The organism is Pseudomonas psychrophila (assembly GCF_001043005.1).
GTDB classification, from domain to species: Bacteria; Pseudomonadota; Gammaproteobacteria; order Pseudomonadales; family Pseudomonadaceae; genus Aquipseudomonas; species Aquipseudomonas psychrophila.
The window spans coordinates 228740-342504 of sequence record NZ_JYKZ01000001.1 but is presented as its reverse complement, the minus strand read 5'-3'; the positions used below and the strand labels follow the sequence as shown (position 1 = coordinate 342504).

Sequence of the window (113765 nt, the reverse complement as noted above, 5' to 3'; positions counted from 1 at the left end):
GTCAACCAAAGCAGGAGTCTTGGCGTTTGGGTTGATCTTGAGAAACGCAGGATCGTGCTGATCTCCTTTGCGTGTGTCCACAGGAATGAGTTCGTATGCAAGACCCGCTTCCTCCAAGAAAAGCGCAACTTTCGCGGGGTTGGGTGATGGGTGATAGTAGAGCTTGATCATTTGGAGTCCATGTAGTGACGGTCAGTTAATGTCGCAAAATGCTAGGGGAGGGAGCCCAAGACTGTTAAGTGCAATACCAATAGCGTCTGTAATACACCTAGGGTCTGGGTTGATCCTCGCCAAAACTCGCACTCCAAGCAATACGCTGAGGAGGTGGTTGGCGCCGACCTGTGAATCGATCCCTTCAGGAATGTCCCGCTGCGTGCTGAATGCAGCCAGTCGGCCTTCAAAAAAAATACGAATTGTCTGGAGTTCATTTACCACTGCCTGACGCAAGTCTGCGTCCTCTGCTCTCACCTCGAGGACTGAATTTACCAGTAGGCACCCACGATGAAGGGGGTCGTTCAGTATTCGATCTACGAGTTCAACAAAAAACTTGGTTATGGCTATCCCTGCCTGAGGGAGTCCCTCAAGGCGCCGAATCCGTTCGCGCACACTACATTCTAAATAGTGCTCTAGGGAACGACGATAAAGAGTGCGTTTGTCGCCAAAGGCATTGTAAAGGCTTGGTTGATTGAGACCAGTGCACCTGACGAGGTCTCGAGTTGTAGTGCCCTCGTACCCCTGCGCCCAGAATGCCTCGACGACGGAGCTCAGAACCGTTGCTTCATTAAATGTACGAGGACGGGCCATTGACTGAAAATGCTCTGTGTCGTTTCAGTGACAATAGCACAAGTTTTGTATCGACCGACACAGTATGATTTTTCAGCTTATCGTATTTTTCAATACTTTCGCTCTAAGCCAAACTCTGAAAAAGACTTCCCGATTTGGTGAGATACTCGCCTGACACGAACCGAACGTTTGAGCCCCGACGAAACAAATGTCCTTCGCCGATGCCGAGCATGTCGGCAGCGTAAGCAGACCGCCGCGAGCGCTTTCTGATCGAGATGGAACAGGTGATCTCCTAGAAGGGCCTGGATCGGTTTCCCGATTAAACGACGATTTTTAACTTTCGGGGCCTGCTGGAAAAACATGAGTTTGCAGGCGGGATTCTTCAGGTAATCAATGGTTATCTGGCTGATCGTGGCTTGTAAGACATGGTGGTTGATGCGATGATTATTCATGCACCGAGTTCGACCAAGAACAAGGACGGAAAGCGTGATCCCGAAATGCATCAGACGAAGAAAGGAAACCAATATTTTTTTGTGATGAGAGCGCACATTGGCGTCGATGCCGAGTTGAATTTAGTGCATAACCTCGCGAGCTCGACGGCCAATGCTGCGGACGTGACTCAGGTCGATCAGTTGCAGTATAGCGACCACAACTATGTCTTCGGCGATGCCGGTTACACTGGAGTTGACAAGCGTCTTGAGCATCAGGATCGCAAGATGAACTGATCAATTGTGGCGCGCCCGAGTAGCTATAAAAAGCACGTCAAAAAGAGTTTGATTGGGCGTATACGGCGCGAGACCGAATACGCGAAAGCGCAGGTACGGTCTAAAGTTGAGTATCCGTTTCGCGTGAACATCCGTCAGTTCGGCTATCTCAAGCCCTTTAAAACCTAGATCGTCCAAGAATGCCTGTAGCGTAGCATGTCAGGTATGACCGTTTTATCCGTGAACTTACCTAATAATCCGAATCGACTCCATTTGGCTCGCTGCAGAGCCCATGGATATGCAAGCCGGCACTTAGACCGATTTGGCTAGACTGATAAAAGTATTCGGCGTGGCGAATCCGCACTGTGCTTATCTATTTACCAATCGCTGGGCCAACCGAATGAGAGTGCTGGTTCACGACGGGATTGGTATTTGGTCAGTGGCACGGAGGTTGAATCAAGGCAAATTTAATTGGCCAGGAACTCACAAGGTAGCGAGCTGGAACTGGATACCGAGCAGCTTCAGACTTTCGCACGCGCGCCTCGAAGATGGCGCTTTGCTTATCGATAATATTGCAGCCGAAAATCAGTTCCGACGTTGGGCTTTGGACATTCGAGCTGGCTGTTTGCTGGCTACTTTCCGTAGTGAGCAACGAGCGACTGCGGTCATGAGTTTGATCCAGACGGCACGTTTTAACATGCATGATCCGTATGCTTATCTGAAGGACGTGCTGACTTCTATCTCGACTCAGCGAGTGAGACTGGCCAACTGCTTCCGCTTCAGTGGGTAGATCCTCCCTAACAACGATTGGACATCGACTCGATAATGCGGCACTGCTCGATCACGCCGCCCTTGCAACAAGCAATCAAACGCTCCAACTCAGCCTCCAAACCTAGCAGGTCTTGGATGCGCATTCGGACTTGGTCTAACTGCCCTTCGACTTTTGCGTCCACCCTGGCGCAGGAAGCGTCGCGTTTATTAGCAAAACTCAGTAACTCTCGAATATCGTCAAGGCTGAAGCCAAGTGCCCGGCTTCGGCGTATGAAGAGTAGACGGTCGCGCTCCTCATCTGTGTAAAAGCGATAGCCCGATACTGAACGCCCTGCGGGGAGCAGGAGGCCGACCTGTTCGTAATAGCGGATTGTTACCGCTTTGGTATCGGTCGCCTTCGACAAGGCACCGACTGTATATCTAGTCGAAATCATTTCGCTTGACCTTAAAGTTTCTAGAATCTTCATATTACGCGCCTTTGGCGATAAGCAAATCTGCGCGCGTTCAATAGAAAGCGAGCTGAATCCTGTGGAGGCCTCATTAAAGCAGTATCAATCCGGATCTTGGGTTCTTTTGCTCTGTGGCTGGTTGCTTGCTCTGGTATCAACAATCGCGATGCTATTCGTTGGTGAAGTCATGGGGTAAACCCTTAACCAGCTTCGGCGCGCAACCGTTCTATAATCTGAATTGCAGTGAAATTAACCAAACGCGTTAATCACGACGCGGGCAGAATGAAAAAAGGCTCACCGAGCCCGACAATTCGCTTTACCTTATAGTAGCTATAGGGTGTTTACTCTTCACCATTAATTGTGGAGAGTGCTCTTATGAAAAGCTGTTGTGGTGATGAGCAAGCATCGAAAAGTGACGCCGCCGTTGAGGTATTTGAACAAGCAGTACCGATCAGTTGTAGTGCATCTGCCGCGACGACGTGCAATACAAATACAGCCCAGTCCAACAGCAATTGCTGCTCCGCGAAAACTCTGGACGTCAGTTCTGCGCCTTCTACAGTAGAGGATGTGGGGTGCTGCTCCCCCGGCTCCGAAACCAATAAATCGAGCTGCGCCGTCCTAGCACCGCCATCTGCCTTGTACAGTCTTGCCGAACCGAGCAAGCCTGCTGCTGCGGTTGATAACGATCTCTTTACCCATGCCTGCTGTCCATCATCTGCCGCGGATACCTCCAAAGCTGGCATCGATAACGTCTCTCCCACTAATACAGGCGAAAGGACTAGTTTCAGCAGTTTTAGGATTGGGCAGATGTGCTGTCCTTCCGAGCAGACCATGATTGAGGGTAAGCTCGCGAAGATGAGCGGCATTCAAATGCTCGAGTTCAACATGATGAACCGCACGATGGCAGTCTGGCACGAGCTACCAGACACCTTGGGTATAGAGGCAGCAGTGCTATCGCTGGGCATGCACGCCGAGCCTTTGACTGCTAATGGCAATTCAACCAGCGCAGATACGCCAGTAGTTCCTCCCCAGCCGGAATTACACAAAAGCACTTGGTGGCCATTAGCGCTGTCCGGTGTCGCTGCCGTGGGTGCGGAAGTTCTGCACTTCACTAACTCCGCGCCTGAATGGGTGGTAGCGGTCATAGCCTTGTTCGCCATCGCATTGTGCGGGCCTACGACCTACAAAAAGGGTTTGATCTCGATCAAACACCTGAACCTGAATATCAACGCGCTGATGAGCATCGCGGTTACCGGTGCGGTGCTGATCGGACAGTGGCCGGAAGCTGCGATGGTCATGTTTCTCTTTACCGTTGCAGAAATGGTCGAAGCGAAATCGCTGGATCGTGCACGCAATGCCATCAAGGGGCTGATGGACTTGACCCCGGAGCGAGCGACCGTGCGTCAGTCCGACGGCAGTTGGCTGGAGGTCGATGTGAAGACTGTCCAGATTGGGGATTTGGTTCGTGTACGCCCCGGTGAACGCATTGGACTGGACGGGAATCTCTTTTCCGGTAGTTCGACCGTTAACCAAGCCCCCATCACGGGCGAGAGCCTGCCCATCGATAAAGATATCGATGATCCCGTCTATGCCGGCTCCATTAATGAATCCGGCTCCTTCGAGTATCGAGTGACAGCTGAGGCCAACAATACGACGCTTGCCCGTATCATTCACGCGGTTGAAGAAGCTCAAAGTTCGCGAGCTCCTACCCAGCGGTTCGTTGATAAGTTCGCCAAGATTTATACGCCAGGGGTGTTCTTTTTCGCCGTCGCAATTGCGGTATTCCCGCCATTGTTTATGGGCGGTTTGTGGACTGACTGGATCTATCGGGCCTTGGTTCTACTTGTAGTTGCTTGTCCCTGTGCACTGGTTATTTCCACGCCAGTGTCCATCGTCAGCGGGCTGGCTGCAGCAGCCCGCAAAGGTATTTTGGTCAAGGGCGGCGTCTATCTGGAGATAGGCGCGCGGCTGAGTTTCGTCGCGCTCGATAAAACCGGCACCATTACTCATGGGAAACCGGTTCAGACAGACTACATTCCGGTAGCCGAAGACTCAGAGGTACATCCTCAGATTGTTGCCGCCAGCCTCGGTGCACGCTCGGATCACCCGGTATCACAGGCAATTGCCAAGTACGAAGGCTCGGACGCATCAACGTTCCTGCAAGTGGAGAGTTTTGAGGCCCTTCCCGGTCGCGGGGTTAAGGGGATGATTGAGGGCCAGCTCTTCTACCTGGGCAATCACCGACTGATCCAGGAGTTGGGGCTCGGTACGTCGCAGTTGGACGACGCCCTGACTAGCCTGGAGCGCCAAGGCAAAACAGTCGTGGCCTTGACCAGCGTCAGTCAGGTTTTTGCGTTGTTTGCTGTGGCCGATACAGTAAAGGACTCAAGCCAGACTGCGATCAAAGAGCTGCACTCGTTGGGCATCAAAACCATGATGCTGACAGGCGACAACTCACACACGGCTCATGCAATTGCCAAACGAGTTGGAATAGATGAGGCTCGGGGAAACTTGCTGCCCGCTGACAAGCTCTCGGCGATTGGTGAGTTGCAGGATCGTAAGCACGTGGTAGGCATGGTCGGTGACGGGATAAACGATGCGCCTGCATTGGCCAAGTCTCAGATCGGATTCGCCATGGCCGCAGCCGGCACGGGAACCGCCATTGAAACGGCTGACGTTGCGTTAATGGATGATGACTTGCGCAAGATTCCGGCCTTTGTTCGCCTGTCGCGCCAAACTGCTGCGATTCTTAAGCAAAACATATTGTTCTCCTTAGGTATCAAGACCATTTTCATTGTGTTCAGCCTGATGGGTCTAGCCACCATGTGGATGGCTGTGTTTGCAGACGTTGGAGTGAGCTTGCTTGTGGTGCTCAATGGACTTCGATTACTGAAGAAGTAGATCGCGAAATGAGGTGTGGGGGATGCTTTGCGAAACGCGATAGCCTGAGTTTTTCACGAGGCCAGACCATGGATTATTAGCCTTCTAACGGCCGTTTTTAGCAGTGCTCATACCTTCTAGAGTCATGCTAGGTGACTGTGGCTGTAGTGGTCAACTAATCCCGGACACTGCGCTAAGTTTTTTCTCTGCCTGAGCGGGCGCAAGCCCGCCATTAAGCGGCAACTGCTCCAGAGATTCCGGCACGCGATAGCCCTAAACCTATGCTTACCTGGCTACTAGCAGGCCCCGGCAGAAATTGGCACAGGGCGACCAAATCGATATGGCTGCGTTCACTGAGCCATTGGCGCCTAGCAACAAACTCTTCGCGGAAGTAACCTAAATGTGCAATTGGCCCTCCGAAGGAGGTGAATCCCAAGCGCAAGAACACCAGAAATACCGCCCACGTGGTAGCAGCTGTAATCAGTTCGGTACTACTTTCAACTGACAAAACTCCTGCCCCCAAAGTGGCTACATTAATGACCAAATATCGCTGTGGCTTCACTCTACTACTCAATAATCCCCCTTAGATATCAACTTGCTGGACGCCAGCCGCGCAGGGCAGTCCCAGCAGGCTTAGGCCGGTGTGTCGGTAGGCAGTCGACATTATCTCGGCGCCTTCTTCAAAAAGGTATGTGGCAACCAGACTGATATCTGGATCCGTACAGCCAGTTAAACTTCGCACAGGCCGACAATCCCGATCAGCCGTTGCGGTATCAATAGCTTGTGCAGCACCTGCAGTAGTCGCTGTCAGATACTCTACGGGTTAGCTTCTGGCCTGATATCAAGCTGCATATACTGCTGCCAGCAGTATCTCTCGATACCTTCGAGATTGAGCAGGGTACTGCTGATCGTCGTTGCCCTGATAGCTGGAAGCGCATGAGCTGCATGTACGCTGCAAGCGAACGACAATGGCATGCAACTGGCAACCAAGGAAACTGCATGCGAAACCAAGCTCACACTTCTCGCCAATGTCTACTCCGTGCTGGTTCTGGCAGAGCAGGGCAAGCGCCTCGCCCTAGAGCAATGACTGGTAGCCAGCGACCAAATGCATTATCTAGCCCTGACTGATGAAAAAAACAAACACCCCTGCGTGATCGATTGGTAATGCTGATCTGTGGCTGTCAGTTCAACTCGACGCCACCGCAGCAACTGGTTGTGACGCAGTTCCAGCCACTACCAGCTCCGGTTGCGTGGTTTACGGTGCCGGTAGAACTCAACTCAACCCCGCGCATACTCAACGAGTTATCGGAATCACCGACGACGGCGATCAGGGATTGATCGCTTTGTAAGCCTGCCAAGGCTACGCTAAAGAAGCCTCAGATAAGAATAGAAGGATCTGAAGTTTTACGAATTTTGTGCCTAAAGCTTGCTAGGATAGCTGGGCTAAAATCTCGTTTTACCATAGGAACAGCGGGGATAATGACAATTACACGTTGAATGACGTGAAACTCACAAGGGGATTCTTATGGTTGGAAAGCCTACGGATGATAGTCCAAACACACCTTCTCAACCCAGTGAAGGCATTCCTGCTCCTAGTGGAGCGGCCAATCTTATCGATACTGACTATGTCATCGGTCAAGACAACATCAAGGGAGAGTTTTCATTCTCACTCGATATCCACGGTAAAGTTTTCATCATTTCAGCAGCCACCATTTTACTGTTCGTGATTTTGACACTGGCATTGCAGAATGAAGTAGAGCCTCTCTTTAGTTCCATTCGAAACTGGCTAACCAGCCATCTAGCCTGGCTCTTCATGAGCATTGCGAACGTTTTTGTCCTGCTATGCATTGCACTTATTTTCTCTCCGCTGGGCAAGGTTCGCTTGGGCGGTAGAGATGCCAAACCAGACCATAGTTACGTCGGTTGGTTTTCAATGCTTTTTGCTGCGGGAATGGGCATTGGGCTAATGTTTTATGGGGTCGCGGAACCAATGTCGCATTACGCTGCTTCTATGGGTGGTGTGACAATAGATGCGAGCGGCCTGCGCACGGATTGGGCGCCGCTAGGCGGTGCCGAAGGCGATATGAAGGCATCTGCTGACTTGGCGATGGCGGCGACGATCTTTCACTGGGGACTCCATCCTTGGGCTATATACGCGATTGTGGCGCTGTCTTTAGCGTTGTTTTCTTACAACAAAGGCTTGCCGCTTTCAATACGCTCAATTTTTTATCCACTATTGGGTGAGCGTGTCTGGGGGTGGCCGGGACATATCATCGATATCCTAGCGGTATTTGCCACGCTGTTTGGTTTAGCAACTTCTTTAGGGATTGGCGCAGAACAGGCTGCTGCAGGGATTGAATATCTCTTCGGAATTCAATCGACGAATCTGAGCAAGGTTGTACTGATTGTCGGTATCACCATAATCGCTCTTTGGTCAGTCCTTGCCGGTTTGGATAAGGGCGTCAAAATGCTTTCCCAGATCAATATGGGACTTGCACTGCTCTTGTTGGTGTTCGTCATCATTGTGGGGCCGACCCTGGCTATTTTCACTGGATTCTTTAAGAATCTGGTGAATTATGTTGAATATTTGCCTGCACTCTCAAACCCGTTTGGACGTACTGATATCGAGTTTACTCAAGGCTGGACTGCCTTCTACTGGGCTTGGTGGATCAGTTGGTCGCCATTTGTAGGCATGTTTATCGCTCGCGTCAGCCGTGGTCGAACTGTCAGAGAGTTTTTGATCTCTGTTCTACTTGTGCCTTCAGTAGTTTCTGTATTATGGATGACTACGTTTGGCGGTACGGCAATTGACCAAGTGACCACTCAAAGCCTTATGGGAGTTAAGGACGCGGTCTTAGAGCTGAAGTTGTTCGCCATGCTGGGAGAGCTACCCCTCAAGGAAATCAGCTCATTCCTAGGTATTATTCTGGTCATAGTGTTTTTTATTACTTCATCTGACTCCGGCTCGTTGGTGATCGATACCATCACAGCTGGAGGCAAGGTTGACGCGCCTGTTCCTCAACGGGTGTTCTGGGCGGTAATCGAAGGCGTAATTGCGATTGCTCTGCTATTGGGGGGCGGTCTGGTGGCACTGCAGGCAATGGCAGTATCCACGGGGTTGCCTTTCGCAATAGTTCTAATGATAGGGTGTATATCTCTAGTGAAAGGACTAATGTCTGAGCCTCGTTAGTCAGTATGAGCTAGGCTATAGGTAAGATTGACCTCAAGCTTCAAGGTGTAACATATCTATCTGCTTGCACCTTGAAGCTATCAACTTGGTTCAATTCCATAACTCACCGACAGGTGTGAGTGGCGAGTAGTGAGTTGCTATCTGCGCCTGCAACAACTCGGCAGTCGCGAGAGCATCGGTTAATGCATGATGTGCGTGATAAGCCGGTAGGTTCAACCTAGAGCGACTGTCTGCCAGCCGTATGGACTCTTGCTTGCGTCCAATCAGTCGGCCGAACCAGCTAATTTTTTGCCTATGGAAGTGTGCCTCTAACTGCATCGTATCGATGACTGGAAACTTAAGGCCTTCACCTAAATACCTACGCACTGCCTGATCCAAGAAGGCGCGCTCAATATTCCGGTAATGGACGACAATCACTCTGCCCGCCATGGCTTCAAGCAAAGGATCAAGCACCTGCGAAAACACGGGGGCATCTAAAATTTCGGCATGGGTTATGTGATGAAAGGTCACTGACTTTTCATTCAGTTCGGACGATGGTTTTATCACCCAGTAAAGTGAATTCCCGCAACAAATACGATTCAGCGTGAACGGCATAACACCAATACTCACGATGCTGTGGGACTGTGAGTCAAGGCCGGTAGTCTCTACGTCCATGGCCAGCAGTTGAACGCTCTCAATGGGTGCCAGCGCTGAAACCGCGCCAGCTTGATAGAACTTTTGTAATAGAGGATTAACCGAAATCTTCGCCAATGTCTCGAACTCGGCAGACCAGTCCAGCACTCTATTTTTAGGCTGCTTTTTTAGGTTTTTCATCGCTAAAAGCGGCCCTTTGAAGGATATCGGAATCGCAAGAAATTTTGGCCATTGCTCAACACCTGAAACGCTTCTTTGAGGTTATGTCGTTCACTGCTAGAAAAGCGCTCGGGCTCAATGTAGTTATTGAGTGATGCCCCCTGTTCAAGTGCGTCCGCCTGGTGTCGAATACGCACCATCGACAGGAACTCTAGTGCGTACCGAAGTTGCTTTAATGCTTCTGGAGGAATGACTTTACTGCGGGCTATAGCATCCATGCGATCAAATGAATTCTGAGCGGTACTGCCACATGCTAGTGCATGAATCCGGATAAGGTCGGTCAGCGGTGCCGTGCCACGCCCTTTAAGGTTGATGATCCTTTTTTGCTGTCCGTCAGTCTCAACGACAAAAGTACGAAAGAATCCTAATGGCGGCGTTCGATTAAGGGCAATACGAGCCATTGCGCTTAGAAATACAGGGTGTGTACTAGCTTTTCGAGCGCACAGGTCTTTAAGCTCTTGTACCAACTCAAGCTTGCCAAAAACCCCATCCAGATCGAAAAAAATACAGCTATTAAGCAACGTAGTTGGATTAGGTTTTTCGATCCACTGATCGAAGTAACTTCGCCATACCTTCAAAGGCTGTCGCCACTGCTCGTTGGTCGCCATGACCCCGCCCTTGCAGTAGCTGTAACCGCACGCGGCCAGTCCATCGCTAACAAACGTTGCCAGGGCTCGGAAGTAAGAGTCGTGTTGGATCGGATCGAAGCTGTCGTCGAGTACTAACGCGTTGTCCTGGTCAGTCACTAACAACTGCTCATCACGCGCCATGGATCCCAAAACCATAAAGCAGTAAGGCACTGGAGGCGGGCCTAACTTTTTCTCGGCCAGCTCAAGCAAACGCTGGGTAAAGGCACGGCCAATACCTGAAATCGCGCTTCCGATCATGTGCGCAGTAGCCCCGTCACGCACCATGCGGATATAGGTTCCTCGCAGGTCACGCAAAAGTGATCTCAGGCCTTCAACTGAGGTCTGGTTAGAGATTCTGTTAACCAAGTACAAACTGCTATGCGATTCGTACCTGATGATATCCGACAGGTTTATAAGGCCAATTGGATTACCATCGTGCACAACCGGCAAGTGATGAATATTGCGGCGCAACATCACAAGCATGGCTTCAAACACTGAATCATCGGAGCCAATTACAACCGGATCGACTGTCATAATGTCGCTGGCACGAGTTTCGTCAGCGTTTAGGCCCACTGCAACAAATCGCGTGCGAAGGTCTCTATCTGTGACGATCCCTTCTATTTCAGCCGTCTTTAAACCTGCTGGAGACATGACTAGAACGCAGGATACACTTTGCTCAGTCATGATTCTTGCAGCTCCGCCGACAGAGATATCTGACGTGACCCACACCAAGGGACGTGAGATAAGGGCGCGACATTTGAGCTGAATAAGCTCACTAGCACGCCCCTGAGCTTCAACAGCAGTTTTGAGTCTCGAGTTTCCCTCTGCTTCAACGAAGTCAGCGAAAGCATCATGTTGCGCACAAAGGTCAGCGAAAACGTCGGCAGGGATGTAATAGATCAGGCTATCTTCCAACGCTCGGGCGGGAAAGCGTACCTTGTTGCTACGTAACAGACCTGCCTGACCGAATAGGTCACCTTCGACGAGACGGTCATAGAGCTCACCATTACGCCGGTAAATCTCCACCGCACCACTACGAACATAATGCAGATCCTGAATGGTCGCACCGGCTTCAAGAATGTCACTGCCGGCTTTGAAATAACTCACTTCAATTCGCCGAGCGATGGCGTCTACCGACTCCTTTGGCAGGGCATCAAAAGGAGCGAAACGATAGAGGTGGTCGCTAATCTCCTGTAACTCAATCTGCATGAAACCTCGTGATGCTGGAAAAATAAAAGTCGCGAGCGCCATAGTTGGCGAATGGGAATAGTCTTTCTGTATCGGCCACCACATCACATCCGGTGACTAGGATCAAGCTTCGTGGCTGACTTACGTTATGCGTTGTAACCACTTTGAGTAACTGCGTACGGTAATTTTTGCGATACCTAAAGGATCAATATTAATCGCCCCGGGTTTCTGAGGTGTTCAGCAATCACTATTCGCCTAGAAATGCCCCTCCTGAAATGCGGCAACCAGCCAAAAGCGGACTGATCGAACCTTGCCTCATCTTGTGTCCTTTTGAGGCTTCGATATCTCTAGGAGAGCCGGGGCGGATTCAGGGGCTGAAATCCTATACGGGTCTCGACAGGGTCTTTGATCGCCTTTAGGGGGAGCTCAGAATCTCAGGTGACACCTTTGAAATCCATGTCTTTTACCAGCAATTATATGCAGGAGATGCAAAATGAGCATTGATTGGATCAACTTCACGCCTTGGACTTCATTAGCTGGAGGCGCCTTGATAGGGCTGGCTGCTAGCTTGTTTGTTCTCGCGAATGGACGCATCGCCGGCATCAGTGGACTGCTTGGAAGCGTGCTGCGATTCGATAGTGAGGGTCGGAGTGAGAAGGTGTTATTTCTTCTTGGTCTACTGATTTCTCCGTTGTTGTGGGGAGCGTTTACCGTAATGCCAGAGATCGAGATTAAGGCAGGGTGGCCGACGCTGATCATTGCGGGCTTGCTTGTCGGAGTGGGTACTCGTTACGGATCTGGTTGTACAAGCGGCCATGGCGTTTGCGGGATCTCTCGACTCTCAGCACGATCCATCACGGCAACGATGTGCTTTATGTTTGCTGGCTTTGCAACGGTGTACGTCATCCGTCATGTGGTGGGAGCATGAAAATGATCAAGTTGACCGCCTTTTTTGCAGGACTGATCTTCGGCCTTGGCCTTCTCCTGGCAGGCATGGCGAATCCCGCCAAAGTATTAGCTTTTCTTGATTTGGCCGGGGCCTGGGATCCATCACTCGCACTGGTGATGGGTGGGGCCATCGCGGTGGCGATTATTCCCTTGAATTGGGCGCGCAAAAACAAACAATCCTTGTTGGGTGCCCCGATGCAGTTTCCAATGAAAAGGGAGTTGGATTCCCGCTTGATTGGCGGCAGCCTGTTGTTCGGTATAGGTTGGGGGCTTGCGGGGATCTGCCCTGGGCCAGCGTTAACAATTCTGCTTACAGGGCACGGCCAAATCATCATATTCGTATTGGCCATGTTGGCCGGAATGTACTTGTTTAACCTATTAGAACGTAGCGCACGACCCGATTAGGCTGAAACCGTGGACACGAGTACAGCACAGTCAGACTCTCAAACCTGCTGACCAGATCGATAACACGTATTTCCGGCCAATGAATATTTGATGTCCGGGCTGAACGATTCACAATTCTCTCGCTGAGCGATTCTTGCTGGCCTGGAACCGAATAAAACTTTCGCTGATGGCGTTTAGATTTTGATTGAACGATCCGGACTATGCTGCAAATTCCAATACCCAACTCGACCCTCGCGCAGAATCTGACAGCCAAAGCTGACCGATTGAAAAACCAAACAAGCACGCCTTCGTGACCGCTTTGCTGCTGATCTGCGGCTGTCAGCCCCACTCGATGTCACCGCCACAACTGCGGCGTGGTTTATTACGCCCATAGAGCCCAACTTGACCGAGCTCATGCTAGACGAATCGTCGGCGACCATGGGCTGATCGCCCTGAAAACCTACCTAGGAAGTATCGGCAAGTAAAAAAAGGAGTGATCGAATCAACATGTTTTGGAGGTGCTGTCTTTAGATTTTGAACCAGTTAGTTGATAAAACCAAACAAAGCGCTATAAGGAGCTTGCCCCTTTAGTCTCAGTCTGTAGTTCGGGTTTTTGTACTATGATTACTCTAGGCGAAAGGGTGGAGGTTGCAGTAAGTCTATTGTGCTGCTCTGTTTTTAAGGTCTAGTCAGCTACTTTGATTAGCTGATGTTCAGGTGTCTAAGTATGTTGAATTATGTCACTAATCTGAATAGTTATCTTAATGGCTATTGGTCAGTAATGGAGGTTCAGATTGTACCAGCATCGTGCTACCAAAACGAAAGCGGGCTTAGCAGCCATCGCGTTTCTATTGATCACGCTCGTGCCTATGTGGGGCACGCTCCATGCTTGGCTTGATCAAGAGAACGTTTTGGTAGAAAAAGCTGCGGGTAGTGATGCTATGAATCTTGCCGTTGCATTCGATGTGCACGTTCAAAGCGTGGTTCGTTTTGTAGATACTTTAACTCAAGATTTGCGTGAGCATGCTGTTAAAGATCGAAATGATTTTGGGCGCATAGTTAAAGAGGAGCTTGTACTTTATGGGAATATGGTTGCTCAAGTTGCGCTGATTTCTCCGGAGGGGATGCTAGTTTATTCGTCGCTAGCCCCAGCCTTTGGCGCGGTAGATCTGAGTGGTCGCGATCATTTTCGCGCCCATCGTGATAATCCTTCAAAAGATAAGTTATTTATTAGTAAGCCCGTGTTTGGTAGGGTTTCTGGTATTTGGTCTCTACAGTTCACTCGGCCAATAATTGAAGGTGATAAGTTCTTAGGGGTCGTGGTAGTGTCAATCCCTATGTCTTTCTTTTCGGATTTTTATAAAAAAATTAATGTTGGGGCTAATGGTTTGATTGCTCTTGTAGGTATGGATCGTGTTCCTCGTGCAGTGGCATCAAAGGATAGTGGCGCTATTAATTTTGGCGAGTTATTGCTTTTGAAAAGTGCGCCATATTTTGTTAAGGAAGCGTTGCCTGAAGGGCTGTATAGAGGAGTTAGTGCATTCGATGGGTCTGAGAGCTTGACCGCATACCGTCGTTTAGAAGACGCCGGCTTGGTTGTTCTTGTTCAGCTTTCACCTGAAGATTATTTGATGTCATCTGGTAAGCGTCATAGAGTGCTAATTTTTTGTGCAAGTGCTGTCACGATATTGCTACTGTCTTTTGCTTTGTTGATATATGCCACCGTGTGGCAGCATTTGAAGGATGCAAAAGCCCTCAAGCAGGCTCACAAAACTCTTCGGGAACTTATAAATGTTGATATTTTAACTGGCGCACTGAGCAGGAGCCATTTTTTAGAAGTCCTTGAGAAGGAGTTCAGGGATTCAGAATCCTGCGGTACGAAGTTAAGCTTGATATTGATTGATATTGATTATTTCAAGCAAGTAAATGATACGTATGGGCATCCGATTGGAGATATTGTTCTGAAACAGGTGGTTGCTGTGTGTTGCGCCGAACTTCGAGCACATGATAGTTTTGGTCGGCTAGGGGGGGAGGAGTTTGGTGTGATCCTCCCATGTACGGATGGGGCAAGCGCCCTCGGTGTTGCAGAGAAGTTACGGCTGGCGATTGAAAGCTCAAAGATTTCAACAAGTAAAGGTCTAGTTCGGGTGACTGTTAGCATGGGTGTAGCATTCGCGCTGCCCTCGGGAGATACCCCCAGTAAGTTAGTTGTTAGAGCGGATGATGCGCTTTACTGTGCAAAACAAGCTGGTCGTAATAGGGTCTGTTCTGCTCGTGGTAATGATGACGCTTCGCAAGTTACGACACTGTCGACAAATGACTCTTAGTGTTTGGCGGCAAGTTTAAGCGGGTTGAATAAAGTAAGCGTGGCTTTTATTTTTCAAGGTAAGTCACAGCCTGCGCGAAGCGGCTATTTTTTGGAGCTGTTTTACACCCTGGTCGTGTTGACGCGATGGAGGACTCATAGAGTTTGGTGGCAGCTTGTTCGTTGTTGCCAATGGGCCGCATTCCGAGCGCAGACGGATTACCAGGTGCAAAATACCCTATGGAAATACTCATTAAGCTTTTCATATTAGCTGCCGATACCCTTGACACAGGGCAAGGGATCTATCTAAATGAGAAACAATCAACCGGTCACGCAGCGCGAGATTGCCTTGGGAGCGCAACAAAAACTTATTTCTACAACTGATGCACGAGGTGTCATTACGTATTGCAATGATGCTTTTGTCGAGATCAGCGGTTTCAATAAGTCAGATCTAATAGGCGCGCCCCAGAATATCGTCCGACATCCCGATGTCCCCTCTGCCATATTTGCTCATATGTGGGGCGCTCTCAAATAGGGCCAGCCTTGGATGGGTATCGTAAAGAACCGAACTAGCAGTGGCGACCATTACTGGGTGAATGCTTATGTCACTCCAATTTTCGAGGGCAGCCAGGTAATTGGTTATGAATCGGTCAGGGTTAAGCCTACGACCGATAAAATTCGACGCGCAGAGAACCTTTACAATCGCCTAAACCTAGGCAAGTCGGCTATCCCCAGCAGTGACAAATGGAAACCTATCCTCATGGACTGGCTACCACTTTTGGCTATGGGGCTAGTGGGCTCCTTAGGGGGAGTATTTTTCAGTACTTCTCTGGCATTAACCTTGGCGGTATTAATATCTGTTCTCTTCGGGGTGATTGTTTCGCGTCAGAAAAATCAAGGGGCGCTGCATCTGTTGAAAATGGCTGACCCCACAACCTCGGATCAGTTAATTGCACAGATGTATAGCGATGAGCGCGGCCCACAGGCGCGGCTTGAAACCGCATTTGTGAGCCAGACATCGAGGCTCAAAACTTGCCTTACTCGTTTGCAAGACACCGCAGAGCAACTCACTAGTTTGGCTGAAAGATCGGATAACCTTGCCTCAGATAGTTCGCGCGGACTTGAGCGTCAGCGAGTCGAGACTGGGCAAGTGTCAGCTGCAGTTAGTCAGATGGCGGCGACCACGCAGGAGGTTGCAACCCACGTTCAGAGAACCGCTAGCGCTACTCAAGAAGCCAATGAGCTAACAGGGCGGGGCCGTGATGTAGCTCGAGATACCCGTGAGGCAATCCAACGCCTCTCGATCGTTGTCGGAGAGACTGGCCAAGCGGTTGCACAGTTAGCTAAAGACAGCAATGAAATCGGAACGGTTGTTGATGTCATCAAAGGTATTGCCGATCAAACCAACTTGCTTGCTTTGAATGCCGCGATCGAAGCTGCACGTGCTGGAGATATGGGCCGAGGCTTTGCTGTGGTTGCAGACGAGGTGCGTCAGTTGGCACAACGCACCACTCAGTCAACTATTCAAATTCATAGCCTGATCTCCAAGCTGCAAACCTCGTCAAATAGTGCTGTTAAAACCATGGAGAATGGACATCGCCAAGCTGAAGAAGGAGTCGCCTGGGTACTAGAAGCTGACAAGGCATTGGTTGGAATTAGTGATGCGGTAGCTCACATTACTGATATGACCACCCAGATCGCCGCAGCGACTGAAGAGCAAACTGCCGTTGCAGAGGAGATTAGTCGCAACATTACGACCATCGCAAATCTTGCAGATCAAACATCAGAACAAGCAAGAAGCTCGGCAGAGCTCAGCAAAGAATTAACTCAAACAGCGATGACCCAATACTCATTGGTCGCACGATTCAACCGTTAACAAACGAATCTTCTCGACAAAAGCCCGCTCTGCGCGGGCTCTTAATTGCGTCCTTAGCCTGGCTCAGATCTCAAGGTTTTTCGAGAGCAAATCCAAGGGTTAGAGGGGCTTGTTGATAGCGGTGCCAATCAGCTAACCCTCTCCCGTGCTGAGCGCAAAGTGTCCCGGTTTCTGTCAGAAGCATTCGCCCAGTTACCGACCCGACTCGTGCTTACGCGTGGTAAATACCGAGAGCTGACTGGCAGGTTACTGCGCAAGGAAGCGTGCAAGGAACCGATAACTGTCTTTGGCCATCGACAGCTCTGGGTCGAGACTGACTGTCAGTTGGCAGCCGCTATACTGATTTGACTACTGAGAGGGCGGGTATTGATGAAGAGGACAATTCTGGGAATGACTGAGGCTGGCGAGCCGTTGATCTTAGAGGCCTTAGAAGCTCTGCGTCTTTATCGTGAGGCTAAAACTTTAGGCCGCCCACAAGAGGAAATTGATCAACTGAAAATATTGGCTGATTCGCTAGTCCAGACAGTAACCGATTATCAGCTTTTAGCGGCTGGTGCTGACTTCATAACGCTTCACTAGAAAGGATTATACTTGAGAAATGCATCTCCGCATCAGTTGCGATTTGTATTCGTAAGCGGCTGGAGAACAATGGTCTGAATGTAGTCAAGGAGATTACCTAGTTCGATGCACACGCTAGGGTTGTCGGATGCCTGAAACTCCTCGCTGAGTACCCGCGAAAGATTCCACTCGATCGAGTGGATATCAATGGCAGGCCGAGCATCAGTCCATGATGGTGCAAGCTTTTTGGCGTGATGGTAACTGTCATACCCAAGCTCCTTAGCGAGAAGATCCAGTGCTTGCGTATGCATGACCGGCCTTACGCCAGGCCACGTTTTGAAAAGGAAGCGAGCGGCACTCTTCATGCCTGTTTTGCGTCCAAGATCAGCGGGAAAAAATTGGAAGAATCATCGCAAACTCGGGTCGATAGCGGTGTCGGCTGCCCGCGAATGACGACTGTCGATTGCGTGAGAATAAGGAGGGTGTATCGCCTGTGACATAGTCTTTGCGTGCCGACCGCGCGATCCAGGTTATCGCTCAGCCGACATGCTCGTGAGGTTGGGCATCAAGGTCAACGCGGTGCGTGTGCTTTTCTGGCGCACTTTACGAATTTGATCTATCCAACGGCGCAGAGCCGGAGGGCCGCCGTCCATCAATGCGCAGACCTCGGGAATCGAACGGTTGTCGTCAAAGAACCCTGCTTGCAGCACGTTTTTTGAACTCACGCATATACCGCTGCACTGCCTTCCAGGCCCTCAGTCTCTACGAGCTTTTCACGGTCGACCGAACGCAAGCGCTCGATGAAACTGGACACCGACCGTTCAGGAGCGCGGATCAGATCTAGTGCTTTGCCCCTGTGAACAAACATCAAAACACGTGCCATATCGACGTAAAACTTATAGGTGGTGGCTACGTCTTCATGCCCCATTTGCTGCGTTAGTACTTGGGCTGCCGCCAAGTAAAGCACTTCCATATTCTCCGTCAGCAAGCGCTCGCCGAACATGTTGATGAGGTACTGCGTTGGCCACCAGTGCCGAGACTGGTAGAAGTTGATGTGAGACCTAAACGTAGGGTCAATTTTCACGGCCTTAACTTTTGCGTCGTTCGTTCGAGACGCAATCCTGTCCGAATCGACTGGAATCCCTCGATCCGTGAGGAAAAGCACGTCAGGCGTGCATTCTTGCTTGAACCTCTTTTTGTACAGCTGTTTACGGATGCTGTAGTAGGGGATGATGTAGTTCTCTTCCAAAGATCGGAGGTCGTCCATGTGTATCGTGATCTCGCGATCTTTGTGGCCTTTGCTGTTGTACACAGTGTACTGAGTTGTCACGCCGCGTTTGACCATCTCCGAGAAGGGCATAATGTGCTTGTTGTCCCCATTGCCCAAGTACGGGAATCTGACCAGATCCATGGGGCGCATGGCAGTCCCAAGACCCAGTTGAAAAAGCACCGCATATACAGGGTCGGCATACGACTGCAGAAGTACCTTGATCTCATCGTTGGTAATGAGAAAGTCGAATTTTTTTTGCCTGCTTTGTTTGTCCAGGACGCGAATGTTCTTAGAGCTGATCGTTGATTTCGCAATTCTATCGATATAGTTCAGCATGCGCCCACTTCGGAAATTGGCGCGCCAAGTCCTGACCTGAACGTCGACGTTGGTCACGTAACCATGATCATTGAGCCATTTGAAGAAAATCAGCAGCACCTTGGCATCTTCAAAAATTGTCTCTGAGGAAGGCTTCGGAGAGTTCTTTTCTAGTCGCTCAAGTTGACGATGTACCTGCCACCTGCAGATGTCCTTGTTGTCAGCCAGCGCATGGTAATAACCCAAGTCGATGCCCTTCATTTTCGGCTGGGTGGCTAGGAAGCGGTAGAACATTGAAATCAGCGTCGCATGGCGCGTAGATGACGCCATCGAAGATCGAGTGTGCTTATACAGGAACAGATTCGGATGGCTGAGTAGGAAGTTTTTGTTTTCCTGCTGGGCTATCAGGACGCAATGGGTCACATCGGTGCCCAGCTCCAGGCTGTTGTACGTGACCTCCTGGGTCTTAATGGTCAGCCCGCTGGATGTCTTGGGCGAAGGTTTGGGATCGCTCGTGGCCAGTCTTTCTGCTTTGATCGGTTGTGCCATGATCAATCTCCCTGCCGTGTTTTGCAGAAGACTATCTGATCAAGGCCCCAGCTCATGTTGGGGGTGTCAGCCCCGTCCGCTGCCTGTATTTCCTGAGGTGGCAACGAATTCTGTTGAAAAATAAACACTCGTTGCGCTTTTCGCTCCACATCCAGTTGCATATAGGGGACGTACAGCGATTTTTTAAAATTCGCCGGTATATGCTTGATGAAGTTGTTGATCTCGACCCGTGTGAAAAGCGGTAATCGGATGATCAGGCTGGTCTCATCGCTGGGCCCCAAATAGTTGGCCGCGAATTGACTGAACCTGGAGATGTACCTCTCAGCGAAAAGCACCACATGGACATGGGGCGTAGATGCGAAGCGCGCAAATTTCTCCCGAATGGCTCTTAGCTCAAGCTCCTTTGCGTCTTCAAAGGCGTCCAGACTTCGGGTGCGTTGATACTGGATGCACAGTTGCTCAATATCGACGTCATAAATGATCTTGGTATTCCTAGATGGACTTGACGTCGGCGCATCTCGGTGAGCCGACGTCGCAAGCTTGAGTTCCAGGATGGCGTTTGTCTTTTTGAGCTCGGCGCCATAGAGGGTTTGCTTCTCTAGGGTCTTGCGCAGCTGATTGCTCTCAAATATCGCGATGTCACCATTCATCAGCGTCGTGATGTGACTATGGATGGCCTTGGCAATCTCTTTGTCCTGCTCAATTTGAGATTGCTCCATTCGTGCTTTCCATTTGGAGTCGACGGAGTTGATCGTGGCTTGGGTTTCCGCTCGAGCCTTTGCCTCAGAGCCATGGACCAGATCAGTGAAGTCCTTCTTGCCCGCGATATAGGGTTTCAGATCGGAGTAGTAGCGATCCAGCGCCTGGCGGGTGATGCCGGCACGGTTGGCGACATCCACCAGCTTGAGCTTGCGAGTTGTCGCCGATAGGAAGTGGGAGACGATAATGTCTTTGATAATCTGGCGCCGGCCCGCGCCGCTGATGGCTTCCTCCAGCACGATGTCTGCCGGACTGCATTGACCTTGCACATGCCTGACGGTTGCTGAGGGCTTATCAGATGCCGGCTTCAGCTTAGACATGGCGCACCTTTATCTGCTGATTCACCGAATGGCCGGTGGTGATGAGGTTGTTCAGATGGGCTTCGCTTGACGAAATCCGGCGCATCAACTCAGTCTCTACCTTTGGTGCCAGCTTGCCGCGCGCCTTATCCAATACCGCTTCATAGAATCGAATATTGTCGCTCAACGCTTGCTTGGCGGAGCTCACCATGACGACCTTCTTGCACTCGAGCTTGCAATTGTGGGGATCGGGCATGATGAGATCGCTTTCCACTTCTCGTCCGGCCAGGCATGGTGGGAGATTCGAAGGAGTGAAGCGCTCCCCCGACAAGCAATAAGTGCCTACTGCGGTGCGGCGGATGAACAGAGGCTCTCCAGCCTTCAACAGATGGCTGATATAAGAGACGATGCTTACCTTGATCTGTGTACCTGCGAATTCATCCGGGCGCTTAAGGATCTGCCTGTAGATCCGTTCTGCAGATGCTCCTGAATAACCTAGCCGCAGACTGGCCACAATGTCGTGGAACTCTCGGCTATAGTTTTGCTCGATCGCGATCGCAACGCTGCGCACCATCAGGGGGTTTCGCGCGATGTATCTCAGGGTCATCGCATAGCTTTTATGCCCAAAAAGCGTCCGAATAATGTCGACGTTACGCTCATCGCGATTTATCAGAATCTCGGCAATAGTTTTTCGGAAGCGATGGCAATGCAACCGTTCGATGGGAAGGGCGAGTTTCAGGTGGTTAATTAGCGCAGTAATTTGAGAGACGTTGGCTCGTTTCACCTGTTTCGTGGAACGCAATGCTTGAAAGAGCAAGCCTTGTTTGACGAAGGGAGGAATAGAACGCAATTTTTCGAACTTACGTATCATTTCACCAACGAAGCGTGGCAAAGGGAGGCGATCTTCCTCTCCATGTTTCGGGCTTACAGCGGTTTTCCAACGAGTGATTTTCAACCAGTAGTCACCGTTTGGTTCTTGGACTAGATGGGAAAAATGCATAGCGGCAAGTTCCCCCTTGCGCGCGCCGGTCACAAGCGCCACTAGGATGAAAATCGAGTTCCGAATGTCTTCTAGAATTTTGCCGTAGCCTGTCGCCCAGGAATATGAGTAATGCAGCAGATCGTCCTTATAGTGCTCGCGTAGCTGGGGAGACATAACCGTTTTTCCGTCGACGGTGATGGTCGAGAGTGCCTCAAGCTCCGGAAGTCTCTCTCGGCGGGTCACCACCAGGTCACTCAGGTGTGCGAACTTGGTCTCTGCCAAATATTCCATGAGTGCCTCGGCCTTTGGCATAACCCCTTCGAGCCAGAATAGGGTGTAATCCATGAGAATCCCCAAATCCTCTTCCGAATATGCGATCCAGGTTTCTAGGCCGCCATTGAAACGGTTTTGCACCACGTCCTTGCGTCGCTCAGGGGCATCAATATGCTCAGACGCCACATCCAGTCGAAACTCTTCTGGAAGGAGCTTCTGTTCTGAGAGTCGCGCCCAAAAACGTAAGTGCTTGAAGAGCAGGAAATAGTGATTCTTCTGCGAGGAGGCTTTAGCCTTTTCAAATGCCTGATTGATCATAGGCACCGAGATCAACGCAATGTGTTCAGGTCGCGCGCTGATGCCGTTATCGATGAAGATGTATTGCTCCATGATCGCGTATTCATTGCCGTACGATTTGGTGGTCGAGTTCGAACGGATATAGCTGAAGGGGGAGAACTCGGGGATGGTGTGATAGGTTAGCGCGCGCTTCAAGTCATTGGAGCCTGAAAGCGCACGGTCGAAGCGAATGTTGTTCGGGTGCGCGTGCGGGGCATGGGGCAGCGACCACATGGCCGCGCCATAGAGTACGCCGTTACTGACCGGGAAGTTATTGCCCAACTGTGCGATCTTGTTCGCGAGTGTCATCGACGGTTGAGATGCTTTCGCTGTCAGTTCCTCCTGAAGCGCCTCTAGCTCCTCAAGCAGAGCTTCTGAGTAGTCTTCCTCAATGTCTTGAAGAAGCTCGTCGGTCTCATGATCTTGATCTTGATCTTGATCGGAGTGAGATTTTGCCTGTCTCGTGGCATTTTTGCGGCTATTGGCCTTTTGGGATTCAACTATTGCCGTGAAGTCCGCAGCTGCTGTTGTGGCAGTCTGTGGAGGGAGATCACCCTGGCTAATCTCTGCTACGTTTTCCAAGTCTGCAGACGCTGGTTGGTCGGCTATAGGGAGCGTGTCTTCAACCAAAACGCCGTCGTGGCGCAGTAAATACGAGGTGCGATTGATATTAGACATTGTATTCCTCGCTTTCAAAGATGATCTCCAACATATCGAGGTCGCGCGGTAGCAAGGGCCCGTTGTCTCGACGGTATCGGGCCGCTTCTTTCACTTCGTCGTAATCACCCCATTCGTCCAAGATGTACCGGAAAGCCTCCTGTTCCTTTACAAATCGGGAGGTGAACCCCCCCTCGCTGGACTCCAATAGTTCGTTCAGATGCGATTCACGCTCAATGACGTAGGGGAGGGAGTCCTTGAAAACCCTGAGCTGGGAGCAAAAAATGCATTCCTTGATCTTCCAGCACGTCTTGCCGGTGCTGGCGATGATTTCGGAGCCAACCCAGTTCGGCTTCTTCTGATCAGCGCACGCCCACATTGGTTTTTCCTGGCCAGGAATGTGGAAAACCTTCCACATTTGTGATGCCAGTGCCTGGGCGTGTTTGCTGAGTAGCCCTTTGAATTTCCGGGCGCGGAGTAGCTCAATTACAGCTTCAAGTTCAGAGCGCAAACGCTGCAAGCGCTCTACATGTGCGGCAGCGGAGTTATCATAGAAAATGTCGGTCGTATCACGGCTGACGTGGCCCATTGTCATCGAGAGCACGGCGACCGGATTGTCCTGCTTTTTATATAGCATCCAGGTTGGGCGCAGGCGCCGAGTGAGCTGGATTGCGCTAGTCAGTCTTTCCCCGTTATCGATAACCTCGTATTTCGCCAGAAACTGCTGCACGCAGATGCGAAACGTTTTGGGGTGACTGATGGAGGTAAGGCGTCCACCACGGCTCCAGTCTTCCCTGAGGCGTATGCAGAGAAACAGAGGATTCATGTGATCATCTGTCAAATATGCAGGTATTTGGTCAATCGGGTACTTGGACAATGGCTCAGCTAGGTACTTAGCTAGCCGGATCAGGTTATAGAACGAATAGGGGTCATCACTGCTCGTAGGGAGCTCGATGCGCTTTGCTGTGGTGTAAGGCTTGTCTTGGCCTTGTGAACGTATCTTCTCCGCAAAGACAACCTTGACGGCCTCCTCTATTGTGCCGGTCAGCAGATGCTCGAAGTTATCCTTATCCAGCGACAGCGCAGTCTCCTTATTCCATCCAGACTGGAACATCATAAATAGAAGAATTGCAGTCATGTCGATCACTGTGGGAAAGTACATTCCAAGCACGTGGTCAACTCTTGGAAGAAAAAGCGCGCGTTGTTTATTTCCAATAGTAAATCGGTAAATAATTAATTTGATTACGTCATGACGAAATTCTTTAAGTCGTTGCAATGATGGATTACGGTACTCCTTGTAAAGGGTATCCAAGGACATTTCTAGCGGATAGCCATGGTCTAAAAAAGTTCTAACAATCCTAGGAAAGTCAACTTCCCAATGCATTATTGGGTTGTCTTCAAGTGGATCATGACTCAGGTCAAAATCCGGAAGGTGATCAACCTCCTGCTCATAAATTTTCTGTATCTTTTTATTATACGTTTCGGGATTTTTCGCTAGAGCACTAAGTTCTGGATCCGTGCATACGGAGAGCCGGTCAATCCATGTTCGTCTTAGAGGCTTGATTTTGTTCGTGCGAAAATAGTGCCATGATTGAAGGATTTTCACTCGTGTACGCGTTGGACGCAGGTGTCCGTTAATTTCATTGGCTGTATACGGCTGTGCATTCTCAACAGCATCTCGAAAGTTCAGCTTTTCCCAAAGAAGTTTGATATGACTTGTTAGGGCGTATTCCAAAGTTTGTAACCCCTGTGGCGACAGGGGGGCGTTCTTGGCTGTTCTCGCTCCAAGGTGCACGATGGGCAGCGCTAAGGAAGGAAGCTTGCCTGTTTCATCTGCCACCAGTTTGATGGCTGTCTTCAAAATTTCTGGCTTAGCAAGCTGCTCACCCAAGTCGCGCACATATTGAATGTATCGATTGAAAATCTCCGAGTTAATATCGGTGTACTTTGAGATATGAAGCAGCTTTGGATTGTTCGAGTTGTGGGAGTGCCTGAAATCCAAGAATAAATCGATGGCGTCTCGCAAGACGTACGCTCGAACTTGGTTTCTGCTCGGGCTGTACAGCAGAAATACCCAGTGGAGGCACGCGCAGACATTGCTTTGAGGGTCGTAGTTAGGGTTGTTCAGATACCTAGCGGAAACCGTGCGACCGGTGTTCGTTAGGGTCTCTGTGACGCTGTGGTCGAAGGCTGACATTTATCAATTACTGCCTTCGTTATTGTTAGGGGTGCGCTGGGTGTGTGCGTTCCAGGCTTCGGCTACCAAGGCCTGCAGGTCTTCAAGCGTGCCATTGTTGATCAGGCTCAGGTCACCTATGGCTTGGGCAACACCCAGCTCGGAAGAGTGGGCGTTGACCTTCTGCAGATTCTGTCTGCTGATATGCCAGATCTCGCCATTGTGAGAACGCAGGAATGCGGCTTCATTCTCGAAACGAATGTCTTTGATAATGATCGTCTGAGCATCGGCAGGAACTTGGCCTCTACGGGCAAGCTGTCTGACCGGGCGTTGGCGGCGGATCTTGTCGAAGTCTGGGTATAGGTCGTAGGCGTATCGCTTAAGGAGGGCAACGGCGTCCGCAGGAGAGAGACCCCAGTAGGCGTCGCAAATTGCGGACGAGGCTGGATTCCAGATCTGGTCGTCACTGAAGTCGAAAAAGGCCTTTGCTGCTAGCTGGAACGGGGCGTCAGGGGAGGTGAGGTCGGCCAGGGCTGAAGAGGTTGATGGGTGTTCTGGAGGATTGATTTCCCTGTCGGCTCTCATCAACCAATGGTCTGCGTTATGATAGCGCATCCATTCAGTACCCACCGTTTGAAAGAACTCACGAGGCGACTTGGCCCAAAGCCCGATGCTTGTTTCCTTATGGTCGTCCTGCCAGGTCTCTTCATCTGTCAGGCCGAACAGCGCTTGGCAACCTGCTTTCAATGGATCAGCCAAAGCAAAGGCAGCCACCCCTGGCAGTTTAAGGAGCATCGAAGCTACGGTGTCTTTGCCACTTCTGGCCAGGGCGGCTAGGCCGATGATGGTTCTCACGGTGTACTCCTGTTTTCGGCTCAGGCCCTATGTTTAGCGGATTTGAGCACGTTTACGTTTTTGTTAAAAGGACTATAATAGGTAAATGTTTACGTTTCTCGAAAACCAAAAACAAGATGCCACTTATGCCTATCAGGGCGGCGGTCGAGGTTTGTCCCATGAGCGTATCGCGACCCTTGAAACCTTTGTTCAGGGGGCGTTGCGTCCTGACCTGACCCTGGTGTTCGATCTACCGATTGAAGTCGGCATGGCCCGGGCCAGTGCCCGTGGTCGTCTTGATCGCTTTGAGCAGGAAGGTCGCACGTTCTTTGATGCGGTGCGCAGCACCTATCTTGAGCGCGCCAAGGCAGAGCCTGCGCGTTATCGCCTGATCGATGCCGCGCAGACACTGGAGCAGGTGCAAGGGCAGCTGGACGCCCTGTTGCCAGAATTGCTGAGCTTGCACCGTGGCTGAGGCCTATCCGTGGCAAGACAGCCTGTGGCAGCAAATGGCAGGGCGCGCGCAGCATGCCCACGCCTATTTGCTGCACGGGCCAGCAGGCATCGGCAAACGGGCGCTGGCAGAGCGGCTGATGGCCAGCCTGTTGTGCAAGCAACCGGTCGGGCTTGATGCCTGTGGCGCATGTAAATCCTGCTCGTTGCTGGCTGCCGGGAGTCATCCCGACAACTACATTCTTGAGCCTGAAGAGGCTGACAAGGCGATCAAGGTAGACCAGGTGCGCGATCTGGTCAGCTTTGTGGTGCAGACCGCCCAACTGGGCGGGCGCAAGGTGGTACTGGTCGAGCCGGTAGAGTCGATGAATATCAACGCCGCCAACGCCTTGCTCAAAAGTCTTGAAGAGCCCTCCGGCAACACCATCCTGCTGCTGGTCAGCCATCAGTCCAGTCGATTGTTGCCGACCATTCGCAGTCGTTGCGTGCAGCAGGCTTGTCCGTTGCCGAGTCAGGCATCGAGCCTTGAATGGCTGGCCAAAGCCTTGCCTGATATCAGCGAAGCAGAGCGGGGCGAGTTATTGACCCTTGCCGCCGGTTCGCCCCTGGTGGCCGTCAAGTTGCAGGCACAGGGTGTTCGCGAGCAGCGTGCTGCCGTGGTGGACGGGGTTAAAAAGCTGCTCAAGCGCGAGCTTTCTGCCAGCCAATTGGTTGAAAGCTGGAAAACCATTCCGTTGCTGTTGTTGTTTGACTGGTTTTGCGACTGGTCGAGCCTGGTTTTGCGTTATCAACTGACTCAGGACGAAGACGGTCTGGGGCTTGAGGACATGCGCAAAGTATTGCAGTACCTGGCGCAGAAGACCCCGCAGGACAAAGTGCTGAACATTCAGGACTGGATTCTGGCCCAGCGTCAAAAAGTGCTGAGCAAGGCCAACCTCAATCGCGATTTGTTGCTGGAAGCGTTACTGGTGCAGTGGGCAAGCCTGCCCGGCCAGCGCTGATTTGATTGAATTGATAAGCAGGTAAATTTTGTATGTTGGTTGACTCTCATTGCCATCTCGATCGTCTTGATCTGAGCGCCCATGACGGCTCGCTGGACGCGGCTCTCGAGGCAGCACGTCAACGCGGTGTAGGGCATTTTCTGTGTATCGGCGTAAGTGCCGACAACGCGGCGGATGTCAAAGCCCTGACCGATCGCTATGCCGATGTGGATTGCTCGGTGGGCGTCCACCCCCTGGACGTACAGCCGGGAGCGGCACCCGCTCTGGACTGGCTGTTGAACGAGCTGAACCACCCTCGGGTGGTGGCTATCGGTGAAACCGGTCTGGACTACCACTACGAGCCTGAAGCTGCCGACTTGCAGCAACTGTCGTTTCGGGTGCATCTGGAAGCGGCTCAGCAGACGGGTAAGCCGGTGGTTATCCACACCCGTGGAGCCCGTGCCGATACCCTGAACTTACTGCGTGAGGCGGCACTGCCTCAGGCAGGCGTGCTGCACTGCTTCACTGAAGACTGGGACATGGCCAAGACGGCGCTGGACATGGGTTACTACATCTCGCTGTCGGGCATCGTCACCTTTCGCAATGCAGACGCGCTGCGGGATGTGGCTCGCCAGGTGCCTGCAGATCGTTTGCTGGTCGAGACCGACTCGCCATACCTTGCTCCGATTCCCTATCGGGGCAAACCGAATCTGCCGCAGTACGTACGTGAAGTTGCTGAGTTTCTGGCCATGTTGCGCGGCGAGTCCTACGAGCGCTTTGCAGAGCAGACCACCGAAAACTTCAAGCGTCTGTTCCCGCTGGCTCGGGTTGCGCAGTCAATCTGACGTGGGAGCGGGCTTGCTCGCGATAGCATCACCGCGCGCATCCATTCAGGCCGCAGCGCCTGCATCGCGAGCAAGCCCGCTCCCCCAGTTTTTAAAGTAAACAGGCAGGCAAAAAAAACCCGGGCTCTGGGGAATCCGGGTTAAGACCATTAGGAGTAAAACAAAGGCACACATTCCGTTGCTGCCTATATCGGCGAGACACTTTGGGGGGGATGTCACGCCGACAAGTTAAGTATTGGCCAGCTTTGTCGAACGTCCAGCCGGGATTGATCGTTTTTTAAACAGATTTGGAATACCCGAGCTTCGCTTGAGTGCTCATTGGGCCGCGGGTAAATCGTTTGAACACATCGATATGCAGGATGATCCGTGCAATTTTGCGTGACTAATGCATAATACTTCGCTTCGATTTTGACCCCAACAGACCTTTTCTTATGCACAAAGAACCCCGTAAGGTCCGTGAGTTTCGTCGCCGCGAGCAAGAAATTCTCGATACCGCGCTCAAGCTGTTCCTCGACCTGGGTGAAGACAGTGTCACCGTCGAGATGATTGCTGATGCCGTGGGTATCGGCAAAGGCACGATCTACAAGCACTTCAAGTCCAAGGCCGAGATCTACCTGCGCCTGATGCTCGACTACGAGCGCGATTTGAACGAGCTGCTGCATTCCGCCGACGTGGATAAAGACAAAGAGGCGCTGTCCCGTGCCTACTTTGAGTTTCGCATGCGTGATCCGCAGCGTTACCGGTTGTTCGATCGCCTTGAAGAAAAGGTCGTGAAGGGCAATCAGGTGCCTGAACTGGTCGAAGAACTGCACAAGATCCGTGCATCGAACTTTGAGCGCCTGACCCTGCTGATCAAGGGGCGTATCAGTGAAGGCAAGCTCGAAGACGTACCGCCATACTTCCATTACTGCGCAGCGTGGGCTCTGGTGCACGGCGCCGTGGCGCTGTATCACTCGCCGTTCTGGAGCAATGTGCTGGAAGACCAGGAAGGCTTTTTTCAGTTCCTGATGGACATTGGCGTACGCATGGGCAACAAGCGCAAGCGTGACACCGATACCCCGGCTGTAGAGTAACCCCGGCCAGTATTTGCCTTCATGGCTTATGGCCTTGAGGCTTATAATCAGGCTTGGGTCTTGCCAAAACCTGATTTATGAGTCAGGTTTTGCGGCGGCCCATTTCCCCCGCGCCGGAGTCATCCATGATCGTTGATCGCCAAGGCAGACGTTTTCGCAACTTGCGTATCAGTCTGACCTCCGCTTGCAACTATGCCTGCACCTACTGTGTGCCTAACGGCAAGCGGTTGGTTGCCGCGCAGGATGAGCTGTCGGCCGAAGCGATGGTGCGCGGGGTGGCCTACCTGATCGAGGCGGCGGGCATCGAGCGCTTGCGCATCACGGGCGGCGAGCCGCTGGTCAGCCCCAAGCTTGAGACGTTTATGCGTGAAGTGGGGCAATTGGGGTTGAGCGACATCAGCCTGACCACTAACGGCCAATTGCTTGCGCGCAAGTTGCCATTACTGCTGGACGCGGGCATTCGCCGTCTCAATGTCTCCCTCGACACCCTTGATCCAGCAGCCTTTCGCAGCATTGCCCGTGGCGGCGATCTGCCGACCGTGCTCGACGGCATGCAGCAGGCCCGGGAAGCGGGGATCAAGATCAAGGTCAATATGGTGCCCTTGCGCGGACAGAACCTGGATCAGGTCATGCCGTTGCTGGAGTACTGCCTTGAGCGCGGCTATGAACTGCGTTTTATCGAGCTGATGCGCATGGGGCATCTGGCCAGTGATGGCAATGCCTTCCTGCAGCAGTTCGTCAGCCTTCAACAGCTGTTATCGCTGATTGGCGAGCGCTACGAGTACTTGCAGGCCGATGCGCCAATCGATGCCACGGCTGTGCGCTACCAGATTCCGGATCACGGTTATTTCGGGGTGATTGCCAACGAAAGCGTGCCGTTTTGCCGAACGTGTTCGCGGCTGCGGTTGTCTTCCACGGGGTGGTTGCATGGTTGCCTGTCGTCGAGCAATCGCCACTATTTGGGTGATCTGCTCAACAAGCCTCGCCATCAGGCGCTGCCTGCGCTGCAAGGCCTGCTGATGAAAGCCTTGGGCGACAAGCAGGACGTTGCGTTCTCCGGTGGCGCCACCGTGATGAAGATCATCGGCGGCTGAACTGTAGACCCCGTCCTAGTGGGAGCCAGCCTGCTGGCGATGCAGGCGACACGGCCTGCCTGGCTCACCGAAGTGATGCTTTCGCCAGCAGGCTGGCTCCCACAGTAACCAAGTTTTTTCCCACAAAAACTGAACTCTGCGAACTGGCGCGCAATCTGCATCACGCGACTATTCGCCGGTTTTCTGTCACCGGCCATCGGGAGAGCAGGATGCGTGGTCTGATTGTTTGGCTGGCTTTATTGGCGCTGGGCGGCTGCATGAAGCTCAGCGATCTGGGCGAGGGCGCGCGTTATCAGTTGAGTGACGCGGGCATGCTTGATCACAGCAACACCCGTCGCAGCAACTCGCTGCGCATTCAGCCGGATTCCTTTATCTACATCGCCCAAGGGCCGTTTGCGCCGATCGGCGATCCGTACGTGCGCCCCAACGTGGTGGCCGAAGAAGCCTTTAACGGTTTCGTCGAATACTTTCCCATGGTGCGTCGCGCCAAAGAACCGGTCGGCCTCGATCAGGCGATGACCGAAGCCCGGGGCTTTGGCGCTCACTACTTGCTGTTCACCCGCTTTGCTCGGGCCGATGACCGCATCAGCAACAGCGACGAATGGCTCGACCAGGAAGAGATCAGCCGGTTGGGGATCGACAGCGGCGTGATCCAGGTGATGCTGATCGAGACCAGCACCCAGTATTTGATCGATACCGCCACCATCCGCAGTCGCGGCGGTTTGCTGACGTTCCATGACAACAAGCCCGCTGACCTGATAGGCCCGCCGCTCGCCAAGTACGCTCGCAGCTTGATAGGCTTGAGCGATCAATAAGTCGAGGAGAGCAACATGAGCGAGCCGGTAGACGTCAGTAACCTGTTGGCGCAAATCCCCAGGGCCGACAAGGGCCTGCCGCCCGTTCACTTGTGGGACACCGCGTTTTGCGGTGACATCGACATGCGCATTGCCCGGGACGGCACCTGGTACTACATGGGCACGCCAATTGGCCGCAAGCCCATGGTCAAGCTGTTCTCGACGATCATTCGCCGCGACGGCGATGACTACTTTCTGATCACTCCGGTAGAAAAAGTCGGCATCAAGGTGGATGACGCGCCTTTTGTCGCGATCGCTTTGCAAGTGGTAGGGACGGGCGAGCAGCAAGTCCTGCGTTTTACCACCCATGTCGACGAGTTGATCGATGCCGGCACCGAGCACCCACTGCGCTTCGTCATCGATCCTCAGACCCAGGAGCCCGCGCCCTACCTTCATGTCCGGCGCAATCTCGAAGCCCTGATCCACCGCAATGTGTTCTACCAACTGGTCGAACTGGCGGTGGTTCGTCAGGTCGACGGGCAGAACTGGCTGGGTGTCTGGAGCGGGGGGACGTTTTTCCCCATGGGTCTTGAGCCTTAAATTGCGTGCCTGACCCCTAACAATAAAAATCAGGAGCACCTATGCCGTGGACAGCCGTTACTGCGCATCGCGCAACGCTTGGGGAGGCGCCGTTCTGGGATGCTCCCGGGCAAACCTTGTACTGGGTCGATATTGCCGCCAGGCAGGCTTTGCGCTTGCAGGGTGACAACGTACAGATCTGGCAAATGCCCGAGCACGTTTCAGCCTTTATCCCCTGTGCCAGCGGTGATGCGCTGGTGACCTTGAGCAGCGGTGTCTATCGCCTTGATCTGGATTCGCCGGGCCTTGATCCGCGGCTCACACTGCTCTGTGTTGTCGATCCGCAGCCAGGCAATCGCCCCAATGAGGCCCGGTGCGACGCCTTGGGTCAGCTGTGGCTGGGGACCATGCAGAACAACATTGGCGAGCAGGGCCAAGACTTGCCTGTCGAGCGCCGCAGTGGCGGGCTGTTTCGGGTTCAGGCCGATGGCCGTGTCACGCCGTTGCTCAACGGCCTGGGCATTCCCAACACCCTGCTGTGGAGCGCTGATGCCACCACCCTGTATTTCGGCGACAGCCTGGATGCCACGATTTATCAGTACTCGGTGGCGGCAGATGGCTTCTTGAGCCCGCCTGAAGTCTGGCGTGGCCCTCACCCTCGGGGCGGTCCGGATGGTTCGGCGATGGACGCCGACGGGTTCGTCTGGAATGCACGCTGGGACGGCAGTTGCTTGCTGCGCCTGGCTCCCGACGGGCAAGTCGACCGGGTGATCGAGTTGCCGGTCAGCCGTCCTACCAGTTGCGTATTTGGCGGTGCAGACCTGCGCATGCTGTTTATCACCAGTGCAGCCAGCCCGGCCAACCACCCTTTGGATGGAGCGTTGCTGTCGATCAGGGTCGATGTTCCTGGCGTTGTTTGTACACGATTTGCGGGTTAAATCCCTTAATGTGGGACGATAAATTATATATTGAGATTCTGTTGCCCCTGGGTTTATAGTCGGCCTCAGCTCCACGCACTCACACTTAAAAAAACAAAACAGGTGAAGTGATGCCGAACTACTCCAGGGTGCTCCTGCGCACTAGCGCGTCTGCACGTCACCCCCAATCCCCCCTGCTTTTTAACCGGTCATCGACAGATGCCCGGTTTTTGTCGTGTTTAGGAGTCCTGATCAATGGCTGAACCACTTGCACTGCCCCCCGTGGCTGATCCCCCCCGCGGCGAGCGCCTGAAGAACAAGGTCGTGCTGTTGACCGGTGCCGCTCAAGGTATTGGTGAAGCCATCGTCGCCAGCTTTGTGGCGCAACAGGCGAAAATGGTCATCAGCGATATCCAGGCCGAGAAGGTGGAGAAGGTCGCCGCCCATTGGCGTGAGCAAGGCGCGGATGTGCAGGCGATCAAGGCCGACGTGTCCAGCCAGCCAGACCTGTATGCTCAGGTTGCACTGGCGCTGAAACTCCACGGTCGGGTTGATGTGCTGGTCAATTGCGCCGGGGTCAACGTGTTCCGTGACCCTCTGGAAATGACCGAAGAAGACTGGCGCCGCTGTTTCGCCATCGATCTGGATGGCGCCTGGTACGGTTGCAAGGCGGTTTTGCCGCACATGATCGAGCAGGGCATCGGCAGCATCATCAACATTGCCTCGACCCATTCGAGCCACATCATTCCCGGTTGCTTCCCGTACCCGGTGGCCAAGCACGGCCTGCTGGGCCTGACCCGTGCACTGGGCATCGAGTACGCACCCAAGGGCATCCGGGTCAACGCCATTGCCCCAGGCTATATCGAGACGCAACTCAACATCGACTACTGGAACGGTTTCGCCGACCCCTATGCCGAGCGTCAGCGTGCACTCGATCTGCATCCGCCGCGGCGCATCGGCCAGCCGCTGGAAGTCGCCATGACGGCCGTGTTCCTGGCCAGCGATGAAGCACCTTTTATCAACGCCTCGTGCATCACCATCGATGGCGGGCGATCGGTGATGTACCACGATTGATTGCGTGTCTGGACGCAACAGGTTCTGCAGACCGTTAACAATAAAAACAAGGAGTCATCCATGAAACGTCGTCTCGGTATCCGTTCCCTGTGTTGTGCGGCCCTGGCCGCGACCGCCTTGAGTCTCAGCAGTGGGCTGCAGGCGGGCGACCCGGTGAAGATCGGCTTTTTGGTCAAGCAGGCGGAGGAGCCCTGGTTCCAGACCGAATGGGCCTTCGCTGAAAAAGCCGCCAAAGACAAAGGCTTTACCTTGATCAAAATCGCCGCGCCCGATGGCGAGAAGACTTTGTCTGCCATCGACAGCCTGGCTGCCAACGGCGCTCAGGGGTTTGTGATCTGCCCGCCGGATGTGGGCCTTGGCCCTGCGATCATGGCGAAGGCCAAGCTTAACGGCTTGAAAGTGATCGCCGTGGATGACCGCTTTGTCGATGCCAGCGGCACGTTTATGGAAGAGGTGCCGTACCTGGGCATGGCAGCGTTCGAAGTTGGCCAGAAGCAGGGCAGTGCGATGGTCACTGAAGCCAAAAACCGCAACTGGGACTGGAAAGACACCTATGCGGTTATCAACACGTTCAATGAGCTGGACACGGCTAAAAAGCGGACTGATGGCTCGGTCAAATCCTTGAAAGACGCGGGCTTGCCAGATGATCACATCCTGTACTCCGCGCTAAAAACCCTCGACGTACCCGGCAGCATGGACGCCACCAACTCGGCGCTGGTCAAACTGCCCGGTGGTGCGAAAAACCTGATCATCGGCGGGATGAACGACAGCACAGTGCTCGGCGGAGTGCGTGCCACGGAAAGTGCCGGGTTTGCGCCCGCCAATGTCATCGGCATCGGCATCAATGGCACCGACGCCATTGGCGAGTTGAAAAAGGCTAACAGCGGCTTTTTCGGTTCGATGCTCCCCAGCCCGCATATCGAAGGCTACAAGACGGCGACCATGATGTTTGAGTGGATCACCGAGGGCAAAGAACCGCCCCTCTACACCGCGATGGATGAGGTGACGTTGATTACCCGTGACAACTTCCAGGAAGAGCTGACCAAGATCGGTCTATGGAATTGAACGCGCTCACGGATGCTGGCGCCTGCCTGCGGTTCAGCGCAATCGGCAAGCAGTTTCCTGGCGTGCAGGCGCTTGCCAATATCAGCTTTGTCGCTCATCCGGGGCAGGTTCATGCGCTGATGGGCGAGAACGGTGCCGGTAAATCAACCCTGTTAAAGATTCTCGGTGGCGCCTTTCAGCCCAGCAGCGGTCATTTGCAGATCGGCGAGCAGGAACTGACCTTTAAATCCACGGCTGAAAGTATCGCCAGCGGGGTCGCGGTGATCCATCAGGAGCTGCATTTGGTGCCTGAAATGACCGTGGCCGAGAATCTGTTTCTGGGGCATTTGCCTGCGCGTTTTGGCCTGATCAATCGCCGCTTGTTGCGCCAGCAGGCGCTGGAGTTGCTCAAGGGCCTGGCGGATGAAATTGATCCGCAGGAGAAAGTCGCACGCCTGTCACTGGGGCAGCGTCAATTGGTGGAAATCGCCAAGGCACTGTCCCGTGGCGCCCATGTGATTGCCTTCGACGAGCCCACCAGCAGCCTTTCGGCCCGCGAGATCGATCGGTTGATGACAATCATTACCCGCCTGCGGGACGAAGGAAAAGTGGTGCTCTACGTCTCCCATCGCATGGAGGAAGTGTTCCGGATCTGTGATGCGGTCACGGTGTTCAAGGACGGACGCTACGTGCGCACCTTCGAGCAGATGAGCGACTTGAGCCACGACCAGTTAGTGACGTGCATGGTCGGTCGCGATATTCAGGATATCTATGACTATCGACCTCGGGAGCATGGCGAGGTGGCACTTAAAGTCGAGGGTTTACTCGGTCCGGGCCTGCGTGAGCCGGTGAGTTTCGAGGTGCGCAAAGGCGAGATACTCGGCCTGTTCGGGCTGGTGGGGGCGGGGCGTACCGAGTTGTTGCGCCTGCTTGGCGGGTTGACCCGCTGCAGCGCCGGTCGCCTTGAGTTGCAGGGCACTGAGCTTAAGTTGCAGTCGCCCCGTGATGCGATTGGCGCCGGGGTGTTGCTGTGCCCGGAAGACCGCAAGAAAGAGGGCATCATCCCGCTCGCCAGCGTCGCCGAGAACATCAACATCAGTGCCCGTGGTACCCATTCGACCCTGGGTTTTCTGTTGCGTGGCAAGTGGGAGCGCGCCAATGCCGACAAGCAGATCAAGGCGCTGAAAGTGAAGACCCCCGGTGCGTCGCAAAAAATCATGTACCTGTCCGGCGGCAATCAGCAAAAGGCCATTCTTGGGCGTTGGTTGTCGATGCCCATGAAGGTGCTGCTGCTCGACGAGCCGACGCGAGGCATCGATATCGGCGCCAAGGCCGAGATCTACCAGATCATCCATACCCTGGCGGCCAGTGGCATTGCGGTCATCGTGGTGTCCAGCGACCTGATGGAAGTGCTGGGTATCAGCGATCGCATTCTGGTGCTGTGTGAAGGTGCGGTATGTGGCGAGCTGCCCCGTGACCGGGCCAATGAATCCAATCTGTTGCAGATGGCCTTACCCCGCCAGCGCGGCTGAAGGCGTGATCTATTGAGAGGTATCCATGACAATTCAAAACACGTCACTGCCACCTGGGCGTAAACCTCTGGACATGCGCCGCTTTCTCGACGACTGGGTCATGTTGCTGGCGGCGCTGGCGATCTTCCTGCTCTGTACTTTGCTGATCGACAACTTCTTGTCGCCACTGAACATGCGGGGGCTGGGGCTGGCGATTTCCACGACGGGGATTGCCGCCTGCACCATGCTTTATTGCCTGGCATCGGGTCATTTCGACTTGTCCGTGGGATCGGTCATCGCCTGTTCCGGAGTCGTGGCTGCGGTGGTCATGCGTGACACCGACAGCGTTTTTCTGGGTGTGAGTGCTGCGTTGGGGATGGGGCTGTTAGTTGGCCTGATCAACGGGATAGTCATCGCCAAGCTGCGGGTCAATGCGTTGATTACCACGCTGGCGACCATGCAAATTGTGCGTGGCCTGGCCTATATCTTTGCCAACGGCAAGGCGGTGGGGGTGTCTCAGGAGTCCTTCTTCGTGTTTGGCAACGGCCAATTGTTCGGTGTACCTGTGCCGATCCTCATCACCATTGTGTGCTTCCTGTTTTTCGGCTGGTTGCTCAACTACACAACCTATGGGCGCAACACCATGGCCATTGGTGGCAACCCGGAAGCGGCACTGCTGGCGGGGGTCAATGTTGATCGCACCAAAATCATCATCTTCGCTGTCCACGGGCTGATCGGTGCATTGGCCGGGGTGATCCTCGCGTCACGGATGACTTCAGGCCAGCCGATGATTGGCCAGGGGTTTGAGCTGACCGTGATCTCGGCCTGCGTATTGGGCGGTGTGTCGCTGAGCGGCGGGGTGGGAATGATCCGCCACGTGATCGCCGGGGTGTTGATTCTGGCCATTATCGAGAATGCGATGAACTTGAAGAACATCGACACGTTTTACCAGTACGTCATTCGCGGCTCGATCCTGTTGCTGGCGGTGGTGATCGATCGCTTGAAGCAACGCTGAATCCGTAGCAGCTGCCGAAGGAACGAGGCTGCGTCCGGCGGCGCAGCCGTCGTAAAACCTGGGTGCGCGAATTAACTGAAACACCGCGTTGCCTGACTCTACAGCAGCTTCGTCGGGGTGCCGCATCACGCCGGACGCTGCCTCGTTCCTTCGGTAGCTGCTACCTATAGCTACTCATTTAATCCCTATATATGAGATGCATATTTATATATTGAGATTTGTGGCGCTTGCGGTTTATAGTCGCCTGCACTGATTCACAGCATTCACTGCTAAAAACAAAACAGGTGAAGCGATGCAGGCGCAATTGATCGCGCTCGATTGGGGTACAACCTCCCTTCGTGCTTATTTACTCGGTCCCGCCGGGCAGGTGCTGAAAATGCGCTCGCTGGCCTGCGGGATCATGCAGCTACCCAACACGCCCCGGTTGATTGCAGATCACTGGTGCGCTGACGGTTTTGAGCTGGCGTTCGACGAGGCTTGCGCTGACTGGCTGCAAGACAATCCCGGTATTGCGGTCATTGCCTGCGGCATGGTCGGCAGCGCCCAAGGGTGGCACGAAGCGGCTTACCGCGAGACACCGGCCAGCCTCGGCGCCTTGAGCACAGCCTTGCAGACGGTGCGCAGCGTGCGCGGTGTTGAGGTCCATATCGTGCCGGGCGTGATCCAGCACTCAACGCTGCCCAACGTGATGCGCGGCGAAGAAACCCAGGTACTGGGCGTCCTGCAAACCCATCCCCATCTCAATGATTGTTTGATCGGCCTGCCAGGCAGCCATTCCAAATGGGTGCAAGTGCAGGACGGCTGTCTGGTGCATTTCGATACGTTCATGACCGGCGAGTTGTACGCCGCCGTCTGCGAACACACGATTCTGGGTCGTACCCAGCAGCAGGCCGAACAGTTCGACGCGGCCGCATTCGACCGTGGCGTACAGGTGGCACTGTCGCCGGACGGCGAACGTGGCCCGCTGTCGACGCTGTTCAGCGCACGCACCCTGAGCCTTACCGGACAACTGAGCCCAGTGCAGCAACCCGACTACGTGTCCGGTCTGCTGATCGGCCATGAGCTGGTCGCGCTGGGCAATGTGCTGCGTCGACGCCGCGGCGGGCAACCGCTGCCAGCGATCATTCTGATTGGCAACTCGCAACTCTGTGAACGCTACCGACGTGCACTGGGTGCTTGCGGGTTCGCCGATGTGAGCCTGGCAGAGCAGGCGACCGAGCAAGGTTTATGGCACTTGGCCCAGGCGGCCGGGTTGCTCCAACACACTCATCTGGAGGCCTGAGATGCTCAAGCAAGCACTGGCAAAAAACGGGTTGATCGCCATCCTGCGGGGGCTGCGGCCACAAGAGGCGCAGGCCATTGGCAAGGTGCTGTATGACGAAGGCTTTCGCACCCTGGAAGTCCCGTTGAACTCCCCTGAGCCCTATCAAAGCATCCGCATTTTGCGCGACAGCCTGCCTGCCGATTGTCTGGTGGGCGCAGGCACGGTGCTGACGCCCGAACAGGTCGAACAGGTCAAGGCTGCGGGCGGGCAGGTGATTGTCATGCCCCACAGTGACCCTGACGTGCTGCGTGCGGCCAAGGCGGCCGGCTTGTACCTGTCGCCGGGTGTCGCCACGCCCACCGAAGCTTTTGCTGCGCTGGCCGAAGGTGCCGATGTGCTGAAAATGTTTCCTGCCGAGCAAATGGGGCCGGCGGTGGTCAAGGCCTGGCTGGCCGTGTTGCCAGCAGGTACGTTGCTGATCCCGGTTGGCGGGATAACCCCGGACAACATGCAAGTGTTTGTCGATGCCGGGGTGTCCGGTTTTGGGTTGGGCTCCGGCCTGTTCAAGCCCGGGATGAGCCCTGCTCAAGTGGCGGTTAACGCCAAGGCCTACGTGCACGCCTGGAATGCCCGGCGTCAGGCTAACTGACTGGCGCCGTAGCGCCCCATCGAACAAGAGAGAGAACACGATGAAAATTACCAAACTCACCACTTACCTGGTTCCGCCGCGCTGGTTGTTCCTGAAGATCGAAACCGATGAAGGCGTGACCGGCTGGGGTGAGCCCGTGGTCGAAGGTCGCGCCCACACCGTGGCCACTGCGGTGGATGAATTGTCGGACTACTTGATCGGCAAAGACCCGCGCAACATCGAAGACATCTGGACCGTGCTCTACCGCGGCGGTTTTTACCGTGGCGGGGCGGTACACATGAGCGCCCTGGCCGGTATCGACCAGGCCCTGTGGGACATCAAGGGCAAGGCGCTGGGGGTGTCGGTCAGCGACCTGCTGGGTGGCCAGGTGCGGGACAAGATCCGGGTCTATTCGTGGATCGGTGGCGATCGCCCGGCCGACACCGCCCGTGCAGCCAAAGAAGCCGTCAGCCGGGGTTTTACCGCGATAAAAATGAACGGCACCGAAGAGCTGCAATTTGTAGACAGCTTTGAAAAGGTCGATCTGGCACTGGCCAACGTGGCAGCGGTGCGTGATGCGGTGGGCCCCAATGTCGGTATCGGTGTGGATTTCCATGGCCGTGTCCATAAGCCAATGGCCAAGATCCTGATGAAGGAGCTGGACGCGTACAAGCTGATGTTTATCGAAGAGCCGGTACTGAGCGAAAACTACGAAGCGCTCAAGGAGCTGGCGCCGCTGACCAGTACACCGATTGCCCTGGGCGAGCGGCTGTTTTCACGTTGGGATTTCAAGCGGGTGCTGAGCGAAGGTTATGTCGACATCATCCAGCCGGATGCGTCACATGCGGGCGGGATCACTGAAACCCGCAAAATTGCCAACATGGCCGAGGCGTATGACGTGGCCCTGGCCTTGCACTGCCCGCTGGGGCCGATTGCACTGGCGGCGTGCCTGCAGCTGGATGCGGTCTGCTACAACGCCTTTATCCAGGAACAAAGCCTGGGCATCCATTACAACGAAAGCAACGACCTGCTGGACTACGTCAAAGACCCGGCGGTATTCGATTACGACAAAGGCTTTGTAAAAATCCCCAACGGTCCGGGCCTGGGCATCGAGATCAATGAAGAGTACGTGCAGGAGCGTGCATTGATCGGCCACCGCTGGCGCAACCCGATCTGGCGTCATGCCGACGGCAGTTTTGCCGAGTGGTGAGTGGTGGGAGCGAGCCTGCTCGCGAATTTGCCAACCCGGTATGACTGCAGTACCGGGATGAGGCAATCGCGAGCAGGCTCGCTCCCACGTTGTAAACGACCTCAATAAACATAAGAAAGAGGCATGCCCATGTCATCTGCAAGCACTGTCGCGCCCGCGATTTTAGTGGCGCCTAGCCGTAAGCGTTTTTTCATCATGGTGCTGTTGTTCATCACCGTGGTGATCAACTACCTGGACCGTAGCAACCTGTCGATTGCCGCCCCCGCACTGACCACCGACCTGGGGCTGGACCCGGTGCATGTGGGGCTGATTTTCTCGGCGTTCGGCTGGACCTACGCCGCCATGCAAATCCCCGGCGGCTGGCTGGTGGATCGGGTACCACCGCGCATTCTCTACAGCGTCGCCTTGCTGCTGTGGTCGGTGGCCACGGTGATGCTCGGCTTTGCAGCGAGCTTTATCGCCCTGTTCGTTTTGCGCATGGCAGTGGGTGCGCTGGAAGCCCCCGCGTACCCGATCAACAGCCGGGTGGTCACCACCTGGTTTCCTGAGCGTGAGCGCGCCACGGCGATCGGCTTTTACACCTCAGGGCAGTTTGTCGGCCTGGCGTTTCTGACTCCGGTACTGGCCTGGTTGCAGCATCACTGGGGCTGGCACATGGTGTTTGTCAGCACCGGTGTAGTGGGGATTATCTGGGCGGCTATCTGGTACGCGGTGTACCGCGAGCCCCGGGACTTCAAGGGCGTCAATCAGGCGGAAATCGACTTGATCGCCGAGGGGGGCGGGCTGGTGGATATCCAGAGCCAAACCGCCAAGCGCAAGGCTGCGTTCAGTTGGCTGGACCTGGGCATCGTGCTCACCAAACGCAAGTTGTGGGGCATTTATCTGGGGCAGTTCTGCCTGAACTCGACGCTGTGGTTTTTCCTGACATGGTTCCCCACGTACCTGGTGAAATACCGCGGCATGGACTTTATCAAGTCCGGTTTGCTGGCTTCGTTGCCGTTTCTGGCGGCGTTTGTGGGTGTGCTGTGTTCCGGGTTCTTTTCTGACTGGTTGATTCGTCGTGGTTACTCGGTGGGCTTTGCCCGCAAGTTGCCGATCATTGGCGGGTTGCTGATTTCGACCTCGATCATCGGCGCCAACTTTGTCGACTCCACGCCGTTGGTAATTGCGTTTCTGGCGCTGGCGTTTTTCGGCAACGGGCTGGCGTCGATTACATGGTCCCTGGTGTCCACCCTGGCACCGGCGCGGCTGCTGGGGCTTACCGGCGGGGTATTTAATTTGATCGGTAACCTGTCGGCGATTACCACGCCCATCGTGATTGGCTTTTTGGCCACCGGCGATTCGTTTGCCCCGGCAATCACCTATATTTCGGTGCTGGCGCTGCTGGGAGCACTGTCCTACATCTTGCTGGTGGGCAAGGTCGAGCGGATCGAACTGTAGCCGTCAGTCAGCCAGGCGACCATAATGCTGCCCGGTTCTCACCTATCAATGGAAAGGCTGGCTATGCAGGACGACTCCACGAAAATCGCTCCGACCGGTACTCAAACCTTGCTCCGCGGCCTGGCGGTGGTTCAGGCCGTGGCCAATGGTGCGCGTGACCTAAAGGACATCGCCCGGGTGATCGGGACCACGCGCAGCACCACCCATCGTCTGGCCAGTTGCCTGGTGGATGAGCGTTATTTGCGGGTGTTGCCCAAGGTGGGGTATTTGCTGGGGCCCAAGCTGATCGAGCTGGGCTTTCAGGCGCGGGAAGAGTTGCCGTTGGTGACGCTGGCCGAGCCGTATCTGGATCAATTGTCAGCGTTGACCGGCGATACCATTCATTTGGCGGTGCGTGAGGGTGATGAGGTGCTGTACCTGCACAAGAATCCGGGGCGAAACGGCCCGGAGATGCGTTCGCGGGTAGGGCATCGGATGGTGATGGCACGCACGGGCATCGGCAAGGCCATGTTGCTGGATGCATCTGTGGACGAATGGCGGCGGCTGTATGAAGCCGGTCAGGGGGCGGGCGGCAAAAATCCGTTGTGGCCCGATCATCAGGAGCCGTCGTGGGAGCAGTTCGAGGAGCGTATGCGCAACTATGTGGCGGGTGGGTACGCGTTTGATCTGGAAGACAACGAACCGTCGATTCGTTGTGTGGCTGCGCCCATACGTGATGCCAGCGGCCAGATCGTCGCAGCTATCAGTATCGCCAGCACTGTGCCGTATATGCCCCACGAGAAAATGTCCGGGTTGATCCCGGTTATTACTCATGCTGCGCAACAGATATCGGCTGAGTTGGGCGGGTAAGTGGACTGCACACAACGGTGGGAGCGAGCCAGCTCGCTCCCACAAAAAGCCGGTGCTTAGGCTTTCAGCGTTTTCATGTCGATCACAAAACGGTATTTCACGTCGCCTTTAACGACGCGTTCAAAGGCTTCGTTGATGTTTTTGATGTCGAGCATTTCGATGTCGCACGTAATCCCGTGCTCGGCGCTGAAATTGAGCATTTCCTGAGTCTCGGCAATGCCACCGATCAGCGAACCGGCCAGTACGCGGCGCTTGAATACCAGGTTGAAGGCGTTCAGGGCTGGCTCAACGGGTTCGATCAGACCCACCAGGATATGCACACCGTCATACGCCAGGGTTTCGAGGTACGGGTTCAGGTCGTGCGGCACCGGAATGGTATCCAGCAGGAAGTTGAAGGTGCCCGCAGCGGCTTTCATCTGTTCGGCATCGGTGGACACGATCACGTGGTCGGCACCTTGACGGTAAGCTTCTTCAGCCTTGGCCTGGGAGCGGGTGAACAGCGTCACTTCAGCGCCCATGGCCTTGGCGAACTTGATGCCCATGTGGCCCAGGCCACCCATGCCCAGGATCCCGACCTTGTCGCCCGGCTCAACACCGTAATGAACCAGTGGCGAGTAGGTGGTGATGCCGGCGCACAGCAGCGGTGCGGCGCTGGCCGGGTCGAGGTTTTTCGGGATGCTCAGCACGAAATGCTCGCTGACCACCATATTGCTCGAGTAACCGCCCATGGTCAGCGTGCCGTCAATGCGGTCCGGGCTGGCGTAGGTTTGGGTCATGCCTTCCAGGCAGTATTGCTCCAGATCTTCCTTGCAGGCCGAGCAGGTGCGGCACGAATCGACCATGCAGCCCACGCCGACCAGATCGCCGACCTTGTGCTTGGTAACTTTGTCGCCAATGGCCGTCACCTTGCCGACGATTTCATGGCCGGGCATCAGGGGGTAAGTCGCGAAGCCCCAATCATTGCGTGCCTGGTGGATGTCGGAGTGGCAAACGCCGCAGTACAGCACTTCGATAGCGACGTCGTCCGGGCGGGGCGCGCGACGGTTGAACTGCATAGGCGCCAGAGGGGCCTTGGCGTTCTGAGCGGCGTAACCGATAGCGTTATAAGTGACAGTGGACATGAGAACCTCGCGAAACGTTGACTGTGTAGAGGGGGCGATTTTGCGCCTGGATGCTTTGCAGGACTATGACGATTCCTCCGTCTGTCATGCCTAATACTCCGGAGTAACGGGTCTTCTGTCGCTTTATTGACCAATTCTGCGAAGATGCGGCTGTCTATTCCTCTTGTGAAAATTTCTCCATGCTTTTGACCCGTCATCGGGATGAGAACGCCATGCTGGTGTCTCTGATCGAACCGCTGGCGACACAAACCGGTTTTGTGTCCACCTTGTTGCCTGAAGTCCGGGTCGTTTCTGCGTGCCGGGAAGTGGCCCGGATGCCGCAGATTTATGAGCCTAGCCTAATGGTGATTGCCCAAGGCAGTAAGTTGGCCTATCTGGGGCAGCGCACGATGGAATACGGTGCGGGGCATTATCTGGTGCAGGCGCTATCGGTGCCTTTTGAGTGTGAAACCTTCGCCTGTGAGGAGATGCCGCTATTGGGCGTGGCGATCAGTATTGATCGCGCGGTGCTGGGGGAGTTGGTGCTGGCGATGGGCCTGGCCCCTGACCGCAATGCCGTGGCGCAGACGCCGGAGTCGATGACTTCGGCGGTGCTGGATGATGATATGCGCCATGCCGTCGAGCGCCTGCTGCGTTGCCTGCATGACCCGCTGGAGTGCCGGATCATGGGCCAGGCGCGGCTGCGCGAAGTGCTGTTCGCAGCATTGCGCGGACCGCAGGCGGGAGTGCTACGGGCATTGGTCGAACAGCAAGGGCAGTTTGCACGGGTGGCGGCATCGTTGAGTTATTTGCATGAGCACTTCGCGCAGCCGCTCAATGTCGAAACCCTGGCCCGTTGCGCGAACATGAGTGCATCTACCTTTCACGAACACTTCAAACGCAGCACCTTGCTGTCGCCAGTGCAGTACCTCAAGCGGTTGCGTCTGTTACGGGCACAGCAGTTGTTATTGAGTGAGGGGCTGGGTGTAGCGCAGGTGGCGGAGCGTGTGGGCTATCAAAGTACTTCGCAGTTCAGTCGCGAGTACAAACGCTACTTTGAGCGCAGTCCGGGGCATGAAGGGGTGGGGTGCTAGCCAGCCGGTGTGACGGGCGTGTTGTGGGAGCGGGCTTGCTCGCGATGCGCGCAGCGCAGTCTGTCAGGCAAACCTGGGCGACCCCATCGCGAGCAAGCCCGCTCCCACAAATCCGGGGGCAATAAAAAAGGCTCCCGAAGGAGCCTTTTTGACTTACATGTTCGGGTAAGTCGGGCCGCCGCCACCTTCCGGGGTCACCCAGGTGATGTTCTGCGACGGGTCTTTGATGTCGCAGGTTTTGCAGTGAACGCAGTTTTGCGAGTTGATCTGGAAGCGTTTTTCGCCGCTTTCCTGAGTGATCACTTCGTACACGCCCGCCGGGCAGTAGCGCTGTGCCGGCTCGTCGTAGAGCGGCAAGTTAACGCTGATCGGAATGCTCGGGTCGCGCAGCTTGAGGTGGCACGGCTGCTCTTCTTCATGGTTGGTGCTGGAGATGAACACCGAGCTGAGCTTGTCGAAGCTCAGCTTGCCGTCGGGTTTCGGGTAGTCGATCTTCTTGCAGTCCTTGGCCTGCTTCAAGCACGCATAGTCTGGCTTGGTGTCGTGCAGGGTGAACGGCAGTTTGCCGCCGAAGATGTTCTGATCCATCCAGTTGAAACCCGCGCCCATGATCGGGCCGAACTTGTGCATCGCCGGGCCGAAGTTACGGCTGGCGAACAGTTCGTCGAACAGCCAGCTGGCTTTGAAGGCTTCAACGTAGGTGTTGAGTGCGTCGCCGCCTTCGGAGTCCGCCAGCAATGAATCGGCCACGGCGTCTGCTGCGAGCATGCCGGATTTCATTGCAGTGTGGCTGCCCTTGATCTTGGCCACGTTCATGGTGCCCAGATCGCAACCGATCAGTGCACCGCCGTTGAAGACCATTTTTGGCAGGGAGTTCAAACCGCCTTTGGCCAGGGCGCGGGCGCCGTAGCTGATGCGTTTGCCACCTTCGAGGTATTGCTTGAGCACCGGGTGATGCTTGAGGCGCTGGAACTCGTCGAACGGCGACAGGAAGGTGTTGCTGTAAGACAGGTCAACGATCAGGCCGACCACTACCTGGTTGTTTTCCAGGTGATACAGGAAAGAACCGCCGGTGTTTTCGCTGCTGATGATGTCCAGCGGCCAGCCAGCAGTGTGAACTACCAGGCCTGGCTGATGTTTGGCGGGGTCGATTTCCCAGATTTCTTTCAGGCCGATGCCGTAGTGCTGGCTATCGGCGTCGCTGTCGAGTTTGAAGCGCTCGATCAGTTGTTTGCCAAGGTGGCCGCGGCAGCCTTCAGCGAACAGGGTGTACTTGCCGCGCAGTTCCATCCCCGGGGTGTACAGGCCTTCTTTGGGGTTGCCTTCACGGTCAACGCCCAGATCACCAGTGATGATCCCGCGAACCACATTGTTTTCGTCGAACAGGACTTCTTGAGCCGCAAAGCCGGGGTAGATTTCTACGCCCAGGTTCTCGGCCTGTTGCGCCAGCCAGCGGCACAGGTTGCCTAGCGAGATGATGTAGTTGCCTTCGTTGTGCATGGTTTTAGGCACAAACAGGTCAGGCACCTTGGTCGCGGTGCTGTCGCTGCGCAGTACATAGATATCGTCGCGGGTTACTGGAGTATTGAGCGGTGCGCCCAGTTCTTTCCAGTCCGGGAACAATTCGTTCAAGGCGCGAGGTTCGAAAACAGCACCAGACAGAATGTGAGCACCGACTTCGGAGCCTTTTTCAACCACGCAGACGCTGATTTCTTTACCGGCTTCGGCGGCCTTCTGCTTTAAGCGGCAGGCGGCGGACAAACCGGCAGGGCCGGCGCCGACGATGACCACGTCGAATTCCATGTACTCGCGTTCCACAGGCTATCTCCTACTCAAGGCTCAACGGTATTTTTCTAATTGGAGGTTTGGCACTTCATCCATTATTCCCTCTACCTCGAGGTTGAAGACGCAATGGATGATGCACCGCTCTCTCTGATGGGCGGGCATTATATCTACACCACTAGCAGCGTCCAATACAAACGTTTGTTTGAATCCGCTGCAAGCCAGATAAATCAAAGACGCGCGGCTCAAAACTGGCCAATTTGCTGTATTGACCGCAAATGGCGTTCCGGTCAAGATACGGGCGGTTTTGCGCTCGCCGTAGGCTGATTGTTGGTTTCAAGAGCACCTCTAAAGACAGGGCATAGGCACAAGCCTGTAGGAGCCTGCCATTTTTTGAGCGGAGTTTACACGTCCTTTCGGTGTATGACTTGTTAGTCACATCGGACAAACGGTCGCAAGAGAAGGACTGGCACTCGTCTCTTCTAATAATGAAGGCAACGATCTTTGGAGGTGCCCTTGTGCCAATGAGCATCAACCGCCAGGTTCGCCTAGGCGACTTTCTTTTCACCGGAGAGTAACGAGGAATCCATGAAGGTTCTTGTAGCTGTCAAACGAGTGGTCGATTACAACGTTAAAGTTCGCGTCAAAGCGGACAACTCCGGCGTTGACCTCGCCAACGTCAAGATGTCGATGAACCCCTTCTGCGAAATCGCTGTGGAAGAAGCCGTACGCCTGAAAGAAAAAGGTGTTGCGACTGAAATCGTCGTCGTCTCCATCGGCCCGACCACTGCTCAGGAACAGCTGCGTACCGCGCTGGCACTGGGTGCAGATCGCGCCATTCTCGTCGAGTCCGCCGAAGATCTGACCTCGCTGGCCGTGGCCAAGCTGCTCAAGGCCGTTGTCGACAAGGAACAGCCTCAGCTGGTGATCCTGGGCAAACAGGCCATCGACAGCGACAACAACCAGACTGGCCAGATGCTGGCCGCGCTGACCGGTTTCGGTCAGGGCACCTTCGCTTCCAAAGTTGAAGTGGCAGGCGACAAGGTTGCAGTGACCCGTGAAGTAGACGGCGGTGCGCAAACTGTTTCGCTGAGCTTGCCGGCGATCATCACCACCGACCTGCGTTTGAACGAGCCGCGTTATGCGTCCCTGCCAAACATCATGAAGGCCAAAAAGAAGCCGCTTGAAGTGCTGACGCCAGATGCGTTGGGCGTTTCGACAGCTTCGACCAACAAGACCCTGAAAGTTGAAGCACCGGCTGCTCGCAGCGCGGGTATCAAGGTCAAGTCGGTGGCTGAACTGGTCGAGAAACTGAAAAACGAAGCGAAGGTAATCTAAACATGACTATCTTGGTAATCGCAGAACACGACGGCAAAGCACTGGCCCCGGCCACGCTGAATACCGTGGCTGCTGCCGCTAAAATCGGTGGCGACATCCACGTTCTGGTTGCAGGCCAGGGCATTGGCGCAGTAGCCGAAGCCGCCGCTAAAATCGCTGGCGTGGCTAAAGTACTGGTCGCCGACAACGCGGCTTACGCCCATCAGTTGCCTGAAAACGTGGCGCCTCTTGTCGCTGAGCTGGGTGCCGGTTACAGCCACATCCTGGCGGCCGCTACCTCCAACGGCAAAAATATCCTGCCGCGCGTTGCTGCGCAGTTGGACGTGGATCAGATCTCCGAGATCGTTTCGGTCATCAGCGCTGACACCTTCACGCGCCCGATCTATGCCGGTAACGCCATTGCTACCGTGCAGTCCACTGCGCCGGTAAAAGTGATCACCGTACGTGCGACCGGTTTCGACCCGGTGGCTGCAGAAGGTGGTTCGGCAGCGGTTGAAGCGGTTGCAGCGGTTCACGATGCAGGGACTTCGTCGTTCGTGGGTGAAGAACTGGCCAAGTCGGACCGTCCTGAGCTGACCGCAGCCAAAATCGTCGTTTCGGGCGGTCGCGGCATGCAGAACGGCGACAATTTCAAACTGCTTTACACCCTGGCTGACAAGCTGGGCGCTGCTGTTGGCGCTTCTCGCGCAGCCGTTGACGCAGGTTTTGTGCCTAACGACATGCAGGTCGGTCAGACCGGCAAGATCGTTGCGCCACAGCTGTACATCGCGGTGGGGATTTCCGGCGCGATCCAGCATCTGGCCGGCATGAAAGACTCCAAGGTGATCGTTGCGATCAACAAGGACGAAGAAGCACCGATCTTCCAGGTGGCTGATTACGGCCTGGTAGCGGACTTGTTCGAAGCCGTACCTGAGCTGGAGAAGCTGGTTTAATCCAGTTGCTTCACTTATAAAGAGCCCGGTCATCCGGGCTGTGGAGAAGGGCGGGGCACTCAGTGCCTGGCATCGTCTTCATGGCCTGAGTGACCGGGTTTTTTTGTGGGTCTCAATAGTGTGTGTGGAGCGTAGGGCTATGGATGTGCGTCAGCTGAGCAGGTTGCTGGTGGGGTTGGCGTTATTGCCGCTGTTGTCAGAAGCTGCGGGCAAGTGTGAACGCCTGATCGTTACTGGCAGTCCCGATGCACCACCTTACCTGTGGCGCGATCCAGCCGACCCTGCGCACTTGATCGGCACCAGTGCCGACCTCATACAGCAGGCGGGCCAGGAACTGGGGATCAAGGTTGAAGTGCTCTACGGTGGCAAGCGCGCCCAGGCTCAGGACGAAGTGCGCGCCGGGCGCATGGACATGCTGCTGGATGCCCCGCTAACGGTCAGCGGGCTCTCGTCGTTCGACTACATCCACCCGCCCTTAGTGCGTAACGACTATCTGGTGTGGACCCGCAAGGACTCAACCCTGGTCTACGAAACACCTGCCGACTTGCACGGGTATACGGGCGCCGTCTCCGAAAAATCCCGATTAAGCGAAACGTTCAATGAGTTCGCTCAGCATCAGCTCACTCTGGAGCGTCTGCCCGGCCTGACCCAGGCCTTCCAGAAATTGCTGCTCGGCCAGGCCGAATACGTACTGGCCGGTCGCTATTCCGGTACGGCCACTGCGCAAACCCTGGGCATTGCCGATGATCTGCTGGCACATCCACAGCCGATTGATCAGCCTGGGCTGTTTTTGGCGATTTCCCATGACTCGGCCTGCAATGAGCCGTGGTTGCGCGGACAGCTCGCCAAAAAGATGACAGAATTGCCCGCGTCCGGCCTGACCGAGGCGGCATTGCAACGCAATCTAGAGCGGTGGAAAGCCCAGTTGCTACAACCGCTCAGCGCCCCAAAACAGTAGGAATCCCTAGTGACAATTCGACCTATTTTCGCTGCCCTGGCCGTTCTGGCTCTGGCGGGGTGTGCAGCCGATCCTGCGCCGAATGAACAATTGCGTTTGACCGAACAGGCTCTGGAGCAAGCCAGGGCTGTGGGTGCCACAGCCGATGATATGGCTGAACTGAAACAAGCCGAAGACAAGCTGGCCCAAGCGCTGGCTGATATGGCAGATGAATCCTTTAAAGACGCGCGCATGCAAGCCGAACAAGCCGAGCTTGATGCCCGATTAGCTGAAGCTCGCGTGCTGACGCAAAAAAGCCAGGAACAACTGAACGTGCTCAATACTCGTATTTCGCGCTTGCGCAAACAACTGGCGGATGCGCAATGAGCCTCAAGTCCAGAGCTTTCATGGGTGTGCTAGTAGCGGGTTGCGTCGGCCTGACCGGGTGCGCAGGGCATCACAACAGCGAGCAGGCCTTGCAACAGGCCAGCACTGATTTTCAGACCGTCAAGGAAGACACCAATGTGCTGCGCATCGCCCCCAAGGACGTGATTCGCGCCGGTGAGTCCCTAGCCCGCGCTGACCGGTTGTCCAGCTATTGGGGCAGTGGCGAAGACGTTGCGCATTACGCCTATTTGAGCCAGCGCTACAGTGAAATTGCCCGCGAGCACACGCAGCAGGTGCTCAACGAAGAGCGTGCGGCCAAGCTCGAACTGGAACGTCAGCGCCTGCAACTGGCCTTGCGTGAAGCCAAGTTGTTGAGCGTTCAGCAACAGGGCCAATGGCTGGAAGAGCAAATTATCAGCCTGGCCACCACTCAGACTGACCGTGGTTTGGTCATGACCCTGGGGGACGTGTTGTTCGATACGGGCGAAGCCGATTTGAAAAACTCGGCCAATCGTACGGTGCTCAAGCTGGTGCAGTTCCTGCAACTGAACCCCAAGCGCGTTGTGCGAATCGAGGGCTACACCGACAGCACCGGGGGTAAGGAAGACAACCTCAAGCTATCCCGTGATCGCGCGCAGGCCGTGGCGGATGTGCTGGTCGATCTGGGTATCGACGAGAAGCGAATCCTGGTGGAAGGTTATGGCGATCAATACCCGGTTGACGTAAATGCCACAGAGCGCGGTCGTGCGCAGAACCGCCGTGTTGAAATCGTCTTTTCTGACGAAAAAGGCCAACTGGGCGCCGCGCGCTAACAAATAGGCATGACTTGACTGATGTGGGAGCGAGCCTGCTCGCTCCCATAACGGCACTATCCGCACCCATACAGTTCTCCCCGCACACGGCCTGTACGGCTTTGTTAAGTGACAACTGTGCCCGTACACTTCTAAACTGTTCCGGTATTGTTCTCCACAATAATAAAGCTTGAACATCGAGAGCGGCGCCATGACCAACCTTTTGCTCTATCAACGTATCGCTCAGCAGTTGGCTGAGGATATCCGGCGTGGCGTTTATCAGCCGGGCGAGCGTGTGCCCTCGGTGCGCAAGATGAGCTCTCAGCTGAACGTCAGCCATGCCACGGTGTTGCAGGCTTACGCCAACCTTGAAGATCAGGGTTTGATCCGGGCACGGCCGCAGTCTGGTTATTACGTGCACCAGACCCCGGCATTGACCGCACCCACTCCTGATATCGCCCGTGTAGAGCGTCCGGGGCTGGTCACTCGCAGCAGCATCATCCAGCAGGTATTGGTTGAGTCTCGTCGCGAAGGCGTATTCCCGCTGGGCGCGGCCGTGCCCAGTGTCGATTACTTGCCTGTGCGGGCTTTGCATCAACAACTGGCCAAGGTCACGCGTTTTCATAGCCCACGGGCGTTCAGCTACATGTTCAGTCCGGGGTTTGAGCCACTACGTCGGCAAGTGGCAATCCGCATGCGTGACGCCGGGGTGGTGATCGATCCTTCCGAAGTCATCATCACCCACGGCTGTGTCGATGCCCTGCAAATGTCGTTGCGCGTACTGACTCGCCCAGGAGACCTCATCGCGGCCGAGTCGCCCACCTACTACGGGCTGCTGCAACTGGCGGACCTGCTGGGCTTGAAAGTCATCGAGATCCCCAGCGATCCGGCGACCGGCATGAGCCTTGAGGCCTTGCAACTCGCGGCCAATCAATGGTCGATCAAGGCATTGGTACTGACCACTCGCCTGAGTAATCCGCTCGGAGGGACCATGCCTGAGGAACGGCAAAAGCAGCTGCTGCGTCTGGCTTCCGACTTTGATATCCAGATTGTCGAAGACGATATCTATGGCGAGTTGATGTTCGAGGTCGGGCGTACCAAGGCGTTGAAAGCCTATGACCGCCTGGATCGGGTGATTTACTGCTCGAGTTTTTCCAAAACCTTGTCACCTGGCGTGCGTATCGGCTGGATGATCGCTGGCAAGTTTCAGCAGGAAATCCAGCGTCTGCAAACCTTCACCACCCATTCGGCGTGCAGTGTCACGCAGATGGGGGTAGCGGCTTACCTTGAAAACGGTGGTTACGATCGCCATTTACGTTACATCCGCCAGGAATACCGAAAAAACCTGAGTGCGTTCCAGCTGGCCGTTCAGCAGCACTTTCCGGAAGGTACTCAGATGTCCCGTCCAAGCGGAGGTTTTATCTTGTGGGTCAGTTTGCCGGGCCGGGTCAACACCCAGGAGTTACATGTCCGGGCGCTGCAGCAAGGTATCAGCATCGCGCCGGGGCTGATTTTCAGTAATACCGAGCAGTTCAATCACTGCATACGGCTTAACTGTGCCACACCCTGGAACCGGGAAGCCGAGCGGGCGCTGATGACCCTTGGCATGCTTGCCAATCAGCTCTGCCAGGAAGCCGCAGGCCAGTACGGTGGAAGTTCGGCAGTAGCGGGGATGGCATTTTGACCATAATCACCTTGTCACCCTGTGCGTAAAGCGCGAGCATACGCACCTGAATCGTTAAAACTGTGGGAGTTATGAGAGCGACATATTGTGTTGGCCTTTTATTGGTGGGCGTGTTGAGTACGCTCAATACTGTGGTTGCGACAGCGGCCCCGGTACAACCGCTGTCAACCTCCAGTGAGGCGCAATCTGTCCACTCGCCTGCCAAGCCTGCTGCCAGTGTGAAAAAGGCACCGGTCAAAAAGCGTGCTCCCATTGCATCCAAATCCAAGTCGGCCCATGAAATCGCCAAGAAGCGTTTACCTGCGGCGAACCTCGATTTGCGCTTGCCTCCCGAGATGGTCAAGCAGCTGCATCCTTTGGGCACTATTCCTATGCCTGCTCACAAACCCCTGCTGCCGAATATGTTTGGCGAGAAACCCGCCGAAGAGAGCCCTTTTCAGCTCAACGGGCGCTTGCTCAGCAATGAGATGAACCTGCAATTGCGCAACGAAGCCCGTCACAACGAAATCGAAGGCGCTGCGCTGGATTTCGAATTCAAGCAATAAGTGCCGAGTGCTCAAAAACAGGCTTCTAAACTGACTATTCAGTCACTGTCATTTATCAGCACATTCTGCTGAACGGTCAATTTCAAACACCTGTTCCAGCGAGTACTATCCCTTGTCATCAACACACTTTGCCCCGAATGAGGTGCTAACGTCATGAATTGCCGTGAAGGCTGTGGCGCTTGCTGCATTGCCCCTTCCATCAGTACACCGCTGCCGGGCATGCCCAACGGCAAGCCGGCCGGGGAACGCTGCCTGCATCTTTCAGTCGACTACTTGTGTGGTTTGTTCGGCCAGCCGCAACGCCCTGCAGTCTGTGGCGAGTTCAAGGCCGACATCGAGGTGTGCGGCACTGACCGGGAAGAAGCCATTAACCTGATCGGTTGGTGGGAGCAGATGACCGCGGCATAGTGCGTTTATGACCAGTGAACAGACCTTCAACAATAAGGAATAAGACAATGGGTTCGTTGCATCGAGTGGCATTGGTATGTGGTTTGAGTGTTTTGCTGGTGGGCGTGGCCCAGGCCGAAGACTGGAAAGTCGCCAAGGATCAGGACGGCATCAAGGTGTCGCTGAGTGAAGTCGCCGGCTCCCAGTACAAGGCTTACCAGGGGGTAACGACCATCAAGGCGCCGCTGGCCAAGGTCAGCAAGTTGCAGGAAGACGTGGCGGGCGCTTGCGCCTGGATTCATGAATGCCAATCGCAAAAATTGCTCAAGCACGAAGGCGATCAGAGCTGGACCTACACCCAGTTCAAAACACCCTGGCCGGTCACCCCGCGTGATTCGGTGCTGCTGGTGACCACTGCCCAAGGTGCGGACGGCAGTTTGACCCGCACCCTGAAAGGCGTGCCGACCTACCTCCCGGAAGAAAAGGGCTTTGTGCGGGTTGCTCAGGTCAATGGTTTCTGGAAGCTGGTGCCTAAAGGCGACAACTTGACCGAGGTGACGTACCAGGTGCATACCGAGCCTGGCGGCAGCGTGCCTTCCTGGCTGGCCAACAAGTTTGTGGTCGATGCCCCGTTCAATACCCTCAAGGGGCTTAAAGAGCGCGCTGAAAAGCCATAACGCTTAACCGGGCATGCCTGGTCCTGGACAGCGCATCTGTCCAGGCGCCGGGTGCAGGTTTCAGTGGTACGCATAAAACCTGTTGAAATTCATGGATTACCCCCTTGGCAGACGCGGCACCGTGGAGCTACTCTGCATCCAGACCAGCGAAGTAATCGACTGGCTCTGATCTTGTTCGCTACATGCTTATTACTCCCCTTGTCACGGCATACCTGCTGCCGATAGGGGAGCGCTGAATGTCTATCCATTGCGAGGAGGACGTTTCATGAGCACAGCCCATCAAGAAGACCTCAGCAGCTATGTGCTGCGCCGCATGAAAGAAGGCGGTTTTGATTTTTCACGCATCCACCCAATCGAGTTTTACGCGATCTTCCCGGACGAGGAGCGTGCGCGCAGAGCTGCAGGCAAATTTTGTGGTGAATCCCTGAACGCACAAATCAATGTACGTGATGACGGGGCGTGGTACCTGGAACTCAGTAAAGTGATGTACGCCACCTATGGTGGCATCGGTGATTTCGAGCAGGACTTTGAAGCTGTCGTGGTGCCGCTAGGTGGCATTATTGAAGGTTGGGGTGTTAAGCAGGAGGTGCGCGGCCTGTTGAATTGATATGAGTTCGATCGGTTAGCGGCCGGCCTCAGGGCTGGCCGTTCTTGTTTTTGCGCCAGGCAATTAAAGCCCCCGCAACGTATAGCGGACGAAGACGCGCAGGAGGTGCGCGTCTTCGGTATTTGGGCGAGTCTTTAGCCGATGACCTTGGTCAAGTTCGGCAAGATCAGCAGCAAGGTGGTAGCAAAGAGGATGAGTCCGGCCTGACGTACTTTCGTATGTTTAAACATGGCTATCTGCCTTTTTTTGTTATTCCTGAACGACAATGCCCGCGACAAGATCACTACGCCTTGAATACAAAGCGGCCTTGGCGACAGGCTTAACCTTAGAGCCCCCATAAGATATGGCTTAGAACCCTTTCACATCATTCAAGTGCAGTAGGTTTCTAAAACGCTATTAGGTTTGTCGGGCTCGCCCTGTCAGCCCGTTGCTAGACGCAATGGGCTCTTTGACCGTCAATTTTCTTAGCGCCCTACCGTTCGTCCGGGAGCTTTGTACAGTCACGTTTTACCCTGCATAAGCCTGCAGCCTTCAGGCTCAAGGGATGACCACTACGTTCAGTACTTGCCATGAATTACTCTTTCAAGGCAGGCTCTATGGAGCTCCCATCACTACTTTCGCCTTTATCGTGCCAGGTACTTTTATGTCGCTACGCATCTGCATTCTGGAAACCGACATTCTGCGTCCAGAGTTTGTTGATCAATATCAGGGCTACGGGCAAATGTTCGTGCGCCTGTTCTCCACGCAGCCTATCGCGGCACACTTCAGTGTTTTTAACGTGATGCACGGCGAGTACCCGTCTGAGGACCAGGTCTTTGATGCTTATCTGGTAACCGGCAGCAAAGCTGACTCGTTTGGCACCGATCCATGGATCCAGACCCTGAAAACCTATTTGCTGACCCGCTACGAACGTGGCGACAAGCTGATCGGCGTATGTTTTGGTCATCAATTGCTGGCGCTTCTGCTGGGCGGTAAGAGCGAGCGCGCTACGCAGGGCTGGGGCGTCGGAACCCATCAGTACAAATTGGCCGCCAAGGCACCGTGGATGAGCCCTGTGGTTGAAGAGTTGACACTGTTGATCAGTCACCAGGACCAGGTGACGGCCTTGCCGGAGAACGCCACGGTAATCGCCTCCAGCGATTTCTGTCCGTATGCCGCTTATCATATCAACGACCAGGTGCTGTGCTTCCAGGGGCATCCCGAGTTTATCCACGACTATTCACGCGCCCTGCTTGACCTTCGCCAAGAGCATTTGGGCGAACAGATCTACAGCTCCGGCATCGCCAGCCTGGATCAAGACCATCATGGGCGCACGGTTGCCGAGTGGATGATGCGTTTTGTTTCACACAAGCCGCAAACCGCCTGACTCCCGGTTTTGCTTTTATGGGGAGGCGGGCTGGCTCGCGAAGGTTTCTACTCGGTAAGTGATGCACCGAATTGTTTGTACGCGAGCAAGCCAGCTCTCCCAAGGAGCGTTGCAGGTTACAGCCAGCCAGAGCGCTTGAAGCTCGCCCACAGGCCGGTAACGCCTAGTGCAATAAACCCCAGGACCCCGAAGTAGCCGTAATGCCAGGTCAGTTCAGGCATGTTCTGGAAGTTCATCCCGTAAATGCCCGCCACGGCAGTGGGGAAGGCCAAAATGGCCGCCCAGGCTGCGAATTTACGCTGCACGATGCTCTGGCGTGAGGACTCCAGCAACACGACGATCTCAATCGTCTGAGTGGCGATGTCGCGCAGGTTGGCGAGGTCTTCCATCTGACGGGTGACGTGAATCTGCACGTCGCGAAAATACGGGCGCATATTCTTGTCGATAAAGGGAAACGTCAGGCGCTGCAACTCTTCGCTGATTTCCACCATGGGCGCCACATAACGGCGCAGTCGCAGCACGTCGCGGCGCAGGCCATGCAAGTGCACGATGTCAGCCTCATTGAGGGCATTGCCCATGATGCTTTGTTCAAGTTGTTCGATTTCGGCGTGGATGGCCTGGCTGACGGGTTGATAGCTCTCCGTCACGAAGTCGAGCAGGGCGTACAGGACAAAGTCTTCGCCATGCTCCAGCAGTAGCGGGCGCGCCTCGCAGCGCTGGCGCACGGACTTGTACGAGGCCGAATGGCCATTACGACTGGTGATGATGTAGCCGTTGCCGGCAAAAATATGGGTTTCGACAAACTCCAGTTGGCCTTCGTGGCGAATGGGCGAATAGATCACGATAAACAGTGCATCGCCGAAGGTTTCGAGTTTGGGCCGGCTGTGTTGCTCAAGAGCGTCTTCGATGGCCAGTTCATGCAGATTGAACTGGCGCTGCAGGTTGCTCAGCTCTTGCGCGTCGGGTTGCTCCAGACCAATCCAGACGAAGTGGCCGGGCTTTTTGGCCCACTCAATCCCTTCGTCCAGAGTGATATTGGTGACTTTCTTGCCTGCGCTGTAAACCGCAGCAGCAACAACTCTCCCCATAGTTCTAATCGCTTCTTCTTCAAAGGGTTATGGCACGAAGATGCAGCTTAGCGTGCAATCCACCACTTTGAGTCTACAAACGTTCAGAGGTTCGGGTTGGACGCCGTAGTGTTGCCCCCCGCCACGGGTGGCAAGTGACGGTTTTTCTGGCTCAGCAACTCTCGGTCCATGGCTTCGATGCATTCGCGCATTTGCTTGTGGCACTGCTCCATCAACTGCGGGATGTCATCCAGAGTCAGGCCGGCAGTCGGGATCGCGGGCAAGGAGCGGATCAGGATATCGGCACTGTGCCAGCGGTTGAGCTTCAGGTGCTGGCTATAGGTGCTCACACACACCGGCACAATCGGTACGCCGGCAGTAATTGCCATCTGGAAGGCGCCTTTTTTGAACGGCAGCAGGGTTTTGCCAAAATTGCGCGTACCTTCCGCAAAGACCCAGATAGACGTGTCTTTCTCTTGCAGGGTGCGAGTGGTAGTCAGCATCGATTTGCGAGCTTTCTGCGCGTTACCCCGATCAATCAGCACGTTGCCCGCCAACCAGAACAACTGGCCGAACAAGGGCACCCATTTCAGGCTTTTTTTACCGATGCAGACGGTGCGGTGCGGCACTACGTTGCCGAACACAAACAGGTCGTAGTTGGATTGATGGTTGGCAATGACCACGCAGCTTTGTGGCTTGTCCATCAGCGGCCCAACTTCGGTCTTGAGCTTGTAGCCCAGGATCCATCTGGATGGCCAGGCATACAGGCGCGCGCACAGGCGACTGTTGTCCGGGTTGAAAGGACGGCATAAGCCCAGCAGTACACCCAGTACCCCTGCGATCATAAAATGCAGACACATCAACAACATACGTATCGAAAGTAGCATTTACAGGCTCGCGAAAACAAAAGTCGGCGCAGTGTACGGATGTGCACTGTATTCAGCAATTACCCCGATACAACTAGGAGATGACTGAAGTTTAAGCAGTTGTTTCAACGAGCGTGTGGAGGGGCGGGCTAGAGATGTTGACGAAGATATGGCTAAAGGCCGGTGGAGGGGGAATCCCGACCGCAGGCGGCGATCGGGACCGGTTTTCAGGGGAGAAGGTCAGAGCGGGTGGAGCTGATCTTCTTCGATGGCCTTTTCCAGCGTTTCCAGCAGCGCTTTGCGCACCTTCAGTTTGGTGTTTTTGTGAGCCTTCATATTGATCTTCTTTAGCTGACGGGCCGCTTCCAGAGCCGCAGCCTGCAATTCTTCAGGCTTGACCACCTTGTCGAGGAAGCCTGCGTCTACTGCGGTATGCGGGTTAAACATTTCGCCATTGATGACCGAGCGATGGAATGCCGATTTGCGCAGCCGGTCGCGGGCCAGCTCAATGCCGGCGTGGTGCATGGTCATGCCGATCTGCACTTCGTTCAGGCCGATGGTGAACGGACCTTCGACGCCGATACGGTAGTCCACCGACAACAGCAGGAATGCGCCCTTTGCCACCGCATGACCCGGGCACGCGATAACCACCGGGAACGGGTGGGCCAGCATGCGGCGAGCCAGGGTCGACCCCTGCCTGACCAGTTCAATGGCTTGCTCGGGGCTGGCCGTCATTACTTTCAAGTCATAACCGCCGGAGAGAATGCCTGGTTGCCCGGTAATAATGACCACGGCCCGATCCTGCTCTGCGCGGTCCAGGGCGGTATTAAACGCACTGATCACATCCGGGGAAATAGCATTGACCTTGCCATTGCTCAAGGTCAGCGTGGCGATACCGTCTTCCAGGTGATAGGCAATCAAGTCACTCATGGCGCAATTCCTTGTAATGAAGTGGGGCAGACGTTACCCAGCCCCACGGCGCAGGTAAAGGGCTATGACTGACCGGTGAGTCATGGGATTGGCTTGCGCCTTCTATATAGAAGGCGCTGGCACGGCGATTGCGGCTGAACGCGCAAAGCGTCAGGACCGGGATTTGGCAGAAACACCCGCGAAAGGCATGCCCCCCAAAACGACTATTTTCGTAAGCACATGAAAATTCTGAAAAAAACATTTGTCATATCGAAAGCTTTCGACTACATTAGCGCGCCTCGACAGACAGAACTTGTTTGAAGAGATACGGTGAAGTGTCCGAGTGGCTTAAGGAGCACGCCTGGAAAGTGTGTATACAAGAAATTGTATCGAGAGTTCGAATCTCTCCTTCACCGCCACATTAAGTAAACACAAACCCCTGATTTTCCTAGAGAAAGTCGGGGGTTTGTGGTTTCTGGCGTCTGGAAAAAGGCGATATGGGAACAATATGGGAGCACGACCGCTGAACTGCCCGTATTCTGCTTGAAGGCTCTTCTTCGAACTCAAATGGATTTAGATGATTATGAAAGTGCTCCCCCTTGGTGTGCTGGTGTTGCTGACTGCAGGTTGCGTCCAGGTCCAGCAGTACACGCCCCCTCCCGGTGTACCCCAGGCACAGATCCGCAGCGAAATGGACGCCTTGAGCAATTATCGAAACTACCTGACCCTGACCGAAGCTCCGATTGTGGGCTGCAAGTACGGCAGAACCGTGTCGGTTAAGCCAGGTCGGCAATTGTTCGCCGTGCGGGACAAAACATCCCGGCCAGCAGGCTTTATCCCGGTTGAAGCGGCAAAACCCATCCATTTGGTAGTGGATGGTGCAGCTAATGCCGGGCGTAGATGCAAGATCGAATTCGTCAGCGAGTTCGCCCCGGCTGCCCGTTATGTCATTAAGGGAGGCATTGTCGAGAGCCCCGAGACTTACGATTCGTGCCAGGTCAAAATCTTTAACGAGGACACCGGAGCGCCTTTGTTGATGCTCGAGCCGTCAACACTCAAGAACGACTGTGTTCTGGACAAATTGCCGTTTACGGCGCGTTGATTGTTGCAGGCAAGGACGTGTATTAGCTGGCAAGCGGCGTGAGGCTGCGTCGGTCGACGCAGTCGTCGCACAATGTGCTGCTATAAGGCGCCCGCTAAATCCTAATGGCTGGATGTGTGATCGCCGTGTTAGCGGGTCACGGTAATGATGCCAACAGTCTCATCTTTAATAGTGAACGTTATCGGTAACTTAGAAGAGTATGAGTGGTGTCATATTTAACGGAGCGGGTTTATTTGCGCTAAAGCGCCTTGCATGTTTTTAGTTCTGACCTAATATCTGTTCGCACTAAGCAGCGCGACACGATTCCAGGACCGGTTTTCTGTCGCGCCTGCTTTCCAATTGTTTGACGTAGAAGGAACTACGATGAATGTTGACTGGCAAGGTGCGGGTGATATTCAGGCTATTTTCGGCACACTGATCGACAAGGAGCTTAATTGCACCGTCGAAGAACGTGACCGTCTCTCTATTCCTATTTCCAACGCGCTGATAGAAAAGTTTGCACGACTGGGGTTGTATAAATACAACTTGCCCGCCGTGTGGGGCGGTCAGGAAGTTGGTTATGCTCAGTGGGGCCGTGTGCTGGAAAAGCTCGGGTATTTATCCACGGACTTATCGTTTCCATTTTTGATATCCGTGAGGATGTCATTTATTTCTTTTTTAATTGCGGTGGGGCGGGAGGATGTAAATAACGAATACCTGGTTCACCTGATTGAGGGTAAAACAGGTGGTGCATTTGCTTATACCGAAGATGCCGATGCTTTTTCTTTTGTCTCCCGTGCCGTTCCCGCTGCGGACGGTAAAACTTATACGGTAAATGCCGTGAAGAAAATCGTTACCGGCGGTGAGACGGCGAATTATTTTTTGCTGTTTGTCCATGGTGATACCGCGGACATGCAAGTGTTTCTTGTGCACGCCGACGATCCGGGTGTTGTGGTGACGCCGAGCGTGATGCATGGCTGTCGTTCAACAGGGATTGCCTGTTTGACATTGACAGATGTGCGCCTGGATAAACACCGCTTATTGCTGGCCACGGAGGCCTGAGTTTTGCGCAGCGTTATTTCCTTAATTGCAGGCGCTCATTGCAAACCACCTTGTTTTTAGGGCGCGCCCGCGCCGTGATTGAAACCACCGTGGCGTATTTGCAAAACACTGTGCGTTACGATCAGCAGTTGATCGATATGCAGCATGTTCAGGCCTGTATCGGTGAAATGTATATGGCGCTTGAGTCATCCCGCACCTTGGTCCATTACTCATTGGAGCGTCAAGTCAGGCAAGAGTCTGACGTGTACTGGGATGCAGTGGCTTCAATGGCCAAATATCAGGCGGTGGAGGATGTGAACAAAATCGCCCTCCAGGCCCTGAACCTGACGGGTGGTTGGGGCTATACCGAAAGCAGCGGTATCGGCCGGGCGCACCGTGACTTTACGGCCCTGGTGGCAGGGGCCGATCCGCAGGAAAAGCTCAAGGTTGATATGGGGATTCGGATGGTGCACGACCTGGACATGATGTCCCGGCGTTCTTCAAAAAAGGAGAGTTGAACATGAAGATCAAGTTGTCAGGCAATTTGGCACGTTTTGTTAACTACAAAAAAGAGTTGCAACTGGAGGGTGATGGTATTCAGACCGTGGGCGATGCGCTGCACGCGTTGGTGGTGAGTTATCCGGTATTGAAGGACATTATTTTTGATAAGGATCGCAACGTTAAAAAAGGCTATTTGATTTCTTTGAATGGCGAAAAAGTTGACGCGGCAGCTCAGGTAAGTAAAGGCGGTGAGGGTGACTGTATTGATATTTTCACTGCGATAGCCGGGGGTTGATGCTATGCAAGCCAGAACAATAAAAGTTTCCCATCCGGTAGAGTCCATGCTGTTTGGACCTTTCCAGTTTCATGCCCATTCGCTGATGTTACTGAGTTTCAGTTCGATGTGGTCCTGGGGCAGTACCTACCTGTCAGTTTCCTTTCCGGGGATGATCAAGGAGTATCATCAGGGCATGGTGGCTGTGGGTGCCGAAGTTGAATATGTCGAACCTTTTGAAATGTTCTCGGCCGATGAATTTTCGGTGTCGGTCGATGAGTTCAAGGTGCGCCAGGGCAACTCTGTGTTTCAAGTGCTGCACCTGATTCGTGCCCAGGGTATTGTGGTTGCCAGGGTCAAGGTTCGCTGGAAACTGCTGGAACTGGATGGTGATGAAGCACTGTCCGCAACCCCGGGGGTTATTAGGCCCGCTTTTTTGCAAAAATTTCTTCCCGAAGAAGTTGATCCTTCACGGGTTGAACGGCCTTTGCTGGCACAACTGGAAAACTTGAAAGAGCATGGGCAACTCTGTGCCGAATTTGAACATGACTTCACCCTGTTCCGACATCGCTGTGAAGTGGCTGATCAATGGGCGTTCTTTGAGTTGCCTACACTGGCCTCGGAAAGCAGGGAGTCATTAATAGACTCCCTGCAGGAAGACCCAGGTGAACTTGCCAGTTCACTGGGCTTGGCCCTGAATAATATTTACATGGAATGGCGTTGCCCTTTTTATCTTTTGGAAAAGGGCCGTGTAAAAACCCAGGCTTATCGGCTGCAGGACAAACTGTATTTTGCACATCATGTTTTCAACCTGACGCGCGCCAATACATTGGCAGCGATCGTGATTGAAGCGTTTTAAATGCGAATCAGGTTTTTTGCCTGTCTCGTCAACCCGATCCTGAAAAAGTGAAGGGAGCAACACCATGAGCAGGGAGGCTAATGCGATCAAGTATGACCAGCTTACCGCGGGTGAAATGGGGATGTATTCCCGTCACTTGCTGATCCCCGCGATCGGCGTCAAAGGTCAGCTGGCATTGAAAAATGCCAGCGTACTAATGATTGGAGCGGGCGGTCTGGGGTGTCCGGCGCTGCTTTATCTGGCGGCTGCCGGGGTGGGGCGGCTGGGAATTATCGATGCCGACCAGATCAATGTGTCCAATGTGCACCGCCAGGTGCTGTTTCGTATCACTGATAAAGGTCAGAACAAGGCCGATGTCGCCAAGCGGCGTTTGCAAAAACTCAATCCTTACATCGAGATCGAAACCTGGATCGAGCGCTTTAACCTCGACAATGCCCAGGCGCTTGTGGCCGATTACGACATCATTGTCGATGGCACTGACAACTTTACCGCCAAGTACTTGATCAACGATGCCTGTGTCTATGGCGGCAAGCCGCTGGTGTATGGCGCCATCATGCAGTTCGAGGGGCATGTCACGGTGTTCAACGCGCTGGATGAGCAAGGCCGTCGTGGCGCCAATTATCGTGATCTCTACGATGGTCCGCCTGATGCCGCGTTGGCGCCCAACTGCGCAGAAGCCGGGGTGCTGGGGGTTCTGCCCGGCATGATTGGCTGCTTTCAGGCCAATGAAGTGATCAAGCTGATTACCGGGATCGGGCGGCCGCTGATCAACCGCCTGATGGTCTACGACGCCCTTGAGGCCACGAGCCGGGAGATCGGATTTTCGCCTGTCGCCGATAACCCCCTCAGGGACCCCCTACGCCCGCCAGTGCTGGAAGAAATGGCACAAGTCTGTAGCGCGCCAGGCGTCACCGATGACTTTATGCTGAGCATTGATGACTTTGCCGCGCTGATCAGTGAAACGTCGATCCATCTGATTGATGTGCGTGAGGGGCATGAGCGCGAACAGGTATCGATCGGTGGCGAACATGTACCGTTGGGGCAGGTGGGCGAGTGGGCAGCACAGTGCCTGGACGACAGGCCGATCGTGATTTACTGCCAGTCGGGTGTCCGCAGCCAGAAGGCGGCGAGAATCCTCGCGCAGCAAGCGCTCAGGTCACCGGTTTTCAGCTTGAAAGGCGGCTTGAGTGCGTTTTTGGGCGCAGATAGCTATGCGCAGATGATGGCTGAACTGGTGTTCTGTGAATGTCCCATTAGCCATCAGGCTCCCGTGTAAAAACACTGTGGGTCAGGCTTGTTTGCGATGCAGATGAAGTGGTTTGTCTTGCATTCAGTCGCAAGCAAGCCTGCTCTCACAGGGTCGCCGTTAGCGCGATGATCAGGTAGACGGGTTATTGATATCCAGCGCCTTGGAGATAGCTTGCTCTGCCTCGACGAATGCAGGTGTCCTGCCAGCGTCTGCATAAATGTCTTCACCTTCTTCAACCCTGATGACCTCATTACCTTTCACGTAGGGCATGGCCTCTTCCGCTTGCATGAGCGCACTGTGGATCAGGCCTCGGGTGATGCTGGCCTCATCCAGCCCGTAGGCTTGCGCGAAGGCCTTGATTTTGACCAGGTCATGTTTGTGCAGCTCAAGGGTGTATTCAACCCGCTCACTTGATTCCTGAGACCTGGATTCCCAGTTGTTGAGCATGTCCCTGAAGACGTCCATAAAGCTTCTCCTGTTTGACGGCAGTGTTTGCGGACAGTATGGCTCACGGTTCACTGACATGATGGCAAGTCCAGCACAGATCGTTTATCTGCAAGGGCTGATAGCCTGAAGTGCCACCCGTCAGAAAAAACGGTATTTATCTAAACCTTTGCCGCCACGTGCCTTCAGATCAAGTGCAGGGAATAAACCTGCCTTTTTTTGGAGGACGTTATGAAAACCCTGATTGGCCCTAAACGCTTTGTGGCAGGTTGTGCCTTGGTCTATTCCCTGATCGCGGCCGCCACAGCAGTCGCAGCCAGTCCGGCAGACTTTGTTGATGAGGCCCATGCAGCAGGGATTGCCCAGATAGAAACCAGCCGTATGGCGATCAGTAAAACTTCTTCAACGGACGTAGAAAGCTACGCCGTGGAGGTGATCAAGGACTACACCAACGCCAACCGTGATTTGAAGGACATTGCCAGCAAGCAGGACTTACAGGTTGCCAACGACGAGTTGGTCCTCGACAAAGCCAAAAAGCTGATGCTGCAGGTGCAAGAAGGGGATTCATTCGACGCGGCCTATGCGGCCAGTCAGGTGAAAACCCATGAAGAGGTCATTGAGCTGTTCAAGCAGCAATCCAGCAGCTCTGATTCGCCCGAGTTGCAAGCGCTGGCCGAGAAGTATTTGCCCAAGCTCGAAATGCATCTGGTGATGGCCAGGAAGCTGATGGATGCCCATCACAAATCCTGATGTCCTGAATTAAAAACGCCCGGTGAGTGATTCGCCGGGCGTTGCGTGTGCTGCGGACGGGGTCAGACGGCGATTTCGTTAAAACCGCAGTACTCTTCCCAACTCATGTCCAGTGCCTCGGCGACTTCATGATGCACTTCAAGGCGCATGCTCTTGAGTTCTTCGGGGGAGCGAGCGATCAGTTCCAGCGCCAGTTCCCAGGCTTCCAGGCCGCGACTTTCGGCTTCATCTTCAAAGGCCCATAAAATCTGTTGCTGGCGGTCCTCTGCGCTCAGATCTTTCATTTCTTCGATCAGTTCAGGGTGCGCCTTGATAAAAGTATCCAGGGCCAGTTCGTTACGGGATTCTTTAGGGATCATATGGCGTCTCGGATCGTTAGGACCGCCTGCGTGGGCAGGCTGTCGTCAGGGCGTTTTCTCGCATGCTAGCGAGTTAGCATTACGATGAAAAGCGCCATATAGCCGGTTAGCCTACGGTTTGTATCTTGCTTTCCCGTTGCAGGCTGTACCCCCAGACCGCCAGCGCCAGCGTTGCGACTACCGAGCCGACCACCACGATTCCGTCCCAGCCATATACCGGATAGGTCTGCGCGCCCACCAGAGAGCCCAGTGCGCCACCGATGAAATAGCAGGTGATGTAACCAGCGTTCAGTCGGTTTCGGGCGGCGGGACGTACTTTGAACACTGCATTCTGGTTACTGACATGTACCAGTTGCACAGCGAAATCCAGAGCCAGTACGCCGATCAGCAAGGCGATCAATGAGTGACCGGCAAATGCCATGGGCAGCCAGCACGCCAGCAGGACCAGCAGGCCGACGGTAGTGGCCTGCTGACCTTTGCCGTGATCGGCCATGCGCCCGGCCCAGTTTGCCGCCACTGCACCGACAGCGCCCGCCAGGCCAAACAGACCGATGACTGCGTCCGAGTAGCTATAGGGCGGCACTGCCAGCAGAAAGGCCAACGGTGTCCAGAATAGGGCAAACAACGAGAAGGTCAGCAGGCCCAGCAGCGCGCGCAGGCGCAGTATCGGCTCCTCGACAAACAGGGTGAATACCGAGCCCAGCAGTTTTGGGTAGCTCAGACCGGCGCTCTGATGATGGTTGGGAAGGGCGCAAAACAAGGAGATGGCACTGACCAGCATCAACGCGGCAGCCACCAGATAAATGGTTCGCCAGTCACCGGCCGACGACAGTGCACCGGCCACGGTGCGCGCGAGCAATATCCCCAGCAGCAAACCGCTCATCAGCGTCCCCACCACTCGGCCTCGGCTTAGCGGGTCGGTCAGGCTGGCCGCCATTGGCACCAGTACTTGTGCCGACACGGAAAACAGCCCGGTTATCGCCGTGCCCACTAGAAGCCACGTCAGTGAAGGTGAAAAGGCGCTGAGTAAAAGGCCCAGTGCGCTGAGCACGGTCATGGTCACGATCAGTCGACGTTGCTCGAACAGGTCGCCCAGCGGTACCAACAGCAACAGGCCAGCGCCGTAGCTCAGTTGCGCGGTAATCACCACGGTGCCGGCGCTGCTCATGCTCAAACCCAGTTCCTGGGCGATGGTGTGCAGTAAGGGCTGTGCGTAATAGTTGCTGGCGACAGCCAGGCCGGTGGCGGTGGCCATCAGCAGGATCAGGGCAGTGCTCAAGGGTTTGGTGGCAGTTATAGAAGCGGACATTGACTGTCTCGTAGGCATGGGGAATGCGGAGAAGTATCAGAACGCCGGCGTCGAATGTCACTGAATATGTCGACGATTTTAATTTATAAACGACAAAGCCCCTGGCCATGACGACCAGGGGCTTTGCTTGAAGCCGTATTGCCTGACTTAGTTGCGACGCCCCAGCAGCAAGCCCACTACCAGTCCGAAGCCGGCCGAGATGGCCACTGTTTGCCACGGATGGCCACCGATGTAGTTTTCAGTGGCATCGACCACAGGCTTGGTACGTTCACGCACGTTGGTGACCGAGTCCAGTGCTTGCTTGAGCTTCAAGCTGACCTGAGCACGCAGGGTTTCACCTTCTTCGCCGACCAGGGACACGCTCTCCTTGAGCAGCTTTTCAGATTCGGCAATCAGTTCTTGAAGCTCGCTGAACGCTTGATCCTTGATTTGATCTTCAGCTTGTACGGCATTTTTTCGAGCCATTGCGGTACTCCTTGCAGTTGAAAAGGGTGATGAGTAATGGAGTCAACCCAATGCTAAAAAGTTGCATCTGTTTTGAGCCTGGTGTTGTTCTGACCTGACAGAGTAGTCAAAAACCAGACGGAGACACTTCTTTGTAGGGTGTAAGATGTCACCTAAATTTACGCCGCAGGAAATTCTCATGAGCTTCAACCTCGCCAACAAGCCTCTCGCTGAGCGTGCTGCGCTTGAAGATGAAAAATCCCGTTTGTATGACCTTTGGCAGAGCAATCTGGGTAAGGCTAAAGGGGATGCGGCGCGTTTGTTCGGTGAGCGCGCCAAGCGCAAGGGCAAGTGGGCTGAGTGGGTGCGTTCGGAACTGGACGCCATGTCGCCACCTGAGTACGCCAACATGGTGCGCAGTGAAGTCAATCGCATGATGGCCGCTGCCAAATAAACTTTACGCAAAACCTGTGTGAGCGGGCGTTCAGTGAATCTCGCAGACGGTGAACGTTTGCACCGCGCCCGCCACATTGATCTGCACCTCATCATCCAGCTGCTTGCCCAGCAAAGCGGCCCCCAGAGGTGATCTAGGGGTGATGACGGTCACGGTGCGCCCGTCCTGGTTGAGTTTGAGGCCAGCGGCGTCCGGGGCCAGGAATAGCCACTGTCCGCTGCCGTTTTCGGCCTCCAGATTGACCAGTGCCCCGATTTGAATGCCCTGCGCCGCGCTGTGCGCAGTCAGGGGCATGGCCCGGCAGTTTTTCAGCGCCTGGCGAATTTCTTCAACCCGGCGCGCCTGACCTGTGGCCAGGTACGATGCTTCAAGCCCTAACGTGTCGTACTTGTTCTCGGCGATGTTTTCCGCATGGGTCGCCGCTTCATAGGCGGTTTGCGCTGCGCGCTGGAGCACGTCGAGGTCGATGTCGAGCTTTTCCAGCATCAGCAGGTGCACAGCGGTCTTGTTCATGGTCGCAGTTTGATAGTGACGAACGTCGATTGTCGCACGAGTGCCGCGCAGATTAATCCGCCTTAAAGCTTCTGTACGCGTTGAATTATGCGGACAATCAGCCCTTTGAATGTTGGAGCCCGGAATGAAAGCCTCCTGGGATATTTTTTGCAGTGTGGTCGATAACTACGGCGACATTGGTGTGACCTGGCGTTTGGCGCGCCAATTGGTGGCCGATCATCAGCAGGGTGTACGCCTGTGGGTCGATGATTTGCGGGCGTTTGTGCCGCTGTGCCCCGAGGCGGATGTCGACGCGGCGCGCCAATGGCATCAGGGAGTCGAAGTGTGTCAGTGGCCGCAGCCGTGGCAGTCCGTAGACGTCGCTGACGTGGTGCTCGAAGCTTTCGCCTGCAAACTGCCTGAAGGTTATCTGCAGGCGATGAAGGCCCGCGAAACGCCAGCGCTGTGGATCAACCTTGAGTACCTGAGTGCCGAAGACTGGGTCAGTGGTTGCCACGGATTGCCGTCCCTGCGTCCAGATGGCTTGAAACGGATGTTCTTCTTTCCAGGGTTCGATGCGGGCACCGGTGGCCTGCTGCGCGAGGCGGACTTGCTGCAACGTCGTCGAGCCTTTGAGCAGGACCCTCAAGCCAGGCAGGCATTTTTACGGGGGCTGGGGGTTTATCCGGCAAGCCACGCACGCCTGATTTCTCTGTTCGCTTATGAAAATACCGGGCTGGCCAGCTGGTTGGACGCCCTGGCCACTGGCAGCGTTGCGACGCATCTGTTGGTGCCCCAGGGGCGGATCACGGGCGATCTGCTGCGCTGGCTTGGCATTGATCAGATGGGGTTGGGTGATGTGCAGCAGCGTGGGGCCTTGACCGTCCAGGCGTTACCGTTCGTCCGCCAAGAGGATTACGACCACCTGTTATGGAGTTGTGATTTCAATGCGGTGCGCGGCGAGGACTCATTTGTGCGGGCGCAATGGGCGGGTCGACCGCTGCTTTGGCATATCTACGAGCAGGAAGAGGACGCCCACTGGGTCAAGCTCAATGCGTTTTTGGCGTTGTATGTCAAAGACCTTACGCCGGGCGCCGCCCAGGCATTTACCGGGTTGTGGCACGCCTGGAATGGTGGTTGCGATATGGCTCAAAGCTGGAATTTGCTGCTAGAACACTGGCCCGAGATCACGGCACATGCCGAGCAGTGGTGTCTGGAACAGTCATTGCAGGCCGATCTTGCGCAAGCGCTAGTACTGTTTTATAGAAATTGGATATGATACGCGGCCTAGATTTTTGTAAATCTCATTCCAAATTCGGATACTCGCAATGAAAACTGGTAAAGAGCTTAAACCCGGTACAGTCATCAAGCTCGAAAACGACCCTTGGTTGGTTCAGAAAGCTGAATTCACCAAGTCCGGTCGTAACAGCGCAATCATGAAGACCAAGCTGAAAAACCTGCTGACTGGCTACAAGACTGAAATCGTATACAGCGCCGACGACAAGCTCGAAGACGTGATCCTGGATCGCAAAGAAGCGACCCTGTCCTTCATCAGCGGCGACACCTACACGTTCATGGACACCACTGACTACACCATGTACGAGCTGAACGCTGAAGACATCGAAGCCGTTCTGCCATTCGTTGAAGAAGGCATGACCGACGTTTGCGAAGCCATCTTCTTCGAAGATCGTCTGGTTTCCGTAGAGCTGCCGACCACCATCGTGCGTCAGGTTGACTACACCGAAGGTTCCGCTCGCGGCGACACTTCGGGCAAGGTGATGAAGCCTGCCAAACTGAAAAACGGTACCGAGCTGAGCGTTGCAGATTTCGTTGAAATCGGTGACTGGATCGAGATCGATACCCGTGACGGTGGTTCCTACAAGGGCCGCGCCAAGGTTTAAACCTTGCGTTAACCGCACAATAAAAAAGCCCGGTCATATGGTCGGGCTTTTTTTTGCCTGTCAAAAAGCCTCGGTTTAGAGCTTTGCCCGGCGTAGGGGACTGGTTAGCATGGGCGATCATAAAGAGGGGCTGTAATGCTGATTGATTTTGCAATGTACACAGCGCTGGGGCTCGCCCTGGGTGCACTGGGCGGGTTGTTCGGGATTGGCGGCGGCTTGATCGCGATCCCTGTGTTGGGATTATGGTTCGGGCTGGATCAGCAATTGGCGCAAGGCACTGCGCTGGTCATGGCGGTCCCCAATGTGTTTCTCGCTTTGTACCGGTATCACCAGCGCAACAAAATCGATCTGCGTCAGGCTGTGCCATTGGTGGTGATGAGTTTTTGTTTTGCCTGGTTGGGAGCAATGCTCGCGGTAGGTGTGGATCCGAGCAGCATACGCTGGGGCTTCATCGGCTTTTTGCTGGCGATTACCCTCTACAACCTGATCAAACTGTATCGCTCGCCTGCTCAACCGGGTGCAGGCGCCCGCTACGGTTGGCCCTGGTATGGCGCGCTGGGCGCCCTGGCGGGCACCACGGGCGGGCTGTTCGGTGTCGGCGGGGCCGTTGTGGCGGCCCCCGTGCTGACCAGTGTGTTTGGCACTACTCAAGTAGTGGCTCAGGGCCTGTCGCTGGCCCTTGCTGCGCCCAGCACTGCGGTTACGTTGCTGACGTACGCGGTGCATGACGAGGTCAACTGGGTCATGGGTGTGCCGCTGGCCATCGGCGGACTGTTGAGCATCAGTTGGGGGGTCAAGGTCGCCCACGCCATGCCGGAGCGGATATTGCGTGGCCTGTACTGCGCCTTTTTGTTGCTGTGTGCGGGCTTGCTGGCGATTAAAGCTTAAAGCCTTCGACGATGTACTCGGCAAAGCATTCAATGATGGGCGACGACACACTGTTGGGTTTGCGTAGCAGCACAATACTGGCGGAGGGCAGCACGGGCAGGTTCTCTGCTTCGCCAATAATGCGCAGGTCGGGCGTCAGCAGGCTTTGCAACTGGGCGGTCACCGCCAGCCCGGTGCTCACCACGGCATTGATGGCGGCCAGGCTGGCGCTGGTGTAGGCAACCCGATACTCGCGTTGCTGGATATCCAGCGCATTGCAGGCCCAGGTCCGGCAAAAACAGTCGGTATTGAACATTGCCAGTGGCAAGGGCGTTTGTTCGTGGGGCGAGAAGCCCTGGGCCACCATCCACACGAAACGCTCCTGACGCAGGATCTGGCCCATCTCGGTGCCAGGTTTGCGGGTCACGATGGTCAGGTCCAGGTCATTGCGCTGCAACAGTTGCGATGACGGTTCACAGTGCACTTCGACATTGATCAGCGGGTAGTCCTGAGCAAAACGCGACAGCACGCCAGGCAAAAATCGCATCACGTAATCATCAGGCGAGCCGATTTTGACGGTGCCCACCATTTGCGGCTGACGCAGTGTGTTGAACACTTCGCTGTGCAGCTTGAGGATGCGTCGTGCGTAACCGAGCAGCACGTGGCCCTCGGGGGTAAGGCTTACGTTGCGCCCTTCGCGCTGAAACAGCGCGCACTGAAGTACGTCCTCTTCCAGTCGCTTCATCTGCATGCTGACCGCTGACTGGGTGCGGTTGACCACTTCGGCGGCACGGGTGAAACCACCATGATCGGCGATCGCGGCAAAGGTGCGCAGCAGGTCAGTGTCGATACTGGGGAATTCGGCCATTGATCAATCTCGCAGATGTATCGCATAAGAAACATTCGTTGGATTGATCTTAAGCCCGGGCCGAGACTTGAGCCATACCCCAGGAGGGCTCAAGTGATGAAAGGTCGAAAAAGTGTGATGTGGTTTGCCCGTATATCCCGCTGGTATCAACTGTCGCGGGAAAGGGCGAATCTGAGGCAGATCAGTGATGCGGCGCTCAAGGATCTTGGGCTGAGCAGGGCGGATATCGAGATCGAAAGCCATCGGGCTTTTTGGGACGATCCGTTCAACAAGTGAGACGGGCTCACCTCAACCGACCTGTGGGAGCGGGCTTGCTCGCGATGGCATCAACCCGCTTTGTCTTGAGGCACCGGGGTGTCTGCATCGCGAGCAAGCCCGCTCCCACAAGAGTTTCATCCGCAAGGTGGTGGATCAGCGTTTAACTTGCTTTAGCGTCTCGGCAATTAAAAACGCCAGCTCCAGGGACTGATCGGCGTTCATGCGCGGGTCGCAGTGGGTGTGGTAGCGGTCCGACAAGCCATCCTCGGTAATCGGGTTGGCGCCGCCGATACACTCGGTGACGTTCTGGCCGGTCATCTCGATGTGAATCCCGCCAGCGTAGCTGCCTTCAGCCTCGTGAACCTGGAAGAACTGCTTCACCTCGCCAAGAATCTGCGCAAAGTCACGGGTTTTGTAGCCGCTGCTGGCCTTGATGGTGTTGCCGTGCATCGGGTCGCAGCTCCACAGCACCTGCTTGCCTTCGCCTTCTACGGCGCGGATCAGCTGCGGCAGGTGATCGCCCACCTTGTCGGCACCCATGCGCACGATCAGGTTAAGACGGCCAGGGTCGTTGTCCGGGTTGAGGATGTCGATCAGGCGGATCAGGTCTTCGTTGTTCATGCTTGGGCCGACCTTGACCCCGATCGGGTTGTTGACCCCGCGCAGAAACTCGACATGGGCGCCGTCCAGCTGACGGGTGCGGTCGCCGATCCACAGCATGTGCGCGGAGCAATCGTAGTAATCGTTGGTCAGGCTATCGCGGCGCACGAAGGCTTCTTCGTAGTTCAGCAGCAGGGCCTCGTGGGCGGTAAAGAAGCTGGTTTCGCGCAGTTGTGGCGAGCTGTCCATACCGCAGGCACGCATAAAGGCAAGCGTTTCGTCGATCCGGTCAGCCAGTTGGCTGTATTTTTCAGCCAGCGCCGAGTTGGCGATAAAGTCCAGATTCCACTTGTGTACCTGATGCAGGTCGGCAAAACCGCCCTGGGCAAAGGCGCGCAGCAGGTTCAGGGTGGCGGTGGACTGGTGATAGGACTGCAACAAACGCTCTGGATCGGGTACCCGGCTTTTTTCATCGAAGCCGATGCCGTTGACGATGTCGCCGCGATAGGCCGGTAGCGTGACGCCGTTGATGGTTTCGTCGTTGGCCGAGCGCGGCTTGGCGAATTGCCCGGCCATGCGTCCGACCTTGACCACCGGGCAGCCTGCCGCGAAGGTCATGACAATGGCCATTTGCAGCAGGACCTTGAAGGTGTCGCGAATCTTGGCTGCCGAAAACTCCGCAAAACTCTCAGCGCAATCCCCACCCTGAAGCAGAAACGCCCTACCTTGAGTGACTTCAGCAAACTGTCGGCGCAGTTCGCGGGCCTCGCCGGCAAATACCAGTGGCGGGTAACTCGCCAGGCTTTGCTCGACGCGTAACAGATGTGCGGCGTCAGGGTAGTGAGGTTGTTGTTGAGCCGGCAGGGCGCGCCAGCTGTCAGGTGTCCAGATTTGGCTCATCGCAGACTCTAGTGTTTGTAGGAGATGACTCATGTTAGCAGCAAATTAGTGCGTGACCTGTTGCGCCGCAATGGCCGACAATTGCGCCTTTGCGCTCGACATCGAGTGGTTGTTTTCTACAGCGTTGCGGGTGATGCCGGGGCGCGGCAAGGAGAGGAAATGTCTGAGGAGCGCGTAGAGCGTCTGCTCGCTGAAGTCCATGATGATTTCGGCATGATTCGAGTGCTGGAGGTGGCTGACTATCGCTTCCTCGAATTTGGCGATGCGATCGAGCAAAGTTGCGTGTTCACTGCGGATCCCAGCTGGCTGGAGTATGACTACACCCGCGCCATGCTGATTGGTGCGCTGTGCCATGAGGCCCCCGAGAGCGCGCTGTTCCTGGGCCTTGGCGCCGGCACCCTGACCCAGGCCTGCCTCAAGTTCTTGCCTCTTGAAGATGTTGAAGCCATCGAACTGCGCCCGGATGTGCCGCGCCTGGCCATCGAGTACCTGGGATTGGACGATGACCCTCGGTTGTATATCCGCATTGGCGATGCGATCGAACTGCTGGACAGTGCCGAGCCGGCGGATCTGATTTTCGTCGACCTTTATAACGATCTGGGGCCTGCTGCCGGTCACCTGGCGTGGACATTCCTGGAGAACTGCCAAAAGAAGCTCGCTCCCAATGGCTGGCTCATCATCAATCAGTGGGCCACCGATGATGGCAAGCCCCTGGGGGCTGCCTTGTTGCGCGGCTTGTATCACCGGCACTACTGGGAGCTGCCCGTCAAAGAGGGCAATGTCATTCTGATGGTCCCTGCCGATCTTGATCAGGATCTGGATATCGACGCCTTGACCGCCCGGGCGCAGGCTCTGGCACCGCGTTTGGGCTACTCGCTTGAGTCGCTGATCAAGGCCATTCGCCCTGCAACCTGATGCTCACGGATGAAACGTTTTAGCGTTTGCCCCAAGGTGGTCAGGCGTTAAACGTTTTTTTGAGGACGAAAATATCGTTAAAGCCCGGTCTATAGAGGGGTACAGACGATTGCATCCCAAAAAAACGCTTCTTTTTTTTGATAAATCCGGTATAGTGCGCGCCGGCCTTTAGCCGGGCCACGTTTAGGTGTCGCATTTCCCGAAGCACGCTTCGGCTGCTCGTCCGTTTCGCGGACAACCCTGAACGCTCCATTCATTTAACGTTTTCGCAAATCCCCGCCGACAAAGCAGCCAGGGCGACTCTTGAGTCTTACACGGCATGCGCAGCTTTGGAGCATGGGTCTTTGCGGATGCACTTAGAGGCAGACCCATGACCCAGGAAACCGGCGGCTTCGCCGCTTTTAATCTTAATCCGAACATTCTTGCAGCTGTCATCGCGACTGGCTACGAAGAACCTTCGGCTATTCAGCATCAATCGATCCCGATCATTATGGCCGGTCACGACATGATTGGTCAGGCGCAAACCGGTACGGGTAAAACCGCCGCGTTCGCACTGCCGATCCTGCACCGCATCGATCCTGCTAAGCGCGAGCCGCAAGCCCTGATCCTGGCGCCAACCCGTGAGTTGGCGCTGCAAGTAGCAACCGCTTTCGAAACCTACGCCAAGCAAATGCCTGGTGTTACCGTTGTGGCCGTTTACGGCGGCGCCCCTATGGGTCCACAACTGAAAGCAATCCGTAATGGCGCACAGATCGTTGTCGCCACTCCGGGCCGTCTGTGCGACCACTTGCGTCGTGACGAAAAAGTTCTGTCGACCGTGAACCACCTGGTTCTGGACGAAGCTGACGAAATGTTGAAACTGGGTTTCATGGACGATCTTGAAGTTATCTTCAAGGCTCTTCCTCCAACCCGCCAGACCGTGTTGTTCTCGGCAACCTTGCCGCAGTCTATCCGTGCCATTGCTGAGCGCCATTTGCGCGATCCGCAACACGTGAAGATTCAGACCAAGACTCAGACCGTTACCGCGATCGAACAGGCTCACCTGTTGGTTCACGCTGACCAGAAGACCTCGGCTGTATTGAGCCTGCTGGAAGTTGAAGATTTCGACGCCCTGATCATGTTCGTACGCACCAAGCAAGCGACCCTGGATCTGGCCAGCGCCCTTGAAGCCAAAGGCTACAAAGCTGCTGCGCTGAACGGTGACATTGCTCAGAACCAGCGTGAGCGCGTAATCGACTCCCTCAAGGATGGCCGTCTGGACATCGTTGTTGCGACCGACGTTGCTGCTCGTGGTCTTGATGTTCCACGTATCACTCACGTGTTCAACGTTGACATGCCTTACGATCCAGAGTCCTACGTTCACCGTATCGGCCGTACTGGCCGTGCAGGTCGCGAAGGTCGCGCACTGCTGCTGGTAACTCCTCGTGAGCGCCGCATGCTGCAAGTGATCGAGCGTGTAACCGGTCAAAAGGTTGCTGAAGTCCGCCTGCCGGATGCTCAAGCTGTTCTCGATGCCCGCATCAAGAAGTTGACCAACAGCCTGACGCCTCTGGTTGCTGACGCTGAATCGACTCACGGTGATCTGCTGGATCGCCTGATTGCCGATATCGGTTGCAGCCCACGTGCTCTGGCCGCTGCTCTGCTGCGCAAAGCAACCAATGGTCAGGCTCTGACTTTGGCTGCCATCGAACGTGACCGTCCACTGGTTCCTAACAGTGCACCGCGTGAGCGTTCATCCGAGCGTTCGGGTGACCGTCCTGATCGTGGTGATCGTGAGCGTCGTGCTCCGGTTCCATTGGCCGAAGGCCGTGCTCGTTGCCGTACCGCTCTGGGTGCGCGTGATGGTATCGCCGCCAAGAACCTGCTGGGCGCTATCCTCAATGAGGGTGGCCTGGCACGTGAAGCAATCGGTCGCATCCAGGTGCGTGACAGCTTCAGCCTGGTAGAGCTGCCGGAAGTGGGTCTGGAAAGTTTGCTGGCCAAACTGAAAGACACCCGCGTTGCTGGCAAGCAGCTTAAGCTGCGTCGCTATCGCGAAGATTAATCACCGCTTGCTGTGATTGATCGCTAAAAAAATCCCCGACTGGTTCGGGGATTTTTTTTGTCCGTGATTTGTAGTCGCTGCCGAGGAATGGGCCCGGATTCAACCAAATCTATAGATATCCATCCCCAGAGCACCCAGTGTCCAGCCCTGATGGGCAATGCTGAACGGGCCACCTGCGCCTCGGGCGAAGTACAGTGGCAGCAGATGTTCATCGCTGGGATGGTTTTTGGCTGCGTAGGGCGCCAGTGTTCGGTAGTCGTGCAGCGCCGATTCGTCGTCACTGGCCAGGGTTTGGATCATCCAGTCGCGGAACTCCCTGGCCCAGGGCTCGATGCTTTCAGGGCCCGCGTGCCAGTCCAGTTCGTGCAGATTGTTGGTGATGCTGCCCGAGCCGATGATCAGGATTCCTTCATTTCTCAAGGTGCCCAGGGCGCGTCCTATCTCGGTCTGGGCTTTCGGGCCCAATTGGCTAGGCAGTGAAACCTGCACCACAGGAATATCGGCTGCCGGGTACATCAATGACAGTGGCACCCAGGCACCGTGGTCAAAAGGGCGGTTGGCGTCCAGCCGGGCCGGTAAGCCTTTGTCTGCAAGCAGTTGAACAATGCGGGCGGCCAGCGCCGGATCCCCGGGGGCAGGGTATTGCACGGCAAACAATGCAGGCGCAAAACCACCGAAGTCGTGCCAGGTTTCTGGTGCTGGATGGCTCGCGACCCTGAGGTCTGGGCTTTCCCAATGCGCGGAAACCAGCACGATGACTTTCGGGCGGGGCAGTTCGTTGGCCAGACGTGTGAGCGCCGGGCCACTGGCGCCCGGTTCCAGTGCTAGCATTGGCGAGCCGTGGGAGATGAACAGGCTGGGAAGCATTAAAAACATCCTCAAGGTTAAGATGCCTCATCTTCATCCTGATCATTGATCTAAATCCAATATAAGTTTTAGTGCTTATCTATCGAATTTAAAGGTGAATCATGCAGCCCGAATTTTGGCACGACCGTTGGGACCGCAATCAGATCGGCTTTCACCTGGAACAGGTCAATCCCTATCTTCAGCGCCTGTGGCCCCTGCTTGAGCTTGAACAGGGTGGCCGTGTGCTGGTGCCGTTATGTGGAAAGAGCCTGGATTTGAGCTGGCTGGCGGCCAGCGGCTTTGAAGTGCTGGGCGTGGAGCTGACGCAGACCGCTGTGGAGCAGTTTTTCAGTGAGCAGAAGGTCGAGCCACAGATTAGCCAGCGGGGCGCCTTCACGGTGTACGAGGCGGGCCCGGTGACGATCTTGTGCGGTGATGTCTTTGCACTGACGGCAGCCGATGTCTCCACCTGTGTGGGGCTGTATGACCGTGCGGCTATGATCGCGTTTCCTCCTGACATGCGAGAGGCCTACGCTCGACATCTGACGGAAATTCTTGTCCCGGGGTGCAAGGGGCTTTTGATCACGCTCGACTACGACCAGTCGCAAATGAAGGGGCCGCCGTTCTCAGTGCCGGACGCCGAAGTACAGCGCCTGCTGTCGCCTGCCTGGACGCTGGAAGTCGTCGAGCAGCCGGATGTACTCGACCAGGAATGGAAGTTCCTCAAGGGCGGTGTGACGCGTCTGGTGGAGCGCGTCTATCGCCTGGAAAAAACCGGCAAGGCCTGAATACGGTGCCCATAAAAAAGGGCGACCTCAGTCGCCCTTTTCTTTGGTTGCCGTAGGGTTAGCCGCGGCGACGCAGTGCATCGATACGTTCTTCCAGTGGCGGGTGGCTCATGAACATCCGCGCCAGGCCTTGTTTGAGGCCGCCGTTGATCCCAAAAGCCGCCATGGTGTCCGGCATGTGAACCGGCAGGCCCTGTTCGGAGCGCAGGCGCTGCAGGGCGCTGATCATGGCCGCTGTACCAGCAAGCTGAGCACCGGCTTCGTCAGCCCGGAACTCGCGTTTGCGCGAGAACCACATCACGATGGCGCTGGCCAGGAAACCCAGGACCAGTTCAGCGAAGATGGTCGCGACGTAGTAGGCAATGCCACGGCCTTCGTCGTTCTTGAAAATCACCTTGTCGACAAAGTTGCCGATGATCCGGGCAAAGAACATGACGAAGGTGTTCACCACGCCCTGCACCAGTGCCAGGGTCACCATGTCACCGTTGGCAACGTGGCCGATTTCGTGAGCCAGTACCGCTTTTACTTCATCGGGTGAAAAACGCTCCAGCAAACCTTGGCTGACAGCGACCAGCGCATCGTTTTTATTCCAGCCCGTGGCAAAGGCGTTGGCTTCATATGCCGGGAAAATCCCCACCTCGGGCATTTTGATCCCGGCTTCGCGGGACAGTTGCTCAACAGTTTGCATCAACCATTGTTCGTGACGAGTACGAGGTTGAGTGATCACCTGGGTGCTGGTGCTCATCTTCGCCATCCATTTGGAGATGAATAGCGAGAACAAAGACCCTGCAAAACCAAAGACCGCACAGAACACCAACAGCTGACTGAGGTTCAGATCAACCCCGTTGGCCGCCATGAACCCGTCAAAGCCGAACAGGCTCAGGGTGATGCTGGCAATCAGCACGACCGCCAGGTTAGTGGCCAAAAACAGCAGAATGCGCATCATGGTTGTAAGAATCTCCTCGTCTTAAGGGTGTTGCCGTATGCGGGTATATAAGGTGCCGCCTCGGGCTATTCAACCGGGTGACTATTTCAAACTGTGTCCTACAGGCAGATTCTAGTGATGTACCTGACATTTCCTAATGTGAATGAGCATTTTTTTTAGGCAAAAGTTCCACCGAAAGCCAGTAAATAAAGGGCTTTTCCGATTTTTTTGGTTTTTTGACGGAAGCTGCAGGTCGGGAACGGCGGTGCGTGAAGAATGTTTCATCAGACACATGCTGTGCGACTTTTCATTGGTCGCACAGCATGCTCAGAAATTACTGACGGTATGTCTTCAGGAAGTTACCGATCCGGCCGATGGCCATATCCAGTTCATCAACACGGGGCAGGGTTACGACGCGGAAGTGGTCAGGCCATGGCCAGTTGAACGCCGTACCTTGAACCACCAGCAGTTTTTCCGAGAGCAGCAGGTCCAGGACGAACTTTTCGTCGTTGAGGATCGGGCACACTTTTGGGTCGATACGCGGGAATGCGTAAAGCGCGCCCATTGGCTTCACGCAGCTTACGCCGGGGATATCGTTGAGCAATTCCCAGGTGCGGTTACGCTGCTCCAGCAGCCGGCCATTCGGCAGCACCAGGTCATTGATGCTCTGGTAACCACCCAGTGCGGTCTGGATGGCGTGCTGGCTCGGTACGTTGGCGCACAGACGCATGTTGGCCAGCATGTCGATGCCTTCGATGTAACTTTGGGCGTTTTGCTTGGGGCCTGAGATAGCGATCCAGCCCGAGCGGAAACCCGCGACCCGGTATGACTTGGACAGGCCGTTGAAGGTCAGGCACAACACGTCCGGGGCCAGCGAAGCGGTGCAGATGTGCACGGCGTCGTCATAAAGGATCTTGTCGTAGATCTCATCCGAAAAAACCACCAGGTTGTGCTGGCGTGCAATCTCCAGCATGCCGAGCAGCACTTCCTTGGAGTACACCGCACCCGTCGGGTTGTTCGGGTTGATAATGACCATGGCTTTGGTGTTGGGGGTGATCTTGGCTTTTATATCTTCCAGATCAGGCCACCAGTTGGCTTGCTCGTCGCACAGGTAGTGCACCGGGTGGCCACCGGCCAGAGTCACGGCAGCGGTCCACAGCGGGTAGTCAGGTGCTGGTACCAGGACTTCGTCACCGTTGTTGAGCAGCGCTTGCAGCGACATCACGATCAACTCGGAGACGCCGTTGCCCAGGTAGATGTCTTCAATGCCGACACCTTCCACCTGCTTTTGCTGGTAGTACTGCATCACGGCCTTACGCGCGCTGAACAGACCTTTGGAGTCGCTGTAGCCCTGGGCGGTCGGCAGGTTGCGGATCACGTCCTGAAGGATTTCGTCCGGCGCTTCAAAACCAAAGGGGGCCGGGTTGCCGATATTCAGCTTGAGGATGCGATGACCTTCCTCCTCCAGGCGTTTGGCGTGCTTGAGCACTGGGCCGCGAATGTCATAACAGACGTTGGCGAGCTTGTTTGATTTGCTGACCTGCATGGCGATGTGATCCCGAAAATGAACGATCCAGGCAATGTGATGACCACGGCTCTGGGAAATTCTGTGTTTTCACACAGTGGCTAACACCGGTTTGCTTCAAGAGTCCGTTTGAATGCGGCGAGTGTCCTGTCTTACAAATACGGTCCATTGTTGATAACAGACGCCGTCAAAATGGATCAGTATTTGCGAGACAGGACACTAGGGCGATGCCAGACTGGCGTTTAACGAGGCGCAATCATACGTGCCACCCGACCCCTGGAAAAGCCACCGATCGGGGTTTTTCAGTCGCAGAGGCAGAACCATGGAAAAGTTGACCAAAACCCTGGACGAATGGAAGGCCATGCTCGATCCCGAGCAATACAACGTGTGCCGCCTGAAGGGTACTGAACGTCCGTTTTCGGGCAAATACAACGCCACTAAAACGGACGGTGTTTACCACTGTATTTGCTGCAAGGAACCGTTGTTTGATTCCCGCGCAAAGTTTGACTCAGGTTGCGGCTGGCCCAGCTTCTACGAGCCGATTGGCGAGAGCGCGATGGTCGAGATCCGTGACGTCAGCCACGGCATGGTGCGTACCGAAGTGGTTTGTGCCAAGTGTGATGCGCATTTGGGCCATGTGTTCCCCGACGGTCCGCCACCCACCGGTCTGCGCTATTGCATCAACTCGGTGTGCCTGGACCTTGCTCCCCGCGACTAATTATTGAGGCGCCGTCATGAACGACAATCTGCTCGATATTGCATGCATCACGCTGGGCGGCGAATCCAAAACCCTGGCGGACTTCGGGGCAAGGGCGTTGCTGGTGGTCAATACCGCGAGCAAATGTGGATTTACCCCCCAGTACAAGGGGCTCGAAGCCTTGTGGCAGCAATACAAGGACCAGGGGTTGGTGATTCTGGGGTTCCCGTGCAATCAGTTCGGGCAGCAGGAACCGGGTGACGAAGCGGCCATCTCTGAATTCTGCGAGTTGAATTTTGGCGTGACGTTTGCGCTGTTCAAAAAAGTGGACGTCAATGGCAGTCAGGCTCACCCGCTGTTTGCCCAGCTCAAGAAGCGCGCGCCGGGGTTGTTGGGCTCGCAGGGCATCAAGTGGAACTTCACCAAGTTTCTGATCAGTGGCGATGGTAAAAGCATCAAGCGTTATGCCCCGACTACCAAGCCAGAGGCACTCAAGGCGGATATTGAAGCGTTGCTGCGCTAAGCCGTAGCCGCTTGAGTCTTTGTAGCCGCTGACTCGCTCCGTGAGTCAGCGGCTACAGAAAAATCCCATTATCAGTTTTTTTGCGGCACCCAGGTATCGATCAGCGCAGCCAGCTCTTCACGCCTGAACGGTTTGGCCAGATAGTCGTTCATCCCCGCCGAGCGGCAGCGCTCGCGCTCTTCGGGCATTGCATTGGCGGTCAGGGCGACAATGGGCAACTTTGGCCAGCGTCCGCGGTGACGGATTTGCCGGGTGGCCTCGTAGCCATCCATCACAGGCATATTGCAGTCCATCAACACCAGATCAAAAGTCCTCTGTTCCAGCTGGGTCAGCGCTTCGCCGCCGTGGGCCGCAACCACCACGTCACACCCCAGTTTGCTCAACATGCCCTTGGCCACCAGTTGGTTGACCGGATTGTCTTCGACCAAAAGAATCCGTGCTCGATGCGAAACCGGGGGGGTGATGATTCGGTCGCCCGGGATGTCATCATCTTTTTTCAGCAGCAGGTACTGTAGGGTTTGATACAGCGCCTGGCGCGACAGCGGCCTGGCTTTTTGCTGCAGGGGTGCCAGCGCATTGACCTGATCGCCGGGCATGAAGTTGCCATAAGCGGTGACCAGCAGGATCGGCGCGCTGATGGCTGGCCGCAGGCCAAACAGGCATTCGGGGCAATCAGTAATCAACAGATGAGGGTCTGTATCGGCCAGGGACTCGTCCAGTGAATAGTGCTTATAGTCGAGCCCCCACAGGGGCAAATAACTGCCAAGCAATTCGCTCAGGCCGCTGCTCGCCGCGCTCACCACAATAACCCGCCCGGACAGTGATTTAGGTGTGATAGCAGGGGTGTGGCAGGGCAAGGGCAGCTCGGCACAAAACTGGCTGCCAAAACCGATTTGCGAACGGATGGTCAATCGCCCGTGCATCACTTCGCACAAGCTGTTGGTCAGGGTCAGCCCCAGCCCGGTGCCGCCAAATTGACGGGTGATGCTGGCCCCGGCCTGGGTAAATGGGCTGAAAATTCTCGCCTGAGCTTCTTGGGCAATACCGATACCGGTGTCGCAGACCTCGATGCGCACCAGATCATCCTGAGCGCTGAGGCGCACATCCACTCGTCCGAACCGGGTGAATTTCAGGGCATTGGACAACAGATTACTGACGATCTGGCGCACCCGTGTCGGGTCACCCAGTACCAGTGTGGGGAAGTTCGGGTCGATCAGGCACGTCAGTTCTACGCTGGGCGCTGCGTTCTGCGATAGGAGGTTGGCGGTGTCTTCGATCAGCGAACCGAGGTCGAAGGCAATATGTTCGAGTTCCAGTTGACCGGCGTCGAACTTCGACAGGTCCAGAATGTCATTGAGCAGTTCAACCAAGACCTTGCCCGAATCGTGGGCTATGGACAGTTGTTGGTGTTGTTCAGCATTCAGTGGGCTGTCTAGGCATAGCGCCAGCATGCCCAGCAAGCCATTGAGCGGGGTGCGAATTTCGTGGCTCATGTTGGCCAGAAATGCCGACCGTGCCTGAGCCATTTCCAGTGCAGTGCTGCGAGCCGCTTCTAGCTCTTCATTGGAGTGGCGCAGTTGCTCGTTGATGGCTTCCAGCTCTTGGGTGCGCACCGAGACGATGGTTTCCAGTTGTGCCAGGTACTCGGTCAGGCTGTTTTCGGCGCGCCGCCGATATTCCATTTCACGGGCCATGGCCTCGAACTGCTGATTGGCGGCGTTGACCAGCACACCAATCTCATCGTCTTGATGACCGCAAGGGCAACGCACCTTTGATTGGCCAGGGCTGCCGGGTTTGTTCTTGGTTATCTGACTGATTACCCGCACCAGCGGCTTGGTCAGCATCACGTAAAACAGACCCAAGAGGATAAAGGTCAGGATAATACTGCGAATGAAACCGCCGAGCAGCGTGACTTCGGCCCGCTGCAAAAAACGCTTTCCGAAGGGGTAGGTATCCACCTCAAGGTGTAACGCGCCGATGCTTTGTTCAGGTAAGTGATTAAAGTACAGTCGTTCTTCAAAAGAACGATTGGAACCAAACAGGGAATCGCTGAGCGCTCGATAGCGCCCGCTTTCGGGTTGATCCTGAACGGAACCCAGAATCACATTATCGCTGTCGACAAGTTGTGCGCCGATGATGGCAGGCGATCGCAACAGACCCAGCAGAAGCTCTTGGGCCAGCTCTGAGTCAAGGTTGTAGGCAATCCGTGATGCCGGGTTATGGCTGATCTCAAGCAACGATTGGATTTCGCGATTGATGGCGGCGTTTTCACTGGCATAATCGATGCCGATTTGCAGCAGGCTAAGCATGGCCCCGAGAACCAGACCGACCAGCACCGTCAGTTTTGCTTGCTTGAAAGACAGGCGATGGGTGAGTTTTATATCCATGGGGTGCTGCACCTGTTTCCATTTCCTTGCGGCGTGCAAGAGTAGTCGATGTGTAGGGTAACCGGCAGGCATAACTGCGGTATTTGCCGCTAACCGAGTGAGTCATGTCGTGGATGGCGGCTAAATATACGTCATATCAATATGCCATCATTGTGTATCAGTCTGAGGAAATGTTGTGAATTCTAAACTGGATGCCTTTCTGGAGCGTGCCGAAGCGGTCCTTGCTCGCCTTGAACCCTTGCTGCCAGCGCAGCGTGAACCGATCGAATGGCACGAGTGCCTGGCTGCAAGGTGGCAGCGTGAAGGTCGCTCTGGTTATTTGATGCCGTTGCACGTCAGTCTTGAAATGCGCCTTTCGGACCTTATCGGCATTGATAACCAGCGCGATCAATTGGGGCGCAATACCAAACAGTTTCTTGATGGTTTGCCAGCCAACCATGCTCTGTTGTGGGGATCGCGGGGTACAGGCAAGTCTTCGATCATTCGCGCCCTGCTGGCGGAGTATGCCGGAGCGGGTCTGCGCCTGATTGAAATCGAGCGCGATCATCTGGCCGACCTGCCGCGAGTCGTCGAACTGCTGCAGGGTTTGCCTCAGCGTTTTGTACTGTTTTGCGATGACTTGTCCTTTGAGGCCGGTGAAAGCGATTACCGAGTGCTGAAAAGTGTGCTCGATGGCTCTCTGGAGCAGGCGCCGGATAACGTATTGCTCTACGCAACGTCGAACCGTCGCCATCTGGTGCCAGAAAAGGAGAGCGACAACGAGAACTGGAAGAACGTCGACGGTGAGCTTCATCCCAATGAGGCCGTAGAGGACAAGATTGCTTTGTCCGACCGCTTCGGCCTTTGGCTGTCGTTCTATCCCTTTACTCAGGAGCACTTCCTGAGTGTGGTTGAGCACTGGATTGATGTATTGGCCAGCAAAGCCGGTTTGCAGTGGCAGCGTGACGAGGCGCTGGATATTCTGGCTGTACGCTGGGCGACCGGGCGCGGCAACCGCAATGGCCGTTGCGCCTATCAGTTCGCGCGTTACTGGGTGGGTTTGAAATTGTTGGAGCAAGCGAATGATTGATTTGAACGCCACAGGGGCCGGCCTGAACGGCTATACCTTGTTGCAGGCTCAACTGGAGTCGTTGTTGGCGGATGAGCGAGACTTTATTGCTAATGCCGCGCAGTTTTCGGCGTTTTTGTTTCACCAGCTTGATGATCTGAATTGGGCAGGGTTTTACCTTAACCGCAATGAAGAGCTTGTGCTGGGCCCTTTTCAGGGACAGATCGCCTGTGTTCGGATCCCTTTCGGGCGCGGCGTTTGTGGGGCTGCGGCTGCGAGCCGGGAAACACAGCGTGTTGAGGATGTGCACGCATTTGCCGGGCATATCGCTTGCGACAGCGCTTCCAACAGTGAACTGGTTGTTCCGTTGATCAAGGGTGGTCGTCTGATAGGTGTGCTTGATCTGGACAGTCCCAGTGTCGGGCGGTTTAGCGAGCAAGACCAGCAGGGCATTGAAGCTCTGGCTGCGATTTTTCTGCGCTTGAGCGAGTGTTGAAACCGGTCAAATTGTCAGCCCGGCCTTGGACATGAGCGCATCGATGTCGACTGCATCGATTTGTTCCGGCTCGAGAAACTGCCGGGCGTATTCCATAAACACCTGTTCGTGAATAAACAGCGCGAACAGTTGGGGATCAATATGGGCATCGCGGCACATGCCGGCCATGATGCTCAGCGCCTCACTTAACGTTTTGCTGCGTTTATAGGGGCGGTCCGAGGCGGTCAGTGCCTCGAAAATGTCGGCAATCGCCATCATCCTTGACTCCAGGCTCATCTCTTCGCGTTTCAAGCGTTTTGGATAACCGCTGCCGTCCATTTTTTCGTGATGCCCGCCCGCGATTTCGGCGATGTTGCTCAGGTAACTGGGTAGGGGCAGGCTGCTGAGCATCAGAATGGTTTGAACAATGTGATTGTTGATGATGTAGCGTTCCTCGCTGGTCAATGTGCCGCGCCTTGTGCTCAAGTTGTACAGCTCGCCACGGTTGAATTTGTATTTCGGCACGTCGAGTTTGAAGCCCCAAGGGTTTTCATCGGCAATTACGTCAGCTTCAGGCCGAGTGAACAGGTGCTCGGGTTTGTCGGCCAGCAGCCGCTCTGTAACCGGCAAGTCTTGTTCCTCACGGGTGGACTGGCGTTTGTGCTCTTCCCAGGACACGCCAATGCGGTCGTCCAGTGTGCGCGTCCATGTGCGCCGGGAAATGGCATTCAAACGCTCAAGATCAGCGTCCATCATGGCCTCACCGCCCATATTGCTTTGGGCGACAAACGCAAACTCTTCATCCAGCGCCGACAGGCTGGCGTTGCGCAGCTCTGACAGTTGTTGATCGTCGCCGCCCAAGGCCCGTGCTTGCCAGTAATTGATCCACGTATCGCGTTTGAGCACTTCAAAGCGTGTGCGGATTTCGTGAATACGGTCGTACAAGGTTTCAAGTTTGGTGGCCTTGTCGACCACATATTCCGGCGTCGTGACCTTGCCGCAGTCGTGCAGCCAGGCCGCGATGCGCAGGGCTTCCCATTGTTCTTCCGAGGGGTTGTATTGCTCAAACGGCTTTTGTTGGCTAGCCGCCGCTGCTTGGGCCAGCATCAGGGTCAGGGTTGGAACCCGTTGGCAATGGCTGGCTGTATATGGACTTTTGGCATCAATGGCTCCGGCCAGCAGTTGAATCAATGCATCCAGCAACTGTTTTTGACGTGCTTGCAGGCGCTGGCTTTCAATCGCGACCGCAGCCGTACCTGACACCGCCTGGATAAAGGCAATCCGGTCTGCCCGCAGGTGATCCTGATCGTCAAGCGAGCCACTGTCGTTCAACACCAGTACCAGAATCCCCACGGTTTCACCGTGACGGTTGTGCAGTCGAATACCGATAAGATGGATACTCTGGCTGTCCAGTTCATGCATAAGTGGCTGCAAGTCACCAGCCTGCTCGAGATTGAGTGCGCGGGCGACACTGTCATGGCCTTCGAAAAGTGCCCGCAGCCATTCGGGGCTCTGGCTGTCGTCGGGGTCCAACACTGGCTGCGGCTGGGTGGTGAGGTCTTGGGGCTGGCCATTGATGATCAAGCCCTTTAGCTCCAGTTGCGTACTGTCGTTTTTTGCAAGGTAGATCAGCCCGGCCTCTGCCTGGGCGATTTTGAGCGTCTCAAACAGAACTGACTGCAACAAAGGTTCAAACCGGGTGTGAGCAGAGAGACTTGAGGTGATTTCAAAAAAACTGGCCAGCGTTTCCCTCATGCGCCCCATGGAAGCTTCCAACTGGTCGATTTCGAGGACGGGCGACTGCTGCCTGGGTGTGTAGTTGAAATCGAAGCGCCGAATGGCATCGGCCTCACGCACCAGTGCCTGCAAGGGCTTGACCAGTAATCGTGAGGTCACCCAACCCATGGGGACACACAGGAAGAGTGCAATCAGCGTCACCAGAGCACCTTGCCATCGCAGCCGGTAGGCATCCGCCAGCAGCTCGTCTTCGGGGACCATCATTGCCAACTTCAAACCATTAGCGCCGCCGTCGTCCACGGTGAATTGTGAAACGATCCATTGGCGATGGCCGTCGTTGAGGCGCCGGTTCGGATTTGCGCCCTGATCGATCAGATAACTCAGTGCCGGACTCAACTCTGAAACTTTGGGCAGTTTCGCGGGATCCTGAGCGGTTAAAAGCTTGTTGAAATCCGGATAGGCGATCGCTCGGCCATCGCTATCGAATAAAACGATTTGCGTGCCTGGGGTTGTCTGATGGTTAGCGAGAGTGCTCGATAGCTGAGAAAGGGTTACATCGGCCCCCATCACCGTATTGGTCGCACTGCGTCTGGCTAATGTGGTGCCGACCTCCCGCGTGGAAAAAAACAAATAGGGGCTGGTGGTGGCTTGATCCTGGCTGGCGTGCGCCGGGATAAACCACTTGCGGGTGCGAGGGTCGAAGGTTTCATCGGGGATGCTTCGCTGTTCCAGTTGGGTCAAGTGTGCATCCAGGTATGTTTTTTTGGATTCAACCGTACCTTGTTGTTCGGATCGCTTTATTGACCAGACTTCATAGTTCGCTTGTGGCGGTGCTTGCACCTTCAATCTTGTCGCTTGATCGCGTAAAGGCCGGACCAGGAAAAAGTTGCCGTTGTCATCTCCCAGAAATAAAGCAGACAAGGTGTGATTGTCTTCCAGCGTTTGTACGAAAGGTTGCAAGAGCTCCGTTCGACGCTCGACTCGATCAGTCATGGCATCAGGATTGAGGATCAGCAGGTTTAGAGCGTGTCGTATGGGTTGGTAGGCATTGAGCAAATCATGCTGCACATCCTGCTCGATATAACCGAACAGTTTTTTACTGCTGTCGAGAATGATGTGGGTGGTTTGCTGGTAATTAAAAACGCCCAGCACTACGCCCAGCAGGAGCAACAAAAATGTAAACATCGCACTAATGTGGACATGCAGCGGGAATTGGCGCTTGTGGGAGTGCGCAGAATTGCGCATGAGTGTTTTCTCCACAGACAAATGCGTGCTGATGCATGTAAGCATAGTAAATGCGGGCCAAACTGCTCATTCTTTGGCTCGGATCTGCGGGCGGCTCAGGTGTTATTTACCCGCTTTTCAAGTTGCAGGGCCAATGCCTCTTCGAGCTCTTGCATGGCGGCTTGAACGTGATTACGAGCCGGAGTCATGCTGGCCTGGCTGGCCTGCTCCAGCGCTTCACACTGCTTTATCAGGTTATGGGCTCCCACAATGCGGGCGGCGCCTTTTATGCGATGAGCAATGTCGACAAATGCTTGCAACTCCCCGTTGTCAGGAAGCTCAATCAACGCTTTGAGATCCTGCCGGTTACTGCGCAACAGCTCTTCGAGCAAGCGTTGAGCCTGAACGGCGTTGTGACCTGACAACGAGTTGAGGCAATCAACGTTGAACACTTGCGAGCACGTGTAGAGCGGCTCAATCGTCGTTATGCGCTGGCTCAGCAAAGTCAGGCTGATGGGCTTGAACAGGCAGTCGTTCATTCCTGCCTGCTCGCAGCGCTGGCGCTCCTCAGGTTGAGCATTTGCAGTAAAGCCCAGCACTGTGCACGGCGGTTGTTGCCGTGCCTGTTCATGCTGGCGTATGGCCCTAGTCAGGTCATAACCATTCATGACTGGCATGTTGCAGTCCGTAATCACCAGATCGAATGCGCCTTGTTTCCAGGTTTCCAGGCCAGAGGCGCCATCGTGTTCTATGGCAAAACTGTGACCTAAAAACCCAAGTTGCTGACACATCAACAAGCGGTTCGCGGGATGGTCATCTACCACCAGAACGTTAAGTTGGCGAGCGGCGGGTTTGATATTCGGCTCTTGTGTCTCGGCGATTGGAGAGGGCGCCAGAGTTGGAACCTTGAGCGCTATCTGAACCAGGGTTCCTTCTTGTGGCTGGCTGCTCAGTTCGAGGCTTCCACCCATCATTTCACACAGACTGCGGCAAATTACCAGGCCGAGTCCTGCACCGTTAAGGGCAAGCTGCCCGCTATTTTCCACTTGTGCGAAGGGTTCAAACAACCGTGCCTGGTCGCGCTCACTGATACCGATGCCCGTGTCCTTGACACTCAACTGGAGTTCAACCTGATCCGCATTGCCCGTGGGCAGCAATTTGAGTTCGAGGGTTACCTGGCCATGTTGGGTGAACTTGATTGCGTTGCTGATCAGGTTGGTCAGGATTTGCTTGAAACGAAGCGGGTCGATGAGTACATCGGGGGGGCAGTCTGCTGGATTGAATATCAGGGAGAGGGTCAGGCTTTTTTGCCGGGCCAGACCATCAAAGACCCTGATCACCGAACTGGCAAGACTGCGCAGGTTCACGCGTTCTGGAGACAGATTCAGTCGTCCAGATTCGATGCGGGCAATATCGAGAATATCGCCGATCAATTCCAGCAGGTCCTTGGCCGAGTTGTAGGCAACCTCAATGGAGGGCCGGTCCAGATGCCCTTGGTCTGCACGCTTCAGGGTAAGTTCAAGCAAACCGATCACCGCATTCATCGGCGTGCGAATCTCATGACTCATGGTTGCCAAGAAGGTGCTTTTGGCCCGATTGGCGTCATCTGCCAACTCTTTTGCTGCGCGTAGTTCATCAAGGAGTTGGCGGCGTTCACTGATATCGATCCAGCCTCCAATAATGCCCTGTACCTCACCCAGCGAATCCCGATAAGGAAGGATCCAGTGGTAGATGGTGAACGTTTTGTCGCCAATATTCAGTGGCCGATCAACGATAAGCGGTGTGCCTTCACTCATGACCCGCAAGTAGTCAGCCTGATAATCATGGGCTTCACACTTGTTGTTCAAAAGGCTGCAGGTTTGCATCACCGTTTTGCCTATGATTTCTTCTCGCTTGGCTGAAAAAGCTTCCAGGTAGCTGTTATTACAGGTTTTCAGAATGCCCTCCCGATCACGCACATAAATCGGGTGAGGGGTCCCATCGACCAGCGCGCGCATAAACTCGAACTGATCATTGAGTGCACGTTCTGCCATTTTTCGTTGGCGGATCTGACGCCGCATATAGGCATTCCAGACCAGTGACAGCAAGAGCAAAAGACTTGTGCCAATGATGATCTGGTAGATCAGGCGGTGATAGTTGCGCCAGTAACTGTCAGATGCCGGAATGTATCCGCGCCAGCGACTGTTGATAATCCCCAGCTCATCAGGTGCGATGCTCAGTAGTGCCTTGTTGAGGATAGAACCCAGTTCGGTGGCGTCCCGTGCCGTTGCCAGGGAAAAAGCAGCTTGTTGGGTGCCTATGGTGGCGCTGATTTGCAAACGGTCCTGAAACAGATCCGAACTCAGCAAGTAATTGGCAATGACCAGCGTACTGACCGCGCCTTGTACTTGTCCTTCGGCCAGTAATTCTGTGGCGCCATGGATATCCTCGGTTTCGACCAGGGTTATCTGTGGGTATTCACTGCGCAGGTATTCGGTCAGCGGGTTGCCGTTGGGCAAGGCCAGTTTTTTACCCGACAGTTGTTCAAGGCTTGTGGGTTGGTCATGGCCTTTTGCGGTGAGCAGGACAAATGAGTTTACGAGATAGGGTCGACTGAAGTTGAGGGCATCTTCCCGGGAAATAGATGGGTTGATGGCCGCTATGATGTCGGTTTCGTGTTGATTGACCATCCGGATCATGGACCTGAGGCTATGTGCACGCTGTATCTCGAAGCGCAGCCCCGTACGCAAGCGAATCATCTCCAGCAGGTCGGCAGTAATGCCTCTGAAATTTCCTTTGGAGTTAAAGAAGGTCAGCGGTGCAAGGGTCTCGTTGACGACCACTTTCACTACCGGATGCTGAGCCAGCCAGCGTTCTTCAAGCTCCGTAAGTTGCAGTTTTTGATCGGAGAGTAAAATGTCACTGCCTGCGCTCCAGCGTTTGGCAATGCTTTCCTTTTCGCTGTTGGGGACGGCTTTGAGTGTGGCATTGATGATGTCGAGCAACTGCAAGTTGTCACGGCGGACGGCAAAACTGAAACCGTGGGCTTCGTGTTTGCCAAAGTTGGCCATTTTTATGTTCTTCAGATACCCCTTGTTGATCATGTAGTGGGTCGACACCGTGTCTCCCAGGAACACATCGGCCTGATCGAACGCCACGGCGTTAATGGCATTTTGATAGGAGGGGTAAGACTGAATGATTGCCTTGGGGTAGAGCGCCTTGACCTCCGCCAGTGGCAAGTAGTGATAAACCATGCTCAGGCGCAAGCCTGCCAGGCCTTGGGAGAGTGAGCGAGTTTCTCCTTCTCGGGTTACCAGTACGGACTGGTCGATGGCGTATGGAGTGGAAAGCAACAGATTCTGGTTGGCGGCTTCGAAACCATTTGACGTGCCGAGCAGGTCGATTCGTCCTTCTTCAAGTGCCTTGATGGCCCCGTCTCTGGAGGCAAAGCGCTGAACCTGTATCGACACGTTGAGGGCTTTTTTCAGAATACCGACGTAATCGGCGGTGAAACCTTCGTAGTCCTGACCGCTGTCGGTTATGTCGAAAGGCGGGTAGTCCGCTGTGGAGGTACCCACCACAAGTTTAGGTTTGTTCTGTAGCCAATAGCGCTGTGCTTTATCCAGCGGGACGTCCATGTGATAGGTGCCCGAGCGGCTGAGCAATGAAAAGGTTTCAGTGCGGGTAGGCTCGGCGAACACTGAAGTACAGAGGATCAACCCTGCGAACAGTGATAAATACTTGTTTAACCGCGTGGGCATCCTATTTCTCACACCAGGGCGTTACGTTTGGCCAGCTCGATAAGATCGACCAGAGAGTTGGCTTTTAATTTCTGCATGAGTCTTTTTTTGTAAGTACTCACGGTCTTGTTACTGAGGAACATGCCAGTGGCAATTTCCTTGTTTGTTTTACCTTGTGCGAACAGTTTCAGGACCATCAGTTCACGATCATTAACTTGTTTGAAAAGCTCGATTTCGGAAACGCTGTCAGCTTCATTCTTTTCAGGAGTCAATGCTTGACTTGGGAAGTAATTGTAGCCAGAAAATACAGCTTTTATTGCACTGACAAGTTCGCTGAGTTCTTCTTGTTTGCACACGTAGCCCGCAGCGCCGGATTGCATGCAGCGCATGGCAAAAAGCTTGGGTGATTGAGCCGTGAGAACCAGTGTTTTAAGTGTTGAGTTCATTGTGTTGAAGCGCGAGAGCACTTCCAGACCATCGAGTTTTGGAATGCTGATGTCGAGAATTATCAGGTCTGGAACGCATTCACGGATCATTTGCATTGCATCTACGCCATTGTCGGTTTCCCCGACTATTTCATAACCTTCATGTTCTAACAACATTCGAATGGCCAGTCGAATAACCGGATGGTCGTCGACAATAAAAACGGTACTCATATTGATTTCCCCCATAAAGATCTGCATAGAAAGCGCGCACCTTAGCTCAGATATAAGAGTGGGGGCACGAATCGATTTGCTTGCAAGCGTAGTATGGGAATTTTCCTACGGTAAATCAGGCGCGTGCTCACGGTTTGTTTGAAGTGGTTGAAGGCTTTAGTCGTATTTAGGCGTATATGTTTAATGCGGTGGTTGAAATATTTGCGCTGTAGTAAGAAGAGTCCTACATGTGGTTACTTGGAGTCTACAAGGTGTTTTATTTGAACTCTTTAATGGGTAGGTTGCTAGTGTTGATTATGACTGGAAGTTCACTGCTGTATGCCGCGAGCAGATGCTTTATAACGGAGGGCCCTCCCGTTTTACGGGAGGAGGGCATCAGGTATCAGCTCGGGCTGGATTGGCCGGTCATAGCTCGCGCCATTTCGGTGGCATAGCTATCGGTCATACCGGCGATAAAGTCGATGATACGCATGAACGAGCGGTGTAATGGCCAGTTCGGATCGGGTGCATTGTTACCCAGCAAGTCGAGGATGCGTCGATTCTTGAACGATGGGACCCGCCCCCCATGTTGTTCCAGTGCTGCGCCACAAAAGGCATTGAGCAAGATTTCCAGAGAGGTATAAGCGCCGATTTCATGCAGGGTTTTGCGTTTGTCCTGAAAGATTTTCTTGCGTGCCATGTCCTTGGCATCCAGCACACAGCGCTTGGCCGGTCCGTGCATATGCTCGACCAGATCCCCCGACAGAGTGCCTGCCAGCAGAGCATCCTGTTGCTCTACAAAGGCCTGGGCGGCAGCGTTGGTCAGATGCTCGATGGCCTTGCCGCGCAGGATTGCCAGCTTGCGTCGCCGGGAGTCGCCGGGGCCTAGCAGGCGGTAAGTTTCTGGCAAGTCTTCACCCACCAGGTCCAGCAGCAGGGATTCGACTTCAGCGTACTGCAGCAGATCCATCTCCAGACCATCTTCAAGATCGATCAGCGCGTAGCAAATGTCATCGGCCGCCTCCATCAGGTAGACCAGAGGATGGCGCGCCCAACGCTGGTCTTCTATCTGTGGCAGGCCCAGCTTGTGGGCGATACCTTCGAGCAGGTGCAGTTCACTCTGATAGCACCCGAACTTGTGTTTCTTATAGCCCAGCGAGTCTGCATGACGTGCAGTCCAAGGGTATTTCAGAAAGGTGCCCAGCGTTGCATGGGTCAGGCGCGTGCCGCCGTCAAACTGGTGGTATTCGAGCTGTGTCAGCACCCGGAAACCTTGGGCATTGCCTTCGAAGCTCAAGAAATCATTGCGCTCAACGTCACTCATGTCGTCCAGCCAGCCACGCTTGGCTGCCTGATCAAACCAGTTGCGAATGGCGTCCTCCCCGGAGTGCCCGAAGGGCGGGTTACCAATGTCATGGGCCAGACAGGCCGACTGCACCACCATGCCCAGATCGGCCGGATCGCACCATTCAGGCAAGGCGCTGCGGATTGTTTCACCCACGCGCATGCCCAGTGAGCGACCGACGCAGCTGACTTCGAGTGAGTGGGTGAGCCGGGTATGGATATGATCGTTGCTGTTCACCGGATGGACTTGAGTCTTGCGTCCCAGACGACGAAATGCGCCAGAAAAGATGATCCGGTCGTGATCTTTGTGGAAAGGGCTGCGCCCGAGCTCTTCCGGGCTGTGATGAGGTTTTCCCAAGCGTTCGCGATTAAGCAGGGTTTGCCAATCCAAGGCGCAGTGCTCCGTTAATGACTGAGGGTGCAGCTTCTCGCTTCAGAACGGATGGTGCAAGTGTGGGGCGTGCTCAAAAACTCAGCTGTGGGAGCGAAGCCGCCCGCGAATCAAACAATACGATTTTTCGGGCAAACCGCATTGATGCTTTCGCGAGCCGGCTCGCTCCCACAGAAGGAGGGTGGTCTTATCTGTTCAAGGCTTGCGCGAGGCCTGGATAACCATCTTGATCAGCGGTATCAAGCCGGTGGTCAGGCCGATCCAGCGGGAAGCACCCTCGGCGTTTTTGCTTTTGGCGCCTCTGCCTGTTAGAAAACCGAGCAAGGTCACAATCCCGACCCCCCACAGGGGCGCGTGCTTGATCCCAAGGGTTTCTTGCCAGTTGCTGGTCATTCCACGCATTTTTTGCAGGGGCTGCAGCAGCTGTTGCGATTCATGACGAATCTCTTGGCGATGCATTTCCATACGCAAGCGAATCAGCGTTTTACGCAGTTCCTGGCGTGAGGCGTTTTTCGGCATTTCAGGCAGGCTCATGGCAGCAAACGCTCGCGGTCTTTGGCCAGCTCTTCGAGCGTGGCGTTGAAAGGAGATGATTCATCGAACACTGCGGCTTTTAGGCGCACCCCGCAGAAAACTGCGGCCAGCGTATAAAACACACAAAGTCCGAGAATGCCGCTGATGCGGTAACTGTCCCACAGCAAAATCATCACCAGCGCCGACAGCCCGATCAACAGCAGTAACCCGAAAACCAGTGCCAGCCCGGCAAACAACAACAGACTGACTGTGCGTGCCTTCTGTTCTTGCAGCTCGATGCCCAGCAATTCGACATGACTGTGCAACAGACCCAGAAACGCGGCACCCAGGCGCCGCGGTGAGGAACGGGGCGAACCGGATTCGTCTGTCATATCAGCGCCGCGTTGCCAGCAGACCAATCAAAAAGCCTGCGCCAGCCGCGATTCCAACGGACTGCCAAGGATTTGTCTGCACGTAATCTTCAGTGGCCACCACGGCAGCCTGGCCACGATCTTTGAGCGATTCCTTGGTTTCTTCCAGTGTTTCGCGGGCTTTGAACAGGCTCTCCTTGATCTGGGCGCGCAGTTCTTCAGCTTGATCCCCGGCCAGGGATGCGGTGTGCTCCAGCAGCCTTTCGGCGTCAAACACCAGAGCCTGGAAATCGGCCATCAGTATTTCTTGAGCATTCTTTGCTGTTTTGCGGGCCATGATTAACTCCGTGAGTGGCTTGTTGATCGTTCGAGTGTAGGTCTTCGGCGAAGGTTCATTCGCTTCTGTGCCATTGCATAAGCTTTGGCAATGGACAGGCAAAAGATGTTTGTGTTGAACAGGGACCAACCTTAGCTTAAATCAATCGTTTTCGCGGGGGGTGGATGCATCCCGCGAGTCTGTATTTTCAAAACAGCCTTCGAGCAAGTGATAGCGATCATGACGCACTTGATCCACCCGGCGTTGCACGGTTTTTTCAGGCAGCCCAAGCATGATCAGTGCATGAGAGGCGAGCATCAGGCTGGACTCCAGTAATTCGGGCACCACTTCTGTCGCCCCCGCGGCCTTGAGCTCTGCAAGTTGGCTGTCATCGCGGGTTCTGACCAGGATGGGGACCTCGAGGGTTATCAGTCGGGCCTCCTTAAGCACGCTCATGGCCACCTCTGTGTTGTCTACGGCAATCACCAGCAGCCGCGCCCGATCTACGCCCACAGCGCGCAGTAGATCACCTCGACGGGCGTCACCGTAGTGCACGCTGTTGTCCGCTTTTGCAGCTTCCTGAATGCGGTCCGGGTCGTAGTCCAGTGCGACAAAGTCCTTGTTTTCACGGCGCAAAAAACGCCCGATGGACTGGCCTACGCGGCCGTAGCCACACATCACCACGTGCCCATGCAGTTCGGCACTTTGTGCGGCTATTTCTTCCAGCTCGGCCTCTTCATAGGACTGGCGGTGCAGGCCGGCAGCAATTTTCGGGGCGGCCCTTAACAGCAGGGGCGTCAGCAACATGGAGCAAAAGGTGGCTGCCAGCAGGTAGCCTGCAATCTGCGGTGGAATCAGTGAGTTGAGCTGCATTTGCGCCATCAGTGCAAAGCAGAATTCGCCGCCTTGGGCCAGTGCAAGGCCACTGCGCCAGGCTGTTTCACCGTCGCTGCCGCGCAGTTTGACCAGCAGTGCGACCACGCAGCCTTTTATCAGCATCAAGGCCAGGGTCAGCCCCAAAATCAGGAAGCCATCGTGAATGAACAGTTGCAGGTCAATCAGCATGCCGATACTGACGAAAAACAGGCCCAGCAAGATGTCACGGAATGGTCGGATATCGGCTTCAATCTGATGCCGGTAGTGGCTTTCACCCAGCAGCATCCCGGCAAGAAACGCACCCAGTGCGGGCGACAGGCCAAGCAGGTGAGTGAGCCAGGCGGTGAGCAGCACGATGACCAGCGCCAACAATACAAACAGCTCGGCTGAGCGAGACGCGGCCACTTCGTGGAACAGGCGCGGTAACAGGAAACGGCTGGCAAACAGAAGCCCGAAAAACAGAATCACCGTCTTGCCCAAGGTAATCGGCAAAGCCCAGTACCAAGCCTGATCGCTGCTGCCAGCGAAAACCGGCACCAGGGTCAGCAGCAGCACTGCAACCACGTCCTGGAACAGTAAAACGCCGATCGCGTTCTGGCCGTGACGACTGAAGATCTCACCCAGGCTGGTGAGCTCTTTGCTCACGATAGCGGTGGACGACAAGGCAAGCCCGGCGCCGAGTAAAAAAGCACCGTTAAAACTCATGCCAAACGCATACAGCAGGCCGCCCAGTGCAACGGCAGAGCACAGCACTTGCAGGCTGCCAAGACCAAACACCACTCGACGCAGCTTGAGCATCTTGGGCAGTGAGAACTCCAGCCCCAGTGAGAACAGCAGGAACACCACCCCGAGCTCGGCCAGATCCGGAAGATCCGGACTGTCATTGACCCAGTCCAGTGCGGTGGGGCCGACGAACAGGCCAACACACAAATAACCCAGCACCGGGGGTAGTTTCAGGCGCCGGAACATTGCGATGACCACCAGTGATGAGGCAAGGATGATTAACAAATTGGCAAACACGAAAGTCTTCCCTGTCAGATCGAGTAAAAAAGTCGCGAGCATCCGGTAGTTGAGCAGGGATGGCGCTGATGTGGGTCAAGCGTAGTCGCAAGGATCGCTAAAGAGCGATTGTATTGCCCGGCCGGTCAAGTGACTGATGGTGTCTGCTGCAGGTCGACGTCTTGGGCCAAGGCTCTTAAAATAAGTACTTTATTAATCAGGTCGTTATTTATGCCTCCCGAATGTCAATTGTTCGGCACCCTGGGCTGTCACCTGTGTGAACTAGCCGAAGCGATTCTAATGCCTTTGGTTGAGCATGGGCTGATGGTCGAGCTGGTCGATATCGCCGACAGCGACGCGCTGTTTGAAACCTACGGTTTGCTGATCCCCGTATTGCGCCGGATCGATACTGGCCAAGAGTTGGGCTGGCCGTTCGATACCGAGCAGGTAGTGAGCTTTCTGGGGTAAACCCTGCCGTGTTTTGCAGGCGCGACCACGACGAAACGTGAACAGGCCTCTGGTCTTTGCGCGATAATCGCCAACTGCATTTATCGCCTGAGTGTTCCTATGTCGCCCCAGCCTTTCAACGCCGCCGAGCATCAAGCCAGCACTTTGTATCTGCCGCCGGGCAGTTGGCAGACGGTGCTCGACTGTCTGTGTGAGCACTTTCGTGCCATCAGCCGCGATCAGTGGCTCGACCGAATTGCCCGTGGCCGGGTGCTGGATGCCAACGGTGCGCCTATCAGCCCGCAGTTGGCCTACAAGGAAGGGCTGCGCATTCACTACTTTCGCGAAGTCCCGAACGAAACACCGATCCCTGTGCAGGAAACCATTCTGTACGCAGATGAGCATCTGGTGGTCGCGGACAAACCGCACTTTCTACCCGTGACTCCGGCGGGTGAATATGTCGAACAAACGCTGTTGCGACGCTTGATTCGAACGCTGGATAACCCGCATCTGGTTCCGCTGCATCGGATCGACCGGCACACGGCAGGCCTGGTGTTGTTTTCGGCCAACCCTGAGACTCGCTCGGCGTATCAGTCGTTATTCCCCACGCGAAAGATCGAAAAGCGCTACGAGGCCATTGCTCGAGCCTTGCCTGATCTAGAGCTGCCGCGTGTGCACAAAAGTCGTTTGGTGGAGGGCGAGCCCTTTTTCCGCATGCAAGAAGGGCAGGGCGTCAGCAACACTGAAACCTTGGTCGATATCTGTGAGAAAAAGGGTGAGTTGTGGCGCTACGCACTGTATCCCGTGACCGGAAAAAAGCATCAATTGCGGGTGCATATGGCGGCACTGGGGGCGGGAATCTGCAATGACCCTTTCTATCCGGACGTGATCAAGGATGCAGTCGATGACTATGCCAATCCGCTAAAACTGTTGGCACAAAGCCTGCGCTTTGCAGACCCACTGACGGGGGAAGAGCGTTTTTTTGAGAGCCGGATCCGGCTGGACTGGTAAGGCAAAACTCGCACAAGGGTAAGGCCGTTCACGATATGTGCGGGAGCGAGCCGGCTCGCTCCCGCGGAGCCGGATTACAGCTCTTTAACGGTGCGAATCTGGTCTTTGTTGATGCGGGTTTCTTTACCGTCCAATTGCTCGAACTGATAGAAACCGGAGGCATCATCGTACTTTGGCGAATCGACTGTCTGGATTTCACGGCCGTCGTTCAGAGTGATCACTGAAGGCGAAGAACAGCCAGCAAGGGCGGCCAGGCCAGCAGCAAGCATAAGGGCGGCGAGAGTCCGGTGAGTCATGGTGTATCTCCAACAAGTGAATGTGCTGTTATAGATTACTGTCCCTGAGACGTATACATCGTCTGCAAGTTCCATTGCTAGTGTCTGGCGGACACCAGCACGGTTTATTCCAGTAAGTCCGGAGTGTTGAAATTGATCAGTCGAGGGTCATTTTCAGCGCATTGCCAAGCCCGCGCATTGAGCTGGAGCATGATTTTGCGCGGACTGCGCTCACCCGCCAGCCATGCGGCTTCGAAGGCGGGCGCCAGCGTAGTCGGAATCACGCACAGCAGCGGTTCCCAATGTTCGCCATGGCGCACCATCACCGGTTGATCCGGGTGTTCACTGGCTGCGCCAAGCAGGGCACCAAGCAAATCACTGTCAATGTTGGGCACGTCGCAGGGCAGCACCAGTAAGTGCGAGTGCCGGGCTGCGGCAAGGCCGGCACGAATCCCCGCCAAAGGCCCGTCAAAGTCATCATTGCCATCACTGATCAGTTGATCGGCATAGAGTGCGTATCGATCGTGGTTGCGATTACACGAAATGATCAGGTCATCGGTCAGCGGTCTTGCGACGCGCTGCGCGAACTCGATCAGTGGCTTGCCCTGCCATGTCACCAGACCTTTGTCCTGGCCGCCCATGCGCTGGCCGCGTCCGCCCGCCAGCAGCAAAATGGAGCATTGAAACTGGCCCATGAGGTACTCCGCACAACCTGCGAAAAGAAGGGCTGTGATATAACACCGGGCTGTTTATCCTACAACTGGACCTCGTCTATGAAAGCCAAGGTTGATGCACCTTTTGTCCCTCTGAACATCGCTGTTCTGACCGTCAGTGACACCCGAACCCTCGAAACCGATACCTCTGGCCAGGTCTTTGTCGACCGCCTGAGCGATGCCGGGCACAACCTGGCGGCGCGGGTGTTGCTCAAGGACGACCTGTATAAAATTCGCGCCCAGGTCGCCACCTGGATTGCCGAAGATGTGGTGCAAGTGGTGCTGATTACCGGCGGCACCGGCTTTACGGCCCGCGACAGCACGCCGGAAGCCGTGAGCTGTTTGCTGGACAAACAGGTAGATGGCTTCGGCGAGTTGTTTCGTCAGATCTCGGTGGCCGACATCGGCACTTCGACCGTGCAATCCAGGGCACTGGCCGGTCTGGCCAATGGCACGCTGGTGTGTTGCCTTCCGGGGTCGACCAATGCGGTACGCACCGGTTGGGACGCAATCCTGGCCGAGCAACTGGACTCCCGTCATCGTCCCTGCAACTTCGTCGCCCATTTGAAGCAGGCGCCGGCCTGTGGCACCCGTGGATAAGCCGGGCCGTACGGGCGAGTTGATGCCTGTCGAAGTGGCGTTGGCGCGCCTGCTGGCGCTGGCTGAAGCTGCGCCGATCCTGGGCACCGAGTCGGTCCTCCTGGCTGCGAGCGAAGGCCGGGTCTTGGCCCATGACCTGATTTCAAGCCTTGACCTGCCGCCCTGGCCTAACAGTGCCATGGACGGTTATGCCCTGAATATGGCGGATTGGTCGGGCGAGCCGCTAATGGTCAGCCAACGTATTTTTGCTGGCGCTGCCCCGGAACCGTTGGCCCCGGGAACGTGTGCCCGAATCTTTACTGGCGCGCCGGTGCCGGCGGGTGCGAACTGCGTCGAGATGCAGGAAAACGCTCAGGTACAGGCCGACGGTCGAGTGGTCTTTACCCACGCATTGCGTGCAGGTCAGAACATTCGTCCACAAGGGCAGGAAACCACCATTGGGGAAGTCGTCCTGTCGGCTGGCACCCGCTTGGGGCCGATTGAGCAGGGCCTGGCGGCGTCCTTGGGGTGCGCGGCGCTGGAGGTGATTCGGCGGGTCAAAGTCGCGGTGTTGTCCACGGGCGATGAGTTGGTTGAACCGGGCCTGCCGTTAGGGCCGGGGCAAATCTACAACAGCAACCGCGTGTTGCTGTGCAGTTGGCTGACGCGACTGGGTTGTGAGGTGGTCGATGCGGGTATTTTGCCCGATGACTTGGCTGCGACTCGTCAGCGCCTGGGTGAGTTGGGCGCTGTCGACCTGATTTTGTCCACGGGCGGAGTGTCGGTGGGCGAGGCGGATTTTTTAGGGATTGCGCTTCGCGAAGAAGGCGAGCTCGCCTTGTGGAAATTGGCGATCAAACCAGGAAAACCCCTGACCTGCGGGCACTTTCGCGGTGTGCCGGTGATCGGTTTGCCGGGCAATCCGGCGTCGACCCTGGTGACGTTCGCGTTGCTTGCACGGCCTTACCTGCTACGCCTTCAGGGCGTGCAGGCCGTCGAACCGCTCAAATTCCAGGTGTCTGCGGGGTTCGTCTGGCCCAAGGCGGGCAATCGTCGCGAGTATCTGCGTGGGCGGTTGGAGCAGGGGCGTGCGGTGATCTACAAAAACCAGAGTTCGGGCGTCTTGCGCAGCGCGGCATGGGCCGAGGGGCTGGTGGAAGTCCTCGAAGAACGCACTCTGGTTGAAGGGGACTGGGTTGGGTTTATCCCGCTGAGTGAAGTGCTGGTGTAACGCTTTGTGGGGTGGGGCTTGTAGCAGCTGCCGTATCACGCCGAACGGAGCCTCGTTCCTACGGCAGCGGCTACGTAATCGGCACCCGACCATACAGATCGGTCAGGCGAACGATGTCGTCTTCGCCCACGTACTCGCCGCTTTGCACTTCAATCATTACCAGATCAACTTCTCCTGCGTTGCTCAGTCGATGAGGGCTGCCGGGTTTGATAAAGGTGGACTCATTGGTGGCGAGGGCAAAGTCGAGATCACCATTGATCACCTGCGCTGTGCCGCTGACCACGATCCAGTGTTCGCTGCGTTGCTGATGGACTTGCAATGACAGCGCGGCCTGAGGCTTGACCACGATGCGCTTGATCTTGAACCCCGGACCTTCCTCCAGCACGGTGTAAGTACCCCAGGGCCGAGTTACGGTACGGTGCAGGCGATAAGCTTCGTGGCCCTGAAGTTTGAGCGTCTGGGCGATATGCCTGACGTCCTGACTGCGTCTGGCATCGGCAACGAGCAGAGCATCCGGCGTGTCGATAATGATCAGGTCATTAAGACCCACCCCGCCCACCAGGCGCTTGGGCGAATCGATGTAGCAGTTGTGCACATCGTGCAGCACGTTCTGGCCATTGCACTGGTTGCCATTGGCATCTGCGGGGCTTAACTCGCGCACCGCCTGCCATGAGCCGATATCGCTCCAGCCCAGTTGGCAAGGCACTACGGCGACTTTTTGCGAGTGTTCCATCAACGCGTAATCGATGGAGATATCGGGTACCAGGGCAAAGTTATGGCTATCCAGTTCCAGGTGGCGCTGCTGTTTGCCCTGGAACACCTGGCTGTGCTCCAGGCAGTTGATCACTGTGGCCAGAATGTGGGGCGCGTGGGTCTGGAATTCGTGCAGCACACTGTCGACCCGCATACAAAACATGCCGCTGTTCCACACATGCAAGCCACCCTCAAGGTAGTCCCGGGCTGTTCGGGCGTCAGGTTTCTCAACAAACCGCTCGACCTTAAAGCCGTCGCTGCCCAGCGTCTGGCCTTTTTCGATATAACCAAAGCCGGTTTCAGCCCGGGTTGGCAAAATGCCAAAGGTCACCAGCCAGCCCTGGTCCGCCAGGTGCCGGGCGCTGTCTACCGCCCGGCCGAAAGCGGCAATATCGGTAATCAGGTGATCGGCGGGCAGGACCAGCAGTTGGGCGTCCTCACCGTAACGCCGGGCCACGTGCAAGGCAGCCGCCGCGATGGCCGGGGCAGTGTTGCGGCCAAAGGGCTCGAGGATAAAGTCCAGCTCTACACCGGAGGCGTTCAGTGGGCGATAGTCGTCGAGCGTGCGGAAAAACACGTCCCGATTGGTAACGGTCAGCAGCCGATCCACGTCACGCAGCCCGATTGCGCGACTGAACGTCTTCTGCAACAAGCTCTCGCCATCTGGCAGGCACATAAAGGGCTTTGGCATGGCCTCTCGTGACACTGGCCACAGCCGGGTGCCAGCGCCACCAGCGATGATGCAGGGAACGAGTGTGCTCATTCAAAACGCCTCTAGAATCTGTGGATTGCTGTCAGATCGTGAAGTCTGACGGGTTCTGCGGCTTTGATCGACCTGTGGATGTTAAATCACGGGGGTATGAGTCGTTTTTGTCGGGCTGTTGTCCAAGCTGTTAGACCGAATATGTCGAGGGATGGAACATGAGTGCAGGTAAGGCGTTTTTGATTCTGCATGGCAAGCAAGCACTCAATGAAGAGGTGCGGGCGGCCGTTGAGCAGCAGCGTGAGGCGGGGTGGGAGTTGGCGGTACGCCTGACGTGGGAGGCCGGAGATGCGCAGCGTTTGGTGCAGGAGGCGCTGGACGCTGGTTACACCCACCTGATTGCAGGCGGGGGGGATGGCACCCTGCGGGATATTTGTGAGGCCATGGCGCTCGCCGATACCGAGGCCAGCCTGGTGCCGTTGCCGTTGGGCACCGCCAATGATTTTGCGCGGGCGGCGGGCGTCTCGCTGGAGCCGAGCGAAGCCCTGGCCTTGCTGAATGTGCCGGCCAGGGCTATCGACCTGGGCGAGGTGGGCGGTCAGTTGTTTTTGAACATGGCCACGGGGGGCTTTGGCAGTCAGGTTACAGCCAACACCTCGGAAGACCTGAAAAAGGTGCTGGGTGGCGCGGCCTATCTATTTACCGGGCTGACGCGCTTCAGTGAACTGCACGCGGCTTACGCCGAGTTACAGGGGCCGGACTTTCACTGGAAAGGAGAGTTGCTGGCGCTCGGGATCGGCAACGGCCGTCAGGCTGGAGGAGGGCAAGTGCTGTGCCCTGAAGCCCTGGCCGATGATGGCATGCTGGATATCAGTATTTTGCCTGCCCCCCAGGAAATCGTAGGCACCCTGAAAAGCCTGATGGCAGAGGGCTGGGGGCTGGATAACCTGTTTGTTCGGGCGCGCTTGCCCTGGGTTGAGATCAAGGCGGCCGAGGGTCTCTCAATGAATCTCGATGGCGAGCCGCTGGAGGGTGATGCCATGCGGTTCACCGTGCGCAAGAGTGCATTGAAGGTTCACTTGCCCGAGGGCTCGCCTTTGCTGGGACAGTAAGTGCCTGCGGGTTGGTTGATGGCTATCCGACATCAAGTTTCCGGGCGTCCGGCCGATAACGACAGTCATCAAGTCCCCACGCTCAGGAGTTACTCATGGCCGGCATTCTCGACACGGTAGACCAGCGCACTCAGTTGGTGGGCGCAAACCGGCTGGAGCTTCTTATGTTTCGTTTGGCCGGTCGGCAGTTGTTCGCGATCAACGTGTTCAAGGTGCAAGAGGTTTTGCAATTACCCAAGCTGACGCTCATGCCACACCGCCACCCCCATGTGTGTGGAGTGGTCAATTTGCGCGGCAAGACCCTGCCGGTGATCGACCTGTCCCGGGCGATTGGTATGCGGGCCCTGGTGCCGGGCCCGGACAGCACGATTATCGTCACCGAATACAACCGCTCGGTGCAGGCTTTCCTGGTGGGCGGGGTCGATCGCATCGTCAATATGAACTGGGAGGCCATCCTGCCACCGCCCACGAGTGCGGGCCGCCAGCATTACTTGACGGCCATCAGCAAGGTTGACGAGCAACTGGTCGAAATCATCGACGTGGAAAAAGTCCTGGCCGAGATCGTGCCGTACAACGCCAAAGTCTCCCGTGAGAACCTTTCTGATCCGATCTTTGAACAGGTACGTGGACGTGAGGTGCTACTGGTTGACGACTCCAGCGTGGCGTTGGCGCAACTGCGCGAAACGCTCTCTCAGTTGGGGGTCAAGATGCATATCGCCAGCGATGGTCTTAAGGCATTGAATCTGCTCAAGGGCTGGGCTGATACGGGCCAGGTCATGACCGACAAGCTGCTGATGATTTTCACCGATGCCGAAATGCCGGAAATGGACGGCTACCGTCTGACCACTGAAATCCGCAACGACCCGCGTTTGCGCGGCTTGTATGTGGTGCTGCATACCTCCCTGTCGGGCAGTTTCAATGAGTCGATGGTTAAAAAGGTCGGCTGCGACAATTTCCTGTCCAAATTTCAGCCTGACAAGCTGGTGGATGTTGTCCGCCAGCGTCTGATGCTGGATCAAATCCCTGCATGAAACCTTGTGTCTTTGCTTTGGTGATCTGCTCGTATATTGTGGCTTTTTTTACCAGGCAGGGAGCATGAACCATGCTGCGTCTAAGCGCGCTTTATCGTTTTCCACTTAAGTCCGGCAAAGGCGAAAGCCTGCTCCAGGCCCGGCTGGACAAGCTGGGGCTGGTTGGTGATCGACGCTGGATGCTGGTGGATCAAGCTAGCGGGCGCTTTCTTACCCAGCGTGCGGACCCCAAAATGAGCCAGCTCTCGGCGCTCTGGAACGCTTCGGGCGGCTTGACCCTGAATGCCCGGGGCTTTGAGGCACTGGACGTTGCGGTGCCGGAGGTCGACACGGATCTGCGGGGTGTCACCATCTGGCGCGACACCCTGCGGGTACCGGATGCGGGCGATGTCGCCGCCGATTGGCTTAGTCGTTTTATCGAAAAACCAGTGCGTCTGGTACATGTACCGCTTGAGCGTGCGCGGACCACTGAGGCGGGGTATGGTCGTGATGATGACAAGGTCGCGTTTGCCGATGGCTACCCGCTCTTGCTGATTGGTCAGGCGTCGCTGGACGACATTTCACACAAGGTCGGACGACCTTTGGATATGCTGCGTTTCCGGCCCAACCTGGTAATCGAAGGCAGCGAAGCCTTTGCCGAAGACGGCTGGAAGCGCATCCGCATTGGTGATGTCGAGTTTCGTCTGGTCAAGTCCTGCTCGCGTTGCATCCTGACCACCATCGACCCGTACACCGGTATCCGCGATGAACAGCGCGAACCGTTGGCAACCCTGATGACCTATCGCAAGCAGGACGACGGCATCATGTTCGGTCAGAACCTGGTGAACGATGGCAGTGGCGTGCTGGAAGTCGGGATGCCGGTGACAATCCTGGAATAGAGCCAAACCTCGTAGCAGCTGCCGAAGGAACGAGGCTGCGTCCGGCGACGTAGTCGTCGTAAAACCAGATTGCGCGATTTAACAGAATAACCGCGTAATCTGGTTTTACGACCGCTTCGCGCTCGGACGCAGCCTCGTTCCTTCGGCAGCTGCTACGGGATCTATGTATTACTGATCATCAAAAAACCGTTCATGCCAGTCGACTACGGGTTGTGGCGCGTTGAGCTTCTGCCCGTAGATCACCGAATAAGACAGCACGTTCTGTACGTACTGGCGAGTTTCGTCGAAAGGGATGCTTTCGATCCAGACATCAAAGCCCAGATGGTTGGCGCCCTTGAGCCACTGGCGAACGCGGCCTGGCCCTGCGTTGTAAGCCGCTGAAGCCAGTACCCGATTACCGTTGAACTGGCCATGCACCTGGCTCAGGTAAGCCGCGCCCAGCTGGATATTTTTGTCGGGGTTCAGCACTTGCTGCGGGGACGCCAACGGGATATTGAATTTACGCGCCGTCTCTTTGGCAGTGGCTGGCATCAACTGCATCAGCCCGCTGGCGCCTACACCGGATCGGGCGTCGTCCATAAAGGCACTTTCCTGACGAGTAATGGCGAATACCCAGCTTGAGTGCAAGCCACGAACCTTGGCTTCACGTACCAATGTGTCGCGGTGGGCCATTGGGAAGCGAATATCCAGATCATCCCAATACTGTGCCTGACTGATGGTTCGAATAGCCGGGAAGTACCACCTAAGGTCGTAGGCAAGCTTGGCCTGGGCGACCATTTCATCGCGGCTGAACAGACGGCTGACGTAGTACCACTCGCGACGACCATCGACGATTTGCCCGCGATCATGGAACTCCAGTGCGCGCTGGACACCCGGAGTGTTGCGCACTTTTTTGATCAGTTGCGGGCTCAGCATCAGGGGCCGGTTGTTGAGCTGGTAAGGGGTCTGGGCACGGTCTGCGGCCAGGAAACCGTAAAAATCACGCTCATTGGCGACTTTTTTGAACAGGGCCAGCGCTTGCGGGTTTTTCGGTTCGGCCAACTCAAGGCTGCGGGCCTGCCAGTAGCGCCAGCGGCTGGTGGTCGCCAGGTCCTGGGGCAGTTTGCGGGTCAACTGGTAGGCGTCTTCCCAACGGCCCAGACGCAGCAGCAGGCGCAGGCGCCATTCGGTGACGGTGTTGTCCCGAAGCTCCGGGTCATATTTGGTCATGATATCCAGGCCGCGACTGTCGTAGCGGCGGGCGAATGTCAGACCGATTTCCCGGGCGATGGCGACTTTTTCGTCGCGTGAGAAATGCATGTTGGTGGCGTAGGTGTCGAGCAGTGACGCGGCTTTTTCCGGGTCTTGCCGGGCCAGGCGGCGCAGCCCCAGGCCTACGGCGTCAGACATGGCTTCGCTGGCTGGCGCAAAACGTGAAGGCTGGCTCAGCATGTCGGGTTTTTGCGCCACATCAATCATCAGCTTGGCCTGTGGGCCCAGCGTGGTGAGGCCATTGGCCAGAGAGGTCGCCAATGCGTAATTGCGAGCTTCGGCTGCCAGCTTGACCCGCTGCCAGCGTTTTTGCTCGGTCAACTGGCCTTCGGCGGCCCATTGGCTGAACAGCGCGTCGCATGCAGCTGGCTGCGCTTTACCCACCAGCCACAGTTTTTCGGCGTTGTCATAGCCTTCTGCCTTGCGGTTGTGTTGCAGCTCATATTGGCCGTTGAGGCAGTCCAGCTCGGTGAAATTGAGTTTTGGGTCGTAATACTTGGCGAAGGTAGCCCAGTCGCCACGGTCTGCCAGCCAGCGCAGCCAGCGCAGTTTCATCCAGTTGGCTTGAGGCAGGTCGCCGTGGTCGGCCAAAAACTGCTCAATTTCGGTGTTACTGGCTGACTTCAGGCGGGCGGTCAGTTCGTCATAGGCGAGATAGGGCGTCAGCGGATAGCTGCGCAGAGCCGCGGCATTTTGAAAATAAGGCCCGGAGTTACCTTTGGCCAAGGCGCTCTTGGCCTGGTCGTAGAGTTGGCGTTGTTGAGTAAGGTCTGCGCCATGGGCGGCTTGCACGGCACAGCTGGTGAGAAGCAGGCAGGATAAAAAGTTGAAGAGACGACTGCGCATGAGGCTTCCGTACTGATAAAAAACGCGACGAGCACAGGTGTTGTCTGCACTGATTATTTCCTAGCTTAGCCTTTTGCCAGCAGCACGTGAAAGCCCGGTCGACTAACCGGCACAACTTGGCGGTAAAAGAAGGTAAGTGGACTGCGTACACGAAATACCCGGCCGCCAGGGGGTTCAAATCAGGTAGAATACGCGCCCAGTTTTTGGAGAAGCTCATGACCCTGCTCAAATTCAGCGATGTGTCCCTTGCTTTCGGCTCTATGCCGTTGTTGGACAAGGTGTCCTGGCAGATCGCCCGTGGAGAGCGGGTGTGCATCATCGGCCGCAACGGTACCGGCAAGTCCAGCATGATGAAGCTGGTTAAAGGTGATCAAAAACCCGATGACGGCTCTGTTTGGCGCGCGCCCGGCCTCAAGATTGGCGAATTGCCGCAAGAGTTGCCGGTAGCCGACGAGCGGACCGTGTTCGACGTTGTGGCCGAAGGTCTGGACGGTGTTGGCGAGTTGCTGGCGCAGTACCATCATCTGAGCCAGAACATCGTGACCGATGCTGACCTGGACAAGCTGATGCATGTTCAGCAAGACCTTGAAGCCCGCGATGGCTGGCGCTTGCAGCAATTGGTAGACAGCACCCTGAGCCGTCTGCAGTTGCCTGCCGATAAAACGCTCGCCGAATTGTCTGGCGGCTGGCGTCGTCGCGTCCTGCTGGCGCAAGCACTGGTTTCCGAACCGGACTTGCTGCTGCTCGACGAACCGACCAACCACTTGGACATCGGCGCAATCGCGTGGCTGGAAGAGGCCCTGAAGGACTTCCAGGGCGCGGTTCTGTTTATTACCCACGACCGTTCATTCCTGCAAAATCTGGCCACCCGGATTCTGGAACTGGACCGTGGCGGCCTGATCGACTGGAACGGTGACTACGCCAGCTTCCTGGTCCATAAGGAAGCCACCCTGGCAGCTGAAGAAACTGCCAACGCGCTGTTTGACAAGCGACTGGCCCAGGAAGAAGTGTGGATCCGCCAGGGCATCAAGGCCCGTCGAACCCGTAACGAAGGTCGTGTACGCGCCCTTAAAGAGTTGCGTGTAGAGCGCAGCGAGCGTCGCGAGCGTACTGGCAAGGCCAACATCCAGCTGGATACGGCAGACAAGTCCGGCAAGCAAGTGATGGTGCTGGAAAACGTCAGCTTTGCTCACCCGGGTGGCCCGTTCCTGCTCAAGGACTTCTCGATGGTGCTCCAGCGTGGCGACCGTATCGGTCTGCTGGGTGCCAACGGTACAGGTAAAACCACGCTGCTCAAGCTGATGCTGGGTGGCCTGGTACCGACCGAGGGTACGGTTGAGGAAGGTACACGCATCGACGTGGCTTACTTCGATCAGTTGCGTCATCAGCTGGATCTGGAAAAAACCGTAATCGATAACGTGGCTGAAGGCCGCGACTTTATCGATATCGACGGTCAGAGCCGCCACGTACTCAGCTACCTGGGTGACTTCCTGTTCAGCCCTCAACGTGCCCGCACGCCGGTCAAGGCGCTGTCGGGTGGTGAGCGTGCGCGTCTGTTGCTGGCCAAGCTGTTCAGCAAGCCAGCCAACCTGCTGGTGCTCGATGAGCCTACCAACGACCTGGACGTTGAAACCCTGGAGCTGCTCGAAGAGGTCTTGCTGACCTTCAAGGGCACCGTGCTGATGGTCAGTCACGACCGGGCATTCCTCGACAACGTGGTAACCAGCACCCTGGTTTTCCAGGGCGAAGGCAAGGTTCGCGAATACGTAGGTGGCTATCAGGACTGGCTGCGTCAGGGCGGTTCGCCGCGCCTGCTGGGCGTGACCGAGAGCAAGTCCGGCAAGGCCGACTTGAACTCTGCCGTGGTCGAGGCTGCACCTGCTCCAGTCGCAGCGCAGGCTGCTCCCGCCGCGAAAAAGAAGCTGAGCTACAAATTGCAGCGTGAGCTGGAATCGTTGCCGGCAGATATCGACGCGAAAGAGCAGGCAATTGCTGCGGTTGAAGCAGAGATGGCTGATGCAGGTTTTTATCTGTTGCCAGCTGCTAAAACGGCTGAAGTTATTGCCAGGCTCGAAACGTTGCAAGCTGAGCTTGAGCAACTGGTTGAGCGCTGGGCTGAGCTGGATGCCTGATTGATCGAGTGCTGAACTGAAAAAGCCCGGCCCTTTCACAAGGTGCCGGGCTTTTTTGTTGTTACATACAGATAAACTTAATCAGGTTTTTTCAGGCTGACAGCCAGTACGTCGCACGGAGCACCATGTAGAACGTCGTTGGCGGTAGAGCCCAGCAAAAGTGCGAGGCCGTGACGGCCGTGGCTGCCGACCACGATCAGGTCGCATTTTTGTGCTTTGGCCAGTGCATGGATTTCCTGGCGTGGCTGACCGTAGTTCAGGTGGCAGTAATCCTTGTGCAGTTGCGGGTACTTGGCGATCAAGCGCTCAAGCCGCTCCTTGGCCTGATCGAACTGTTGCTGCTGCAGTTGCGAGAGGTCCATGGGCACGTCGCCACCAAACGCCATCGCCATCGGTTCGACGATGTGTATCAGTGACAGTTTGGCACCGTTGGCCTTGGCGCTTTCACTCGCGCGATTGATCACGGGGTCGCACTCGTCGGTCAGGTCGACAGCGACCAAAATATGTTCGTAGGGCATGTGGGGTGCTCCTGTAGATGGCGATTAGTTATGAGTATGGCCCTTTTCCAGAGCCTTGGTTCAAGTCTGGGTCACTCGTTTATCACGTAATGAGAGTACAGATATGACGGTATGGATAGTGGTGTCAATCCTGGCACTGGTTCTGAGTCCCTTGGCCTGGCTGAGGCCTTCGCGGGGGCAGAGCGGGCGTATGGATTTGCGCATGGAGGCACGGCGCATTGGTTTGTCCATGCAGCTGGCGCCTCAGGAGTGGCCGTACTGGCTTGAGCCGCAGCCGCCCGGTTCCTGCGCGCAGTACCATCGCCCGCGCCGCAGTACTAAACCTGATGTTTGGTGCTATTGGCAATCGGCACCTGGAAAATGGCTCAATCGTTGGCAGGAAGAATGTGAGGATGAGCGCCTGCTCGCGCAGTTCAAAAAGTTGCCAGCCAACGTCTATAAAGTTGAGGCTGATGCACAAATGATTGTGCTGGTGTGGGGCGAGAAGGGCGAGGCCCAGGTGCTGAAGGCGATTGATGAGGTGCTCAAGGCGCTGGCATGACCTTTGTGGAGCGCGCTTGCTCGCGATGGGATCGGCGTGGTGTGGCGGACAAACCGCGTCGTCTTAATCGCGAGCAAGCCCGCTCCCACAATTTTCACCTGAATGGCGCTTCAATGGTTTCGAGCACTCGAACCGCAGGTGTCTAAACTGACTGCCGGGTCGTTTTGTCATCATTGTTTTGGACAATTGACAATCGATCGCTTTTCCGTGAAGGTGTCGACACCCAAATCAAACGGGCGTATGAATTGAGTGTTTGTCATGTAAGACGGCTCTCATTTCCAACCCCGAATATCGCGTTTGCGGGTGTGTCTGGCGGATTGGCATCAACCTTGACGCAAAGGTCAATGGCAGCCAGACGCAGGCGTGCGACGTGTACTGTTCAGCTTCCATATCCTGGAGATCAGTTGATGATTTACGAAGGTAAAGCCATCACGGTTACGGCTCTTGAAAGTGGCATCGTCGAACTGAAGTTCGACCTCAAGGGTGAGTCCGTCAACAAATTCAACCGTCTAACCCTGAACGAATTGCGTCAGGCAGTGGATGCGATCAAGGCAGATGCTTCGATCAAGGGTGTCATCGTTTCCAGTGGTAAAGACGTCTTTATCGTGGGCGCCGACATCACCGAGTTCGTCGAAAACTTCAAGTTGCCGGACGCCGAGCTGATAGCAGGCAACCTCGAAGCCAACAAGATCTTCAGTGACTTCGAAGACCTCAACGTTCCTACCGTCGCGGCCATCAATGGCATCGCACTGGGCGGTGGTCTGGAGATGTGTCTGGCTGCTGACTTCCGGGTCATGGCTGACAGCGCCAAAATTGGTTTGCCAGAAGTCAAGCTGGGCATCTACCCGGGCTTTGGCGGCACGGTACGTCTTCCTCGTCTGATCGGCGTTGATAACGCTGTTGAGTGGATTGCCTCCGGAAAGGAAAACCGCGCAGAAGACGCGTTGAAAGTGAGCGCCGTTGATGCTGTGGTGACGGCTGACAAGCTGGGCGCTGCTGCGCTGGACCTGATCAAGCGCGCCATCAGTGGCGAGCTGGATTACAAGGCCAAGCGCCAACCCAAGCTTGAAAAGCTCAAGCTGAACGCAATCGAACAAATGATGGCTTTCGAAACCGCCAAAGGTTTTGTTGCCGGTCAGGCCGGTCCGAACTACCCGGCCCCGGTTGAAGCGATCAAGACCATCCAGAAAGCCGCGAACTTCGGTCGTGACAAGGCACTGGAGGTGGAAGCTGCAGGTTTCGCCAAGCTGGCCAAGACCTCGGCTTCGCAATGCTTGATCGGCTTGTTCCTGAATGATCAGGAGCTGAAGAAAAAAGCCAAGATCTACGACAAGATCGCCAAAGACGTGAAGCAGGCGGCCGTTCTGGGCGCAGGTATCATGGGTGGCGGTATTGCCTATCAGTCGGCCTCCAAAGGTACGCCGATCCTGATGAAAGACATCAACGAGCACGGCATCGAACAGGGGCTTGCAGAAGCCGCCAAGTTGCTGGTGGGTCGCGTTGATAAAGGTCGCATGACCCCGGCGAAAATGGCCGAAGTGCTGAACGGCATTCGTCCTACTTTGTCTTACGGCGATTTCGGTAACGTT

General features: G+C 55.4%; 105 protein-coding genes, 1 tRNA gene and 7 pseudogenes (2 of these 113 running past the window's edge). 71 read left to right on the top strand and 42 right to left on the bottom strand.

Annotated features, from left to right (window positions below):
- On the bottom strand, positions 1 to 171 hold the start of the coding sequence (locus TU76_RS01575; RefSeq protein ID WP_048350909.1) for a glutathione S-transferase family protein. Its footprint begins 507 nt before the window's first position; the window shows 171 of its 678 coding nt (coding positions 1–171); the start codon lies at positions 169 to 171; its stop codon lies off the left edge, out of view.
- A 21-nt stretch (positions 172 to 192) separates the two neighbouring features.
- Complete coding sequence (locus tag TU76_RS01570) at positions 193 to 804, bottom strand: TetR/AcrR family transcriptional regulator (RefSeq protein ID WP_048350908.1); 612 nt, start codon at positions 802 to 804, stop codon at positions 193 to 195.
- 281 nt (positions 805 to 1085) lie between these two features.
- Here TU76_RS01570 and TU76_RS01565 point away from each other — a divergent pair.
- The 3 pseudogenes from TU76_RS01565 to TU76_RS25530 all read left to right on the top strand — a co-directional run.
- A pseudogene (locus tag TU76_RS01565) lies at positions 1086 to 1661 on the top strand (IS5 family transposase); the annotation flags it as partial.
- 175 nt (positions 1662 to 1836) lie between these two features.
- A pseudogene (tnpB, locus tag TU76_RS25810) lies at positions 1837 to 1962 on the top strand (IS66 family insertion sequence element accessory protein TnpB); the annotation flags it as partial.
- Positions 1963 to 2028: 66 nt separating this feature from the next.
- A pseudogene (locus TU76_RS25530) lies at positions 2029 to 2288 on the top strand (transposase domain-containing protein); the annotation flags it as partial.
- On the opposite strand, the gene TU76_RS01560 reads toward TU76_RS25530, so the two are convergent.
- Both TU76_RS01560 and TU76_RS25525 read right to left on the bottom strand, forming a co-directional pair.
- Positions 2285 to 2725, bottom strand: coding sequence for a MerR family transcriptional regulator (locus tag TU76_RS01560; protein ID WP_403212208.1), 441 nt, complete (start codon positions 2723 to 2725; stop codon positions 2285 to 2287). The pseudogene TU76_RS25530 and the gene TU76_RS01560 sit on opposite strands and share 4 nt — an antisense overlap.
- Positions 2726 to 3048: 323 nt before the next feature.
- Positions 3049 to 3573: a hypothetical protein gene (locus TU76_RS25525; protein ID WP_162207948.1), complete on the bottom strand. Its 525-nt coding sequence runs from the start codon at positions 3571 to 3573 to the stop codon at positions 3049 to 3051.
- Between TU76_RS25525 and TU76_RS01550 the strand changes: the two genes are divergently transcribed.
- Positions 3515 to 5608: a heavy metal translocating P-type ATPase gene (locus TU76_RS01550; RefSeq protein WP_048350906.1), complete on the top strand. Its 2094-nt coding sequence runs from the start codon at positions 3515 to 3517 to the stop codon at positions 5606 to 5608. The two genes, TU76_RS25525 and TU76_RS01550, sit on opposite strands and share 59 nt — an antisense overlap.
- 214 nt (positions 5609 to 5822) lie before the next feature.
- Here TU76_RS01550 and TU76_RS24485 read toward each other — a convergent pair.
- Positions 5823 to 6095, bottom strand: a pseudogene (locus tag TU76_RS24485) (chromate transporter); the annotation flags it as partial.
- A gap of 1017 nt (positions 6096 to 7112) precedes the next feature.
- Between TU76_RS24485 and TU76_RS01540 the strand changes: the two are divergent.
- Positions 7113 to 8777: a BCCT family transporter gene (locus TU76_RS01540; protein ID WP_048350905.1), complete on the top strand. Its 1665-nt coding sequence runs from the start codon at positions 7113 to 7115 to the stop codon at positions 8775 to 8777.
- Between the two features lie 90 nt (positions 8778 to 8867).
- On the opposite strand, the gene TU76_RS01535 is transcribed toward TU76_RS01540, so the two are convergent.
- The gene (locus TU76_RS01535) at positions 8868 to 9590 is read right to left on the bottom strand and encodes a 3'-5' exonuclease (protein WP_048350904.1); all 723 of its coding nucleotides are present in this window, start codon (positions 9588 to 9590) and stop codon (positions 8868 to 8870) included.
- Between the two features lie 2 nt (positions 9591 to 9592).
- Positions 9593 to 11467, bottom strand: a complete 1875-nt coding sequence (locus TU76_RS01530) for a DUF294 nucleotidyltransferase-like domain-containing protein (protein WP_048350903.1) — start codon at positions 11465 to 11467, stop codon at positions 9593 to 9595.
- Between the two features lie 472 nt (positions 11468 to 11939).
- Between TU76_RS01530 and TU76_RS01525 the strand changes: the two genes are divergently transcribed.
- The 6 genes and pseudogenes from TU76_RS01525 (at position 11940) to TU76_RS01500 (ending at position 17538) form a co-directional block, all read left to right on the top strand.
- Positions 11940 to 12374: a YeeE/YedE family protein gene (locus TU76_RS01525; protein ID WP_048350902.1), complete on the top strand. Its 435-nt coding sequence runs from the start codon at positions 11940 to 11942 to the stop codon at positions 12372 to 12374.
- A gap of 2 nt (positions 12375 to 12376) precedes the next feature.
- The gene (locus TU76_RS01520) at positions 12377 to 12799 is read left to right on the top strand and encodes a DUF6691 family protein (RefSeq protein ID WP_037031739.1); all 423 of its coding nucleotides are present in this window, start codon (positions 12377 to 12379) and stop codon (positions 12797 to 12799) included.
- Positions 12800 to 13572: 773 nt separating this feature from the next.
- Positions 13573 to 15105, top strand: a complete 1533-nt coding sequence (locus TU76_RS01515; RefSeq protein ID WP_048654659.1) for a sensor domain-containing diguanylate cyclase — start codon at positions 13573 to 13575, stop codon at positions 15103 to 15105.
- A 288-nt stretch (positions 15106 to 15393) separates the two neighbouring features.
- Positions 15394 to 15811: pseudogene (locus tag TU76_RS25950) on the top strand (PAS domain-containing protein); the annotation flags it as partial.
- A 200-nt stretch (positions 15812 to 16011) separates the two neighbouring features.
- Positions 16012 to 16959, top strand: a pseudogene (locus tag TU76_RS25945) (methyl-accepting chemotaxis protein); the annotation flags it as partial.
- A gap of 369 nt (positions 16960 to 17328) precedes the next feature.
- Positions 17329 to 17538 (top strand): hypothetical protein, encoded by a 210-nt coding sequence (locus TU76_RS01500; protein WP_048350899.1) that lies wholly within the window; start codon positions 17329 to 17331, stop codon positions 17536 to 17538.
- Between the two features lie 509 nt (positions 17539 to 18047).
- On the opposite strand, the gene TU76_RS01490 is transcribed toward TU76_RS01500, so the two are convergent.
- The 6 genes from TU76_RS01490 to TU76_RS01465 form a co-directional block, all read right to left on the bottom strand.
- A complete protein-coding gene (locus TU76_RS01490) occupies positions 18048 to 18242 on the bottom strand; it encodes a hypothetical protein (RefSeq protein WP_048350897.1) in 195 nt (64 codons plus the stop codon).
- Positions 18239 to 19651: a site-specific integrase gene (locus TU76_RS01485; RefSeq protein ID WP_197678351.1), complete on the bottom strand. Its 1413-nt coding sequence runs from the start codon at positions 19649 to 19651 to the stop codon at positions 18239 to 18241. Before TU76_RS01485 ends, TU76_RS01490 begins: the two co-directional genes overlap by 4 nt.
- 2 nt (positions 19652 to 19653) lie before the next feature.
- On the bottom strand, positions 19654 to 20730 hold the full coding sequence (locus TU76_RS01480) for a hypothetical protein (protein ID WP_048350896.1): 1077 nt from the start codon (positions 20728 to 20730) through the stop codon (positions 19654 to 19656).
- Positions 20723 to 22978, bottom strand: a complete 2256-nt coding sequence (locus TU76_RS01475; RefSeq protein WP_048654658.1) for a tyrosine-type recombinase/integrase — start codon at positions 22976 to 22978, stop codon at positions 20723 to 20725. The genes TU76_RS01480 and TU76_RS01475 overlap by 8 nt, the downstream gene beginning before the upstream one ends.
- Positions 22971 to 24983 carry a hypothetical protein gene (locus tag TU76_RS01470; RefSeq protein WP_151121084.1) on the bottom strand — a complete coding sequence of 671 codons (2013 nt, stop codon included), beginning with the start codon at positions 24981 to 24983 and terminating at the stop codon, positions 22971 to 22973. The genes TU76_RS01475 and TU76_RS01470 overlap by 8 nt, the downstream gene beginning before the upstream one ends.
- Before the next feature lie 174 nt (positions 24984 to 25157).
- On the bottom strand, positions 25158 to 25988 hold the full coding sequence (locus tag TU76_RS01465; RefSeq protein WP_231984171.1) for a deoxynucleotide monophosphate kinase family protein: 831 nt from the start codon (positions 25986 to 25988) through the stop codon (positions 25158 to 25160).
- Between the two features lie 115 nt (positions 25989 to 26103).
- Between TU76_RS01465 and TU76_RS01460 the strand changes: the two are divergent.
- The 17 genes and pseudogenes from TU76_RS01460 to TU76_RS01380 all read left to right on the top strand — a co-directional run.
- Positions 26104 to 26442 (top strand): annotated as a pseudogene (locus TU76_RS01460) (dTMP kinase); the annotation flags it as partial.
- Positions 26435 to 27421: a DNA polymerase III subunit delta' gene (locus TU76_RS01455; RefSeq protein WP_019827945.1), complete on the top strand. Its 987-nt coding sequence runs from the start codon at positions 26435 to 26437 to the stop codon at positions 27419 to 27421. The pseudogene TU76_RS01460 and the gene TU76_RS01455, both read left to right, overlap by 8 nt.
- Before the next feature lie 32 nt (positions 27422 to 27453).
- Entirely contained in the window at positions 27454 to 28245 is a 792-nt protein-coding gene (locus tag TU76_RS01450; protein ID WP_019827946.1) for a TatD family hydrolase, read from the top strand.
- 431 nt (positions 28246 to 28676) lie between these two features.
- Positions 28677 to 29318 carry a TetR/AcrR family transcriptional regulator gene (locus TU76_RS01445; protein WP_019827947.1) on the top strand — a complete coding sequence of 214 codons (642 nt, stop codon included), beginning with the start codon at positions 28677 to 28679 and terminating at the stop codon, positions 29316 to 29318.
- Positions 29319 to 29443: 125 nt separating this feature from the next.
- Positions 29444 to 30412 (top strand): GTP 3',8-cyclase MoaA, encoded by a 969-nt coding sequence (locus TU76_RS01440; RefSeq protein WP_048350895.1) that lies wholly within the window; start codon positions 29444 to 29446, stop codon positions 30410 to 30412.
- Between the two features lie 209 nt (positions 30413 to 30621).
- Positions 30622 to 31227 (top strand): DUF4823 domain-containing protein, encoded by a 606-nt coding sequence (locus tag TU76_RS01435; protein WP_019827949.1) that lies wholly within the window; start codon positions 30622 to 30624, stop codon positions 31225 to 31227.
- Between the two features lie 15 nt (positions 31228 to 31242).
- The gene (locus TU76_RS01430) at positions 31243 to 31806 is read left to right on the top strand and encodes a DUF1285 domain-containing protein (RefSeq protein ID WP_019827950.1); all 564 of its coding nucleotides are present in this window, start codon (positions 31243 to 31245) and stop codon (positions 31804 to 31806) included.
- Between the two features lie 41 nt (positions 31807 to 31847).
- Positions 31848 to 32723, top strand: coding sequence for an SMP-30/gluconolactonase/LRE family protein (locus tag TU76_RS01425; RefSeq protein WP_048350894.1), 876 nt, complete (start codon positions 31848 to 31850; stop codon positions 32721 to 32723).
- Positions 32724 to 32957: 234 nt separating this feature from the next.
- Positions 32958 to 33776, top strand: a complete 819-nt coding sequence (locus tag TU76_RS01420; protein WP_048350893.1) for an SDR family oxidoreductase — start codon at positions 32958 to 32960, stop codon at positions 33774 to 33776.
- A gap of 60 nt (positions 33777 to 33836) precedes the next feature.
- Positions 33837 to 34841 carry a substrate-binding domain-containing protein gene (locus tag TU76_RS01415; protein ID WP_048350892.1) on the top strand — a complete coding sequence of 335 codons (1005 nt, stop codon included), beginning with the start codon at positions 33837 to 33839 and terminating at the stop codon, positions 34839 to 34841.
- Positions 34832 to 36352 carry an L-arabinose ABC transporter ATP-binding protein AraG gene (gene araG, locus TU76_RS01410; protein ID WP_019827954.1) on the top strand — a complete coding sequence of 507 codons (1521 nt, stop codon included), beginning with the start codon at positions 34832 to 34834 and terminating at the stop codon, positions 36350 to 36352. Before TU76_RS01415 ends, araG begins: the two co-directional genes overlap by 10 nt.
- Before the next feature lie 25 nt (positions 36353 to 36377).
- Entirely contained in the window at positions 36378 to 37346 is a 969-nt protein-coding gene (gene araH, locus TU76_RS01405; protein WP_019827955.1) for an L-arabinose ABC transporter permease AraH, read from the top strand.
- Positions 37347 to 37638: 292 nt separating this feature from the next.
- Positions 37639 to 38628 carry a 2-dehydro-3-deoxygalactonokinase gene (locus TU76_RS01400; protein ID WP_019827956.1) on the top strand — a complete coding sequence of 330 codons (990 nt, stop codon included), beginning with the start codon at positions 37639 to 37641 and terminating at the stop codon, positions 38626 to 38628.
- Between the two features lies 1 nt (position 38629).
- On the top strand, positions 38630 to 39259 hold the full coding sequence (locus tag TU76_RS01395) for a 2-dehydro-3-deoxy-6-phosphogalactonate aldolase (RefSeq protein WP_046809633.1): 630 nt from the start codon (positions 38630 to 38632) through the stop codon (positions 39257 to 39259).
- 40 nt (positions 39260 to 39299) lie between these two features.
- A complete protein-coding gene (dgoD, locus tag TU76_RS01390; RefSeq protein ID WP_019827958.1) occupies positions 39300 to 40448 on the top strand; it encodes a galactonate dehydratase in 1149 nt (382 codons plus the stop codon).
- 129 nt (positions 40449 to 40577) lie between these two features.
- Positions 40578 to 41888 (top strand): MFS transporter, encoded by a 1311-nt coding sequence (locus tag TU76_RS01385; RefSeq protein ID WP_019827959.1) that lies wholly within the window; start codon positions 40578 to 40580, stop codon positions 41886 to 41888.
- Between the two features lie 63 nt (positions 41889 to 41951).
- Positions 41952 to 42737, top strand: a complete 786-nt coding sequence (locus TU76_RS01380) for an IclR family transcriptional regulator (protein WP_019827960.1) — start codon at positions 41952 to 41954, stop codon at positions 42735 to 42737.
- A gap of 56 nt (positions 42738 to 42793) precedes the next feature.
- Here TU76_RS01380 and TU76_RS01375 read toward each other — a convergent pair whose 3' ends face one another.
- Positions 42794 to 43858: an NAD(P)-dependent alcohol dehydrogenase gene (locus tag TU76_RS01375; RefSeq protein WP_019827961.1), complete on the bottom strand. Its 1065-nt coding sequence runs from the start codon at positions 43856 to 43858 to the stop codon at positions 42794 to 42796.
- Between the two features lie 179 nt (positions 43859 to 44037).
- Here TU76_RS01375 and TU76_RS01370 point away from each other — a divergent pair, with 179 nt between their 5' ends.
- Positions 44038 to 44931, top strand: coding sequence for an AraC family transcriptional regulator (locus TU76_RS01370; RefSeq protein ID WP_037032660.1), 894 nt, complete (start codon positions 44038 to 44040; stop codon positions 44929 to 44931).
- A 153-nt stretch (positions 44932 to 45084) separates the two neighbouring features.
- Here TU76_RS01370 and TU76_RS01365 read toward each other — a convergent pair whose 3' ends face one another.
- Complete coding sequence (locus TU76_RS01365; protein WP_019827963.1) at positions 45085 to 46749, bottom strand: electron transfer flavoprotein-ubiquinone oxidoreductase; 1665 nt, start codon at positions 46747 to 46749, stop codon at positions 45085 to 45087.
- Positions 46750 to 46842: 93 nt separating this feature from the next.
- Between TU76_RS01365 and TU76_RS25160 the strand changes: the two genes are divergently transcribed.
- The 12 genes from TU76_RS25160 to TU76_RS01310 all read left to right on the top strand — a co-directional run bounded on the left by TU76_RS25160 (position 46843) and on the right by TU76_RS01310 (position 56364).
- Positions 46843 to 47040, top strand: a complete 198-nt coding sequence (locus tag TU76_RS25160; protein ID WP_131690213.1) for a hypothetical protein — start codon at positions 46843 to 46845, stop codon at positions 47038 to 47040.
- A 261-nt stretch (positions 47041 to 47301) separates the two neighbouring features.
- Positions 47302 to 48051 (top strand): electron transfer flavoprotein subunit beta/FixA family protein, encoded by a 750-nt coding sequence (locus TU76_RS01360; RefSeq protein WP_046809636.1) that lies wholly within the window; start codon positions 47302 to 47304, stop codon positions 48049 to 48051.
- A gap of 2 nt (positions 48052 to 48053) precedes the next feature.
- On the top strand, positions 48054 to 48983 hold the full coding sequence (locus tag TU76_RS01355; protein WP_048350891.1) for an electron transfer flavoprotein subunit alpha/FixB family protein: 930 nt from the start codon (positions 48054 to 48056) through the stop codon (positions 48981 to 48983).
- 139 nt (positions 48984 to 49122) lie between these two features.
- Positions 49123 to 49941, top strand: a complete 819-nt coding sequence (locus TU76_RS01350; protein WP_019827418.1) for a substrate-binding periplasmic protein — start codon at positions 49123 to 49125, stop codon at positions 49939 to 49941.
- A 9-nt stretch (positions 49942 to 49950) separates the two neighbouring features.
- The gene (locus tag TU76_RS01345; protein ID WP_048350890.1) at positions 49951 to 50307 is read left to right on the top strand and encodes a DUF4398 domain-containing protein; all 357 of its coding nucleotides are present in this window, start codon (positions 49951 to 49953) and stop codon (positions 50305 to 50307) included.
- On the top strand, positions 50304 to 51119 hold the full coding sequence (locus TU76_RS01340; RefSeq protein WP_019827420.1) for an OmpA family protein: 816 nt from the start codon (positions 50304 to 50306) through the stop codon (positions 51117 to 51119). The genes TU76_RS01345 and TU76_RS01340 overlap by 4 nt, the downstream gene beginning before the upstream one ends.
- A gap of 190 nt (positions 51120 to 51309) precedes the next feature.
- Positions 51310 to 52782 carry an aminotransferase-like domain-containing protein gene (locus TU76_RS01335; protein WP_019827421.1) on the top strand — a complete coding sequence of 491 codons (1473 nt, stop codon included), beginning with the start codon at positions 51310 to 51312 and terminating at the stop codon, positions 52780 to 52782.
- Between the two features lie 71 nt (positions 52783 to 52853).
- A complete protein-coding gene (locus tag TU76_RS01330) occupies positions 52854 to 53327 on the top strand; it encodes a hypothetical protein (protein WP_037032642.1) in 474 nt (157 codons plus the stop codon).
- Positions 53328 to 53480: 153 nt separating this feature from the next.
- Positions 53481 to 53735, top strand: coding sequence for a YkgJ family cysteine cluster protein (locus tag TU76_RS01325; protein ID WP_019827423.1), 255 nt, complete (start codon positions 53481 to 53483; stop codon positions 53733 to 53735).
- Positions 53736 to 53782: 47 nt separating this feature from the next.
- Positions 53783 to 54391 carry an START domain-containing protein gene (locus TU76_RS01320; RefSeq protein WP_019827424.1) on the top strand — a complete coding sequence of 203 codons (609 nt, stop codon included), beginning with the start codon at positions 53783 to 53785 and terminating at the stop codon, positions 54389 to 54391.
- 265 nt (positions 54392 to 54656) lie between these two features.
- Positions 54657 to 54998, top strand: a complete 342-nt coding sequence (locus TU76_RS01315; protein WP_019827425.1) for a ribonuclease E inhibitor RraB — start codon at positions 54657 to 54659, stop codon at positions 54996 to 54998.
- Between the two features lie 643 nt (positions 54999 to 55641).
- Positions 55642 to 56364: an amidotransferase gene (locus TU76_RS01310; protein WP_019827426.1), complete on the top strand. Its 723-nt coding sequence runs from the start codon at positions 55642 to 55644 to the stop codon at positions 56362 to 56364.
- A gap of 116 nt (positions 56365 to 56480) precedes the next feature.
- Here TU76_RS01310 and TU76_RS01305 read toward each other — a convergent pair whose 3' ends face one another.
- The 3 genes from TU76_RS01305 to TU76_RS01295 form a co-directional block, all read right to left on the bottom strand.
- Positions 56481 to 57452, bottom strand: coding sequence for a magnesium and cobalt transport protein CorA (locus TU76_RS01305; RefSeq protein WP_019827427.1), 972 nt, complete (start codon positions 57450 to 57452; stop codon positions 56481 to 56483).
- A gap of 83 nt (positions 57453 to 57535) precedes the next feature.
- Positions 57536 to 58318: a lysophospholipid acyltransferase family protein gene (locus TU76_RS01300; protein WP_019827428.1), complete on the bottom strand. Its 783-nt coding sequence runs from the start codon at positions 58316 to 58318 to the stop codon at positions 57536 to 57538.
- Positions 58319 to 58537: 219 nt separating this feature from the next.
- A complete protein-coding gene (locus TU76_RS01295; RefSeq protein ID WP_019827429.1) occupies positions 58538 to 59227 on the bottom strand; it encodes a crotonase/enoyl-CoA hydratase family protein in 690 nt (229 codons plus the stop codon).
- A 308-nt stretch (positions 59228 to 59535) separates the two neighbouring features.
- Here TU76_RS01295 and TU76_RS01290 point away from each other — a divergent pair.
- From TU76_RS01290 to TU76_RS01265, 7 genes are all read left to right on the top strand, one after another.
- Positions 59536 to 59625, top strand: a tRNA-Ser gene (locus tag TU76_RS01290).
- A gap of 164 nt (positions 59626 to 59789) precedes the next feature.
- Positions 59790 to 60308, top strand: coding sequence for a hypothetical protein (locus TU76_RS01285; protein WP_019827430.1), 519 nt, complete (start codon positions 59790 to 59792; stop codon positions 60306 to 60308).
- 363 nt (positions 60309 to 60671) lie between these two features.
- Entirely contained in the window at positions 60672 to 61349 is a 678-nt protein-coding gene (locus tag TU76_RS25515; RefSeq protein ID WP_231984186.1) for an acyl-CoA dehydrogenase family protein, read from the top strand.
- A 38-nt stretch (positions 61350 to 61387) separates the two neighbouring features.
- Positions 61388 to 61846: an acyl-CoA dehydrogenase family protein gene (locus tag TU76_RS25510; RefSeq protein ID WP_231984188.1), complete on the top strand. Its 459-nt coding sequence runs from the start codon at positions 61388 to 61390 to the stop codon at positions 61844 to 61846.
- Between the two features lie 2 nt (positions 61847 to 61848).
- Complete coding sequence (locus tag TU76_RS01275; protein ID WP_019827432.1) at positions 61849 to 62124, top strand: MoaD/ThiS family protein; 276 nt, start codon at positions 61849 to 61851, stop codon at positions 62122 to 62124.
- Between the two features lie 4 nt (positions 62125 to 62128).
- The gene (locus TU76_RS01270; protein WP_037032643.1) at positions 62129 to 62962 is read left to right on the top strand and encodes a hypothetical protein; all 834 of its coding nucleotides are present in this window, start codon (positions 62129 to 62131) and stop codon (positions 62960 to 62962) included.
- A 64-nt stretch (positions 62963 to 63026) separates the two neighbouring features.
- Positions 63027 to 64238 (top strand): ThiF family adenylyltransferase, encoded by a 1212-nt coding sequence (locus tag TU76_RS01265; protein ID WP_048350889.1) that lies wholly within the window; start codon positions 63027 to 63029, stop codon positions 64236 to 64238.
- Between the two features lie 102 nt (positions 64239 to 64340).
- Here TU76_RS01265 and TU76_RS01260 read toward each other — a convergent pair whose 3' ends face one another.
- Complete coding sequence (locus TU76_RS01260) at positions 64341 to 64676, bottom strand: hypothetical protein (RefSeq protein ID WP_046809643.1); 336 nt, start codon at positions 64674 to 64676, stop codon at positions 64341 to 64343.
- A gap of 210 nt (positions 64677 to 64886) precedes the next feature.
- Here TU76_RS01260 and TU76_RS01255 point away from each other — a divergent pair, with 210 nt between their 5' ends.
- A complete protein-coding gene (locus TU76_RS01255) occupies positions 64887 to 65405 on the top strand; it encodes a DUF4142 domain-containing protein (RefSeq protein WP_046809644.1) in 519 nt (172 codons plus the stop codon).
- Between the two features lie 62 nt (positions 65406 to 65467).
- On the opposite strand, the gene TU76_RS01250 is transcribed toward TU76_RS01255, so the two are convergent.
- The 3 genes from TU76_RS01250 to TU76_RS01240 form a co-directional block, all read right to left on the bottom strand.
- Positions 65468 to 65764: a DUF6388 family protein gene (locus tag TU76_RS01250; RefSeq protein WP_019827437.1), complete on the bottom strand. Its 297-nt coding sequence runs from the start codon at positions 65762 to 65764 to the stop codon at positions 65468 to 65470.
- 106 nt (positions 65765 to 65870) lie between these two features.
- The gene (locus TU76_RS01245; RefSeq protein ID WP_019827438.1) at positions 65871 to 67073 is read right to left on the bottom strand and encodes an MFS transporter; all 1203 of its coding nucleotides are present in this window, start codon (positions 67071 to 67073) and stop codon (positions 65871 to 65873) included.
- A 147-nt stretch (positions 67074 to 67220) separates the two neighbouring features.
- A complete protein-coding gene (locus tag TU76_RS01240; RefSeq protein WP_019827439.1) occupies positions 67221 to 67538 on the bottom strand; it encodes an ElaB/YgaM/YqjD family protein in 318 nt (105 codons plus the stop codon).
- 178 nt (positions 67539 to 67716) lie between these two features.
- Between TU76_RS01240 and TU76_RS01235 the strand changes: the two genes are divergently transcribed.
- Positions 67717 to 67971: a hypothetical protein gene (locus TU76_RS01235; RefSeq protein WP_016779998.1), complete on the top strand. Its 255-nt coding sequence runs from the start codon at positions 67717 to 67719 to the stop codon at positions 67969 to 67971.
- Positions 67972 to 68001: 30 nt separating this feature from the next.
- On the opposite strand, the gene TU76_RS01230 is transcribed toward TU76_RS01235, so the two are convergent.
- Complete coding sequence (locus TU76_RS01230; RefSeq protein WP_048350888.1) at positions 68002 to 68484, bottom strand: GreA/GreB family elongation factor; 483 nt, start codon at positions 68482 to 68484, stop codon at positions 68002 to 68004.
- A gap of 124 nt (positions 68485 to 68608) precedes the next feature.
- Between TU76_RS01230 and earP the strand changes: the two genes are divergently transcribed.
- From earP to TU76_RS01215, 3 genes are all read left to right on the top strand, one after another.
- On the top strand, positions 68609 to 69742 hold the full coding sequence (earP, locus tag TU76_RS01225) for an elongation factor P maturation arginine rhamnosyltransferase EarP (RefSeq protein ID WP_048350887.1): 1134 nt from the start codon (positions 68609 to 68611) through the stop codon (positions 69740 to 69742).
- Positions 69743 to 69791: 49 nt separating this feature from the next.
- Complete coding sequence (locus TU76_RS01220; protein ID WP_016780001.1) at positions 69792 to 70364, top strand: elongation factor P; 573 nt, start codon at positions 69792 to 69794, stop codon at positions 70362 to 70364.
- Between the two features lie 135 nt (positions 70365 to 70499).
- Complete coding sequence (locus tag TU76_RS01215) at positions 70500 to 71252, top strand: sulfite exporter TauE/SafE family protein (RefSeq protein WP_019827442.1); 753 nt, start codon at positions 70500 to 70502, stop codon at positions 71250 to 71252.
- On the opposite strand, the gene TU76_RS01210 is transcribed toward TU76_RS01215, so the two are convergent.
- Positions 71242 to 72099, bottom strand: coding sequence for a LysR substrate-binding domain-containing protein (locus TU76_RS01210; protein WP_019827443.1), 858 nt, complete (start codon positions 72097 to 72099; stop codon positions 71242 to 71244). The genes TU76_RS01215 and TU76_RS01210 overlap by 11 nt on opposite strands.
- 96 nt (positions 72100 to 72195) lie before the next feature.
- Here TU76_RS01210 and TU76_RS01205 point away from each other — a divergent pair, with 96 nt between their 5' ends.
- Positions 72196 to 72375, top strand: coding sequence for a DUF1127 domain-containing protein (locus TU76_RS01205; protein WP_019827444.1), 180 nt, complete (start codon positions 72196 to 72198; stop codon positions 72373 to 72375).
- Between the two features lie 135 nt (positions 72376 to 72510).
- Here TU76_RS01205 and TU76_RS01200 read toward each other — a convergent pair whose 3' ends face one another.
- On the bottom strand, positions 72511 to 73857 hold the full coding sequence (locus TU76_RS01200) for a class II 3-deoxy-7-phosphoheptulonate synthase (protein WP_019827445.1): 1347 nt from the start codon (positions 73855 to 73857) through the stop codon (positions 72511 to 72513).
- Positions 73858 to 74016: 159 nt separating this feature from the next.
- On the opposite strand from TU76_RS01200, the gene TU76_RS01195 reads away from it, so the two are divergent.
- Positions 74017 to 74772 carry a spermidine synthase gene (locus TU76_RS01195; protein ID WP_048350886.1) on the top strand — a complete coding sequence of 252 codons (756 nt, stop codon included), beginning with the start codon at positions 74017 to 74019 and terminating at the stop codon, positions 74770 to 74772.
- A gap of 370 nt (positions 74773 to 75142) precedes the next feature.
- Positions 75143 to 76816: a DEAD/DEAH box helicase gene (locus TU76_RS01185; protein ID WP_019827447.1), complete on the top strand. Its 1674-nt coding sequence runs from the start codon at positions 75143 to 75145 to the stop codon at positions 76814 to 76816.
- A gap of 99 nt (positions 76817 to 76915) precedes the next feature.
- On the opposite strand, the gene TU76_RS01180 is transcribed toward TU76_RS01185, so the two are convergent.
- The gene (locus TU76_RS01180) at positions 76916 to 77683 is read right to left on the bottom strand and encodes a DODA-type extradiol aromatic ring-opening family dioxygenase (RefSeq protein WP_048350884.1); all 768 of its coding nucleotides are present in this window, start codon (positions 77681 to 77683) and stop codon (positions 76916 to 76918) included.
- A gap of 101 nt (positions 77684 to 77784) precedes the next feature.
- Between TU76_RS01180 and TU76_RS01175 the strand changes: the two genes are divergently transcribed.
- Positions 77785 to 78450, top strand: a complete 666-nt coding sequence (locus TU76_RS01175) for a thiopurine S-methyltransferase (protein ID WP_048350883.1) — start codon at positions 77785 to 77787, stop codon at positions 78448 to 78450.
- 58 nt (positions 78451 to 78508) lie between these two features.
- Here TU76_RS01175 and htpX read toward each other — a convergent pair whose 3' ends face one another.
- Positions 78509 to 79396 carry a protease HtpX gene (htpX, locus tag TU76_RS01170; protein WP_019827450.1) on the bottom strand — a complete coding sequence of 296 codons (888 nt, stop codon included), beginning with the start codon at positions 79394 to 79396 and terminating at the stop codon, positions 78509 to 78511.
- A gap of 313 nt (positions 79397 to 79709) precedes the next feature.
- Complete coding sequence (locus TU76_RS01165) at positions 79710 to 80921, bottom strand: pyridoxal phosphate-dependent aminotransferase (protein WP_019827451.1); 1212 nt, start codon at positions 80919 to 80921, stop codon at positions 79710 to 79712.
- A gap of 301 nt (positions 80922 to 81222) precedes the next feature.
- On the opposite strand from TU76_RS01165, the gene msrB reads away from it, so the two are divergent.
- Both msrB and TU76_RS01155 read left to right on the top strand, forming a co-directional pair.
- On the top strand, positions 81223 to 81618 hold the full coding sequence (gene msrB, locus TU76_RS01160; RefSeq protein WP_019827452.1) for a peptide-methionine (R)-S-oxide reductase MsrB: 396 nt from the start codon (positions 81223 to 81225) through the stop codon (positions 81616 to 81618).
- A gap of 16 nt (positions 81619 to 81634) precedes the next feature.
- Complete coding sequence (locus TU76_RS01155; protein WP_046809650.1) at positions 81635 to 82120, top strand: glutathione peroxidase; 486 nt, start codon at positions 81635 to 81637, stop codon at positions 82118 to 82120.
- Positions 82121 to 82191: 71 nt separating this feature from the next.
- Here the strand turns inward: TU76_RS01155 and TU76_RS01150 are convergent, their stop codons facing one another.
- A complete protein-coding gene (locus tag TU76_RS01150; RefSeq protein ID WP_019827454.1) occupies positions 82192 to 84507 on the bottom strand; it encodes a hybrid sensor histidine kinase/response regulator in 2316 nt (771 codons plus the stop codon).
- A gap of 175 nt (positions 84508 to 84682) precedes the next feature.
- On the opposite strand from TU76_RS01150, the gene TU76_RS01145 reads away from it, so the two are divergent.
- Complete coding sequence (locus tag TU76_RS01145) at positions 84683 to 85576, top strand: ATP-binding protein (protein WP_046809652.1); 894 nt, start codon at positions 84683 to 84685, stop codon at positions 85574 to 85576.
- Positions 85569 to 86051 carry a GAF domain-containing protein gene (locus tag TU76_RS01140; RefSeq protein ID WP_046809653.1) on the top strand — a complete coding sequence of 161 codons (483 nt, stop codon included), beginning with the start codon at positions 85569 to 85571 and terminating at the stop codon, positions 86049 to 86051. The genes TU76_RS01145 and TU76_RS01140 overlap by 8 nt, the downstream gene beginning before the upstream one ends.
- 6 nt (positions 86052 to 86057) lie before the next feature.
- Here the strand turns inward: TU76_RS01140 and TU76_RS01135 are convergent, their stop codons facing one another.
- The 8 genes from TU76_RS01135 to TU76_RS01100 form a co-directional block, all read right to left on the bottom strand.
- Positions 86058 to 89012 carry an HD domain-containing phosphohydrolase gene (locus TU76_RS01135; RefSeq protein WP_048350882.1) on the bottom strand — a complete coding sequence of 985 codons (2955 nt, stop codon included), beginning with the start codon at positions 89010 to 89012 and terminating at the stop codon, positions 86058 to 86060.
- A gap of 95 nt (positions 89013 to 89107) precedes the next feature.
- Positions 89108 to 92731, bottom strand: a complete 3624-nt coding sequence (locus TU76_RS01130; RefSeq protein ID WP_048350881.1) for a transporter substrate-binding domain-containing protein — start codon at positions 92729 to 92731, stop codon at positions 89108 to 89110.
- 8 nt (positions 92732 to 92739) lie between these two features.
- Positions 92740 to 93366, bottom strand: coding sequence for a response regulator transcription factor (locus tag TU76_RS01125; RefSeq protein ID WP_019827459.1), 627 nt, complete (start codon positions 93364 to 93366; stop codon positions 92740 to 92742).
- A gap of 382 nt (positions 93367 to 93748) precedes the next feature.
- Positions 93749 to 95080, bottom strand: a complete 1332-nt coding sequence (locus TU76_RS01120; RefSeq protein ID WP_019827460.1) for a deoxyguanosinetriphosphate triphosphohydrolase — start codon at positions 95078 to 95080, stop codon at positions 93749 to 93751.
- Between the two features lie 195 nt (positions 95081 to 95275).
- On the bottom strand, positions 95276 to 95614 hold the full coding sequence (locus TU76_RS01115) for a hypothetical protein (protein WP_019827461.1): 339 nt from the start codon (positions 95612 to 95614) through the stop codon (positions 95276 to 95278).
- Positions 95611 to 95985 (bottom strand): phage holin family protein, encoded by a 375-nt coding sequence (locus TU76_RS01110; protein ID WP_019827462.1) that lies wholly within the window; start codon positions 95983 to 95985, stop codon positions 95611 to 95613. The genes TU76_RS01115 and TU76_RS01110 overlap by 4 nt, the downstream gene beginning before the upstream one ends.
- 1 nt (position 95986) lies before the next feature.
- Positions 95987 to 96301: an ElaB/YgaM/YqjD family protein gene (locus tag TU76_RS01105; protein WP_019827463.1), complete on the bottom strand. Its 315-nt coding sequence runs from the start codon at positions 96299 to 96301 to the stop codon at positions 95987 to 95989.
- A gap of 141 nt (positions 96302 to 96442) precedes the next feature.
- The gene (locus TU76_RS01100; protein ID WP_019827464.1) at positions 96443 to 98176 is read right to left on the bottom strand and encodes a cation:proton antiporter; all 1734 of its coding nucleotides are present in this window, start codon (positions 98174 to 98176) and stop codon (positions 96443 to 96445) included.
- A gap of 210 nt (positions 98177 to 98386) precedes the next feature.
- Between TU76_RS01100 and TU76_RS01095 the strand changes: the two genes are divergently transcribed.
- The gene (locus TU76_RS01095) at positions 98387 to 98623 is read left to right on the top strand and encodes a glutaredoxin family protein (protein WP_048350880.1); all 237 of its coding nucleotides are present in this window, start codon (positions 98387 to 98389) and stop codon (positions 98621 to 98623) included.
- A gap of 99 nt (positions 98624 to 98722) precedes the next feature.
- A complete protein-coding gene (locus tag TU76_RS01090; protein WP_048350879.1) occupies positions 98723 to 99613 on the top strand; it encodes a pseudouridine synthase in 891 nt (296 codons plus the stop codon).
- A gap of 74 nt (positions 99614 to 99687) precedes the next feature.
- Here the strand turns inward: TU76_RS01090 and TU76_RS01085 are convergent, their stop codons facing one another.
- Positions 99688 to 99909, bottom strand: a complete 222-nt coding sequence (locus TU76_RS01085; protein ID WP_019827467.1) for a YgdI/YgdR family lipoprotein — start codon at positions 99907 to 99909, stop codon at positions 99688 to 99690.
- Positions 99910 to 100013: 104 nt separating this feature from the next.
- On the bottom strand, positions 100014 to 100583 hold the full coding sequence (mobA, locus tag TU76_RS01080; RefSeq protein WP_019827468.1) for a molybdenum cofactor guanylyltransferase MobA: 570 nt from the start codon (positions 100581 to 100583) through the stop codon (positions 100014 to 100016).
- Between the two features lie 78 nt (positions 100584 to 100661).
- Between mobA and moaB the strand changes: the two genes are divergently transcribed.
- Together moaB and TU76_RS01070 are read left to right on the top strand one after the other, a co-directional pair.
- Entirely contained in the window at positions 100662 to 101201 is a 540-nt protein-coding gene (gene moaB, locus TU76_RS01075; protein ID WP_019827469.1) for a molybdenum cofactor biosynthesis protein B, read from the top strand.
- A complete protein-coding gene (locus TU76_RS01070) occupies positions 101185 to 102411 on the top strand; it encodes a molybdopterin molybdotransferase MoeA (protein WP_048350878.1) in 1227 nt (408 codons plus the stop codon). Before moaB ends, TU76_RS01070 begins: the two co-directional genes overlap by 17 nt.
- 70 nt (positions 102412 to 102481) lie before the next feature.
- Here TU76_RS01070 and TU76_RS01065 read toward each other — a convergent pair whose 3' ends face one another.
- Positions 102482 to 103927 carry a mannose-1-phosphate guanylyltransferase/mannose-6-phosphate isomerase gene (locus tag TU76_RS01065; protein ID WP_048350877.1) on the bottom strand — a complete coding sequence of 482 codons (1446 nt, stop codon included), beginning with the start codon at positions 103925 to 103927 and terminating at the stop codon, positions 102482 to 102484.
- A gap of 158 nt (positions 103928 to 104085) precedes the next feature.
- Here TU76_RS01065 and yegS point away from each other — a divergent pair, with 158 nt between their 5' ends.
- From yegS to TU76_RS01050, 3 genes are all read left to right on the top strand, one after another.
- Entirely contained in the window at positions 104086 to 104979 is an 894-nt protein-coding gene (gene yegS, locus TU76_RS01060; RefSeq protein ID WP_019827472.1) for a lipid kinase YegS, read from the top strand.
- 95 nt (positions 104980 to 105074) lie between these two features.
- Positions 105075 to 106010: a chemotaxis protein CheV gene (locus tag TU76_RS01055; protein WP_019827473.1), complete on the top strand. Its 936-nt coding sequence runs from the start codon at positions 105075 to 105077 to the stop codon at positions 106008 to 106010.
- A gap of 71 nt (positions 106011 to 106081) precedes the next feature.
- The gene (locus TU76_RS01050) at positions 106082 to 106888 is read left to right on the top strand and encodes an MOSC domain-containing protein (RefSeq protein WP_048350876.1); all 807 of its coding nucleotides are present in this window, start codon (positions 106082 to 106084) and stop codon (positions 106886 to 106888) included.
- A 168-nt stretch (positions 106889 to 107056) separates the two neighbouring features.
- On the opposite strand, the gene TU76_RS01045 is transcribed toward TU76_RS01050, so the two are convergent.
- Positions 107057 to 108985, bottom strand: coding sequence for a transglycosylase SLT domain-containing protein (locus TU76_RS01045; protein WP_048350875.1), 1929 nt, complete (start codon positions 108983 to 108985; stop codon positions 107057 to 107059).
- Between the two features lie 215 nt (positions 108986 to 109200).
- Here TU76_RS01045 and TU76_RS01040 point away from each other — a divergent pair, with 215 nt between their 5' ends.
- On the top strand, positions 109201 to 111117 hold the full coding sequence (locus TU76_RS01040; RefSeq protein ID WP_046809661.1) for an ATP-binding cassette domain-containing protein: 1917 nt from the start codon (positions 109201 to 109203) through the stop codon (positions 111115 to 111117).
- A 77-nt stretch (positions 111118 to 111194) separates the two neighbouring features.
- On the opposite strand, the gene TU76_RS01035 is transcribed toward TU76_RS01040, so the two are convergent.
- Positions 111195 to 111635, bottom strand: coding sequence for a universal stress protein (locus TU76_RS01035; protein WP_019827477.1), 441 nt, complete (start codon positions 111633 to 111635; stop codon positions 111195 to 111197).
- Positions 111636 to 111738: 103 nt separating this feature from the next.
- On the opposite strand from TU76_RS01035, the gene TU76_RS01030 reads away from it, so the two are divergent.
- Both TU76_RS01030 and fadB read left to right on the top strand, forming a co-directional pair.
- On the top strand, positions 111739 to 112176 hold the full coding sequence (locus TU76_RS01030; protein WP_019827478.1) for a hypothetical protein: 438 nt from the start codon (positions 111739 to 111741) through the stop codon (positions 112174 to 112176).
- A 407-nt stretch (positions 112177 to 112583) separates the two neighbouring features.
- Positions 112584 to 113765 carry the 5' portion of a fatty acid oxidation complex subunit alpha FadB gene (gene fadB, locus TU76_RS01025; protein ID WP_019827479.1) on the top strand. It continues 966 nt past the right edge of the window, so only the first 1182 of its 2148 coding nucleotides appear in the window; it begins with the start codon at positions 112584 to 112586; its stop codon lies off the right edge, out of view.

What these genes read in the sequence shown, in the direction of transcription:
- TU76_RS01385 (WP_019827959.1), top strand. Translation starts at nt 40,578, where the DNA reads ATGTCATCTGCAAGCACTGTCGCGCCCGCGATTTTAGTGGCGCCTAGC.
- TU76_RS01400 (WP_019827956.1), top strand. Translation starts at nt 37,639, where the DNA reads ATGCAGGCGCAATTGATCGCGCTCGATTGGGGTACAACCTCCCTTCGT.
- TU76_RS01450 (WP_019827946.1), top strand. Translation starts at nt 27,454, where the DNA reads ATGTTGGTTGACTCTCATTGCCATCTCGATCGTCTTGATCTGAGCGCC.
- TU76_RS01275 (WP_019827432.1), top strand. Translation starts at nt 61,849, where the DNA reads ATGAAGATCAAGTTGTCAGGCAATTTGGCACGTTTTGTTAACTACAAA.
- TU76_RS01315 (WP_019827425.1), top strand. Translation starts at nt 54,657, where the DNA reads ATGAGCACAGCCCATCAAGAAGACCTCAGCAGCTATGTGCTGCGCCGC.
- TU76_RS01500 (WP_048350899.1), top strand. Translation starts at nt 17,329, where the DNA reads ATGAAGAGGACAATTCTGGGAATGACTGAGGCTGGCGAGCCGTTGATC.
- TU76_RS01040 (WP_046809661.1), top strand. Translation starts at nt 109,201, where the DNA reads ATGACCCTGCTCAAATTCAGCGATGTGTCCCTTGCTTTCGGCTCTATG.
- TU76_RS01110 (WP_019827462.1), bottom strand. Translation starts at nt 95,985, where the DNA reads ATGACAGACGAATCCGGTTCGCCCCGTTCCTCACCGCGGCGCCTGGGT.
- TU76_RS01140 (WP_046809653.1), top strand. Translation starts at nt 85,569, where the DNA reads ATGATTGATTTGAACGCCACAGGGGCCGGCCTGAACGGCTATACCTTG.
- TU76_RS01435 (WP_019827949.1), top strand. Translation starts at nt 30,622, where the DNA reads ATGCGTGGTCTGATTGTTTGGCTGGCTTTATTGGCGCTGGGCGGCTGC.
- TU76_RS01250 (WP_019827437.1), bottom strand. Translation starts at nt 65,764, where the DNA reads ATGATCCCTAAAGAATCCCGTAACGAACTGGCCCTGGATACTTTTATC.
- TU76_RS01230 (WP_048350888.1), bottom strand. Translation starts at nt 68,484, where the DNA reads ATGAACAAGACCGCTGTGCACCTGCTGATGCTGGAAAAGCTCGACATC.
- TU76_RS01285 (WP_019827430.1), top strand. Translation starts at nt 59,790, where the DNA reads ATGAAAGTGCTCCCCCTTGGTGTGCTGGTGTTGCTGACTGCAGGTTGC.
- yegS (WP_019827472.1), top strand. Translation starts at nt 104,086, where the DNA reads ATGAGTGCAGGTAAGGCGTTTTTGATTCTGCATGGCAAGCAAGCACTC.
- TU76_RS01420 (WP_048350893.1), top strand. Translation starts at nt 32,958, where the DNA reads ATGGCTGAACCACTTGCACTGCCCCCCGTGGCTGATCCCCCCCGCGGC.
- TU76_RS01155 (WP_046809650.1), top strand. Translation starts at nt 81,635, where the DNA reads ATGAACGACAATCTGCTCGATATTGCATGCATCACGCTGGGCGGCGAA.
- TU76_RS01475 (WP_048654658.1), bottom strand. Translation starts at nt 22,978, where the DNA reads ATGTCTAATATCAATCGCACCTCGTATTTACTGCGCCACGACGGCGTT.
- TU76_RS01395 (WP_046809633.1), top strand. Translation starts at nt 38,630, where the DNA reads ATGCTCAAGCAAGCACTGGCAAAAAACGGGTTGATCGCCATCCTGCGG.
- TU76_RS01065 (WP_048350877.1), bottom strand. Translation starts at nt 103,927, where the DNA reads ATGAGCACACTCGTTCCCTGCATCATCGCTGGTGGCGCTGGCACCCGG.
- TU76_RS01265 (WP_048350889.1), top strand. Translation starts at nt 63,027, where the DNA reads ATGAGCAGGGAGGCTAATGCGATCAAGTATGACCAGCTTACCGCGGGT.
- TU76_RS01380 (WP_019827960.1), top strand. Translation starts at nt 41,952, where the DNA reads ATGCAGGACGACTCCACGAAAATCGCTCCGACCGGTACTCAAACCTTG.
- TU76_RS01235 (WP_016779998.1), top strand. Translation starts at nt 67,717, where the DNA reads ATGAGCTTCAACCTCGCCAACAAGCCTCTCGCTGAGCGTGCTGCGCTT.
- TU76_RS01130 (WP_048350881.1), bottom strand. Translation starts at nt 92,731, where the DNA reads ATGCCCACGCGGTTAAACAAGTATTTATCACTGTTCGCAGGGTTGATC.
- TU76_RS01330 (WP_037032642.1), top strand. Translation starts at nt 52,854, where the DNA reads ATGAGAGCGACATATTGTGTTGGCCTTTTATTGGTGGGCGTGTTGAGT.
- TU76_RS01180 (WP_048350884.1), bottom strand. Translation starts at nt 77,683, where the DNA reads ATGCTTCCCAGCCTGTTCATCTCCCACGGCTCGCCAATGCTAGCACTG.
- TU76_RS01215 (WP_019827442.1), top strand. Translation starts at nt 70,500, where the DNA reads ATGCTGATTGATTTTGCAATGTACACAGCGCTGGGGCTCGCCCTGGGT.
- TU76_RS01570 (WP_048350908.1), bottom strand. Translation starts at nt 804, where the DNA reads ATGGCCCGTCCTCGTACATTTAATGAAGCAACGGTTCTGAGCTCCGTC.
- TU76_RS01350 (WP_019827418.1), top strand. Translation starts at nt 49,123, where the DNA reads ATGGATGTGCGTCAGCTGAGCAGGTTGCTGGTGGGGTTGGCGTTATTG.
- dgoD (WP_019827958.1), top strand. Translation starts at nt 39,300, where the DNA reads ATGAAAATTACCAAACTCACCACTTACCTGGTTCCGCCGCGCTGGTTG.
- TU76_RS01260 (WP_046809643.1), bottom strand. Translation starts at nt 64,676, where the DNA reads ATGGACGTCTTCAGGGACATGCTCAACAACTGGGAATCCAGGTCTCAG.
- TU76_RS01030 (WP_019827478.1), top strand. Translation starts at nt 111,739, where the DNA reads ATGACGGTATGGATAGTGGTGTCAATCCTGGCACTGGTTCTGAGTCCC.
- TU76_RS01240 (WP_019827439.1), bottom strand. Translation starts at nt 67,538, where the DNA reads ATGGCTCGAAAAAATGCCGTACAAGCTGAAGATCAAATCAAGGATCAA.
- TU76_RS01360 (WP_046809636.1), top strand. Translation starts at nt 47,302, where the DNA reads ATGAAGGTTCTTGTAGCTGTCAAACGAGTGGTCGATTACAACGTTAAA.
- TU76_RS01445 (WP_019827947.1), top strand. Translation starts at nt 28,677, where the DNA reads ATGCACAAAGAACCCCGTAAGGTCCGTGAGTTTCGTCGCCGCGAGCAA.
- araG (WP_019827954.1), top strand. Translation starts at nt 34,832, where the DNA reads ATGGAATTGAACGCGCTCACGGATGCTGGCGCCTGCCTGCGGTTCAGC.
- TU76_RS01055 (WP_019827473.1), top strand. Translation starts at nt 105,075, where the DNA reads ATGGCCGGCATTCTCGACACGGTAGACCAGCGCACTCAGTTGGTGGGC.
- TU76_RS01540 (WP_048350905.1), top strand. Translation starts at nt 7,113, where the DNA reads ATGGTTGGAAAGCCTACGGATGATAGTCCAAACACACCTTCTCAACCC.
- TU76_RS01335 (WP_019827421.1), top strand. Translation starts at nt 51,310, where the DNA reads ATGACCAACCTTTTGCTCTATCAACGTATCGCTCAGCAGTTGGCTGAG.
- TU76_RS01220 (WP_016780001.1), top strand. Translation starts at nt 69,792, where the DNA reads ATGAAAACTGGTAAAGAGCTTAAACCCGGTACAGTCATCAAGCTCGAA.
- TU76_RS01535 (WP_048350904.1), bottom strand. Translation starts at nt 9,590, where the DNA reads ATGAAAAACCTAAAAAAGCAGCCTAAAAATAGAGTGCTGGACTGGTCT.
- earP (WP_048350887.1), top strand. Translation starts at nt 68,609, where the DNA reads ATGAAAGCCTCCTGGGATATTTTTTGCAGTGTGGTCGATAACTACGGC.
- TU76_RS01115 (WP_019827461.1), bottom strand. Translation starts at nt 95,614, where the DNA reads ATGAGCCTGCCTGAAATGCCGAAAAACGCCTCACGCCAGGAACTGCGT.
- TU76_RS01270 (WP_037032643.1), top strand. Translation starts at nt 62,129, where the DNA reads ATGCAAGCCAGAACAATAAAAGTTTCCCATCCGGTAGAGTCCATGCTG.
- htpX (WP_019827450.1), bottom strand. Translation starts at nt 79,396, where the DNA reads ATGATGCGCATTCTGCTGTTTTTGGCCACTAACCTGGCGGTCGTGCTG.
- TU76_RS01165 (WP_019827451.1), bottom strand. Translation starts at nt 80,921, where the DNA reads ATGCAGGTCAGCAAATCAAACAAGCTCGCCAACGTCTGTTATGACATT.
- TU76_RS01255 (WP_046809644.1), top strand. Translation starts at nt 64,887, where the DNA reads ATGAAAACCCTGATTGGCCCTAAACGCTTTGTGGCAGGTTGTGCCTTG.
- TU76_RS01440 (WP_048350895.1), top strand. Translation starts at nt 29,444, where the DNA reads ATGATCGTTGATCGCCAAGGCAGACGTTTTCGCAACTTGCGTATCAGT.
- TU76_RS01205 (WP_019827444.1), top strand. Translation starts at nt 72,196, where the DNA reads ATGAAAGGTCGAAAAAGTGTGATGTGGTTTGCCCGTATATCCCGCTGG.
- TU76_RS01090 (WP_048350879.1), top strand. Translation starts at nt 98,723, where the DNA reads ATGTCGCCCCAGCCTTTCAACGCCGCCGAGCATCAAGCCAGCACTTTG.
- TU76_RS01085 (WP_019827467.1), bottom strand. Translation starts at nt 99,909, where the DNA reads ATGACTCACCGGACTCTCGCCGCCCTTATGCTTGCTGCTGGCCTGGCC.
- TU76_RS01150 (WP_019827454.1), bottom strand. Translation starts at nt 84,507, where the DNA reads ATGGATATAAAACTCACCCATCGCCTGTCTTTCAAGCAAGCAAAACTG.
- TU76_RS01300 (WP_019827428.1), bottom strand. Translation starts at nt 58,318, where the DNA reads ATGCTACTTTCGATACGTATGTTGTTGATGTGTCTGCATTTTATGATC.
- TU76_RS01550 (WP_048350906.1), top strand. Translation starts at nt 3,515, where the DNA reads ATGTGCTGTCCTTCCGAGCAGACCATGATTGAGGGTAAGCTCGCGAAG.
- TU76_RS01430 (WP_019827950.1), top strand. Translation starts at nt 31,243, where the DNA reads ATGAGCGAGCCGGTAGACGTCAGTAACCTGTTGGCGCAAATCCCCAGG.
- TU76_RS01415 (WP_048350892.1), top strand. Translation starts at nt 33,837, where the DNA reads ATGAAACGTCGTCTCGGTATCCGTTCCCTGTGTTGTGCGGCCCTGGCC.
- TU76_RS01320 (WP_019827424.1), top strand. Translation starts at nt 53,783, where the DNA reads ATGGGTTCGTTGCATCGAGTGGCATTGGTATGTGGTTTGAGTGTTTTG.
- TU76_RS01530 (WP_048350903.1), bottom strand. Translation starts at nt 11,467, where the DNA reads ATGCAGATTGAGTTACAGGAGATTAGCGACCACCTCTATCGTTTCGCT.
- TU76_RS01520 (WP_037031739.1), top strand. Translation starts at nt 12,377, where the DNA reads ATGATCAAGTTGACCGCCTTTTTTGCAGGACTGATCTTCGGCCTTGGC.
- TU76_RS01185 (WP_019827447.1), top strand. Translation starts at nt 75,143, where the DNA reads ATGACCCAGGAAACCGGCGGCTTCGCCGCTTTTAATCTTAATCCGAAC.
- TU76_RS01305 (WP_019827427.1), bottom strand. Translation starts at nt 57,452, where the DNA reads ATGGGGAGAGTTGTTGCTGCTGCGGTTTACAGCGCAGGCAAGAAAGTC.
- TU76_RS01195 (WP_048350886.1), top strand. Translation starts at nt 74,017, where the DNA reads ATGTCTGAGGAGCGCGTAGAGCGTCTGCTCGCTGAAGTCCATGATGAT.
- mobA (WP_019827468.1), bottom strand. Translation starts at nt 100,583, where the DNA reads ATGGGCCAGTTTCAATGCTCCATTTTGCTGCTGGCGGGCGGACGCGGC.
- TU76_RS01095 (WP_048350880.1), top strand. Translation starts at nt 98,387, where the DNA reads ATGCCTCCCGAATGTCAATTGTTCGGCACCCTGGGCTGTCACCTGTGT.
- TU76_RS01035 (WP_019827477.1), bottom strand. Translation starts at nt 111,635, where the DNA reads ATGCCCTACGAACATATTTTGGTCGCTGTCGACCTGACCGACGAGTGC.
- TU76_RS01560 (WP_403212208.1), bottom strand. Translation starts at nt 2,725, where the DNA reads ATGAAGATTCTAGAAACTTTAAGGTCAAGCGAAATGATTTCGACTAGA.
- TU76_RS01295 (WP_019827429.1), bottom strand. Translation starts at nt 59,227, where the DNA reads ATGAGTGACTTGATTGCCTATCACCTGGAAGACGGTATCGCCACGCTG.
- TU76_RS25525 (WP_162207948.1), bottom strand. Translation starts at nt 3,573, where the DNA reads ATGCCGCTCATCTTCGCGAGCTTACCCTCAATCATGGTCTGCTCGGAA.
- TU76_RS01325 (WP_019827423.1), top strand. Translation starts at nt 53,481, where the DNA reads ATGAATTGCCGTGAAGGCTGTGGCGCTTGCTGCATTGCCCCTTCCATC.
- TU76_RS01135 (WP_048350882.1), bottom strand. Translation starts at nt 89,012, where the DNA reads ATGCGCAATTCTGCGCACTCCCACAAGCGCCAATTCCCGCTGCATGTC.
- TU76_RS01480 (WP_048350896.1), bottom strand. Translation starts at nt 20,730, where the DNA reads ATGTCTAAGCTGAAGCCGGCATCTGATAAGCCCTCAGCAACCGTCAGG.
- TU76_RS01340 (WP_019827420.1), top strand. Translation starts at nt 50,304, where the DNA reads ATGAGCCTCAAGTCCAGAGCTTTCATGGGTGTGCTAGTAGCGGGTTGC.
- araH (WP_019827955.1), top strand. Translation starts at nt 36,378, where the DNA reads ATGACAATTCAAAACACGTCACTGCCACCTGGGCGTAAACCTCTGGAC.
- TU76_RS01210 (WP_019827443.1), bottom strand. Translation starts at nt 72,099, where the DNA reads ATGGCCGAATTCCCCAGTATCGACACTGACCTGCTGCGCACCTTTGCC.
- TU76_RS01045 (WP_048350875.1), bottom strand. Translation starts at nt 108,985, where the DNA reads ATGCGCAGTCGTCTCTTCAACTTTTTATCCTGCCTGCTTCTCACCAGC.
- TU76_RS01050 (WP_048350876.1), top strand. Translation starts at nt 106,082, where the DNA reads ATGCTGCGTCTAAGCGCGCTTTATCGTTTTCCACTTAAGTCCGGCAAA.
- TU76_RS01175 (WP_048350883.1), top strand. Translation starts at nt 77,785, where the DNA reads ATGCAGCCCGAATTTTGGCACGACCGTTGGGACCGCAATCAGATCGGC.
- TU76_RS01125 (WP_019827459.1), bottom strand. Translation starts at nt 93,366, where the DNA reads ATGAGTACCGTTTTTATTGTCGACGACCATCCGGTTATTCGACTGGCC.
- TU76_RS01425 (WP_048350894.1), top strand. Translation starts at nt 31,848, where the DNA reads ATGCCGTGGACAGCCGTTACTGCGCATCGCGCAACGCTTGGGGAGGCG.
- TU76_RS01105 (WP_019827463.1), bottom strand. Translation starts at nt 96,301, where the DNA reads ATGGCCCGCAAAACAGCAAAGAATGCTCAAGAAATACTGATGGCCGAT.
- TU76_RS25160 (WP_131690213.1), top strand. Translation starts at nt 46,843, where the DNA reads ATGGATGATGCACCGCTCTCTCTGATGGGCGGGCATTATATCTACACC.
- moaB (WP_019827469.1), top strand. Translation starts at nt 100,662, where the DNA reads ATGAAAGCCAAGGTTGATGCACCTTTTGTCCCTCTGAACATCGCTGTT.
- msrB (WP_019827452.1), top strand. Translation starts at nt 81,223, where the DNA reads ATGGAAAAGTTGACCAAAACCCTGGACGAATGGAAGGCCATGCTCGAT.
- TU76_RS01245 (WP_019827438.1), bottom strand. Translation starts at nt 67,073, where the DNA reads ATGTCCGCTTCTATAACTGCCACCAAACCCTTGAGCACTGCCCTGATC.
- TU76_RS01355 (WP_048350891.1), top strand. Translation starts at nt 48,054, where the DNA reads ATGACTATCTTGGTAATCGCAGAACACGACGGCAAAGCACTGGCCCCG.
- TU76_RS01370 (WP_037032660.1), top strand. Translation starts at nt 44,038, where the DNA reads ATGCTTTTGACCCGTCATCGGGATGAGAACGCCATGCTGGTGTCTCTG.
- TU76_RS01525 (WP_048350902.1), top strand. Translation starts at nt 11,940, where the DNA reads ATGAGCATTGATTGGATCAACTTCACGCCTTGGACTTCATTAGCTGGA.
- TU76_RS01485 (WP_197678351.1), bottom strand. Translation starts at nt 19,651, where the DNA reads ATGGCACAACCGATCAAAGCAGAAAGACTGGCCACGAGCGATCCCAAA.
- TU76_RS01200 (WP_019827445.1), bottom strand. Translation starts at nt 73,857, where the DNA reads ATGAGCCAAATCTGGACACCTGACAGCTGGCGCGCCCTGCCGGCTCAA.
- TU76_RS25515 (WP_231984186.1), top strand. Translation starts at nt 60,672, where the DNA reads ATGAATGTTGACTGGCAAGGTGCGGGTGATATTCAGGCTATTTTCGGC.
- TU76_RS01310 (WP_019827426.1), top strand. Translation starts at nt 55,642, where the DNA reads ATGTCGCTACGCATCTGCATTCTGGAAACCGACATTCTGCGTCCAGAG.
- TU76_RS01375 (WP_019827961.1), bottom strand. Translation starts at nt 43,858, where the DNA reads ATGTCCACTGTCACTTATAACGCTATCGGTTACGCCGCTCAGAACGCC.